Genomic DNA, 112162 nt, shown 5'->3' with positions numbered 1-112162 from the left:
TTCAGAGGACGGCCACGGGTGCGACGGGTGTCCCCGTGCCGCCGACGAACGGCTCGGGCATCGCGGACAGCAGGAACGTATGGCTGCCCTGTTGTCCACAGGCTGTGGACAAATCTTCGAGATTCCAGTTCTGGCCCTGGAGCATCCCCATCTCGACCAGGTCGAGCGCGTGCACGGGCAGCCACAAATCCTCTGTCTCCGGCGGAAATATCTCAAACGTGAGCGTGTCATTGGCCACGGCCGCGACGTCGCGCGCGTGGAACCACTCCGGCGTACGGATCGACAGACCGGGCGAGGGGTAGCCGTACGCATGCTTGTCGCCCGCGAGGTACACCTGGACCTGCCCCGTCCGTACGAGCACGATGTCGCCGGCCCGCACGCGGGTGCCCGCCATTTCCTCGGCCGCCTCCAGGTCCTCCGGGGTGACCGCGTGCCCCCCGTCGAGCCGCGGGACGCCACGCGCGCGTGCCACGTCCAGCAGTACCCCGCGCGAGACGATGTGCCGCGCCTTGTCGATGCCGCTGAACTCGGCGCCGCCGTGCGGGGTGATGGTGTCGGCGGGGCGGCCGTTGTAGATCCGGCCCGAGTGGGAGACGTGGGTGAGCGCGTCCCAGTGGGTGGCGGCCTGGAGGCCCATGGTCACGGCGTCGTCGCTGCACGCGACGGTTCCCGGACCGAACAGCTCCTGGTTGATCTGCACCATGGTGTGCAGGGGGTTCACGCGCCCGGGGATCATCCCGGTCTGCACGCCGTCCTGCTGGAGGGGTAGCGCGAGCGGGATGCGACGGCCGCTGCGGACACAGGCGGCCGCCTCGCGGACCACCTCGTCGGTGATGAGGTTCAGGGTCCCGATCTCGTCGTCGGCACCCCAACGGCCCCAGTTGTTCACGCGCTTGGCGATCTCGTGGAACACGTCCGGCAGTGACATGAGTCCCTCCCCGGGGCTTGTCTCCGCGTATCTGACGGGTCGTAGAATCGATACGAATCTAACGGACCGTCAGAAACTGCGGGAAGGGGCCGGGGCATGGGGAACTTCTTGGCAGGCAAGGTCGTCGCCGTGACGGGCGCGGGGCGGGGGATCGGACGGGCCGTCGCGCTCGCGGCCGCCGCCGAGGGAGCGCGGGTCGTCGTCAACGACTACGGGGTGTCGGTGGAAGGTGCCTCGCCCACCAGCGAGGTCGCCGAGGCCGTGGTCAAGGAGATCGAGGCGGCGGGCGGCGAGGCGGTTGCGGTCGCCGACGACATCTCCACGATGGCGGGCGGGCAGCGGGTGGTCGACGTCGCGCTGTCGTCGTACGGACGTATCGACGGTGTGGTCTGTGTCGCCGGGATTCTGCGTGAACGGATGCTGTTCAACATGACCGAGGACGAGTGGGATCCGGTGATCGCCACTCATCTGAAGGGGACGTTCACGGTGTTCCGGGCCGCCGCCGCGGTGATGCGGAAGCAGGGGGCGGGCACCCTGATCGGGTTCACCAGCGGGAACCATCAGGGGTCCGTGTCGCAGGCGAACTACAGCGCGGCTAAGGGCGGGATCATCTCGCTCGTGCGGAGCGCCGCGCTGGGCTTGAACAGGTACGGGGTGACCGCCAACGCGGTGGCGCCCGTCGCGCGTACACGGATGTCGGCCGGGGTTCCCATGGAGCTGACCGAGATCGGGGAGCCGGAGGACGTGGCCGCGCTGGTGGTCTACCTGCTGTCGGACGGGGCGCGGGAGCAGGGGATCACGGGGCAGGTGTACACGGTTGCGGGGCCGAAGATCGCGGTGTGGGCTCAGCCGCGGGAGCTGCGCTCGGCCTATGCGGTGGGGGGGTGGACGCCGGAGCGGGTCGCGGAGGTGCTGCCGGGGGTGGTGGGGGTGGATCCGATGCCGTTGTTGGAGCGGGTGCGGGAGATGAGGCGGGCTGCGGCGAGTGGGGAACGGCCCAACGCCCAATAGCTCGGGGCGGACGGTCGTGTGGCGGCCGCGGATGGTTTGTGGCTTGTCGCGCCCACGCGGCGGAGCCGCAAATCGATACAGCCCCGCGCCCCTAAAAGAATGGGCGTTGTTCCCGGCCGGAGATGACGAGGAGACCCCTATGGACTTCGGGTACGCGGCGGAGGATGAAGCGTTTCGTTTGGAAGTGCGGGCGTGGCTGGATGAGTATGCCAAGGACGCTCAGGATCGGCGCGGTTGGGAACGGGTGCTGGGCAAAGCCGGGTGGATAGGGCTCGGGTGGGCCGAGGACGGATACGGCAATCGGCGTGCCAGCCTGACCCAGCAGGTTGTCTGGGCCGAGGAATACGCACGGTCGGGGGCGCCCGCGCGGTCTGGGCATATCGGGGAGAAGTTGCTTGCGCCCACCCTCATCGCACATGGCAGCGAGGAGCAGAAGGCGCGGTTTCTGCCGGCGGTTGCTGCTGGGGACGAGTTGTGGTGTCAGGGGTACAGCGAGCCCGGGGCGGGGTCCGATCTCGCGGGGGTGCGGACCAAGGCAGAGCTGGGGGCGGACGGAAACTACTGGATTACCGGGCAGAAGATCTGGACCTCTCTTGCTCATGAGGCCGACTGGTGTTTTGTGCTGGCCCGTACGGATCCCGAGTCGAGTCGGCATCACGGGCTGACTTTCCTTCTCGTTCCCATGGACCAGCCGGGGCGTGTCGAGGTGCGGCCCATTCGGCAGATGACGGGGACCAGCGATTTCAACGAGGTGTTCTTCGACGGGGCACGCGCGCGTGCGGAGCATGTCGTGGGGGGCGAGGGTGGCGGCTGGCGCGTCGCGATGAGTCTGCTCGGGTTCGAGCGGGGAGTGTCGACGCTTGCCCAGCAGGTCGGGTTCGCCCAGGAGTTGGGGCGGGTGGTGCGGGCGGCCGTGGAGACGGGGGCGGTCGGTGATCCCGTGGTGCGGGAGCGGCTGGTGCGGCAGTGGGCCGAGCTGCGGGTGATGGGCTGGAACGCGTTGCGTACGTTGGGGCGCTCCGGGGACGCGGGGGCGCCCAGTGTGGCCAAGCTGTTGTGGGGTGGCTGGCATCAGCGGCTCGGGGAGCTGGCGGTGCTGGTGCGGGGTGCGGCCGGCGGGGTCGGGCCGCAGGAGTGGTCGGCTGCGGCGCCGTACGAACTCGACGAGGCTCAGCAGCTGTTCCTGTTCTCGCGGGCCGACACCATCTACGGCGGATCCGATCAGGTTCAGCGCACGATCATCGCCGAGCGGGTGCTCGGCCTGCCCAGGGAGCCCAAGGGGGTCGTCTGATGCGCGCGGTGCTGTTCGACGGGAAGCGGGTTCAGGTCGTGGACGACCTGGAGGTACGGGATCCGGGGCCCGGGGAGGTGCTGGTCGCGATCTCGGCTGCCGGGTTGTGCCACAGCGATCTGTCTGTGGTGGACGGGACCATACCTTTTCCGGTTCCTGTGGTGCTGGGCCATGAGGGGGCAGGGGTGGTGGAAGCGGTGGGTGTGGGGGTCACCCATGTGGGGCCCGGGGATCATGTGGCGCTGTCCACTCTCGCCAACTGTGGTACGTGCGCGGAGTGCGACCGGGGGCGGCCGACGATGTGCCGGCAGGCGATCGGACGGCCCGGCCGGCCGTTCAGCCAAGGAGGGCGGCCCGTCTTCCAGTTCGCCTCCAACTCCGCGTTCGCCGAGCGGACCGTGGTCAAGGCCGTGCAGGTGGTGCGTATCGAGAAGGACATTCCCCTGCCGTCCGCCGCCTTGATCGGGTGCGGGGTGCTGACGGGGGTGGGAGCCGTCCTCAACCGGGCGAAGGTGGACCGCGGGGACAGTGTGGTCGTGATCGGTACCGGCGGTATCGGGCTCAACGTCCTTCAGGGCGCGCGGATCGCGGGTGCCCTGCGGATCGTCGCCGTCGACGCGAATCCGGCGAAGGAGGCGGTGGCCCGGCAGTTCGGGGCGACCGACTTCCTGACCTCGACGGAGGGCGTGCGGGAACTGCTGCCTACGGGGGCCGACCATGCCTTCGAGTGCGTGGGGCGGGTCGAGCTCATCCGGCAGGCGGTCGATCTGCTGGACCGGCACGGGCAGGCGGTGCTCCTGGGGGTTCCTCCGGCCGGCGCCGAGGCGTCCTTCGTCGTGTCCTCCATGTACCTGGACAAGTCGATCCTGGGCTGCCGGTACGGGTCGTCGAGGCCGCAGCGGGACATCGCGCTGTACGCCGAGCTGTACCGGGACGGGCGGCTGTTGCTGGACGAGCTGGTGACGCAGACGTATCCGGTGGAGGAGTTCGAGCGGGCGGCGGCGGACGCGGAGGCGGGGAAGGTGGCCCGCGGAGTGCTCACGTTCTGAGGCCGTACTTCCTGCGCATACTTCCTGTGGATTCGCGAGGCCGCCCGGCGCGTCTGCCACGTCTTCCGCGTTGTCCACAGGCCCGGAAAACGGCTGCCGTGTTGTCAGTGGTGGCACCTAACGTCATCCCATGACCTATCGAGACGTCGCCTCCAAGCAGGTCCTGATCTGGGCCTGCACCGCCGTCGCCTCTCGCATGCCGGTCGCCATGGCGCCGTTGGCGCTGGTGTTTCTGGTGCGGGAGCGGCCCGGCGGCTACACCCTGGGTGCGGCTCTCGCGGCGGCCTATGTGCTCGGTGAGATCCTCGGCGCCCCGGTCCTCGGGATGCGGCTGGACCCGGCTCGCGGCCGGCGGCACCTGGCGCTCGGGCTCGCGGGCGGGACGGTGGGGTTCGTGGGGCTGGGGGCGCTGGCCGGGGCGCATCCCGTCGTGCTGGGGGCGTTCGCGTTCCTGGCCGGTGCGGCACCGGCCGCGGTCGCCGGCGGTCAGCGGGCGCTGCTGACCTCTCTGGTCCCGGAGCGGGCGGCGGCGCAGGCGCTGTCCATCGAGTCGATGCTGATGTCCGGCGTGTGGGCCGTGTCCCCGGTCGCGGTCGCCGGCCTCGCCCTCGGGGTGGCGCCCCGCGTGCCGCTGATCCTCGCGGCCGTCCTCATGGCGTCGTCGATCACGGGCCACTGGCTGCTGCCCGCGGGCTGGGCCAGGGGGGAACAGGACGAGGATACGGGCCGGACGAAGACCCGCGTGCTGATACGGGCCTGGCCGGTCTACGTCACAGGGGCGGCCAGCCTCACCCTCCTCGGCCTCGCCGAACTCACCCTGCCCGCCCTCCTGGAACAGCGCGGCATCGGCGTCGGCTGGTCGGGGCCGATGCTGGCGGGCATGGCGGTGGGAGCGGGGCTCGGGGCGTTCCTGTACGGCCTGCGGTCGTGGCCGGGGCGGCTGCGCACGCGCAGTGTGGTGCTGATGTGCGTCATGTCGGTGTTCGTGACGCTCGCCGCGCTGATACCGGGCGCGGCCGGGATCGCGTTGGCCCTCGTCCTCGCGGGTACGGTGCAGTCCGGTGCGCTGATCACCCGCAACCTGTCGCTGCGCGAGGCCCTGCCACCGGGCGTCCTGGCCGCGGGCTACGCCATGATGTACGCGGCCGCGGGCGCCGGCTACGCGGCGACGGGCTCCCTCGCGGGCGGTCTGCTCCAGGTGGTGGCGCCGTCCACGGCGATCCTGGCCGGGGTGGTGGTGACCCTGCTGCTGACGGCGCTCGGCTGGTGGGGAGAGGCCCGCCGTGAGGGCTCAAGTACCGCTGGGGACCTGGACGTCGGCGTTGTTCGCGGCGCGGAAGGTGCGCCGGTAGCTGGTGGGTGTGACGCCGAGCGCAGCCTGTAGGTGCTGGCGCATCGACTGGGCCGTACCGAATCCGGCGTCCCTGGCCACCTGGTCGACCGAGAGGTCCGTGGACTCCAGGAGGTGGCGGGCGCGTTCGACGCGTTGCTGGGTGAGCCACTGGCCGGGGCTGATGCCGACCTCCTCGCGGAAGCGGCGGGTGAAGGTGCGCACCGACATCGCCTCCTGGTCCGCCATGTCCCGCAGCTGGATCGGCTCGTGGAGGCGGCCCAGGGCCCAGGCGCGGGCCGTGGTCGTGGAGGCCTGCTGTGGGTCGGGGACCGGACGGTGGATGTACTGGGCCTGGCCGCCGTCCCGGTGGGGCGGTACGACGGTGCGGCGGGCCACCTCGTTGGCGATGGCCGTGCCGTGGTCGCGGCGGACCATGTGGAGGCACAGGTCGATGCCGGCCGCGACACCGGCCGAGGTCAGGACGTCGCCGTCGTCGATGAACAGGACGTCCGCGTCGACCTCGATCCTCGGGAAGAGCCGCTGGAAGCGCTCGGCGTCGGCCCAGTGTGTGGTGGCCGGGCGGCCGTCGAGCAGGCCGGCGGCGGCCAGGACGTAGACGCCGGTGCAGATGGAGGCGAGCCGGGTGCCGGGGCGGATGCGGGCGAGTGCGGCGGCCAGCTCGTCGGTCAGCACGCCCTCCTCGAAGACCGGGCCGAGTTCGTACGACGCCGGGACGATCACGGTGTCGGCGGTGGCCAGGGCCTGTGGCCCGTGCTCCACGTGGATGGCGAAGTCGGCGTCGGTCTGCACCGGGCCGGGCGGCCGGATCGAGCAGGTGACGACCTCGTACAGGTGCCGTCCCAGCGCGTCCTTGGGGCGGCCGAAGATGCGGTGCGGGATGCCCAGCTCGAAGGGGAGCAGGCCGTCCAGGGCCAGGACGACGACGCGATGCGGGCGGAGCCCGGGCTCGCGCTCTTCATGCTCCGGCTCACTACTCATGGCCCGATCCTAACGAATGCTGTCCTTCGGGCCAATGGCTTCACGGCCGCGCAGGCCCGAAGCTCGTTGTCGTGACGCAGACAACCGACGCCACCACCGCCACCGCCGCCACGACCGCCACCGGCGACCAGTCCCCGCCGCCGGGTCGTCCGCGCATCCATCGCGCCTGGTTCGTCGCCGCCGTCGCCTTCGTGACGATCCTCGGCGCGGCCGCCTTCCGTTCCCTCCCGGGGCTGCTCATCGACCCGCTGCACGAGGAGTTCGGCTGGTCGCGCGGCACGATCGGGGCCGCCGTCTCCCTCAACCTGGCCCTCTACGGCCTCACCGCCCCGTTCGCCGCCGCGCTGATGGACCGCTTCGGCATCCGGCGCGTGGTTGCCTTCGCGCTCGTCCTGATCGCGCTCGGCTCGGGCCTGACGGTCTGGATGACGGCGGCCTGGCAGCTGCTGCTGTGCTGGGGTCTGCTGGTGGGCCTCGGCACCGGCTCGATGGCGCTGGCCTTCGCCGCGACCGTCACCAACCGCTGGTTCACCGAACGACGCGGCCTGGTCACCGGCATCCTCACCGCCGCCTCGGCCTCCGGCCAGCTGATCTTCCTGCCCCTGATGGCCCTGATGGTCGACGAGGGCGACTGGCGCCCGGCCGCCGTCACGGTCTCCCTCACGGCCCTCGCCGTCGTCCCCTTCGTCCTCCTGCTGCTGCGCGACCACCCGGCCGATGTGGCCCTGAAGCCGTACGGCGCGCAGGAGTTCGTGGCCAAGCCGCCCCCGGTGCCGGGCGCCGCCCGCCGTGCCGTCACCGTGCTGCTGAAGGCGGCCCGCACCGGCCCCTTCTGGCTGCTCGCCGGCACCTTCGCGATCTGCGGTGCCTCCACCAACGGCCTCGTCCAGACCCACTTCGTACCCGCCGCCCACGACCACGGCATGCCCGTCCCGGCCGCCGCCTCGCTGCTCGCCGTCATCGGCGTGTTCGACGTGATCGGCACGATCGCCTCCGGCTGGCTCACCGACCGCTTCGACGCGCGCCGCCTGCTCGCGGTCTACTACGCCCTGCGCGGCGTCTCCCTCCTGTTCCTGCCGATGCTGCTCGCGCCGAGCGTCCACCCGCCCATGCTCTTCTTCATCGTCTTCTACGGCCTCGACTGGGTCGCCACCGTCCCGCCCACCGTCGCCCTGTGCCGGGAGCAGTACGGCGAGGACAGCGCGATCGTCTTCGGCTGGGTCCTCGCCTCCCACCAGGTCGGAGCCGCGCTGGTGGCCGTCCTCGGCGGGGTCGCGCGCGATGTCTTCGGCGCCTACGACGTGGTCTGGTACGCCTCGGGCGCCCTGTGCGCGGCGGCCGCGCTGATGGCGCTGGTGATCCGGCGACGGACGGCTCCCGTGGCGATGACGGCATAGGGGAGGCCTGGGAGCGTGGGGACCGGGGAGCCCGGAGGCCAGGGGCCCGGAGGCCCGGAGGCCCGGAAAGGGTCTAGAGGAACCGCCCCTTGTGGAACAGCAGCGGTGCCTCGTCCCCGTCGCTCGCCCCCAGCGCGTCCACCCGTCCTACGACGATGAGGTGGTCGCCGCCCGTGTGCACCGCGTGGATCGTGCAGTCGATCCACGCGAGCGTGCCCGCGAGGCGTGGCGAGCCGGACACGGGGGCCGCGTCGTAGGTGACCCCCGCGAACTTGTCCGCGCCGCTCACCGCGAAGGCACGGCACAACTCGCCCTGGCCGGCGCTCAGGACGTTCACGCAGAAGACGCCCGCGCGGGCGATGCGCGGCCACGTCGTCGACGTACGGCCGACCATGAAGGCGACCAAGGGCGGGTCGAGGGAGAGGGCGGAGAAGGACTGGCAGGCGAAGCCGGCGGGGGCGGAGCCCGGGGCTGGGGCTGCGGCTGGGGTCGCTGTCGGGACGACGGGGGCCTGAGGATCGTCGGTGCTGCCTGGTGCCGTGACAACGGCCACGCCCGTCGCGAAGTTCCCGAGCACCCGCCGGAAATCCGCCTGCCCGACCGGCGCCCGCTCGTCCTCGCCGACACAGCGCAGCGCCGGGCGCGGCAGCGCCTGCACGGGCGGTGCGTCGGCCGACCTGAGGTAGCGGACGGCGGCTGCCGCCATCTCTGCGTGTCCCATCACACCGACCATTGAAGCTGACGAACCGTCAGATCGAAAGGGGTGTGCGCAGGGAACTCACCGCCCCCTGTACTCGGCGCTCCTGCGCTCCACGAAGCTCGCCACGCCCTCCCGGGCGTCCGCCGTCGTCATGTTGATCTCCTGCGCGGCCGCCTCCGCCGCGAAGGCGGCGGTGCGGTCGGTGTCGAGGGAGGCGTTGACGAGCTGCTTGGTGAGGGCGAGGGCGCGGGTCGGGCCGGTGGCGAGGCGCTCGGCCCAGGAACGGGCCGTCTTGTCCAACTCCCCGTCCGGCACGACACGGTTGACCAGCCCGAGCCGCTCCGCGTCCGCTGCGGTGAGCGCGTCGCCGAAGAACATCAGTTCCTTCGCCCGCTGGGGTCCGATCAGACGGGGCAGGAGATAGGCCCCGCCGCCGTCGGGGACGAGGCCGCGTCGTACGAACACCTCGATGAACTTGGCCGATTCGGCGGCCAGTACGAGGTCGCAGGCGAACGCGAGATGCGCGCCGAGGCCGGCCGCGGTGCCGTTCACCGCCGCGATCACCGGCTTCTCGCAGTCGAGGACGGCGGCGACGAGGCGCTGGGCGCCGAGCCGGATCGTGCGGGCCACGTCGCCGGGGACCTGGCCGGCGGCCACCCGGTCACCGCCCGCCTGCCCACCGGCTCTCCGCTCGCCGGCCGCCGCCGACCCGCCGCCCCGCAGGTCCGCCCCAGTGCAGAATCCGCGGCCCGTGCCGGTCAGGACGACGGCCCGGACGGCCGGGTCCGCGGAGGCGTCGGTGAGGAGTTGGATGATGCGTTCGCGCTGGTCAGGGGTGATGGCGTTGAGGGCTTCGGGGCGGTTGAGGGTGATGCGGCTGACCTGATTGTCAGTGGCGTGCAGTACCAATGACTCAACGGAATTTCCGGACACACGGGGGGATCCAGGCATGTTCACATCACCGTTCACTTCATCGTCGGTACGCATCTCAGCGGCACACCACCAACGCGTCCAGCGCCACCGCGCCCTGCCCCCGCTCCAGCACCATCAGCGGGTTGATGTCGAGCTCCGCGAGGTCGTCCCCGAGCTCCAGCACCATGCGCTGCACACGCAGGACGACTTCCACGAGCGCGTCCAGATCCGCGGGGGGCCGCCCCCTGACCCCGTCGAGGAGGGCCCGCCCGCGCAGCTCGGCGCACATGTCCCGGGCCTGCTCCTCACCGAAGGGCGGCACACGTACGGCGGTGTCGTGCAGGACCTCCACGAGCACCCCGCCCAGTCCGACCGTCACGGTCGGGCCGAACAGCTCGTCGTGCGCGGCGCCCACCACCATCTCGACGCCCCGCTCCACCATCTGGCAGACCAGGACGCCGTCCAGGGAGACGTCCTCGTAGCGGGCGATGTCGGTCAGCTCGCGGTAGGCGTCGCGGACCTGGCTGGCGGACGTCAGCCCGATCTTGACCAGGCCGAGCTCGGTCTTGTGGGCGATCCGCGCGCCGGACGCCTTCATCACCACGGGGTACCCCACCAGCCCCGCGGCCCGCACGGCCGCCGCCGCGCTGGTCACCAACTGCTCGCGCGGTACACGGATTCCGTACGCCCGCAGCAGCTGCTTCGCCGCATGCTCGCTCAACTGCTCGCCCGGGTGTATCAGTGCCTGCGCCTTGCGGAAGGACGGCGAAGGAGTGCGCGGGGCCTCGTCGAAGGGGGAGCGGTAGCCGCTGACGAAGCGGTGGTGGTCGAGGTAGGCGCGGACTGCGGTGATGCAGTTGGCCACCGTGCGGAAGGTGGCCACGCGCGAGGAGCCGAGCAGGACCTCCCGGTACGCCGGCTCGGTGCCCACCGGCGACCCCCACACCACGCAGACCAGCTTGTCCGTCCGCTCGGCGGCGTCCACCAGATCCTGGACGAGCCGGTCGCTGAGCGGCGGAAAAGGGCCGGTGACCGGGCAGATCAGCACCCCGACCTCGGGGTCGTCGAGGATCGCGTCGATGATCTTCCGGCCGCGCCAGTCGCCCACGGGATGGCCGCCGTTGTCGACCGGGTTGGCCACGCTCAGGTACTCGGGTATCCACTGGTGCAGCTCGGCCTGCCTGGCCTCCGACAGCACGGGCAGCCGCAGCCCCGCCTCGGTCGCCAGGTCGGCGAAGTGCGCGCCCGTGCCGCCCGAGATCGAATAGACGACGACACCGTCGGCGCGGGGCGGACGCGCCCGGGCCAACAGGGCCGCGGTGTCCTGGAGTTCGTCGAGACCGTCGACCCGGATCACGCCGTACTGCCGCATCGCCGCGTCCACCACCGCGTCCGCGCCGGTCAGCTTGCCGGTGTGTGAGGCGGCCGTGCGGGCGCCGGTCTCGGTGCGGCCGACCTTGACGGCGACGACGGGCACCTTGCGGCGGGCGGCGCGGTCGGCGGCGAGGAGGAAGGACCGGCCGTCCTTGAAGCCCTCCACATAGCAGGCGATGGCACCCACCTCGGGCCGCTCGGCGAAGTAGGAGATGAAGTCGGCGCTCTCCAGGTCGGCCTCGTTGCCGGTCGGCGCCCAGTGGGAGAGGCGGATGCCGAGCTCCTGGAGGGCGAAGACGGGGCGGCCCTGGTGACCGGACTGGGTGATGAGCGCGATGGCGGGCCCGTCCAGGTCCTCCCGGAACCGCTCGAAGGCGTTGAGGTTGGTGTTCGGCCCCAGCAGCCGCATCCCGGACCGTTCGACGGCGGCGGTGAGCCGGTCCTGCGCGGCGGCGCCCTCCTCGCCGGTCTCCGCGAACCCGGAGGCGAAGACGACGGCGAACTTCACCTTGGCCTCGGCCAGTTCCTCGACGACCGGAAGGGGGTCGGCGACCAGCAGTACGGCGAGATCGACCTGCTCGGGCAGATCGGCGATGGAAGGAGAGCAAGGGATGCCGAAGACGGACGGGCGGCTCGGATGCACCGGATGGAGCCGGGCGCCGACCCGCTCCGACCAGGCGACCAGTTGGCGGGTGACACCGGTGTTCGGCCGCCCCTCGGCGTCGGAGGCGCCGATCACGGCGACCGACTCCGGCCGGAAGAGGCGGTCCAGATCGGGCACGTCGCAGTACAGCGGACGGCCGCTGACATCGAGATCGTCGGCCTCGGCCGGCCGGCCGTGGACGGCGGGCCCGGGTTGCTCGCCACAGGCGATGACCCGGGCCCGGCGGGAGTCGGTGGTGAGGGTGCCGTGGGTTGATCCAAGCATCGGTCCGCCCGCTCCTGTGTGACAGCGATTAACTGACGCAGTGTCAGATTAAAGGAACTGACGCTTAGTCAGGAACGGCTGTGCAGGCAAAGTTGGCGAAGCGACGGGCCTGGCGGCGCCAGCGGTGCTCGGACGGCGGTGCTCAGGCGGTGCTGCTCGGACGGCGGTGCTCAGGCGGTGCTGCTCGGTCGGCGTGGCTCGGTCGGCGTCGCTCACAGCTCCGCCAGTACCTCCTTCGCCACCCGCTCGCCCGACCGCACCGCCCCGTCCATGAAGCCCATCCAGTACGTGGAGGTCTCCGTCCCGGCCCAGTGGATGCCGCCGACGGGTGTGCGCAGGGCGGGGCCGTACTGGGTCAGGACGCCGGGTGCGGCGATGGAGACGGGGCCGCCGCGGGTGTAGGTCTCGTTGTTCCAGCGTTGCAGGACGAAGGAGGTGGGGGAGGCCGCTTTCTCGCCGAAGTACGTCGCGTAGTCCTTCAGTACGGCTGCCCGGACCTCCGCCTCGCTCGCCGCGTCCAGCTTCCGGGCCTCGTCGGCCTCGATGAAGCCCATCAGGGCGCCGTAGGAGGCGTCGGGCGGGGAGTTGTCGAAGGTGGAGCTGATCACGCCGGTGTCGCTGACGACCTGGCCGTTGAGGCCGTCGGCGCGCCAGAAGGGGGTGTCGTAGATCGCGATGGCCTTGCCGACCGAGGCCATCGGCAGACGCTGGGTGAGCTGGTCGCGGGAGGCCGGAAGTACGGGGTCGTAGGTGATACGGGCGGCGATCGGCGGGGGTACGGCGACGACGACCTTCTTGGCGGTGACGGTGACGCCGTCGGCGGTGACGACGTAGCCGCCGCCGGACCGGGAGATCGTGCGCACCGGGGCGCTGAGCATCACGCGGTCGCCGAGAGTGGCGGCGAGTTTGACCGGCACCAGTTGGGAGCCGCCGACGAAGCGCAGTTCCTGGGCGCCGTTCGCGGTCTCGGTGAGGCGTTCCAGGGTGCCGGGGTTGGCGGAGTTGCCGGCTGCTGCGATGTAGAAGAGGACGAACAGGAAGGAGAGTTCGCGGGGTTCGGCCGAGAAGATCGAAGTGCAGGCCACGTCGAAGAGGAACTTGGCCGACGGAATGACGGCGTTGGCGCGCAGCCAGGTCTCGAAGGTCTGCCGGTCCCATTCGTCGGCCTTCGCCGCGGTCCAGGGCGCGTCGACCGGGATCTGCTGGGCCAGGTCGTCGAGCTTGGCCTGCACGATCGCGGCGTTGGCGAGCCCGGCGGCGTCGATGGGAGGGACGGAGCCGAGGATGCCGTCGGTGGCGTAGGGGGTCTTCTTGCCGTCCTTGTGGAGGAGGTTGTCGCCGGTGTTGTACGTGGCGAAGGTCTGCACGCCGAGGGAGTCGGCGAGGGCCTTGATGCGGTCCTGGGTGGGGCCGATGAACTCGCCGCCGCCCTCGGTGACGCCGCCGTTCGCGAGATCCAGCCCGACGACCCGGCCGCCCACGCGGTCGCGGGCCTCCAGGGCGACGACCGACTTGCCGGCGGCGACCAGGTCACGGGCCGCGGTGAGGCCGGCCAGGCCGGCGCCGACGATCGCGACGTCGACCTGGCGGGTGGCCACGGTGGCCGCGGTGGCCGGGCCGGTGACGGTTGCGGTGAGGGTGGCGGCACCGGCTGCGGCTGCCGCGCCTCCGAGGAGTGAGCGCCGGGAGAGCCGGGAGGTTCGGGGGAACTGTCGTTCGCTTGCCACGTGCGTCCTCCGTCGGGGCGAGAGGGGGCGGAGCAGAAAAGTTGAACAGTGCTCACATTCTGGTCCCGTGCGGCGGCGCGGTACAGCTCTCCCGTCACAACTGACCCGCAAGTAACAGGAGATATACGTAAGAGAGTTGAGGGTGTCTACGTCACCGGCAGCCGGGAGACTCGTCGGCTGCCGTCGCGGGCGATGGCCTTCGCGATCTTCTGGGCGTCGATCGCCATTTCGCGAAGGTTGCCGCTGATGGGGTTGGTGTAGCCGGTGAAGTAGAGGCCGGGCGCGTCGGCGGGAGTCCGGGCGCCCTGGACGACAGGCCTGCCGCGTGCGTCGAGCACGCCGAGGTGGCCGATGAGGTCTTCGAGTCCGCGGACGTATCCGGTCGCCGCGATCACGGTGTCCGGGGAGACGCGGCTGCCGTCGGCGAGGATCACCTTGTCGTCCTCGAAGCCGTCGACGGCGGCCACGATCTCGACGCGGCCCTTGCGTACGGCGTCGACGAGGCCGACGTCGAGGACCGGGATCGCGCCTTCCTCGACCCTGCTGTACAGGCCGGTGTCGGGGCGCGGCAGTCCGTGCGCCGACAGGTCCGGCACGCTGAGCCTGGCGACGGGCCTGGCGAGCCGGTCGACGAGGCCGACCGGGAGTCGCCGCACGAGGATGCTCGTGCGCTGGGCGGGCCAGCCGGCGGTGGAGCGGCGGACGATGTGCGGGGTGGTGCGGACAGCCAGGCGTACCCGCGCGGCTCCGCCCTCCACCAGGTCCACGGCGATCTCGGCGCCGGTGTTGCCGACGCCGACGACCAGGACGTCGCGGCCGGCGTAGGGCGCCGGGTTGCGGTACTCGCCCGCGTGCAGGAGTTCGCCGGTGTAGTCGGCGCGGCCGGGCCATTCCGGGACGCGCGGGGTGTGGTTGTGGCCGGTGGCCACGACGACCGCGGCGCCGGTCAGTTCACGACCGCCGGTCGCGCGCAGCAGCCAGCCGGAGCCGTCCGGCGCGGGCTCGACGCGGGAGACCTCGACGCCGGTGACGATCTCCAGGTCGTGGTGCTCGGCGTACTTCTCCAGATACCGCACGACGTCGTCCCGCGACACCCAGCGCCCGAACCGACGCGGCATCGGCAGCCCGGGCAGCCCCGACAGCCGTCGGGTGGTGTGCAGACGGAGCCGGTCGTAATGGCGCCGCCAGGAAGTGCCGACCCGGTCCGACTTCTCCAGCACGACAGCCCGCAGCCCCTGGGCGCGCAGCGCCTGCGCGACGGAGAGTCCGCCGGGGCCGCCGCCGATGACGTAGACGGGGCGGTCCGTGGGGGTCGGGGACGCTGTGGAGTCGGTCATGTCCGGGAGCGTAATCACGCAGCCGGTTGATGGGTCTCGGTCAAGCCCGGAATTGGTTGCGGATCGATCACGGCTGTGGGAGCGGCGGGTGGGAACTGTGGCGCAGATCTCCTGGTTGTGGGGGCACGGTGGACGAGGGAGGGCGCGGGTGAGGCGCGAACTCGGCGCTGTCTTCGGGGAGTTACTCGCCAGGAGCGCGGAAGGTGACCTGGCGGCGGCTGGCCTTGTCGATCTCGTCCAGGGTGAGGAGCGGGGTGGCCCGGGTGTGGAGGGCGCCGCTGGCCTTGACGGTGAGGCTGACGGCGGCCATGGAGACCGCGTCGGGGAAGTCGATGATGCACACGAGGTCGTCCTCGCCGAAGGTGAAGTACATGGCCTCGACCTTGCCGCCCAGGTCGTTGACGACCCGGTCGACGGCGGCGCGGCGGCCGCTCGCGCCTTCCTTGAGCAGACCCTTCGCGCCGTCGGGCGTGTAGGTGGCCTGGATGAGGAACTTGGGCATGAGCTGCTTCCTGACCTCGCTTGTCCGGTATGCAGCATGGCCTTCCCTCTGGCATGGCGGCGGCCGCTCAGGGAAGGGCAGGATTCACCCGATGGAGCCCGGAGCCCGGAGCCCGGAGCCCGGAGCCCGGAGCCCGGAGCCCGGAGCCCGGAGCCCGGAGCCCGGACGCCGGACGCCATGGCTCATGTACTCGGGTTGGGCTGAGTACTTGCGCTCTGTCGGTGACCAGGTGAGGCGAAGACGCTTGGGCCATGCGCCAAGGACTTCGAGGACCACACGGACCACACGGATCTGTTCCCCTGCTGCTGCCCATCCTTGTGACGGCTGGGCTGTCGCTGGCCGGGTGGGCTGCCTGGCTGGGCTGGGACCAGCATCGCGACGTACAGCCCGACGGGACCACGACCGGCCCGTACGAGGCGTGGCAGGTGGTCGGGCTGGTGCTGACGCTGCTGGTGCCGGTGTCCTGGGCGGCCTGGCGTCACGCCACCGGCGCTGTGCTCGGCACCACGGCCGGTCTGACCGTCGCGGCCTGCTACGACTGGTCGGACGACGCCAGTGGCCTGTACGGGGTCGGGGTGGGGATGGTCATGCTCGGGACCCTCGCGGTGACCGCCGGCTTTTCCGCCGTGATCAGCTCCGTCATCGCTCCACGCATCGGTCGGCCAGGCTGAGCCCGGCCGCGTACGAGCCGGCGCCGAGCCCTGGCATGACGGGCTGCCGGGCCCCGGCGTGGCACGACCTGGCCGGACCATGGACAAGATGGCCGGCAATCCGTGGGACTCATCCGGGATGCACAGCCGATTGTCAGGCCCCACTAATCTGACGTACCGTCAGATTCATGGACGCGATCTGGCTCACAGGTGCGGAATGGCTGGCCGTGCTCCGGATAGGCCTCGGGCTGTGGTGGCTGGAGAGCTGGCGGCACAAGGACAAGAAGAGCTGGTCCGAGGGGGCGGGGATCGCCTGGGCGGCGGACGTCGCGGCCAAGCACCGCTGGCACGCCGTACGCTCCGGGTTCGAGGTCGTCGTGAAGCCACGGCCGCGGACCATGGCGTACGTCGTCCTGTATGCGGAACTGGCCCTCGGGCTCGGGCTCGTCCTCGGGTTCCTGACGCCGATCGCCCTCGTCGGCGGGCTGCTGCTCAACGTCCTCTACTTCGCCTTGATGATCCACGACTGGGCCGAGCAGGGGCAGAACTCGATGATGGTCCTGATCTCGCTGGTCGCGCTGTTCGGGATGTCGTGGCAGTCGTGGTCGGTGGACAGCGCGCTGGGGCTTTTCTGATGGGCGATCAGCGATACGACGTACCGGACCGGCGATACGACACTCCTGAGGCCGACGCCTTCACCCGCACGTACTGGGACGCCGCAGCGAGCGGACAGCTCCTCATCCGCCGATGCGGCACCTGCGGTCGCGCCCACCACTACCCGCGCGAGTTCTGTCCGCACTGCTGGAGCGAGGACGTGACCTGGCAGCCCGCGAGCGGCCGGGCCACCCTCTACACCTGGTCCGTCGTCCACCGCAACGACCTGCCGCCCTTCGGGGAGCGGACACCGTATGTCGCCGCCGTCGTCGATCTCGCCGAGGGGCCGCGGATGATGACCGAGGTCGTCGAGTGCGTGGACGCCGGGCGGCTGCGGGCCGGGATGGGTCTGGAGGTCGTCTTCCGCGAGGGGGTTCCGGTGTTCCGGGCCCGCGCGTGACCAGGGCGGGTTTCAATGACCGCATGGTCCACACCGACATACGACCTCCCGCCCACCCCGTCCCCGACCTGCACGGCAACGGTCTGCGCCTGCGTCCCTGGGACGCGGACTCCGAGGCCGACGTCGAGGCATGGTTCCGGGGGCGTACCGACCCGGAGTTCCGGCGCTGGAACACCCCGTTGAAGATCACCACGGATCTCGACAGCGCCCGGGAATCCCTGCGCGACGCGGTTCGGAACACGGCGGAGGGTACGGCGGCGGCGTACTGCGTCACCGACGCGGCGACCGGCGCAGCCCTCGGGCACATCGGCGTCAATGTCATCAACCGGGTGATGAGCACCGCCCGCGTCGGCTATTGGGTGCTCCCCGAGGCCCGCGGCCGCCGTATCGCCATGCACGCCCTCGCTCTCACCGCCCGCTGGGCCCTCACCGAACCGGGCTCGGGTCCGGTTCGGGGACTGGGCCTGCACCGTCTGGAACTCGATCACGCCGTCGGTCACGACTCCTCCTGCCGCATCGCCGAGCGGTGCGGCTTCCGCCACGAGGGCACCCTGCGGGGCGCGATGTGGGAGGCGGAGCGGCATGACGCGTACCGGGACCTGCATCTGCACGCGCGGCTCGCCGCCGATCCGGACGTCAACCTGTAGGCCACGAACGCCGTGAACCCGGAGCCTCTCAACCCCCGCCTGAGCGTGGGGTCTTGTATCGGCTTGGTGTCCACAGCGGAAAAGGGCGCACAGCCGCTCCCGGGGCGCGGGATCATGAGGTATGCGCCCGGACGACTGGTACTGCACCCAGGATCTCAGCGGCTTCCTCTCCCACGCCGGTGGTTTCCTGCGCTCACGCCCCGACCTGCACACCGTGGCCCTGACGGTGACCGAGACGCTGCGCACCGGCGGACCGCGTGCGTACGGCGACGAGGCGCCGCTCTTCGGTGCGCTGGAGGTGGGGGGACAGGTGCGCGCGGCCTACTTCCGCACCCCGCCCTACCGGCTGAACGTCACGCCGCTCACCCCCGACGAGGCCGAGTCCCTCGCCGCCCACCTGGTCGCCCTCGGCCACCCGGTCCCCGGAGTCGTGGCGACCCGTGAGACCGCCGAGGCCTTCTCCGCCGCCTGGCGCCGCCTCGCGGGGGGCCGGGCCACGGTCAGCCAGCGCCAACGCCTCTACCGGCTCGGCAACCTGACCGTCCCGCAGCCCCTCCCGCGGGGCCGGGCGCGGGTCGCCGGCAAGGAGGACCGGGAGCAACTGGTCCGCTGGTACGGCGAGTTCATCGAGGCCGTCGGCGACCACGCCGCCCGCGACGCCACCGCGTGGGCCGACTCACGGATCTCCTACGGCGGCGTCACCTTCTGGGAGGCCGAGGGCGGCACCCCGCTCGCCATGGCCGGCGTGACCCCGGTGGTCGCCGGCCAGGTCCGGGTGGCGCCCGTCTACACCCCGGCCCCGCTGCGTGGCCGCGGCTACGCGGGCGCGGTCACCGCCCAGGTCAGCCGGGCCGTGCTCGCGTCCGGGGTGCGTGAGGTGCTGCTCTTCACGGACCTCGCCAACCAGACCAGCAACAGCCTCTACCAGCGCATCGGGTACCGGGCGGTGGCCGACTTCACGGCGTACGACTTCCGGGGGAGCCGGGGTTTCCCTGGCCGGTCCTAGGCCGCCGTACCCCGGGAAGGCCACTGTCGCCGGACCTGCCGATCGCTGTCGTGGCCCCCGTGGACCGCTGCCACGGGCGTGGATCGGCCGCCGGGGTCGTGTGATCCCTACGCGCTATTGTGCAGCTGCAATCTGTTCGAAGAGTGCTCGCGTGTACGGGGAGAAGTAGGTCTCAGGGTGTCCGATCTGGGGAGGACCATCGCCCACCGGTACCGGCTGGTGGAGCGCGTCGGCCGTGGCGGTATGGGCACCGTGTGGCGGGCCGAGGACGAACTGCTCAACCGGCACGTCGCCCTGAAGAAGCTGCACGTTCCGCCCCACCTGCACGACGACGAGGTCCAGCGGCTTTACGAGCGCACCCGTCGTGAGGCGCGCAGCGCGGCCCGGATCACCCACCCGCACGTGATCGTCGTGCACGACGTCGTCGACGACGAGGGCCTGCCCTGCATCGTCATGGAGTACATCCCCTCGGTCACGCTCGGGGACTACCTGAAGCGGCAGGGCGCACTGCCGCCGGGCGAGGCGGCCCGGATCGGCCGCGCCATGGCCGCCGCGCTGCGCGCCGCGCACGACGCCGGTGTGCTGCACCGGGACGTCAAGCCCGCCAACGTTCTGCTCGGGAACGACGGCCGTATCGTCCTCACCGACTTCGGGATCGCGGTGGAGGCCGGGACACCGTCCCTGACCAGGACCGGGGAACTGGTCGGCTCGATCCAGTACCTCGCGCCGGAGCGTCTTCGCAGCGGGATCGCCGAGCCCGGCCCCGCCAGCGACCTGTGGTCGCTCGGAACGACGCTGTACGAGGCGGTCGAGGGGCGGCCGCCGTTCCGCCGGGACACGGCGTTCGAGACGGCGTACGCCATCGCCACCGACCCGCACGACCCCCCGCGCCGCGCCGCGGACCTGGCCCCGGTGATCGAGGGCCTGCTGGTGAAGGAGCCCGGCCTGCGCATGGACGCCCGGGAGGCCGAGCACCTCCTGAGCCGGGTGGCCGGCGAGGCGACCGCCCCCCTCGATCCGCCCACGCGACCGGAGCGGGTGCACGCCACCTCCCCTGCCACCGCCATCGCGGCGCCCACCCCCACCTCCGCCTCCACCGCCCCCGGCGTCGCCTCCGCCGCGCCGGGGCGTAAGCGCGGTCGCCGCACGGCCCTGTGGATCGCCTCGGCACTGGTGATCGCCGCCACGGGGACGGGCGCCGTGCTGCTGCGGCCCGGAGGCGATGACACTCCGCCGGGCGACGGCGCGTCCTCCGCGCCCCCCTCCCGGTCCACGCCCGGAACCTCGGGCACCTCCGGCGGCTCCGGTGGTTCCGGCGGCTCCGGCACCTCTTCGGAGGCGAACGCCTCCCCGTCGCCGGTTCCCGCCGGATACCACCTCGTGAAGGCCGGCCAGGGCTTCTCCGTTCCCGTGCCGGACGGCTGGAAGGCCCAGAAGGTGGCCAAGACCGGTGAGGTCGCCTACATCGACCCGACCGGGCTGGTGGGCCTGAGGGTCGAGGAGGTCGAGTTCGCGGGGACCGATCCGCTCCAGCACTGGCGTGACACCGAAGAGGCCCAGACGCGCCGCGACAACGAGGGCTACGAGCGGGTCAGGATGAGCCGCACGACGTTCCGCGGACGGACCGCCGGGTACTGGGAGTTCACCTTCCAGGGCAGGGTGCGGGGGTACCGGGGCGTCGAGCTCGCCATCAACGGTGCCGACAACACCCAGTACGCCATCTACCTCTCCGCACCGAGCGCGCAGTGGGACAAGTACCGCCCGGTCTTCGACACCGCCGTCAACGGGATCCGTCTGCGTGACTAGGCCGTGTCCGGCCTAGGGCCAGAGCAGATCCTGGTTCCAACCATCCCCCGTACGCCGGTAGTTGAGCCGTACGTGCCGTCGCGCCGCGTCCCCCTGGAAGAACTCCACCCGGTCGGGGCGCAGGTGGTACAGGGTCCAGGTCGGCACCGGGGCGTCGGGTTCGCGCCGCGCCCGCTCCCAGGCCGACTCGGAGGCCCGCGCCAACTCCTCCAGCGAGTCCAGCACCTGGCTCTGCCGTCCGGTCAGCGCTGCCGCCAGTGCGCCGGTCGAGCGGGCGTGCAGGTCGGCCTGGCCCTCGTGGGCCGGGGCCGCCGTCACCGGACCCCGCACGCGCACCTGGCGGCCCTGGACCGGCCAGTAGAAGCCGAGGGCCGCGTACGGGCGGGCCGTGAGCTGGCGGCCCTTGGCGCTGTCGACGTGCGTCGCGAAGGACCAGCCGGACGCGTCGGCGCCGTGCAGCATCACGGTCCGTACGTCCGGCAGCCCCTCCTCGTCGGCCGTGGCGAGGGACATGGTGTGGGGTTCCGTCTGCCCCGCCGCCACCGCCTGCGCGAACCAGGTCGTGAACAGGGCGAGCGGGTCGGCGGGCGCGGAGGCCGGGTCGAAGTCCGGCAACGCGGTGACCGCCGGGTCCCACACCCGCAGCGACCTCAGCAGCTCATGCAGATCGTTTCCCATGCCCCGATTGTCACGTGCGGACGCCGCCCCGGCTCACACCTGGCCGAGGTCGGACGACACCCACCGTTCGGGCCGCATGTGGATGACGACCTGCTCGCCGTGGTTCTTCCAGGCGAAGTCGACATAGCCGTCGACCTTCTCGGCCGGGAGGTAGCGGGCCGAGATCTCGTGGAGCTGTTCGAGGGTGGCCGGGACCGTCTTGACGACCGGTCCCTCGACGGACACGTACCGGATGGTGGGTTCGAGCCGGTCGACCATCAGGGAGATGCGGCCGGCCGCCTGGATCAGCCGGTTCTTGCGGGTGTCCAGCCCGGTCATGACCCAGATGTCGCCGCCGGGCTCGTACTGGTACCAGATCGGCAGGGTCAGCGGAGCTCGCCCCGCGCCCGCGTCGACCGACAGCGCGGCGATATGGGGTTCGGCAAGGAACTGTTCACGCTCTTCCCGGGTCAGGGCCATGCCTGTTTCCTCTCGGTCGTCGTCAATCCCTGCCCAGTACCAACGTCCCGGACGAGCAGAACCATCCCCCGGTCGCCGACGCCACCCCCAGCCGGGGCAACGCCCCGTCCCGCCGCCCCCGCACCTGCCGCTCCCCGGCCTCGCCCCGCAACTGCCGCACCGCCTCCACCAGCAGGAACAGCCCCCGCATTCCGGGGTGTTGGGCCGACAGTCCGCCTCCGTCCGTGTTGACCGGCAGTTCCCCGCCCCGCACCAGCAGCCGCCCCTTCTCCGCGAACGCCCCGCCCTCGCCCTTCCCGCAGAAGCCGAGGTCCTCCAGCGTCACCAGGGTCATATAGGTGAAGGCGTCGTAGATCTCGGCGAAGTCGATCTCCTCCGGCCGTACCCCGGCCCGCTCGAACGCGAGCCGTCCGCTGACCGCCGCCGGGCCCACCGTGAAGTCGGGCCACTCGGACATCGCGGCGTGCGAGACGTGCTCCCCGGTGCCGAGCACCCACACCGGGGCCGTACGGCAGTCCCGTACGAACTCCTCGGCGGCCAGCAGTACCGCCGCGCCGCCGTCGGAGCGGATGCAGCAGTGCAGCTTGGTGAAGGGGTCGGCGATCATCGGCCCGTCGAGCACGTCGTCGACCGTGATCGGGTCGCGGAACATCGCTTCGGGGTTCAGGGCCGCGTTGGCCCGGGCCTGGACCGCGACCTCCGCCAACTGCTCGATGGTCGTGCCGTGTTCGATCATGTGGCGGCGGGCGGCCATGGCGTACTTGGCGATGAGCGTGTGGCCGTAGGGGACCTCGAACTGCATGGGCCCCCGTGCGCCGAAGGACAGGTTGCCCGTCCGCCGCCCCGCCTTGATGTCGGCGCGGGCGGTGGAGCCGTAGACGAGGAGTACGGCGTTCGCGTGCCCCCGCGCTATCGCGTCCGCCGCGTGGGCCGCCATGACCTCCCAGGTGGCGCCGCCGACGGAGGTGGAGTCGACCCATGTGGGGCGCAGGCCCAGGTACTCGGCGACTTCGACGGGGGCCAGGGTGCCGAGTCCGGCGGAGGCGAAGCCGTCCACCACCTCCCGGCCCAGCCCGGCGTCGGCGAGGGCGCGGCGGGCCGCCTGGGCGTGCAGCGCGTACGGGGTGGCGTCGTCCACCCGGCCGCAGTCGGCGAGGGCGACGCCGACCACGGCGACTTTCCGGCTCGCGGGAGTCATGAGAGGGCGGCCTCCAACCTCTGGGCATCTCGTTGCGGTCCTCCTAATATGACGGTCCGTCAGATCTGGAGGGAAGGGCCTCTGGAGTCAAGAGCCGGAGGGAAGACCCATGGACGCCAGCTTCACCCCCGAGCAGGACGAGATCCGCCGCACCCTCCGCGAGCTGCTCCACAGCCGCTGCGGCCCCCGCGAGCTGCGCGCGGCCGTCGACACCCCGGCCGGCCACGACCCGGCCCTGTGGACCGCCCTCGCCGAACAGCTCGGCCTGCCCGGCCTCGCCCTCCCCGAGGCCTACGGCGGCGTCGGCTGCTCGGCGACCGAACTCGCCCTCGCCTGCGAGGAGGTGGGCCGCTCCCTGGCCCCCACCCCCCTCCTCGCCACCGCCGTCCTCGCCGCGCCCCTGATCCTCGCCCTCGGCACCGACGCCCAGCGCACCGCCCTGCTGCCCCGCCTCGCCTCCGGCACGCTCACCGCCACCCTCGCCGTCCCCGGCCCCGCCCTCGCCACCGCTCTCGCCCTGACCGGCGCCAACGGCGGCGACTGGGCCGGCAGCGGACGCGCCGGGGGCGTGCAGGCGCGGCGGGCGGAGGACGGCTGGCGCCTGTACGGACAGGTCGACCAGGTGCTGGACGGCCACAGCGCGGGCGTCCTGCTGGTCGCCGCGCACGCCGGAGGCTTCGCCCGGTCGCGGACGCTGCTGTTCCTGGTGAGGGGGGAGGCCGCCGGGGTCGTACGGGCACGGCAGACCGCCCTGGACGCGACCCGGCCGCAGGGGCGGCTCCAACTCCGCGATGTGCAGGCCGAGTTGCTGGGCGAGGAGGGCGCGGACGTACTGGGTGCGCTGGCGGGCGTGGGGCAGCTGACCGCCGCCGTACTGGCCTGCGAGGCGGTGGGCGCAGCCGACCGCGCACTGGACCGCACGGTGGAGTACGTGAAGCAGCGGGAGCAGTTCGGGAGATCGATCGGCTCCTTCCAGGCGGTGAAGCACAGGTTGGCGGACGTGTACGTGGCGGTTCAGGCGGCAAGGTCGGCGGCGTACTACGCGGCCTGGGCCGCAACGCCCCCCAGGGGCGCGGGCGGTGTCGATATGCGGCTCCGCCGCGCGGGCGCGACCAGCCACAACGAACCCGCAGCCGCCCGACAACACACAGCGGCACCCCCAGAGGCGCACCTCGCCCTCGCCCAAACGCTGGACGCACTCCGAACCGCCTCCGCCGAAAGCATCCAGTTCCACGGCGGCATCGGTTTCACCTGGGAACACGAGGCTCACCTGTACTTCAAGCGGGCCGCCGGCGACGAACTGCTCTTCGGCCCGGCGCACCGGCTGCGCGCGCACGCCGCCGACACGGCGCGGCTCTTCGAGACGCCGCAGACACAGGAGGTGGCGGTGTGATCGGCGTACCCGTGGTCGTGCGAGCGGTGCAGAAGGTGTCCTCGACGCGGGGCTTCGCCAAGGCCGCCCCGCATGTCATCCCCGCGCTCGACCGTGCCGTGCACCGGCTCACACGCGGAAAGGTGCTGCTCAGCGCCCAGATGCTGCCCGGCGTGATCCTGACCTCCACCGGCGCCCGCAGTGGACGGCCCCGCCGTACGCCGCTCGCCTGCATGCCCGAGGACGACGGCCGCTCCTGGATCCTCGTCGGCTCGAACTTCGGCCGCCCCGGCCACCCCGCCTGGACGCACAACCTCCTCGCCCACCCCGACGCCGAGGTCAGCTGGAAGGGCAGGGACATCCCGGTCACCGCCCGGTTGCTGGAGGGCGAGGAGCGGGCGGCCGTCTGGAAGACCGCGCTCGCGTTCTGGCCGCCGTACGCGACGTACCAGGCCCGGGTGGAGCGGGAGATCCGGCTCTTCAGGATCGTCCGCAGGTCATAGGGTCGCCAGGCGCTGAACCAGCAGAAACGCGCCGATTCCCAGCATCGCCGCCCCGGACGTGCGGGCGACCGCGCGGGCCGCCGCCGGGCGGGCGCCTAGGACCGCGCGGGCCGCGAGGCCCACCGTCAGATAGACGGCGGCGCAGCACGCCATGTGGAGCAGTCCGAAGACGGCCGTCTGGGCGGGGACCGGCAGATGGTCGCCCGTCGTCACCAGGAACTGCGGCAGCACGGACAGGTAGAGCAGCAGGCCCTTGGGGTTCAGGCCGCTGATCGTTGCCCCGCGCAGGAAGGCACGGGCCGGGCTCGTGGCCACGGCCTCCTCGGCCGCCCCCGGTGTCCCCGGCCGGCGCAGCACCCCCCACCCCAGCCACACCAGATACGCGGCGCCCACGGCCGTCAGCGCGGTGAGCAGCCCCGGCTCGCTCGCCACCAGCACGGCGAGCCCGGCCGCCGCGAGGACCGTGTGCAGCGCGTATCCGGTGACCAGGCCCGACACCGCCGTCACCGGGGAGCGGTCGCGCAGTCCGGCGGAGATCGCGTACGCCCAGTCGGCGCCCGGCACGCAGACGAGGAGCAGGTCGATGGCGAGGAAGGAAAGGAGCAGTCCGGAGTCCATGGTGGCGAGATTAGGCGGGAACGGCCCGAAAGTGTTGTCGAAGTTTGCCCGTGATCCGCCTTGATGAGGGAAGATCTGCCTCATGGACGACGTGGACAGAAAGATTCTTGCCGAGCTCCAGCAGGACGGGCGGCTGACCGTGACCGAGCTGGCCGCGCGGGTGCGGCTCAGCGTCTCGCCGTGCCACCGGCGGCTGCGGGAGCTGGAGCGGGCCGGTGCCATCAGCGGGTACCGGGCCGTCGTGGAGCCGGCCGCCGTCGGGCTGACTTTCGAGGCGCTGGTCTTCGTCTCCATGCGGCAGGAGGACCGGGACACGGTCGCCGAGTTCGAGCGGGCCATCGCGGACATCCCCGATGTCCTGGACGCGCAACGGCTGTTCGGCGAGCCCGACTACCTGCTGCGGGTCGCCACCGCCGACCTCGCCGCCTTCCAGCGGCTGTACGACGAGCGGCTGGCGACCCTGCCGGGGGTGCAGCGGCTCACCTCGACACTGGTGATGAAACACGTCGTACGGGATCGTCCGCTGCCCGCATAGCACGGCAGGCGGCGGCCCACGTCGGGTGAGCCACCGCCTGCCAGACAGGACTTGCTGAACCGGAGTACTACTTCGTCGGCTTCTTGCCGGTCACGCCCAGGTGGACCAACAGGGCGAGGTTCGGCTTGAGTTCGGCCTGTTTGACGCCCCAGGTCTGGAAGCCCTTCTGGTGCGAGGCCACCGCCGCGAGCATCGCGACGATCGAACCCGCCATCGCGGCCGGGCTGACGTCCTTGTCGACCTTGCCCTTGGCCTGCAACTGAGTGACCGCTTCGGTCAGGGAGTTGTTGACCGAGTTCAGGATCTTCATACGGATCTTGTAGAAGCGTTTGTCGCCCTCGGACGCGCCGAGGTCGACGACCCGCAGGATCGCGTCGTTCCTGCGCCAGAACTCCAGGAATCCGTCGACGAGTTCCTGCGCGGTCTGCCAGCCCGCCTTGCCGACCCAGCTGCGGCCCTCGACGAGCTCGGTCAACCCGGCTCCCTCGGTGGCCATTTGCTCGGCGATCTCCAGGACGGCGCCCTCGACGTCCGGGAAGTACTGGTAGAAGGTCGCGGGCGAAGTGCCCGCTTTCCGGGCGACATCGATGACTTTGACGTCCCGGTACGGGGAGGAGCTGAGCATCTCGCTGAGGCAGTCGAGCAGCTTCTGCCGGGTCGCCTGCCCACGCCGGCCGGCCACGCGGCCGTCGACGGTACGCACTTGTCCTGTCATGTCGTCAGCTTACCGAGGCGTGATCGGGGCGCGATTCGGCCGACTGCAAATGGGGTGCACGAGTATGCGGAGGCTGGTGTGCCTGGTCTGCGCGCCGCGTAAGACGCCGTTACTTTTGCCGCATGGCCGAAAACAGGGCATCCACGAACGGAACGGGATACCCGGAGGGTGTTCCGTGCTGGGTAGACGCACAGCTCTCCGACGTGGCGGCGGGCAAGCGGTTCTACGGTGAGCTCTTCGGGTGGGACTTCGAGGAGGCGTACGACTCCACCGTGTGGGCGCTCCTCGGCGGTGACCGCGTCGCCGCGCTCGCCCGCAAGCCGGACGGGCGGCTGCCCACCGTGTGGACCGTGTACTTCGCCACCCCGGACGCCCGGGCGCTGGGGGAGCGGATCCGTGCGGCGGGCGGGCAGGTGGTCATCCCGCGCGTGCGGATGGGGACGGGGCTGGGGGCCGCCGCGCTGGTCACCGACCCCGAGGGTGCCGTCTTCGCGCTCTGGGAGGCAGGCAGCCACCAGGGCTTCGGCCGACGGCACGAGACCGGCACCTTCGCCTGGGCGCAGCTGTACGCCCGGGACACCGAGGCGGCCAACGCCTTCTACGGCGAGCTCTTCGCCGACGCCCTGTTCGGGCCGGAGGCCAGGCCCGACTTCGGCCGCGCGGCCGTCTCCGAGGTCTTCCCGGCGATGATGCCGCCCCATTTCGTCGTCCACTTCCGGGTGGACTCCTGCGCGCAGACCCTCGGCACGGTGAACCGGCTCGGCGGGCGCGTACAGGTGCCGCCCTTCGAAACGTCGTACGGCACGGTCGCCGTGGTCACCGACGACCAGGGGGCGTCGTTCGCGGTTCTTGAGCGCTGACTGGAACCTCCGCCCCCTGACCGCACTCTTATCCCCGGCGTCCCACTATGCGAACCGGCGCTTTCCGTGACCGCCGGAGTGTGCTTTTGTCCCGAGACACCCCGTTCCGCCCTCGGGTTCGCAACCACGCCCCCGGACAGGAAGAATCGGGGTGCGTGCCGCCGAGGCGGTGCGGTGGTGAGACGCTGCACGGGGTCGCGTACATATGTGGATGGCGGGGCCCGTACGGGGAGGTGGCAGGCAGAGTGGTGGATCAGCTGACGCAGCACGATCCGCGCAGGATCGGGCCGTTCGAGGTGCTCGGACGGCTGGGTGCCGGCGGCATGGGGCTGGTCTATCTCGCGCGCTCGGCTTCGGGCCGGCGCGTGGCGATCAAGACCGTGCGTACGGAGCTCGCCGAGGACCAGCTGTTCCGTGTCCGCTTCACCCGTGAGGTGGAGGCGGCCCGGGCGGTCTCCGGCTTCTACACGGCCGCGGTCGTCGACGCCGACCCGCGCGCAGCCGTGCCGTGGCTGGCCACCGCGTACGTCCCCGCGCCCTCCCTCGAGGAAATAGTGAACGAGTGCGGGCCGCTCCCGGCCCAGGCGGTGCGCTGGCTCGCGGCGGGGGTGGCGGAGGCGCTCCAGTCCATCCACGGCGCCGGTCTCGTCCACCGCGACCTCAAGCCGTCCAATGTGCTCGTGGTCGAGGACGGTCCCCGCGTCATCGACTTCGGTATTGCGTCCGGCGTTTCGAACACCCGTTTGACGATGACCAACGTCGCGGTCGGTACGCCCGCATACATGTCGCCGGAGCAGGCGAAGGACTCCCGCAGCGTGACCGGCGCGAGCGATGTCTTCTCGCTCGGTTCGATGCTGGTGTTCGCCGCCACCGGACACCCCCCGTTCCACGGTGCCAACCCGGTCGAGACCGTCTTCATGCTGCTCCGCGAGGGCCCGGACCTCGAAGGCCTCCCGGACGAGCTGCGCCCGCTCATCGAGTCCTGTATGCAGATGGAGGCCACGGCCCGCCCCAACCCGGCCGACCTCCAGGCCCAGCTCGCCCCCCACCTCTTCGGCTCCGGCACCGACGACAGCGGCACGGCGTCGGCATGGCTGCCCGAGCGGGCGGTCGGCCTGATCGAGTCGCGCAGAGGCGGCCGCCCGGCGGCGAAGCCCTCGCCGTCCTCCGGCCGCAGCGGGGGCGGCCGCGTCGCCCCCGCGCCCCTGCCGCCCCCGCCCTCGCACGACCCGGTCGTCCCGGGCCCGCAGCCCTCGCCCGTCCCGGTCGGTGCCCCCGACACCGGCCCGGTCCGGCTGGCCGGCGCCGCCGTCCCCATCGGCCCCGGCCCTCGCGTCGCCGACGCCCGCGCCGCCGCCATGCAGGCACCCCCGCCCGAGGCCGGCCTCGTCGCCTCCTGGTCCAAACCCCGCCCCGGCGTCAACGGCACCGACCCCGCCGTGGGCCCCGCCGTACCCGCGCTGCCGCCCACGCCCCCGGAGCCGGCGGCCGGCTGGCGGCCCTGGCGTTTCCGCATGTCGAACGACGTCTGGGGCACCCCCTCCGTCGCCGACGACCTCGTCTACGTCACCTCCTTCGAGGTGCACGCCCTCGACGTCGCGACCGGCCGCCGCCGCTTCAAGACGCGGGACGTCGCCTGGTCGATGGCGGTCGCGGACGGCCGTATCCACGCCTCCGACGGCCCGACCCTGTTCGCCCTGGACAGCAGGGAGGGCGGCGACCTGTGGCGGCTCCAGACGGACGCCTGGGTGTACTCCCTCAAGGCCGAGCGGGGCACGGTCGTCACCGGCACGCGCGGCGGCGGCGTCCAGGCCTGGGAGGCCTCGAACGGCCAGAAGCTGTGGGAGCTCACCGGGGCGCAGTCCGACTTCGAGTCCCCGGAGGCCGGACCGGCGCTGTACGACGGCACCGTGTACGTCTGGCAGGACGCCCGGCTGAAGGCCCTGGACGCCCGAACGGGCGACGAGCGCTGGTCGTACCCGATCGGCGACGCCGCCTCCTGCGGCGGGGTGCCGGTGCGGGTGGCCCAGGCGCACGACGGCTATGTGTACGTCTCGGCCGGGACGCGGGTGCTCGCGCTCGACGTGGTGAGCGGCCTGGTCCGCTGGCACTTCGAGGCCCCCGCCGTGTTCCTGTGCCCGCCGACCTTCGTGCCGGGCCCGGCCGTGACCGGCGGCGGCGTGTACCTCGCCGACTACCTCGGCACCGTCTACGCCCTGGACGCCACCGACGGCCGCGACCGCTGGCGCATCGCCACCGAGTCCCGTTCCTCGATCGAGCCGGTGCTGGTGGCCGGCGGCCATGTCCACGTTGGCAGCGGCAAGGGCCTGTACACGCTGGACGCGGTCACCGGGACGCCGAAGTGGCGCTTCCAGGCGGGCGGCGACATCGTGGGCGCCCCCGCGGTCGCGGAGGGCCGGATCCACTTCGGCTCCACCGACCACCTCCTCTACACCCTGAAGGCCGACGACGGCCGCCTGCGCTGGAAGCTCGCCACGGGTGGTGAGATCACCGGGTCGCCGGTGGTGCGGGACGGGGTCGTGTACGCGTGCAGCAAGGACCGGTGTGTGTACGCGCTGGATGCGGAGAAGGGCACGGGAACGGCACGCTCCGCTGGGTAGTGCCGGTGGGGTAGTGCCGCGTCCCGTTCGTGTTCGGGTGCGGCGCCGTTGTGGCTGGTCGCGCAGTTCCCCGCACCCCTGCGGGGCGCTCCCCGTCTCTTCACGGGTCCTGCACTTGGCGCTGCTAGCGTGACGTGCTCACGATCAAGTCAACGGGGCTGAAAGCCATTCGGGGGTCGCACGAAATGAAGATTCGCCATGTCCGCGCGGTGGCCGTCGTCGTCGGCGTCGTGGTCGCGCTGACCGGGGCCAAGCGCTCTAACGGCGGAGGCTGTGACGACAGTTCGAGTTCGAGTAGTTCGTCCAGCAGTTCGGGCGGCACGCACTACGACGACGATGACGACCACTCGTCCTCCGGCGGTGTCCCGGGCGGCGGCAGCAGCGCGACCGCGTCCGCCGAGGCCACCCAGGACGTGCGGATCCGCAGCTGCGTGTACGACGCGACCCGGGGCATCGTCGCCCAGGTCGAGGCCACCAACACCAGCAGCGTCACGACGTACACCTACGAGTTCGGCGTCACCTTCAAGGACCCGGGCGGCGCGCTCGTACGGACCAGCTCGTCCACCATCCCGTACGTCTCGGCCGGCACCACGGAAACGCTGGACGTGGCGGCCTCGTACGTCCCGGACGCCGCTGCGAGCACGAGCGGTGTCAGCTGCGCACTGGACGACGCGACCCGTACGGCGGTGTAGCTCAGCGGACGCGGTGGTCGCGACGCCGCGCCCGGAACAGCTCCGCCTGCCGCTCGCCCGGCAGGTTCCCGAGCGCGATCAGGTGCGGCGCCTGCGCGAACGCCTGGGCCAGGGCGGTCTCCTTCGCCGCCCACAGTGCCCGTACGGTCCCTTGCACCGCCTCGGTCGGATACCCGGCGATCACGGTCGCACGCTCGACCGCGGCGGCCAACGCCCCACCGGGCCCGGTGACTTCCGAGACCAGCCCGATCTCGTACGCCCGCCCCGCCGACAGCCGTTCCGCGCTCCCCATGAGCGCCATGCGCGCGGCCTCCCCGTACGGCATCCGCAGCGCCATCAGCATCGACTCGTAGGCGCTGACCATGCCGTAGGTGGTGTGCGGGTCGAAGAAGGCGGCGGTCGGGTCGGCGACGAGGAAGTCGGCCTCGCCCAGCAAATAGAACGCGCCGCCGCAGGCCATGCCCGTCACGGCGGCGATGACCGGCTTCCACAGGTCGTTGGACTTCGGCCCGGCCCGGAGTAGCGGATCGTCCTGCATGTAGGGGGAGGCGGGCTGCGGGACCACGGTGTCCCGGTCGAGGCCCGTGCAGAACGCCCGCTCCCCGGCGCCGGTGAGCACGACTGCCCGTACCGTGTCGTCGAACCTCAACTCCCGCCACGCCGCGATGAGTTCGTCCCGCATCGTGAGGTCGATGGCGTTGAGGCGCTCGGGCCGGTCGAGGGTGACGACGGCGACGCCGGTGTCCTTGTCGGCCGTGACGGTGAGGCCGCTCATGGGCGCTCCAGGGTCCACTGCGGCAGCCCGGTGGCGCCGAAGACGGCCTGGACCTTGGCGCCGATGCGGATCCGGTCCGGGGGGAGGGAGTTCAGGGGTGCGTCGGGGCCGGTGACGAGGTTGCCGACCAGGCGGATACGGGGGGCGTCGGTGAGTTCGACGACGATGACGTTGTAGGGGGCCTGCTCGGCGTAGTCGGGGAGCAGGGGCGGGTGAGGGACGACGTAGGACCAGATGCGGCCGTGTCCGCCGACCCGTCGCCACTCGCTGGCGAAGGACTGGCAGTGCGGGCAGCAGGGGCGGGGCGGGAAGCGGGGTTCGTCGCAGGCGGCGCAGGTCTGGACGCGGAGTTCGCCCTGGGCGGCGTACTGCCAGAAGGGGGCGCCGTCGGGGTCGGTGACGGGGGAGAGCATCCGTGGATCAACTCCTCAGTTTCGCAGCAGCAGCGCGGAGGTGGGAACGCCTTCGCCGGCGGTGACGAGACAGGTGGCGGCGCCGGGGACCTGGGCGGTACTCGTGCCGCGGAGCTGCTTGACGCCCTCGTTGATGAGGTTGAAGCCGTGCACGTAGGCCTCGCTGAGCCCGCCGCCCCCGGTGTTCATGGGCAGCCGCCCGCCGATCTCCAGGGCGCCTTGCTCGGTGAACGCGCCTCCCTCGCCTCTCCCGCAGAAGCCGTAGCCCTCCAGCGAGAGCGGTATGAGGGCCGTGAACGCGTCGTAGATCTGGGCGACGTCCACGTCCTGTGGAGTGAAGGCGGCGTGTTTCCACAGATGCCGGGCGGCGGTCCAGGCGGGTCCCGTGAGCGGGTCGTCGTTCCAGTAGTTGACCATGCCGTGGTGCTGGGCGGGCAGGCCCTGGGCGGCGGAGTGGACGTAGACGGGGGTGTGGCGGCAGTCGCGGGCGCGTTCGCGGCTGACGATGACGCAGGCCAGGGCGCCGTCGGTCTCCAGGCAGTTGTCGAAGAGGCAGAGGGGCTCGCTGATCCAGCGGGAGGTCATGTACATCTCGCGGGTCAGGGGGCGTTCGTACATCACCGCGGCCGGGTTCTGGTTGGCCCGGTTGCGGCAGGCGAGAGCGACGTTGAAGAGGTGGTCGCGGGTCGCGCCGTACTCGTGCATATAGCGGCGGGCGAGCATCGCGATCTCGTCGACGGGGCGCAGGAGGCCGTACGGGCGGGTCCACTGGGCGGGGGTGGGGAGTTGGGCGGCGGTGTCGCGCCAGGGCCGGGGACCGCTGCCGCGCTTGCGGGAGCGCCAGGCGACGCCGACCGTGGCCTGCCCGGCGGCGATGGCGGCGGCGAGATGCGCGACCGTGGCACACGAACCGCCGCCGCCGTAGCCGGCCTTGCTGAAGAAGGTCAGGTCCCCGAAGCCGACCGCCTTCGCCAGCTCGACCTCGTCGGTCTCCTCCATGGTGTAGCTGGCGAGCGCGTCGACCTCACCCGGTGCTATCCCGGCGTCGTCCAGGGCGGCGAGGACGGCGCGGCAGGCGAGGGTCTTCTCGTCCTCGGGGAGGCGTTTGGCGAACGGGGTCTGGCCTATGCCGACGATGGCGGTCGCGTCCTGGAGTCCGGCCATGTGCACACCTCCGCGCCTCGGACAGGCTGCTGACAGGGCGTCAGGCTACCGCTAATCTGACGGGTAGTCAGCTCATGCGTCCTGGGTTCGGGGAGGCCGATCGTGGAGTGGCAGAGCATCCCGGAGCTGGTCCGCCGGGCGGCCGAGCGGTACCCGGACACCGAGGCGGTGGTGGAGGGCCGGACCCGGATCTCGTACGGCGAACTCGGCGCCCGTGTCGAACGCTCGGCGGCGGCCTGCGTCGCGAACGGCATCGCGCCTGGCGACCGTGTCGCCATCTGGGCCCCGAACACGCTCGACTGGATCGTGGCGGCGCTCGGTGCGGTGTCGGCGGGGGCCGTGCTGGTGCCGCTGAACACCCGCTTCAAGGGCACGGAGGCCGTGGACGTGCTGCGCCGCAGCGGGGCCCGGCTGCTCTTCGTGACCGGCACCTTCCTGGGCACCTCGTACGTGGCGTCGTTGCGCAGGGCGGTCGCTCAGGGGCCGGGGCTGCCGGAGCTGGAGCAGGTCGTCGTGCTGTCGGACGACGCCCCGGCGGACTACCGCACCTGGAAGGACTTCCTGGCGAGCGGGGACGGGGTGAGCGGGGCGCAAGTGCGGGCACGGGCGGGGGCGGTGCAGGGCTCCTGGCCGTCGGACATCGTCTTCACGTCCGGTACGACGGGCCTCCCCAAGGGCGCGGTGATCACGCATGTGCAGACGCTGCGGGCCTACGAGGTGTGGTGCGACCTGGCGGGACTGCGGCAGGGCGACCGTTATCTGATCGTGAACCCCTTCTTCCACACCTTCGGCTACAAGGCCGGGGTGATCGCCTGTCTGATGCGGGGCGCGACGATGATCCCGCAGCCGGTCCTCGACGTCGGCACGGCTCTGGCGAACATCGCGGCGGAACGGGTTTCGGTGCTGCCGGGCCCGCCGACCCTGCACCAGTCACTCCTGGACCACCCGGCCCGTGACTCCCATGACCTCTCCGCGCTGCGGCTCGTGGTGACCGGCGCCGCGGTGGTGCCGCTCAGGCTGGTGGAGCGGCTGCGCGGGGAACTGGGCGTGGAGACGGTCCTGACGGCGTACGGCCTGTCGGAGGCCAGTGGCATCGTGACGATGTGCCGGCGCGGCGACGACCCGTCGGTGATCGCGTCGACGTCGGGCCGGGCGATACCGGGCACGGAGGTCCGCGTCGAGGCCCCGGTCGGTGAGCCCGGCGAGGTCCTGGTCCGGGGCTTCAACGTGATGCGTGGCTACTACGAGGACGCGGCGGCCACGGCGGAGGTGCTGACGGAGGACGGGTGGCTGCGGACCGGGGACGTGGGGGTGCTGGACCGGGAGGGCTACCTCCGGATCACCGACCGCATCAAGGACATGTTCATCGTCGGCGGCTTCAACGCCTATCCGGCGGAGATCGAGCAGATGCTGGGACTGCATCCCGATGTGGCGGACGTGGCGGTGATCGGCGTACCCGACGCCCGGCTGGGGGAGGTCGGCAAGGCGTACGTGGTGCGGCGGCCGGGGGCGGTGCTGACCGGGGACGACCTGATCGCCTGGGCGCGGCGGGAGATGGCGAACTACAAGGTGCCGCGGGTGGTGGAGTTCCTGGGGGAACTGCCGCGGAACGCGAGCGGGAAGGTGGTCAAGGGGGAGCTGCGGGGCGACCGGACAGGAAGGGAGCGAACGCCGTCCACGCCTCCCGGCCGCAGCTGACCCGACGGCAACCGTGCACAGGCGTCTTCACACACGTCGGCCGCGGCGGCCTCCCCTCCGCGCCGCCGCGGCCGTTCCCCGTGCGATGAGGCTTACTTCGCCGGCTTGAAGGGCTCCGACGTGGCGTGGATGTCCTTCGTCTCCAGCGGCTCCCCGGTGGCGTGGATGTCCCCCTGGGTGGTGGCGCCCCCGTCCGCCTTCTTCGTGTCGGCGGCCGCGGCCTCGACGGGCTCCGAGGTGGCGTGGATGTCAGCCGGCTTGACGACCTGCTCGTCACTCATGATCGTTGCTCTCCACTGGTCTTGTCGGTCGGTTGGCAAGGCCCGTCCGGTCACTCCCCCGAGGGTGGCCGGACGGGCCGTGGGCCGCTCACCTTAATCCGCGGGCGGTCGGCCCTCTTCCTCGACCCGTCTGCCCCCCGACGCGACGGATCGACTGCCTAGAGGATGTATGGCGGCGATAAACGAACGATGAACGCCGCGACGGGGCCCTCTCAGGCGGCCCGCACGGGAGACAGCAACTCCCGCACGGCAGCGGCCTCCGGGGAGCCCAACTCGTCGTAGATGGAGACGGCTTCCTCCCAGCAGACCCGGGCGCGCCCCGTGTGGCCGACGGCGGTCAGGGCGCGTCCGAGCACGGTGAGGACGTTGCCCCGCCGCCATTCCCCGCCGATGCCGCGCAGCACGGTCAGCGCCATCTCGGCGTTCGCCGCCGCCTGGGCGTAGCGCCGAGCGGCGATGTCGACCTCCGCCAGCCGGAACAGGGTCATGCCCTCCCACAGGCGCTGCCGGCTGTCGCGGAAGACCTCGAGGGCTTCGAGGAGCCGGTCGGTCGCGGGAGCGAGCTGTCCGCTCTGGGTGAGCGCCATGCCCAGCGCATAGCGGCCGTTCGCGCCGCGCATGGAGTTGCCCATGGCGTCGTAGATCTCCATGCCCTCCTGGGCGAGGGACACGGCGCTCGGGGTACGGCCGGTCGCCAGATGGATCCGGGAGAGGTTGCACAGGATGGCGGCCTCGCCCGGGCGGTCGTCCAGCGTCCGGAAGTGCCTTATGGCGTGGGAGAGATGCTCCTCGCCGTCCGCGTTGCGCCCCTGGTAGAGGGCGATGACCCCGCGGGCGTTGTGGGCCCAGCAGACGGGCAGCAGGTCGTCGGCCCGGTGGGCGAGGCTGATGACCTGTTCGGCTTCCTGGTCGGCCAGGTCGAACCGGCCGCTGTCGAGGTGCGCGTGGGCCAGGGTCATGAGCGCCCGGGCCTCGACCTGCTCCACGCCGACCCGCCGGGCGGCTTCCAACAAGGTCCTCGCCGTGGCCTCGTACTCCTTGGAGTTGGCCCCCGACTCCGAGATGTCGACGGCGGCCCACAGCAGGTCGATGGCGCGGCGCAGGGCGTCCGGGCGCTCGGCGCACTGGCGGGCGAAGGACAGCAGGCAGTTCGCCTCGGTGTACAGCCAGTCCCGCGCGTCCTTGCGGGCCTCGAAGGTCATCGCCGGATAGGCCGTGGTCGCCAGATGATCCACCAGCCGGTCGCCGGGCCGCTCGATCGCGTAGACCCCCGCCGCCGTGGCCAGATAGAAGTCCAGCAACCGGGACATCGCCGCCTCGCGCTCGCCCGGCGGCTGCTCGTCCCGCTCCGCGCACGCACGCGCGTAGAGCCGGACCAGATCGTGGTACCGATAGCGTCCCGGCGCCGCCGACTCCAGCAGGGACGTGTCGACGAGGGACTCCAGCAGGTCCTCCGTGTCCTCCGGCGGCAGATCCAGTACGGCGGCGGCAGCGGCCAGCGAGATGTCCGGGCCGTCGGACAGGCCCAGCAGCCGGAAAGCCCGGGCCTGGGCGGGCTCCAGGGCGCCGTAACCGAGCTCGAAGGTCGCCTTGACCGCCAGGTCACCGGCCTGGAGCTCGTCGAGCCGGCGCCGCTCGTCGGCCAGCTTCGCGGCGAGGACGGACACGGTCCAGGTGCGGCGCGCCGCCAGCCGGGACGCCGCGATACGGATCGCCAGCGGCAGGAAACCGCAGGCCGCGACCACGTCCAGCGCGGCCTCCCGCTCGGACGCCACCCGCTCCTCGCCGACGATCTTCGTGAACAGGGACAGCGCCTCGTCCGGGGACATCACGTCCAGGTCGACCAGGTGGGCACCCGCCAGGTCCACCATCCGCACCCGGGACGTCACCAGTGCCGCGCAGCCCTCCATGCCCGGCAGCAGCGGACGTACCTGGGCGGCGTCCTTGGCGTTGTCCAGCAGCACCAGGACCCTCCGGCCGTCCAGCACCGAGCGGTACAGCGCCGCCCGCTCCTGAAGCGAGTCCGGGATCGCCGAGTCGGCGGTGCCGAGGGCGCGCAGGAACGAGCCCAGCACCGTCTCCGGCTCGGCCGCCCGCGGGCCCGCGCCCTGGAGGTCGACGTAGAGCTGTCCGTCGGGGAAGGCCGAGCGCGCCTGGTGCGCGACGTGCACGGCGAGGGTCGTCTTGCCCACACCGCCGATGCCGGCCAGCGCGGACACCGCCATCACCCGGCCCTCGGCCGTGGCGAGGACCTCGCTGAGCTCGGAGACGAAGGCGGAACGGCCCGTGAAGTCGGGCACGGTCGCCGGAAGTTGGGCGGGGCGTACCGGTACCGCCGCCGGTTCGGCCACCGGCGCCGACGGCTGCGCGAGGCCGGGGTCGGCCTGGAGGATCCGCTGCTGGAGCTCCTTCAGGCCCGGGCGCGGGTCCACGCCCAGTTCGTCCGCCAGCAGGCGCCGCGTGTCCGCGTACACCGCCAGTGCCTCCGCCTGCCGGCCGCTGCGGTACAGCGCGAGCATCAGCAGCTCCCGCAGCCGCTCCCGCAGCGGGTGCGCCGCGGTGAGGGCCGTCAGCTCCGAGACCGCCTCCGCGTGGCAGCCCAGCTCCAGGTCCATGTCGAGGCGCGACTCTTGCAGTTGCAGCCGCCACTCCTCAAGACGGACCCGCTGGGCCTCCGCGTACGGCCCCGGGACTCCCGCCAGCACCTCGCCGGCCCACAGCGACAGCGCCTGCCCGAGCACCTCGCGCGCATGGCACGGGTCCCCGGCGTTCTTCGCCTTCTCCGCCTCCGCGGCGAGCTCCTGGGCCACGGCCAGGTCCAGCGCGCCGTCCTCCAGACCCCGTACGGCATAGCCGCCCGACTCGCTCACCAGGACTCCGGGGGTCAGCACCTTCCGCAGCCGGGAGGCGTACGTCCGGAGCGCCGCCAGCGCCTGCGAGGGCGGCTCCTCGCCCCACAGGGCGTCGATCAGCTCGGCCGCGGTGGCCGTGCGGCCCTCGCGCAGCAGCAGGGCCGCGAGCAGGGCGCGCTGCTGAGGGGAACCGGTGGGGAGCTGCTCCTCGCCGCGCCAGGCGCGTACCGGACCGAGCACGCCGAAGCGCAGCGCCGCCGCCGGCTCCGCCGCTGCTGCCGAGGAGCCGGGACCCCTCTGCTCCGGCACTCGCGGTACCCCGTCCATCCGTCCCCCTAGGCCCTGTTTACATCCCCGCCAGTTTGCCTTGTTCCGGCAGATGCGTCAGCTGTGGAGGGGCCGATCACGGGCAGGCGCGCGGGATATCACAAGGCCCTCACGTGGTCTCCGCAAGGCGGTGCCCACTCCCGCATGACGGACGGCATAGCTGACGGACCGTCAGATCAGCGCTACCGTGGCGGACATGGACACCGAGACCGCGTTTCCGCTGATCATCTCCGTCGACGACCACACCGTCGAGCCGCCCACCGTCTGGCAGGACCGGCTTCCGAAGAAGTACCTCGACACCGGACCGCGCATCGTCCGCGCGCCACTGAAGGAAATGACCTTCCTCGGCGGCCGCTTCAAGCCCGTCATGGGCCGGCCGGGCGACGACGGGCCCATCGGCGACTGGTGGGTGTACGAGGACCTGCACCGGCCGATCACCCGCCTCGACACGGCCGTCGGCTACAGCAGGGACGAGATCAAGCTGGAGGTCATCACCTACGAGCAGATGCGCGCGGGGTCGTACGACGTCCCGGCCCGCCTCGCCGACATGGACGTCAACCACGTCCAGTCCGCGCTCTGCTTCCCGACCTTCCCCCGCTTCTGCGGCCAGACCTTCACCGAGGCCGCCGACCACGAGCTGGGCCTGCTGTGCGTCCAGGCCTACAACGACTGGATGGTGGAGGAGTGGTGCGGCCCGGCGGCTCAGGGGCGGCTCATCCCGCTCACCCTCATCCCCCTCTGGGACGCCGAACTCGCGGCCGCCGAGGTCCGCCGCAACGCCGCCCGGGGCGTGCGCGCCGTCGCCTTCTCCGAGATACCCCCGCACCTCGGGCTCCCCTCCGTCCACACGGACGCCTGGGACCCCTTCCTCGCCGCCTGCGACGAGACCGGCACGGTCGTCGCCATGCACATCGGCTCCTCCAGCCGTATGCCCTCCACCTCCGCCGACGCCCCGCCCGCCGTCGGCTCCACCATCACCTTCGCCAACTGCTGCTTCTCGATGGTCGACTGGCTGATGAGCGGCAAGTTCGAACGCTTCCCGAACCTCAAGGTCATGTACGCCGAGGGCCAGATCGGCTGGATCCCCTACATCCTGGAGCGCGCGGACGTGGTCTGGGAGGAGAACCGGGGCTGGGGCGGGGTCGCCGACAAGGTGCACCGCCCGCCGTCCGAGCTGTTCGCCGACCACGTCTACGGCTGCTTCTTCGACGACGCCTTCGGCCTGCGTAACCTGGACGCGATCGGCGTCGGCAACGTCCTGTACGAGACCGACTACCCCCACTCCGACTCCACCTGGCCGAAGTCCCGCGAGGTCGGCCAGGCGCAGATGGGCCACCTGGAGCCGGACGTCGTGGAGCGGATCGTGCGCGGCAACGCCATCGATCTGCTGGGGCTGACGCCGGACGGGCTGTGGGCCCCGGCCCTGTGAGGCGGTTGCTGATCGCAAACATTCGAAATTGAACGGAACCCCGACCGCGTAGACTCCATCTTCCCCACCGAGGCGTGAAGCACCTCGTACATGACCATTCCGTACATATCTCATCGGTCGGGGCAAACCATGGCTCTCCAGCACGCGCAGGTCACCGTCGTCGTCATCGGGTACGACGACGCCGCCCATGTGGTGGACGCGGTGCGTTCGGCGCTCGCGCAGGGGCCGGCCGTCCGGGAGGTGATCGCGGTCGACGACTGTTCGTCGGACGGCAGCGTGCGGCTCCTCGAAGGACTGGCCGCCGAGGAACCGCGCCTGAAGGTGATCCGGCGCCCGGTCAACAGCGGCGGCTGCGGCACCCCGCGCAACGACGGGCTGAACGCCGCGACCTCGCCCTACGTGATGTTCCTGGACAGCGACGACGTGCTGCCGCCGGGTGCCGTCGACGCCCTGCTGGACGCGGCCGTGCGGCACGACGCGCCGGTCGCGGCCGGGCTGTGCCTGCGCAAGGAGCTGCCGTCCGGGCGCGAGACCCCCTGGCAGCACGAGCTGTACACCGGGCGCGCGCTGGTCGCCCACCCCGCCCGGCGGGTGAGTCTGGTGCGCGACACGCTCAGCGTCAACAAGCTCTACCGCACCGACTTCCTGCGCGCACACGGCATCAGCTTTCCCGAGGGCCGTTTCCCCTACGAGGACTTCGTCTTCACCGCCCGCATGCTCGCCGCCGGGCCGAGCATCGCGCTCGTCCCGGAGCCGGTGTACATCTGGCACGTGCGCCGGTCGGCGGCCCGGCTGTCGATCTCCCTCGACCGCGCGAACGTCGCCAACTGGCGGGCCCGGATCGAAGCCGACCGGATGTCGTACGACATCCTGCTGGCCGCCGGGGAGAAGCGGCTGGCGCAGGCGACGCGGGCGCGCTTCCTCGACCACTCGCTGCGGATGTACGCGCGCGAACTGCACCTGCGCGGCGCCGACTACCGGCGCGAGTGGTGGAACCTCACACGCGCGTACCTGGCCTCCTTCGACGAGAGCGACCTCACAGCGGCGCCCACACCCGGCCGGATCGTCGCCCGGGTGGTCCTCGCCGCCGAGGAGCCGCGCGACCTGCACCGGCTGCGGGAGGTCGCGGCCCGCCCGGCACGGCTGAACCCGCCGTACGCGTGCGCGGACGACGGTACCCCGGTCTGGTCGGCGGACCTGCCCCAGGCGGAGCTGGACCATCTGCTGCTCCGCCCGGCGCACCAGCTGCCCGCCGCCGTCGACGCCGAGCTGCGGCCACGCGTGCGCGGGACGGTGCTCCGGCTGCGCCTGCACGAGCTGTACGGGCGGATGGCGGCCGCCGGGCCGGAGAGCGTGGAGGCGGAGTTCGTGGAGCGGGACACCGGACGGCCGGCGTTCTCCGAGCGGGCGCCGCTCGCGGCCGACCCGGACTCCGAGACCTGGTCGGCCGAGTTCGCGGTCGATCTGGCGGCGCTGGGCGGCGGCACCTGGGACCTCCGGCTGCGGCTGCGCTTCAAGGACGGTTCCCACCGGGAGACCGCCGCCCACGCGCTCACGGGAGCCGGGCTGCTCGGCCGGCGCGCCCTGCCGAGCATGCGGTACGCCGTGCTGCTGGTGCAGCCGTACGCCACCCACTCGGGGGCGCTCGCGGTGCGCCTCGCGCCGGGCCTGAGCGGAGTGACGGACGTCGTACGCCGTCGCCTCAAGCGCTTCTTCCGCTGAGCCCCGATCCCGCTGAGCCCTGATCCCGCTGAGACCTGATCCCCCTGAGACCTGATCCCCTTGATATCCGATCCCACGAAGGGCTGTACATGACCTGGCTGATCACCGGTGGCGCCGGCTACATCGGGGCGCATGTGGTGCGCGCGATGCTCGACGCGGGCGAACGGGCGGTCGTCTACGACGACCTGTCCACCGGGTTTGCCGAACGGGTTCCCGAGGAGGTGCCGTTGGAGGTGGGATCCACCCTCGACGAGGCACGAGTGACGAGGGTGATCCGGGAGCACGGCATCGAGGGTGTCGTTCACCTCGCGGCCAAGAAGCAGGTCGGCGAGTCCGTCGAACTGCCGCTGCACTACTACCGGGAGAACGTCGAGGGCCTGCGCACCCTGCTGGCCGCCGTCACCGGCACCGGGGTCTCCTCCTTCGTCTTCTCGTCCTCCGCCGCCGTGTACGGCATGCCGGACGTGCACCTCGTCACCGAGGAGACGCCCTGCGTACCGATGAGCCCGTACGGCGAGACCAAGCTCGCCGGCGAGTGGCTGGTGCGGGCCACGGGCCGTGCGGCGGGCCTGTCCACGGCCTGCCTGCGGTACTTCAACGTGGCGGGAGCGGCCACACCCGAACTGGCCGACACCGGCGTCTTCAACCTCGTCCCCATGGTCTTCGAGAAGCTCACCGAGGGTGCCCCGCCGCGGATCTTCGGCGCCGACTACCCGACCCCCGACGGGACCTGCGTCCGCGACTACATTCACGTCGCCGATCTCGCCGAGGCCCATGTGGCCACCGCGCGGCGGCTGCGCGCGGCACCGGGCACGGACCTCACCCTCAACGTGGGGCGCGGGGAGGGCGTCTCGGTCCGCGAGATGATCGACCACATCAACAAGATCACCGGCCACGGCACCGCCCCGCAGGTCACCGACCGCCGCCCCGGTGACCCGGCCCGCGTCGTCGCCTCCGCGGACCGCATCGCCGCCGAACTGGGCTGGAAGGCCCGGTACGGCGTCGCGGACATGATCGCGTCGGCGTGGGCCGGCTGGACGGCGGCCCACCCCGTGGAGTGAGCGGGCCCTACCGCTCCAGGAAGCTGAACAGCGCTTCCCACCGCCCCGCGATCTCGTCCGCCCCGTACCTGCGGATGTTCTCCCGCGCCGCGTCCCCCATCCGGTCCCGCAGCGCCGCGTCGGACATCAACAGGTCCAGCTTGCGGGCGAGTTCGCCCGTGTTTCCGGGCCTGGCGAGGAGGCCGTCCTCGCCGTCCCGGATGATCTCGTGGACGCCGGGCGCGCAGTCGAAGGAGGCGCAGGGCACGCCCATGGCCATGGCCTCCATGAGCGCGAGCGGGAAGCCCTCGCCCCTGGAGGACAGCGCGAACACCGAGCCGCCCCGCAGCGCGCCCGGCACATCGCCCGTGCGGCCCATCCACCGCACCGAGTCGTCGAGGCCCAGGGCGGTGCAGTGCTTCCTGAGGATCTCCTCGTCCTCCCCGGAACCGTAGATCTTCAGCACCCAGCCGGGGTGGCCGGGAGCCACCTCCGCCCAGGTGTCGAGGAGCATGTCGACGCCCTTCTCGTCGCTGAGCCGGCCGATGCTGATCACGGCCCGCTCGGTGCGCGGCGAGGGCACCTCGGGCAGCCAGGGCACGGCGTTCGGCAGGAACGAGGCGTTGTCGAGGCCCGCGCCGATCCACAGGTCGGCGTCCTCGCGGGTGAGGACCAGCATGCGGTCGACGTCCCGGTAGTGCCTGAGGACCCGCTGGAAGCGCGAGGACCGTTTCGAGGTCTCGAAGGACTCGTGGCTCATCCCGACGACCGTCAGACCGGTGGTGTCGGCGAGCTTGACCCACTCCATCGCCCACACCTGGGTCACGATGACGACCCCGCCGGGCCGCGCGGCCCGGAAGAGGTCCGTCAGCACGGTGGCCTTCGCCCGCATGCTCGCGTCCCGCGCCCGGCCGGGAGCCGGTGGCTGGCCGTCGTACAACCGGGTCGTGGGGTACGGGAGTTCGCCGAGGTCGTGCGGGTCCTCAGGGGTCGTGACGCCGATGACGTGGACGCGGTGGCCGCGGTCCGTGAAGAGCCGGGCCATCTGATGGGACCAGCTGGTCACGCCGCCCATCTCGTCCACGCTGTTGGAGACCAGGAAGACGTCCCGCCCCGGCATGCTGTCCCTCACGCTTTCCTTCACGCCTTCCTCCAGCCGGCGAAGAACTCCTCGACGACGCGCTGCGCGGCGGTGCCCTTGTCGTACTCGCCGAAGTCGGCCACGAACCGCTCCCGTGCCGCCGCGTACTTGAGCGTCTGCTCCTCCAGCGACGAAGCGCCCAGCAGCGAGTGCAGCTCCTCCTCCGTGCGGACGACCGGACCCGGAGCCCGTTCCAGCAGGTCGAAGTAGGTGCCGCGGCCCTCGTGCACGTACTCCTCGTAGTCGTACGGGAAGAACAGCATCGGGCGGTCCAGCAGGGCGTAGTCGAACATCACCGACGAGTAGTCCGTCATCAGCGCGTCGGCCAGTGCGAGGAGGGGAGTGACGTCGTGGTGGTCCGACACGTCGATGACCCGGCCCCGTACGGACGGCGGGAGCACGACGTGGTTGAGGTAGTGCGCGCGGACGAGGAGGACGTACTCGTCGCCGAACTCCTCAGCGAACCGTTCCACGTCGAAGGGCAGCGCGAAACGGCGCCCGCCCTGCTGACGGAAGGTGGGTGCGTACAGCAGCACCTTCTTGTCGGACGGAATTCCCAGCTCGGCGGCGAGCGGCGGGCGTTCAGCCGCCTCCCGGGCCCGCGCGAGCGCGTCGTTGCGCGGGTAGCCCACCCGCAGCAGCGTCTTCTCGCGCAGCCGGAAGGCCTTGGCGAGGGTGCGCACGTCGTGCTCGGAGCGGATCAGGAAGTGGTCGAAACGGTCCAGGGTGCGCTGCTGCTCCGCCTGCTCGGCGCGCGGCTTGAGCTTCCAGCCGGGTTCGTCGAAGCCCATCCGCTTGAGCGCGGAGCCGTGCCAGGTCTGGATGTACGTCGTCCCGGGCCGCTTGGTCAGCTTCAGCGGATAGCTCTGGTTGTCGATCCAGAACTCGGCGCGGGCCAGCGCCCTCAGGTACGGCAGCGACCAGCGGCGCACCAGGGTGGCGTCGGAGGGGAAGCCCTGCGGCCGGCCCGTGTACGACCACACCGCCTCGAAGTCGATCCCCTGCCGGCGCATCTCCTCGTAGATCGCCCGGGGGCTGTCGCTGTACTGGCGGCCCAGATGGCTCTCGAAGACGACCAGGCGCTTGTGCACCGGCATCCGCAGGAAGACATCGCGATAGAGGCGGAGCTTGGTGTCCCCGGAGGTGGCCTTCTTGCGCAGGGTCTTCGCCTTGCGGTAGCCGGCCTTCGCGAGGCGGCCCGGTGTGCCCTGCATGCCGCGGGTGACGAGGACGTCGGCCTTCTTGCCGGGGACGAGACGGAAGGCGAGGTGGCCGCGCGCGGAGACCTGGGGCTCGATCCGGTCGGCGACCAGCCGGGTGAGGCGGGGGCGCACCGGCACCTCGCCGGTCGCCAGGCCGGGGCCGGCGGCGGTGAGGCGTGTCGTCGTCCGCTCGCCGTCGACGTCCAGGTGGAGGCGTACGTCCCAGACGGCGTCCACGACACCGAGCGGGCGCAGCCCCTTCGACAGGTCCGCCGAGGCCTCCCAGGACACGTGGGGGCCCTCATGCCGCAGCGTCGGCACCGGGAAGCGGAAGGTCTGGAAGCGCACGCCCTTCCGACGGGCGTAGAACTCCAGCTCGGCGGTCAGCCGGGCGGCGGGCGGGATGACGCCGAGCGGGTTGGTGACGCGGCCCGCGAGCCGGACCACACCGCCGCTCCCCGGCTCCTGCCGGTACTCGGTCAGCTCGTTGCGCAGGAACAGCTTCCCGACCGGCCGGGCGTGATATCCGAGCTCGGTGACGTCCAGGACCCGGCGGGCGAGGGGGTCCTCGTCGATGTGCTCGGCGCACCAGTAGACCCGCCCCTCGCGCTCGGCGAGCGGGGCGGAGACCTTGTCGCGGTTGGCGAGCGTGTCCACGGCGGGCACCAGGTTGTCCCAGTCGCTCATCCGGAGCAGGTAGGCGCAGACCGCGTGGATCGGTTCGACCTCGTCGTAGGCGGCCGGGTCGATCGACGCCAGGTAGGGGAGGGCGAGCGCGGCGAACTCCTGGCGGTAGGAGGCGTCCCGCATGGGCAGCTCACGCAGGTGCAGGACCAGGTCGTGCTTGAGGAACTTGACGTCCTTGCGGAACTTCAGCTCCGTAAGGCCCTGGTCGGCGAGCAGCCGGTCGACCCTGCGGTGTATCTCCATCCGGTGCGCGAAGTTCGCGATCTCCGCGCGCCGGTTGCTGATCGACTTGGCACCGGCCGCCTTCTCGAACTGGTTCCAGTCGTAGACCCGGTTCGGTATGAGCGTGATACGGCGGGCCGCGGTGTACGCCTGGGCGGAGAAGAGCAGGTCCTCGTAGTGGATGCCGACGGGGAACTCCAGGCCGGCGTCCACCAGGAACTGACGGCGGTAGCACTTGTTGGTCGACAGGGTGTCGAAGACCAGCAGGTCAGGCAGCTCGGCGATGGAGTCGATGGTGCGGGTACGGGCGTACAGCCACGGGTACCACTTGACCTCCTTGCGGTGCCGCGAGTCCACGTGGACGCGCACCGTGAGGCCGGAGACGAGGTCGGCGCCGGTGGTCTCGGCCGCCTCCAGGAAGTTGCGGCAGGCGTTGCGCTCCAGGACGTCGTCGCTGTCGAGGAAGAGGACGTACTGGCCGCGGGTCTGCTGGATGCCGTGGTTGCGGGGCGCGCCGCAGCCGCCGCTGTTCTCGGGCAGCCGGTACGCGCGGACCCGGTCGGGGTGCTCGGCGGCGAGCCGGCGGGCCACCTCGTAGGAGCCGTCCGTGCTGTGGTCGTCGACGATCACGACCTCGACGCTCCGCAGTGTCTGCCCCAGCACCGAGCGCACGGCCGTGGGAAGCCTGGCCTCGTCGTTGTAGACGATCACGACGACGGACATGGCGGGTAGCTGATCCCCGTCCACTTTCACCCCATTCATCACTTCTTTCACCCTTCTGGAGGCGATCGCTCTCCAGAGGGCCGCTTGGGTAGATGTCCAGGATGCCGGACGGGTTGCTTCCGTGCGCCCTGGGGGCGCCGGGCGTGCACGGGCTGTGAAACATCCGTCACGGCACCGGTCTTGTCTGATGGTTCGTCAGGTACGAGCATGTGGTCCGCGTCACTCCACCCGCCGGACCGCCACCCAAGGGGGCGCCATGCCCGCCCAGCCGTCGGAAGGGCGACGACTCGCCTACGGCATCCAACTGCCCGTCCAGTCCCAGAGCACGATCTACGCCGAGCCCTGGGAGGCCGACGCCGGCCCGGACGATCTCCTGGCCGTCGCCCGCGCCGCCGACCGCGCGGGCTTCGCCTACCTCGCGAGCTGCGACCACGTCGCCATCCCGCGCCGCCTGGCGTCCGCGATGAGCACGGTCTGGTACGACCCCGTGGCCACGCTGGCCTTCCTGGCGGGCGTGACCGAGCGCGTCCGACTTCTCAGCCACGTCGCGGTCGTGGGTCTGCGCCACCCTCTCCTCACCGCCAAGCAGTACGCCACCCTCGACCACCTCAGCGGCGGCCGGCTGGTCCTCGGGGTCGGGGCCGGGCATGTGCGGGAGGAGTTCGAGGCGCTGGGGGTCGACTTCGAGCGGCGCGGGCCCGTGCTGGACGAGACGATCGACGCCCTGCGCGCCGCCCTCGGCCCCGACGAGTTCCCCGAGCATCACGGCAAGCTCTACGACTTCGAGGGGCTCGGCCAGCGGCCGAGGCCCGCTCAGGAGCGGGTCCCGCTCTGGGTCGGCGGCTCGTCCCCGGCCGCCGTACGCCGGGCCGCGCTCAAGGGGGACGGGTGGCTGCCGCAGGGGGATCCGCGGGACCGGCTGCCGGAGCAGATCGCGCGGATACGGCGGCTGCGGGAGGAGGCGGGTGCCGAGGGCCCGTACACCATCGGCGCCATCGCCGAGCCGCTGTATGTCGGCACGCCCGCCTGGGACGTCGGCAGCCGCACGATCACCGGGCCGCCGGACGCCGTCGCCGAGTCCCTGCGCGCGTATCGTGCGATGGGGGTGGACCAGATCCAGGTGCGGTTCCGCAACCGTAGCAGCGCTGAACTCGTCGACCAGATCGCGCGGTTCGGCGCGGAGGTGGGGCAGTTGCTGGCCTAGGGGGTGTTTGAACCCCCTAGCCATGCCGCCCGGGCCCGAGGGCCGGTGGCGTCCAGCGCTCGTCGGACGGGGCGGGGTCGCCGGTCTGCCACCCGGGGGCGTAAGCACAGGGCATGGCGGCGACACCGGTGAAGTACTCCCGGTCCGGGCGCCAGGTGAAGGACATCCGCTCGTCCCCGTCGTCCCGCTGGACGTACAGTTTCCAGTCCTTCCCCCTGCCCCCCTCACTGTAGGCCGTGACCTCCCAGCCCTCGTCCTTCAGGTGCTGGTGAAGTCGGCGCAGGCCGGGGACGGCCTGGCCGGCGGGGACGTGGTCCAGCGCCCAGTCGTGGCTCATCTCGTAGGCGCCGTCGACTGTCTTGTCCTCCAGCCCCAGCGAGCCACTGGTCCAGCACAGGTCGGAGCTCAGTGTGTTCTCCGCGCCGACGCCGATGTCCCCCGCGCGTCCCGGCTCCACGGTGCGCGTGAACCCCAGGACCTCGTACGCCTCCCGGGAGCGCTCGAACGCACGGTCCGCCATGTCCCCGGGCGCGACGCGGGGGAAGTCGGTCGCCCCCCGGTTGTCCCAGGCGAGCGTGCCGATCAGCACGAGCAGGGCCACAAGAGGTATGCCGATGAGCGCGGCGCAGCCGTATCCGAGGGCACGGCGAAGGGAAGAGGAGGAGCCGGAGCCATCCGGGGTGGTGCTGGTGCTGGTGCTGGTGCTGGTCGGCGCGGTCTGCTCAGGCATGGGGTGACGATATGGCGGCGGGAGTGGCCAGGAGATCGGCGCCGCTACTCGGCACTGGCTGGGTACGCGTACTCAATGGAGGATGCTGTCGTGATCCCCGTACCCATACGACACCGGCGGATCCACTGACCTGCGCCTACGCTCGCGAGACGAGCGCCCCGGACATAGTCGTCACCACCGACCGCCACAAGTGGAACGCCTTCGTACTCGGCGTACGGGCCGGCGAGTTCGACCACTTCGTGGAGACACAAGCGCATTCCTTGAAAGCTTGAACACGCCCACGTCGAGCCCCGTATGCATGGACGTACTGACGTAGACGTACGCCCGTCCGGCTTCGGCGGAAGGACACAAATGACGTGCGCACTTCCCGGAAACTCACCGTTGCCCTCGACTGCCCCGAGGACACCTGGCCGCACCCCGACTGGCCGGCCCCGGACGACCCGTACGTCGGAGAGGTGGTGCCCCTGGTCAGGGCGGCGGACGTCGTGATCCTCCACCGCGACGAACCCTCCGCGGCCGTACGGGAGCTGTCCGCGACCGCCGCCCCCGCGATCGTGATCAGCCCCTGCCGGGACACCGAGGCCATCGTCGAGGTGTTCCGTGCCGGGGCGGGCTATCTGGTCGAGGGCGACTACTGCACCTGCATGCTGTCGTCAGCCGTCGTGGGCGCCACCGTCGGGCACACCTACCTCTCCCCGGCGGCCTGTGCGGCCCTGCGGGAGGGGGCCCGGCGGCTGCCCAGCGGCGGGGAGGCGTTGGAACGGCTGCGCGAGCTGCTCTCGCCGCGGGAGCGGCAGATCATGGAGCTGCTGTCGACCGGCCTGGGCGCGCAGGAGATCGGGCTGCGATTACGGCTGAGCGAGAAGACCGTTCGCAACAACCTCAGCAACATCTACGCCAAGCTCGACGCGCGCGGAAGCACGGACGCGGTCCTGAGGTGGCTGGGAGCCGCGCCCGTGATTCGCACCTGAGAACCTGTTACGGCGCCGGAATCTCCGACAGGGGGATTTCCATGTCGGTGACGTTCTCGCCGGCCTGGCCGAATCCGGGTTCCGACCTGAGGGCGCGCGTGGAATTCCGCAGCCCCGAGGCTTCGGGAGTCCCGCACTGCACATTGCGCAGCCAGAGGCGGCCGTCAGGGGTACCGTTCTTCAGGATCTGCGGATAGAAGACGTGCACGCTCGTGGCGCCCTCGCTCGGGGCGAAGAACACCTTCTGGCCGTCCTGCGCCTCCTTGTACGTGGCCCGCAGGAAGCCACTCACGTCCGTGCGTTTCGCGGACCACATGAAAAAGGCGAGGCTGTCCGCCTGCACGGTGTCCGTCCTGCTGAACGCCAGGGTGGTCGTCTTGTCGTCGCGCGTGATGTTGGTTTCCGAGGTGCTGAACTTCACGCCGATCTCGAAGAAGGAATCGCCGAGCTTCGTACCGGCGTCCGCGGTGAAGCCGTCCTCCAGCTGGATGGTCCTGGTGACGGACGCGCTCACATTGAAGGTCTTCGAGGCGGTGGCCGTCGACGCGCAGTTGTCGGTCACCGCGGAGACGCGCTCGTTGGGCCCGAGGCTGTTCCGCTTGAACTGGACGTCGACGAACTCGCAGTTCTCCAGCTTGTCGGAGTCCGCCGAGCAGTCGGCGGTCACTTCGGAGGCGGTGGCGGCGCCCGCCGAGTTCATCAGCGCCGCGGCCACCGCGACGGCCGCCACGGGGGCCAGGGCGAGGGTGACGCGCTTCTTCTTGCTCCGGTGGCTTCCGCGGCCGGCGCGTGTCATGGGGTTCTCCTGTGAGGGGTGGGGAGGCGGGGGATCAAGGGATCAGCAGTCGGTCAGGACGGCCTTGGACGTGCCGTCCACGACACCGGGGGCACCCGCCGCGCCCGGCAGGATGACGGGGCCCTCGACGACCTCGGGAGCCACGAAGTTCTGCTCGGGGGAGGGGTTCGTGGCGAAGCCGCCCGGGTCGGCGTCGATGCGCACCCGCCATTCGCCGGTCATGCGCTGGAGCTTCGGCGTGAACTCCATGTGGAGCACCTTGCCGACCGGCACTTCCCGCTGCTCGGTGTCACCGGCGGTCGCCGACCTGACGGTCATGTCGAGGGTGCCCTTGTGCTTCAGCCAGGACCCCGTCAGGGCGCCGAAGAGGCCTCCGGCCGCACCCTGCTGGGTGGAGGTGTACTTGCCCTGGCCCTGGGCCGCGGTCGCCGACCAGGTGACCGACACCTTCGCCGGCTCGGTCGCGTCCGGCTCGCAGTTCGGGAAGTCGATGGAGGACTTCTCCGGCGGCCCGTCGAAGGTCTCGAAATTCGTCTCCACGAAATCGCAGTTGTCGGATCCGAAATGCGGGCCGGCGACCGGATGGCCCCCAAAATCGAAAATGGACTGCCGCTTCCCGTTGAGCACCTCGGCCCGCTTGCACAGATCCGTGATCTGCTCGGGAGTCTTCTCCTCGGCGGCGTTGGCCGACGGCAGCAGTACGGCGGCGAGGGCTCCGCCGGTCACGACGGCCGAACCGACCGCCGCGATCCTGATCTTCCTGTTCTTCAGTCTCCGCTTGGACATGGGACGGATTTTGCGTTCGCTTGACGAACGCCGACAGGGTCAAACATCCCTACTTGCGAGTCAGTGATATTCGCCTCAGCAACGACAGATGTCCGCATCCGACTTGCATCTGACGCTCAGTCAGGTATGCCGCTACGATGCGGAGTCCACCGTGTCCACCGGCTGAAGGGGGCCGCAATGGGCAAGCTCGACGGACGGGTCGTCATCGTCACCGGGGCGGCGCGCGGACAGGGGGAGCAGGAGGCGCGGCTGTTCGCCGCGGAGGGTGCGGGCGTCGTCGTCGCCGATGTGCTCGACGACCAGGGCGAGGCCCTCGCCGAGGAGATAGGCGCGCTGTACGTCCATCTCGACGTGGGTCTGGAGGCCGACTGGCAGGCCGCCGTCGCCGCCGCACGCGAGGCCTACGGCCAGGTCGACGGGCTGGTCAACAACGCCGGCATCCTGCGCTTCAACGCCCTCGTCGACACGCCCCTCGAGGAGTTCATGCAGGTCGTACGGGTCAACCAGGTCGGCTGCTTCCTCGGCGTCAAGACCGTAGCCCCGGAGATGGCCGACGGCGGCACCATCGTCAACACGGCCTCGTACACCGCGGTGACCGGTATGGCGGCCGTGGGGACGTACGCCGCCACCAAGCACGCGATCCTCGGCCTCACCCGGGTCGCCGCCCTGGAGCTGGCGCCCCGCGGCATCCGGGTCAACGCCATGTGCCCCGGCGCGATCGACACCGCCATGTCCAACCCCTCGCTGCTGGATCCGGAGGCGGACGCCGAGGAGACGTCGCGGGCCCTCGACGGGCTCTACCGCAAGCTGGTGCCGCTCGGCCGGATCGGGAGGCCGCAGGAGGTGGCGCGGCTGGCGCTGTTCCTGACGTGCGACGACTCGTCGTACATCACCGGGCAGCCGTTCGTGATCGACGGCGGGTGGCTGGCGGGCGTCAGCGTCATCTGACTGGCCGTCAGCTATTGACCCGCCATGCCGCCGATGCCACAGTGCATCAAAACTGACGGTGCGTCAGAAATCTTCGTGACCGGGGACGGTGAACCTCCTTGGAATTCGGGCTCTTTGTACAGGGATACGTGGGCAAGCGCGCCGAGACCGACCCGCTCGCCGAGCACAAGGCGCTGATGGAGGAGACCGAGTACGTCATCCAGGCGGACAAGTCGGGCTTCAAGTACGCCTGGGCGTCGGAGCACCACTTCCTGGAGGAGTACTCGCACCTCTCCGCCAACGACGTGTACCTCGGGTACCTCGCGCACGCGACGGAACGGATCCACCTGGGCTCCGGCATCTTCAACCCGCTCGCCCAGGTCAACCACCCGGTCAAGGTGGCCGAGAAGGTCGCCATGCTCGACCACCTCTCGCAGAACCGCTTCGAGTTCGGCTCGGGACGGGGTGCCGGCTCGCACGAGATCCTCGGGTTCATACCGGGCGTGACCGATATGAACTACACCAAGGAGATCTGGGAAGAGACCATCGCCGAGTTCCCCAAGATGTGGCTCCAGGACGAGTACGTCGGCTTCCAGGGCAAGCACTGGTCGCTGCCGCCGCGCAAGGTGCTGCCCAAGCCGTACGGGAAGTCGCACCCCGCGATGTGGTACGCCGCCGGGTCGCCGCCGTCGTACGCGATGGCCGCGAAGAAGGGGCTCGGGGTGCTCGGGTTCAGTGTGCAGAAGGTCGCCGACATGGAGTGGGTGCTGGAGCAGTACAAGACGGCGGTCGTGAACGCGGAGCCGATCGGGGACTTCGTCAACGACAACGTGATGGTGACGACCACGGCGATCTGTGCGCCGACGCATGCCGAGGCGATCGAGATCGCGGTGCGGGGTGGGTTGCACTATCTGCCGTCGCTGGTGTTCCGGTACCACGACACCTTCCCTCGGCCTGAGGGCTTCCCTGTGTGGCCGGAGACGTTGCCGGAATACACGCCGGAGTTCGTGGAGCTTCTCATCGAGGAGGAGCTGTTGATCTGCGGGGATCCGGATGAGGTGCTCACGCAGTGCAAGCGGTGGGAGCAGGCGGGGGCGGATCAGTTGAGCTTCGGGTTGCCGGTGGGGGTGCCGAAGGAGGAGACGTTGCGGACGATTCGGCTGATCGGGGAGCACGTGATTCCGAAGATCGATACGGATCCTGTGCATCGGACGTCCCGTTTCCGGCAGGGCGCCTGATCGCCGTGGGGGTGTGGATGCGTTCGCGGGTGCCGGTGGTCTGTGGCTGGTCGCGCCCGCGTGGCGGTAGCCGCAGATTCAACGGAGTCCCGCGCCCCTAGGGCGTGTTGCGAAAGTCCCGCCTGCCGGGCGGCGTCTGGCACGCCCTCTCGCCGCACGCCGCCCGGCCCGCCCTTCGGGCGGACGACGGGACTTTCGCAACACGCCCTAGGCGGGCAAGACGGCCCGGAGTTCAAGGAGGCAACGTTCATGCTCGATCACGTCATCAAGGGGGCGACCGTTGTCGACGGGACCGGCGCTCCCGCTCGTACCGCCGACGTCGGCATCCTCGGCGGTCGTATCGCCGTAATCGGGGAGATCACCGAGTCGGCCCGCAGCACCGAGGACGCCGACGGGCTCGTCCTCGCCCCCGGCTTCGTCGATCCGCACACGCACTACGACGCCCAGCTCTTCTGGGACCCGTACGCCACCCCCTCCCTCAATCACGGCGTGACCACCGTGGCCGCCGGAAACTGTGGGTTCACGCTCGCGCCGCTGAATCCGGAGCGGCCCGATGACGCGGACTACACCCGGCGCATGATGTCCAAGGTCGAGGGGATGTCGTTGGTCTCGCTCGAAGAAGGGGCGCCCTGGAGTTGGAGTTCGTTCGGGGAGTATCTGGACGCGCTCGAAGGGCGGATCGCGGTCAACGCCGGGTTCATGGTGGGGCATTGCGCGTTGCGGCGGTACGTGATGGGGCCGGAGGCGGTCGGTGGGCAGCCGAGCGGTGAGCAGCTCGACGCGATGCTGCGGCTGTTGCACGACGCCATGGACGCCGGTGCCTGGGGCTTCTCCACCACCCAGTCGTCGAGCCACTCCGACGGCGACGGGAAGCCGGTGGCCTCCCGGCACGCCCTGCCGGAGGAGCTGCTGGCGATGTCGCGGGCGGTCGGCGAGCACGAGGGGACGCAGATCGAGGCGATCGTCGCGGGGTGCCTGGACCAGTTCAGCGACGCCGAGATCGACCTGTTCGTCGAGATGAGCGCGGCTGCCGGACGGCCGCTGAACTGGAACGTCCTGACCATCGACGCCGCCGTTCCGGAGCGGGTGCCGCGGCAGCTGCTCGCCAGTGAGCGGGCCCGGAAGGCGGGCGGACGCGTGGTGGCCCTCACCATGCCGATCCTCACGCCGATGAACATGTCCCTGGGCACTTTCTGCGCCCTGAACCTCATCCCCGGCTGGGGGCCGGTCCTCGCGCTGCCCGTGCCCGAGCGGATCGCCAGGCTGCGCGAACCCGGCCTCCAGGCCGAGCTGCTCCGGCATGCGCAGTCGAAGGAGGCGGGCGTCTTCCGGCGGCTGACGAACTTCGGGCGGTACGTCATCGGGGACACCTACAGCGAGGCGAACCGCGGGCTGAGCGGGCGGGTCGTGGAGGACATCGCGCGGGAGCGCGGGCAGGAACCCTTCGCGTGCCTGGTGGAGATCTGCGCCGCCGACGATCTGCGCACCGTCCTGTGGCCCATGCCCACCGACAACGACCCCGCCTCCTGGACCCTGCGCGCCGAGACCTGGCAGCACGAGGACGTCATGCTCGGTGGATCCGACGCAGGGGCGCATCTGGACCGGATGTGCGGGGCGCCGTACACGACACGGTTCCTCGGGGACTGTCTGCGCGGACGGAAGCTGGTGGGGCTGGAGCAGGCGGTGAAGATGCTGACCGATGATCCGGCGCGGCTGTTCGGGCTGCGTGAGCGGGGGAGGATCGCGGAGGGCTTCCATGCCGACCTGGTGCTGTTCGACCCGGAGCGGATCGACGCGGGTACGGCCACCCTGGTGCACGACCTGCCCGGTGACAGCCCACGGCTGGACTCCAAGGCGCTCGGAGTGCGCGCCGTGTGGGTCAACGGCGTCGAGGCGATCCGGGACGACGTGGTGACCGGGGCCGTGCCCGGGCGTGTGCTGCGGTCCGGGCGGGACACCAGGACGGTGGCCACCAGGTGAGCGTCGAAGGGGCCGGGCGGCAGCGGCTGTTCGTCGGGGGCTCATGGCTGGAGCCGGAGGGCGGGTACTACGGCGTCGTCGACCCGGCCTCCGAGGAGACCGTCGGGTGGGCGCCGGAGGCCTCGCGGGATCAGGTGCACGCGGCCTGCGCCGCGGCCCGCGAGGCCTTCGGGCCGTGGTCGCGTACGACACCGGAGGAGCGGGCGGCGGTGCTGGCCCGTACGGCGCAGATCATCGGCGAGCGGTTCGCGGCGTACGCCGAACTCGCCCAGGCCGAGACCGGGGCGACCATCGGCACGGCGCGGGGCATGCAGGTGGGTGTGGGCGCCGCCCGGTTCCGGCGGTACGCGCGCGTGGAGCCCGCCGAGTGGGCCATCCCGCCGCAGATCAACGAGGCCGGGCATGGGGGTGCCTCCCACGCCTTCAAGGCAGTGGGGGAGGGGAGGGCCGGGGTGATGGGCGCGCTGGCGGTCCGTCAGCCGGTCGGGGTCGTCACCTGCATCACCTCGTACAACAACCCGTGGGCCAACCCGGCCGGCAAGATCGCCCCCGCGCTGGCCATGGGCAACACGGTCGTCGTGAAGCCGGCGCCGCAGGACCCGCTGTCCGTCTACCGGATGGCGGAGGCGCTGGAGGCGGCGGGCGTGCCGGCGGGTGTCGTGAACGTCGTCTCCGGCCGGGCGGTCGAGGTCGGCGAGGCGGCCGTCAGCTCCCCGGACGTCGACATGGTGAGCTTCACCGGGTCCACGGCGGTCGGGCAGCGCATCGCCGAGGTGTGCGGGCGGGACATGAAACGCCAGCTGATGGAGCTCGGCGGGAAGGGCGCGGCGGTCGTCTTCGACGACGCGGACGTCGGGTCGGCGGTGGCCGGGATCGGGACGACGTTCTCCTTCTACAGCGGGCAGATCTGCACGGCGCCGACGCGGGTGCTGGCCCAGCGCGGCGTGTACGACCGGCTGGTCGGGCAACTGGCGGCGTACGCCGGGCGGTTGACGGTCGGGGATCCGCGTGAGGCGGGCACGGTCGTGGGGCCGGTGATCTCGGCGGAGCACCGGGACCGGGTGGAGTCGTACGTGGAAACGGGCCGGAAGGAAGGTGCCGTGGTGGTGGCGGGGGGCGAACGGCCGCCGTACGGGACGGGGTTCTACGTCGCGCCCACCCTCCTCGCCGACTGCACCAACGACATGCGCGTCGCCCGGGAGGAGATCTTCGGGCCCGTCGTCTCCGTCATCCCCTTCGACGAGGAGGAAGAGGGCATCGCCCTCGCCAACGACACGGAGTACGGCCTGATCGACTACGTCTGGTCCGGCGACGTGGCCCGCGCCTTCCGGGTCGCGCGGCGGCTGCGGGCCGGCGGGGTCGGGATCAACACGGTCGGGCGGAATATGGAGGCGCCGTTCGGGGGGTTCAAGAAGAGTGGGGTGGGGCGGGACGTCGGGTCGTACGCGCTGCATGCGTACAGCGAGGTGCAGGCCATCGTGTGGCCCGGTTGACCGGCCGATGACTGGTGCCGGGAGGGCGAGTTGGGCACAGTCGCCCCATGGAGCAGATGGTGCGGGTCAGGGACGGTGCGGTCTGGGCGGACGACTCGGGGGAGGCGGGGGACGGCCCGACGATGGTGCTGCTGCACCCGGGTGTCGGGGACTCCCGCATCTGGGAGCCGGTGCTGCCCGCCCTGCTGGAGCGGCACCGCGTCATCCGGTACGACGCCCGCGGCTACGGCCGGTCCCCGGCGCCGACGACGTCGTACACCCAGAGCGAGGACCTGAGGAGCGTCCTGGACCACTTCGGTCTGGCCCGGGTGGTGCTGGTCGGCACGAGCATGGGCGGCAGGACCGCGGTCACCTTCACGTTGGACGACCCCGGCCGGGTGGCCGCTCTGGGCCTGCTGGTCCCGGGCGTCAACGGCTATCCGGGCCTGGAGTCGCAGGAGCTGGTCGGGCAGATCGGGAAGCTCGCCCAGGACGGCGACATGGACGCCGTGGTCGCCCTCGGCCTGCGCGTCTGGGGCGCGGCGGGCACCGCCCCCGACACCGCTGCCGCCGAGCAGCTGCGGTCGGCGATCCCCGGCTGGTTCAGCACCTACGGCCACGAGACCGAGGAGGCCCCGGCCTTCGACCGGCTCGGTGAGCTGAACGTGCCGTGTGCGCTTCTGCTCGGCGAGAAGGACATGCCCGAAGTGGTCCGCTGCAACGAGGAGATGGCCGCCCGCATCCCCGGGTGCCGTCTCGTACGGCAGCCGGAGTGCGACCACTTCCCGACCCTGCGGGCACCGCACGCGGTTGTGCGGTTGCTGGCCGAGCTGGACGCACGTGTGGTGTGACCGGCGTCAGCCGTGCAGATCCACGCGCACCGTCAGGAGATTCGTCCCGAACGCCCTGACCCCGACGCTGTTGAACCGGGGCAGGGAACGCAGCCGCGCCACCGGGTCGTCGTCCGGCAGCAGATGGGCCGTGCCGGTGTGCCACCGTCCCCTGATCCGCACCCGCACCCGCGGATCGGCCTTGATGTTGCGGACGTACTGGGACTTGTCCCCGAACTCCGAGACCAGCCAGAAGGAGTCACCGACCCGGCGGCCGCCCACCGGTGTCTGCCGGGGCAGGCCGGAGGAGCGGCCCGTGGTCTCCAGGACGGTCTGGAGGGGGAGGCGGCGCAGGACCGGGTTGCCGACGCGGCGCTGGAAGGTGGTGGCGGCGCGGAATCTGAGGTCGGAGAGGCGGGACATCGGGTGTGAATCTCCTGTCTCGTTCTGGGTGGCACGGCGCGAGCGTCGAACTGTTGCTTCAATGGTCCCCCACGCGGCATGACGAGAGCGGGTGGCTGCGGATGAGGGTCGTGACCTGGAACCTCTGGTGGCGCTTCGGGCCCTGGGAGGCCCGGCAGAAAGCCATCCTCGCCGAGCTGCACGACCTGCGCCCGGACGTCGTCGGCCTCCAGGAGGTATGGGCCGCCGACGGCGAGAACCAGGCCGAATGGCTGGCATCCGAACTCGGCATGCACTGGGCCTGGGCCCCTTCACCCGCCCCCGAGCGCTGGCGCCACCGGATCGGCGACCCCACGGTCGACATCGGCAACGCCGTACTGAGCCGCTGGCCGGTCACCGAGCGGCGCACCCTGCGCCTCCCGGCCCCCTCCGATATCGACGACGGCCGCCTCGCCCTGTTCACCCGCCTGGCCACGCCGTCGTACGACATCCCCTTCTTCACCACCCACCTCACCTCGGCCCTGCACGCCTCGGCCATACGCTGCCGCCAGGTCACCGCGCTCGCGGAGTTCATCGCCGAGAACCGTGGCGACACCCCCTTCCCGACGGTCGTCACCGGCGACTTCAACGCCTGGCCCGACTCCGACGAGATCCGCCTCTTCGGCGGCAACCGCACCGCACCGGTCGTGCCGGGCCAGGTCTTCTTCGACGCCTGGCAGTACGCCGACCCGGCCGCGCCCGCGGTCACCTGGGACCGCGCGAACCCGTACGTCGCGGCAGGCCCGGAGCCGGGCGTACGGATCGACTACATCCACGTGGGGCCGCCCGGGACGGGCGGGCTGGGGGATGTGCGGGGCGTACGGCGGGCGGGGGACGGGCCGGTCGATGGCATCTGGCCGTCGGACCATGCTGCGGTGGTGGCGGATCTGGGGGATGGGCCGATGCCCTGACGCTTCCGCAGCCGGCCTCCAGAGCCGCTCGAAGCTGTGGCCGAAACATGGCGACGAGGACCCGTCCGACAATAGATGGTGGATGGTGTGCCGAACTTGGCGTGATCGCGATGACCCGTGGCCGAGATCAGCGCTGAGTATGGACATCATCGGCCGACAACGAGCCCGGGCAGGCCGGATGAGGCGGACGTCGAACACCCTGGCCCCTATTGACGCCCCAGGAAGATCGGATTGGTGAACGCCGCCAACACCCCCGGCAGCGGTCCCACCGCCGCCTCGTGACGCAGCTCCGCCCGTACGTAGGCCGCGTACGAGGGCGTCGTACGCCACTCCACGACCCCTGAACCGGCCACCGGCAGCGGCGGGCTGGTGAACAGGACGCCCTGGTCGGTCACGAAGCGGACCGTGCAGCGGGGGGCGCCCGAGGCCTCGAGGCGGACCGTGACCGGGGCGTTCCGGTCGACCTTCAGCCGCTCGCCGATGCCGGCGTGTTCGCCCTTCGCGCCGGACACACCGAAGGTCAGGGAGACGTTCTTCGACTCGGCGACGTACGACCGTCCCGCCTTGATGCCCTCCTGGATCGCCTCCCGCGTCAGGTCGTCGGCCAGGACCACCGTCTGCGGGCTGCCGACCGGGTCCGGGTCGCGGTGGGCGTCGCTGTTGCCCATGGCCGGGATCCAGTCACGGCCCTCCCGCACCGAGGCCACCAGCATGCTGTCCCAGTCGGCCAGGGACACCTCGTCGTCCGGCGTGTAGGGCCCGTTCCACACCTCGACCGCGTCCGCCTCGCCGAAGCCGAACTTCCAGTTGCAGCCGACGCAGGTGGCGTGCGGGTGGGCGGGCACGACGAGGCCGCCGGCCTTGCGGATCTGCCGGGCGAACCGGCCGAAGCGGTTGTCCCGGGCCCGGTAGCGCCAGTCGATGAACGTCCCCGGCTCGACCCCGAGGGCCACCACGTGGCCGTTGCGGGTCGTGATCTCCTCGCCCAGCATCACCAGCAGGTCGTCGCCCGCCACGTCGGCCCAGTGCGCGTGCGCCGAGTGCGTGTTGTGCTCCGAGCTGTTGATGAAGTCCAGGCCCGCCGCCCGCGCCAGCGCCGCGATCTCGGCGGGCGTACGGCGGCCGTCGGAGTACCAGGAGTGCAGGTGGCAGTCGCCCCGGTACCAGGCGCGGCCCCGGCCCTTCGCCCGCTCCGGCGGGTACGTCGGCTTCACGGCCTCGCCGGGCTCGCCGTACGTCAGCGTGATCGTGAGCTCGTACGACAGGCCCTGCGGCGCCACCGTGTAGGGCCCGAGGGCGATGGACCACGTGCCCTCCCGGACCGGCCCCGGGATGTATCCCGGCGTCGCGTCGTCCGCCCGGATGAAGAACTCGGTCCTGGCGCCCCCCGACCAGCCCCGGAAGCCCTTCCCGCCCAGCTCCGTGCCGCGCTGGTCGAAGATGCCGATGTCGAGGGCGTTGCCCGGGGTGCCGGCCGGGACGGACGGCTTCTCGTAGGTGTAGGAGACCTTGATCTCCCTTACGCCGGACGGGATTTCGAGCGGTACGTACACGAAGTCGGGGGCCCCGGGCGGCAGGGTGCCGCGTACCGTCCGCGTCTCCTGGTTGCCGTCGGCCGCTGAAGCGAAGCTCACAGTTCCCAACGTAAGCGCGGCGGCGGCTCCCGTCACGAACAGTGCGCGTCTGCCCAGGCCCGCGTGGCCCGCGTGGTTGTCCTCGCACATGCTGCTGCTCCCCAGGTCGTCGTGAGTGACATGGCTTGGGTGGTGCAGGGGTGGTGCGTGCAACCCTCGTATTCAGCCGTGAACTGCGGGGCAAGGGAAGGGAAGCGGCAGCTTTCGTGCCATCGGCCGGGCGTAGACGTGCCACGGGCCTTTTCGTACAACGCTTCAGTCCGTGATGAGGTCGTGTATGCCGTGCCGGCGGACAGTACGAGCAAAGGGAACCGAAAGGTGTATGGATGTATCAAAAAGACCTCTGCGGGGTGGACGACGCCGCCACGCAGACCAAGACGCTCCCGAGCAGGGCATCCTCGGGACGGGTGATCCCGGCCCGACGGGAGGTCCACAACCGGCTCGCCGCGCTGGACGGACTTCGGTTCCTGGCCGCACTCGCCGTGGTGCTCTTCCACTTCGTCGGCCAGACCCGCTGGGGGATGATCGACATATGGGGCCGCCCATGGCAGGCCACGTTCCCCGAGGCGCACGGCTATTTCGCCTACGGGCGGCTCGGTGTCGACCTGTTCTTCATGATCAGCGGCTTCGTCATCTGCATGAGCGCCTGGGGGCGCAGCCCGCGTGACTTCTTCATCTCACGCGTGACCCGTCTGTTCCCCATGTACTGGATCGCGATCGCGGTGGCGGCGACCGTCATCTACGTGTTCGACACCCCGTTCGGGCGCCCCCACCCACGTGTGCTGCTGGCCAACCTGACCATGTTGCAGACCCCGCTGAAGGTGGACAACCTGGACTCCGTCTACTGGACGCTGTGGCCGGAGCTCTGCTTCTACCTCACCTTCTCGGTCGTGGTGTGGAAGGGCCTGACCTACACGCGGGTCGCGGTCTTCTGCGGTGTATGGACGGTCGCGGCGGTACTCGCGCCGAGCGCCGGCATCCCCCTGCTGACGCTGCTGGTCAACCCGACCTCGGCGCCGTTCTTCATCGCGGGCCTGGCCTTCTACCTCATGCACCGCTTCCGGCCCACCCCCCTGCTGTGGGGCATCGTCCTGATGCAGTGGCTGCTGGCGCTGCACTTCATGCTCGCGCCGCACGGAGGGCGCAACAACTGGGACACCTGGACTCCGTGGCGCGGATGGCTGGTCCTGGTGGTCACCGTCTTCTTCGTGCTGATCGCCGTGATCGCGCTCGGCTGGACTCGCCGCATACACGGCAGGGGACTGACCGCGCTCGGCGCGACCACCTTCCCGCTCTACCTGCTGCACGACCCCATCGGCATGACCATCGCCCACCACTACGGCGACCGGGTCAACCCCTGGGTGCTGGTCGGCGTCACCACGACCGCTCTGATCGCGCTGTCCTATCTGGTGCACCGTTTCATCGAGCGGCCGATGGCCAGGTCCGTACGCCGCTGGCTGAACTCGGCCTCGTTCGGCTTGCAGCCACCACGTGAGCGCGTCTGACGTCCCGCCCGCCGACCACAACGCACCCGCCCCAGGCAACACCCCCAGACCACCCCCAGACCACCCCCCGACCCCACTGAACCGGCGAAGCCCCTCCGTATGCTCGAAGGATGACGACTTCCGCGACCTCCGGAACCGGCTCGACACCAGGCCCCGACGAGCGCCCCACCGAGCGTCCCGGCGCCACCGGCCCGACCGAGAACTCCATGCGTCGCGCCCTCAAACGCGCCCGGGACGGCGTCGCGCTCGACGTCTCCGAGGCGGCCGTCCTGCTCCAGGCCCGCGGCGGGGCACTCGACGACCTCGCCGCGTCGGCCGGCCGGGTGCGGGACGCGGGCCTCGAAGCCGCCGGCCGGCCCGGCGTCATCACGTACTCGAAGAGCGTCTTCATCCCCCTCACCCGACTGTGCCGTGACAAGTGCCACTACTGCACCTTCGTCACCGTGCCCGGCAAGCTGCGCCGGGCAGGGCACGGGATGTTCATGTCCCCCGACGAGGTCCTCGACATCGCCCGCAAGGGTGCCGCCCTCGGCTGCAAGGAAGCCCTCATCACGCTCGGCGACAAGCCGGAGGAGCGGTGGCCGGAGGCCAGGGAGTGGCTCGACGCGCACGGCTACGACGACACCATCGCCTACGTCCGCGCCATCTCCATCCGGATCCTGGAGGAGACGGGGCTGCTGCCCCACCTCAACCCGGGCGTCATGACCTGGACCGACTTCCAGCGGCTCAAGCCCGTGGCCCCGTCGATGGGCATGATGCTGGAGACGACCGCGACCCGGCTGTGGTCCGAGCCGGGCGGGCCGCACCACGGCTCCCCGGACAAGGAACCCGCCGTCCGCCTGCGCGTCCTGGAGGACGCGGGCCGGTCCTCCGTGCCCTTCACGTCCGGGATCCTGATCGGGATCGGTGAGACGTACGAGGAGCGGGCCGAGTCCCTGTTCGCGCTCAGGAAGATCTCCCGCTCGTACCACGGCATCCAGGAACTGATCATCCAGAACTTCCGCGCCAAGCCGGACACCGCGATGCGCGGCATGCCGGACGCCGAACTGGACGAACTCGTCGCCACGGTGGCCGTCGCCCGGCACATCCTCGGCCCCGCCGCCAACATCCAGGCACCGCCCAACCTCGTGGACAGTGAGTACGAGCGGCTGATCACCGCCGGCATCGACGACTGGGGCGGGGTCTCCCCGCTGACCATCGACCACGTGAACCCCGAACGTCCCTGGCCGCAGATCGAGGAGTTGGCGCAGCGCTCGGCGGCGGCCGGGTTCGAACTGCGTGAACGCCTCTGTGTGTACCCGGAGTTCGTGCAGCGCGGCGAGCCCTGGCTGGACCCGCGGCTGCGCCCGCACATACGGGCGCTGGCCGACCCGGAGACGGGACTGGCGGTCCCGGACGCGACCGTCGAGGGCCACCCGTGGCAGGAGCCGGAGGAGGCGTTCGTCGCGTCCGGCCGTACGGATCTGCACACCACCATCGACACCGAGGGCCGTACGTCCGACCGCCGCGACGACTTCGACGAGGTGTACGGCGACTGGGGCGCCCTGCGCGAGGCCGCCGCGCCCGGGATGGTGCCGGAGCGCATCGACACCGACGTCCGCCAGGCGCTGCGTGTCGCCGCCGACGACCCGACCCGGCTGACCGACGACGAGGCGCTGGCGCTGCTGCACGCGGACGGCCCGGCGCTGGACGCGCTCACGCGTGTCGCCGACGACGTGCGCAAGTCGGCGGTCGGTGACGACGTCACGTACATCGTCACCCGGAACGTCAACTTCACCAACGTCTGCTACACCGGCTGCCGCTTCTGCGCCTTCGCCCAGCGCCGCACCGACGCCGACGCGTACACCCTCTCCCTGGAGCAGGTCGCCGACCGCGCCCAACAGGCCTGGGAGGTGGGCGCGGTGGAGGTGTGCATGCAGGGCGGCATCCATCCCGACCTGCCCGGGACGGCGTACTTCGACATCGCGAAGGCCGTGAAGGAGCGTGTGCCCGGCATGCACGTGCACGCCTTCTCGCCGATGGAGGTCGTGAACGGCGCCACCCGCACCGGCATGTCGATCAGGGAGTGGCTGAGCGCTGCGAAGGAGGCGGGCCTGGACTCCATCCCCGGCACCGCCGCCGAGATCCTCGACGACGAGGTCCGCTGGGTCCTGACCAAGGGCAAGCTGCCGACGGCCACCTGGATCGAGGTGATCACGACGGCCCACGAACTCGGCATCCGCTCCTCGTCGACGATGATGTACGGCCACGTCGACCAGCCGCGCCACTGGCTCGGCCATCTGCGCACCCTGGCCGGCCTCCAGCAACGCACCGGCGGATTCACGGAGTTCGTGACCCTCCCCTTCATCCACACCAACGCCCCGGTGTACCTGGCCGGCATCGCCCGTCCGGGCCCGACGACCCGCGACAACCGGGCGGTCACGGCCATGGCCCGCCTGCTCCTGCATCCGCACATCCCCAACATCCAGACCAGCTGGGTGAAGCTGGGCACCGAGGGCGCGGCGGAGATGCTCCGCTCCGGCGCCAACGACCTCGGCGGCACGCTGATGGAGGAGACGATCTCGCGGATGGCGGGTTCGTCGTACGGCTCGTACAAGTCCGTACGTGATCTGGTGGCCGTCGCGGAGGCGGCGGGCCGCCCGGCCAGGCCCCGCACGACCCTGTACGGCGAGGTCCCGGAGGAACGGCAGAGGGCGGCGGCGGCCTCGGACGGGCATCTTCCGGAGCTGTTGCCGGTGCTGGACTGAGGAAGTCCGCCGCGCGGGGGTCGGTACGATGATCCGACCCCCGCTGGAGGGGTTCCCGTAGCTTGTGCAGCTGAGGAGATGCGTGCCGTGCCTGCTCCCAAGGTCTGGGTGACCGGTCTGACGGTGGGAGCGATAGCCGCCGTCACCGTCCTCGCCGTACAGGCCGACAAGGGGCCGCACCCGACGGCCACGGCGGCCCGCCCGAGCGCGTCGGCGTCGCCGGGCGCGAGCCCCGCTCCGTCCAAGTCCGCCAAGTCCACCGCCGTGCCGGACGGCTCGGGCACGGGCCGCCGGATCGTCTACTCCCTCGGCCAGAAGCGGGTCTGGCTGGTCGACGCGAGCGACGCCTCCCGCCGTACCTTCACCGTCTGGCCGGGCACGGTGAGCCCGGACCCCGGCACCTACGCGGTCTCCTCGCGCACCATGGCCACCACGGGCTCGGACGGCGTGCAGATCGAGAACATCATCTACTTCGCCGCGAAGTCCGGCGTCTCCATCGCCTTCTCCAACGCCGTGGACGGCTCCTCGCCCCCGCCCGCCGAGGGCAAGCAGACCGGCGGGGTCCGGATGCGTGCGGCCGACGGCGACGCGTTGTGGACGTTCGGGGAGACGGGCACGACCGTGGTCGTGGTCAAGTAGGACCGCTGCCGGGAGGCCACTGCATCTTTCGATGTAGGCCAGGTTCGACTTCGCTCATGACGACTCCGCCCGGTGGCGCAGTGACGATGAGTGCATGACGCACACGGACGCGCGGGTGACACGGACACCGCAGGTCGCCCCCACGGGCCGACGACTCCCTCTCCTCGACGTACTGCGCGGGGCGGCCATCCTGGGCACGCTGATGACGAACGTATGGATCTTCACCGGTCCCGGCGCGGAGTGGGGAGCCTTGCAGTCCGGTTCGTCGGCGGGGGTCGTCGAAGGAACGTTCAGCGTGCTGGCGAACGGCAAGTTCCTGTCGCTGCTGACGGTCCTGTTCGGCGTCGGTCTGGCCATCCAGTACGCCTCGGCGGCGCGGCGCGGGCAGCCGTGGCCGGGGCGCTACCGGTGGCGGGCGCTGTTCCTGTTCGCCGAGGGCACGGTGCACTTCGTGCTGGTCTTCGCCTGGGACGTGCTCATGGGGTACGCGGTCACCGCGCTCCTGGTCGCCTGGCTGCTGACCCGCTCGGAACGGGCCCGGCGACGGGTGATGTGGTGGGCGGCGGGCATCCATCTGACGCTGATGGCCCTGCTGACAGCGGCCCTGGCCCTGACCGGCGACAACTCCGACGACACGGTCTCCGACAACGCGGTCTCCGAGGAGGTCGTGGAGCTGTACGCGCACGGCAGCTACTCGGAGCAGATCACCTTCCGTCTGGAGAACGCGATCGCGCTGCGCATGGAACCGGTGCTCACCTTCTTCCTCCTGCTCTTCCTCTTCCTGCTGGGCGTGCGGCTGTTCCGGGCGGGCGCCTTCGGCGCGGACGAGACGGGCCGCCGCCTGCGCTCCCGCCTGCTGGCCTGGGGCCTGGGCCTCGGCCTGCCCCTCAACGCGGCGGCGACCCTGGCCGGCCAGGACTACTTCCTCCTGGCCCGCTACGCCGCCGCCCCGCTGCTGGCCCTCGGGTACATCGGGCTGATCGGCGCCCTGGTGGACCGGGTACGGAAGCCGGGCCCGCTCATGACGGGCCTGACCTCCGTCGGCCGCACGGCCCTGTCCGGCTATGTCCTCCAGAACCTGCTCTGCGTGCTCATCTCGTACGGCATCGGCCTGGGCCTGGCGGAACGGCTCGGCGACACGGGTCCCTGGTGGGTGGTGGGCCTGTGGGTCACGGTGTGCGCCATCCTCATGGCGGGCTCCACCCTCTGGCTGCGGCGCTTCTCGGCAGGGCCCCTGGAGTCGGTCCAGAAATGGGCCCTGCGTCACTGAAGCGGTGTCAGTTGTCGCGCGGCAGGTGGTTGACGATCAGCACCACGCCGCTGAACAGGAACACCCGGGTCGCCGCGTCGAGCCCGTTCCAGTCCCCCGACTGCCACATGGAGAACCACTCACCACCGATCGCGATGAACCCGGCACCGAACAGCAGCATCAGCATCAGCAGACCGTAGGTGGAGAACCGACGGGCACGGGCGACGTCGCGCCGGGCCCACAGCCACGTCCCGTATATCAGCACGAGCGCGGCGACGGTCTCCCAGACGATGATCGCGACGTAGGCGGCGTTCTGAAGTGCCTTGCTGGTGACGGCTCTCCACATCAGGTCCTCGTCCTTGAACGTCGTATCCATCGCCAGGACGTGCTGCACGAACTGCTGGTTCGTCCCGAAGTCGGTGATGTTGCCGAAGGCGACGAGGGCGATGTAGAGGGCCGCGGTGGCGGTGAGGAGGGTGGCGGCCAGGTGGAGGGTGGTGCGTGGGGGTGTGGTCATGCAGATCATTTTCCGTACTGCGCCGGGGGGCGGGAACCCATTGAGCCAGAATGACGGGAGCCGGTCGGGCCGAGGAGAGGGGACGCGGGATGGCGCAGGCGCGGCCGTCGATGCAGGAGCTGATCCGGCAGGGCAGACGGGCCGGGTTCGTGGGGCGGAACGCCGAACGGGCCGCGTTCCGGGCGAACTTCGACGTCCCGCCGCAGGACGAGCGGCATCGGTTTCTGTTTCATGTGCACGGAAACGCGGGTGTCGGCAAGACCTTTCTGTTGCGGGAGATGGAACAACTCGCCCGCGAGAAAGGTGCGCTCACCGCGTACGTCGATGAGAGCGTCGGCAGTGTGCCGGAGGCGATGACGGTGATCTGCCGTCAGTTCGCGGGGCAGGGACACAGGTTCAAGGAACTCGAGCGGTTGCTCGCCGCCCATCGGGAACGACGGCATGAGGCGGAGGCCGCTGTCGCCACGCTGGAGCCCGAGCCGCAGGTCCCGTCGGCCGGCAGCACGGCGGTGATGCGGGCCGGGCTGGTGGGGCTGGGCATGGTGCCGGGGGTCGGCGCCTTTGCCGGGGCACTGGACGCGGCCCAACTCGCGCAGGGCGCCGACCGCTTGCGGGCGGGGCTCAGTTCCCGCTTCCGGAATCAGGACGACGTGCAGCTGGTGCTGTCACCGGAACGCGTGCTCACCCCGGCGCTGCTCACCGAACTGTCCGACGCGGCATACGCGGCGCCGTGGATCGTCCTGTTCTTCGACACGTACGAACGCACCGGCCCGTTCCTGGACGGCTGGCTGCACGAGGTGATGACCACGGACCGGCATGGCGCGCTGCCCGCCACGGTCGTCGTGGTCACCGCCGGCCAGCACCCCTTCGACACCACCCGCTGGGGTGGCTTCGCCGACTTCATGACCGATGTGCCGCTCGGCCCGTTCACGGAGGCCGAGGCGCGCGGACTGCTCGCCGACAGGGGAGTCGTGGCCCAGCCGGTCGTCGAGGAGGTGCTCCGCCTCACCGGCGGACTGCCCGTGCTGGTCTCGACCCTGGCCGAGCAGCGGCCCGCCGACCCGGACGACATAGGTGACCCCAGCCCCACCGCCGTCGAACGCTTCCTGAAGTGGGAGCAGGATCCCGTACGCAGGGCGGTGGCCCTCGCCTGCGCGCTGCCCCGGCGCCTCGACTTTGATGTCTTCCGGGCAGCCGTGGACTGCCCGGACGAGGACGTCGACCCGCTCTTCGGCTGGCTGCGGGGCCTCGCCTTCGTGGACGACCGCGGGGACCGGCTGCGCTTTCACGACCTGGTGCGTGAGCCGATGCTCCGGTTGCAGCGGCGGCGCTCTCCACGAGGGTGGACCGAGCGCCACGAGAGGCTCGCGGGTGTCCTCGGCCGCTGGCGCGAGGAGGCGGCGAGCGGCCTGAGCCCCTACGCGGAGTGGACGGACGAGCCGTGGCGTGAACTGCGACTGGAGGAGACGTACCACTTGCTGTGCGCCCGCCCGCGCACGGCACTCGGCGGGGCGCTGCGGGATCTGGTGTGGGTGTGCGGTGCCGATGAGGTGGCCGGTCGCCGCTGGGCGCTGATGCTGGCGGAGGCGGGCGACGCGACGGACGACCCCACCCTGCGCGAGTGGGGCCGACTGCTGCGCGAGGCGCTCGCGGACGACGCGACCGCGATGACCAAGGTGGCGGACCTGGTCCTGTCCCGCCCCGGGCTGGACCCTCGCGGGCGGGCGGTCGCGTACACGTTCCGGGCGAGGGAACTGCGCCACGAGGGAAAGTACGAGCTGGCCCTGGCCGATTCCGACCGGGCGATCGAGCTCGATCCGGAGCTGACCCCGGCGTACGTCGGCCGCGGTCTCGCCCACCGAGCCGCCGGTGACTTCCCGGCGGCGCTGGCCGCACTCGACCGTGCGGACGAGCTGACGCCCGACGATGCGTTCATCATCGCCGAGCGGGCGCAGACCTGTCGGATGGCGGGCCGTTTCGAGGAAGCCGTCGCCGGCTTCGACCGGGCTGTCGCCCTCGACCCGACCGATCCCGCGTTCCTGACGGCCAGAGGGGTGTGCCGACAGGAACTCGGGCAGTACGACAAGGCGCTCGCCGACTTCGACCAGGCCGTGCGTCTCGACGAGGACCACATGTGGCCGCTCGTGCGCAGGGCCCGGCTGCGCCGGGTAAGGGGAGAGCTGGACGAGGCGTTCGCGGACTTCGACCGCGCGGTCCGCATCGCGCCCGACTCCGCCTGGGTGGCCTCGGAACGCGGGGACGCCTACCGGCTCACCGGCAGGTTCGAGGAGGCCGTCACCGAGCTCGGCCGGGCGATCGCCCTCAAACCCGATTACAGCTCCGCGCTCGCGAGCCGGGGCTGGTCCCAGCATGAGCTGGGCCGGCACGAGGAGGCTCTGGCCGATCTCGGCGCAGCCATCGAACTGGACCCCGACTACGCCTGGGCGTTGGTGATGCGAGCTCGGGTGAGAGACGGACTGGATGACCAGGAGGGCAGGTTCGAGGACCTCCGGCGAGCCGCTGAGGTGGACACGGCACAGGGGTGGGCCGCCGGTGAGCTGGGCGAGGCGTGCCTCCTCGCCGGCCGTTACGACGAGGCGCTCGCCGCATTCCACCGGGCACTGGAACAGGATCCGGACTACGACTACGCGTGGGCTTCCCTCGGGGCGACCCACCGGGCCCTGAAGAACTACGAGGAGGCCCTGCGGTGTCTGGATCGCGCGTTGGCCTTGGACCCGGACTACGCGTGGGCCTACGGTCTGCGGGCGCGCGTCTGTCTGGCGACCGGGCGGAGCGAGCAGGCCCTCGCCGACCTGGACCGGTGCGTCGCCCTGGGGTCGGAGGCCGACTGGGCACGCAGCACGGCCATCCAGACGCTGGTGCTGTGCGGCCGCTGGGAGGAGGCGTCGGCCCGTCTGGCCGATGCGGAAGGGGCTGGGCCACCCGACGGAGCCGACCTGGACGATCTACGCATCGAGATGCACCGTCACAGCGGACACTGGGCGCAGGCGCGGCAGATCGCCGAGCGGCTGCGCGAGGCGGAGCCGCTCGCCGGAACCTTCCAACTGGCCTTGACCGTGAGCCGGTCCGAGGGACTGCGGGCCGCTGAACCTCTCTGGCGGGAGTTGGCTCGCGCGGTGCACGAGGACGACGAGCTGGAGGAACTGGAACGCGCCCAGGGGCGGTTCTTCATCGCCTGCGCCCTCGCCGAGTGGGCCGACGCCGACGGAGGACTGGCTGATCTGCTCGCCCTGGAGCCCAGTTGGGAGGAGCTGGCGCCTGTCGCCGCCGTCCTCACCGACATCCTGGACAGCCCGGACACGGACCGCACCCGCCTCGCCCCTCGCCTGGCGGCGGTCACCGAGGCATGCGAGGCGGTGCGGGCGCGTTACGCGGAATGACCCGCGAGCGCCTTCAGCTGTCGGGGATAGCCGACCAGTGGTACCCGGGGCTCTTCGGGGGCGGGCCGATCTCTTCGGCCGAAAAGGAACTGGTGAAGGCGCTGTACCGCATCCGGCGCGGGTTCGTCTCGTACGTCAGCAGGCGGTGCTCCTGGTCCATGAGCTCTCGCGAGCAGGTCCGGTGGGTGGTCCGTACGGGCCGGTACATCGTGAGGAGGTTGCGGTCGAAGACGGCTCTGCCGGTGAAGTCGTTGCAGCCGGTGTTGCCGGTGACCCGTCCGTCCCGGTGGAAGACGTAGTACACCGCCGTGCCGCCGATGACCGGTATCTGGCCGCCGTCGTCAGCGGCCAGGTACTCCAGTTCCCATCGGGAGCCGAAGAGCCCCTTGGGCCGCAGTAGTTGCAGCGCGACGTAGTCCCCCCGCTGGTTCGTCAGGTTCATCGTCAGGTCGTCGACAGGCCGGCTGATGGTGAGCGGCCCGCTGAGGAGCTTCCGCAGCTTCCCCTCGAAGGCGAGATTCGTCGCCGGGCACTGCTTCGCCGGGGGCGCCCCGTCGGTCTTCTCGCCCACGGTGACCGCTGTCGCGGTGACGGTCGCCCCCGCCTTGAACGGAGTGCATGCGTAGTTGCCCTCGGCCCTGTTGCCGTCGCCGAACTCGATCCATGCGGCGGTAGGGGGCGGCGCGATGGTCGTCCGCCCGCCGACGCCGATATGCCTCACGTACCAGGCCGCTCCCGCCAGCAGATCCCCGTAGGCGGCGGGTGTCTTGGCGGTGGGCGGGGCCGTCGCTCGTCCCGGCTCCGTGGACGTGCACGCGGTGACGAGGAGCAGGGCGGCGAGCAGGGATCCGGCGATGGTCCTGGTACGGGGCCCACGCTTGTCGTTGACGGTCACGCATGGTCAGACGTTCAAAGCCCGCCGCGCGTTGTCCCATGCGTTCAGGTGGAGCAGGCCGCGACGAACGCCGACCAGACGTCATCGGTGAACGCGAGCTGGGCGCCGTCCTGTCCTTGGAGTCGCGGATGTGGACGGTGGTGTGGGCGGGGGCAGCGGCTATGGCGACCTCGACGCACTCGGGCCGTCGTTGCTGCTGTAGCTGCTCTTGAACCACTTCAGTGGGCTTGCGGGGGCCATTCCGGCTCAGGCTGCTTCTCCACTCCGACGGCACCCTCCGCATCGAGGTCACCGACGCCCGAGGCGACCGGATCCCGCAGGTCCGGGACGCGGTGGGCGGCGACGCGGAGTCGGGCCGGGGCCTGCTGATCGTGGCGGCGTACGCGGACCGCTGGGGTGTCGACGAGGCCCCGGCCAACTGCAAGACCGTATGGGCCGAACTGGCACCGGATCGTGGCGAGTCGTGACCCGGCCGTTCCCGACGCCAAAAACCAAAGAACCGGGAAAAGAACCAACCCACCCCCGCCGCCCCCGTCGATCACCCGCAGGGGTGAACATCGCCAACTCGGCTGGCGCGGACGGGATTCGATGGTGCAGCGTCTGCCGAAGACAACCGCACACATGAATCGGCCCTCGCCGGGACTGGCATCCCAATGCGAGGGCCTAACACCGAGGAAGAAGACACCTTCCCGATGACTGACAAGCACCCTAGCGCGCCCGCGCCCGCCAAGTCCGGCCATTCCGCCGGAGGCGTCGAGCACGTCAACGAACCTCACCACGACCAGTTCGTCGTGGTCGGAAACCACCTCGCCCAGCACCCGGAGCTGTCCCTGACGGCGATCGGTCTGGCGGTCCACATCCAGTCGCTGCCCGCCCGGACCCCCATCGGGATCAAGGCCCTCACCGCGAAGTTCCCCGAGGGGGAGATGCGGATCGCTGCCGCCCTGCGGGAGCTGGAGGCGCACGGGTATCTGGCACGCACCAAGGAGCGTCTTCAATCGGGCCGAGTCGTGACCCGGACGATCTCGTACAACAAGCCTGGGCGCACGGTCGTCCGAGCAGCGGCGGAGCCCGCACCGCGCCCGGAACCGCCGACCCGCCCGGAGGCGTCGGCGGGGCCCGGTGCCGCAGTCGACCTGCTCGCCGGTCTGCGTGCCTACGACTCCCGCCTGCTGCTGGCCGAACGGGACGTGCACCGCTTGGCCCCAGCCGTCTCGGCCTGGCTGGAGAGGGGCGTGCCGCCGACCGCCGTACAGCGGACTCTGACGACGGGCCTGCCCCAGGACCCCATCCTGAATCCGGCGGCATTTCTGACTCACCGCCTGGCAGCACTCCTGCCGCCACCCCTCCCAGCCCCGCTACCCCTCCCAGCCCCGGCACGCCATCCAGCCCCGACCCCGGTCCGCCCGGACCCCCTCCAGACCTGCGAGGGCTGCGACCGGGCGTTCCGTCCCCGCAGCCGGGCCGCTGCCGCGACTGCCGTGCGGTCGGCGCGGCGGCGTAGAGCGTGGACGCGAGCCCCATGACAAGCGCCGCGCACGCACCGCGCCACCGACTCCGCCGGTACCGTACGAGGACCGAGTCACCCGCACCGGAGGTCACCGTGAGCGCCCGGACCGACGGCCCGTACGGACCGCTGATCCCCATGCCCGAGCTGACCCCGGACGCGCTGCGGGCTGCGGTCGCGCGCATCGCGCCCAGCAGGGTCCCAGCCCTGACACAGCACCTCTTCGAGGCCACGACGAACGCCCAGCAGACACAGAGCCTCGCGCCGCTCAGGGCCTTCGTGCACTCCTGGGCCGTGTTCGTGGCGATCGAACGGCACCCGGAACGCGCCGCCCGGCTGCGTGATCTGGAGGGCATCGTGGACGCGGGGGAGCGGGATCCTGCGGAGGCCATCGCCGAGATCCGCGTGATTCGAGAGGCCGCCGAGGCAGAGGCGGGGCTGTGACGGACTGGGCATGGGACTACAACCCGAGTGCCGAGTACGTCACCGGCGGTCTACCGCCCGGGTGGCGGAAGTAGAGAGACTCGCCACCGAGTTGGCCGCACTCGGCCATGACTCCGTGAAATTCGGCAGACCAGTCGACCGGGAGGGCGGACTGCGCGAATTCGGCATCCTCGGCGGACGGGGCTTCATCAGCTTTCTGGCCGTACCTCGCCATGAGTGCGTCTATGTCTGCAATGTCACTTGGTATGGGTGATAACTGACCACTCACGCCCACTTCAGTCACACCTCGCATACCGTTCCGCCCCCTGAACCGACCGTCCCCGGTCGATTACAGTGGCGAACTGTCGTACGGACGGGTAAGCGGGCGGGGAGGTCTCGATGGGTGCGACAGCCGGCGCCGTCTGGGGCCGTACCGAGCAGCAGGACTTCCGTAGCCGGGTGCGTGGCACGCTTCTCGGGGCGGCCGTCGGGGACGCCCTCGGTGCGCCCGTCGACGGGCTCGGGCTGGACGAGATCAAGGAGCAGTACGGTCCCGAGGGGCTCCTCGATCTCGGGTTCGGGTACGGGCGGCGCGGTGCCGTCAGCCATCTCACGCAGCTGGCCCTGTTCTCCGTCGACGGGCTGATAAGAGCCCAGGTCAGACGGGACACCGGCGCCTGGCATCCGCCCACCGACCTGCACCGGGCGTATCTGCGCTGGGCCGCCACACAGCGGGACTGGGGCCCCGACGAGCGCCGTAAGGACGACGGGTGGCTGGCGCGCGAGGAGTGGCTGTACGCCCGCCGCGACCCCACCCGCGCGCTTCTCCTCGGCCTCGGTGACGACACCATGGGCACTCTGGAGTCGCCCAAGAACGCGGCCGAGCTCGGGCCGGAGGCCGTCGCCCGTTCCGCGCCCTTCGGGCTGCTCGTCGGCTGGGAGCCCCAGCTCGTCATGCAGCTCGCCGTCGAGTGCGCGACGCAGACCCACGGCCACCCGATCGCCTACCTGTCGGCGGGAGCGTACGCCGCCGTCGTGCATGGGCTTGCCTGCGGGGAGAGCCTCGACGGGGCCGTCCAGCGGGCGCTCGCGCTGCTCGCCCTGCGGCCCGGGCACGAACCCGTGTCGGACGCGTTGCAGCACGCGCTGGGCGCCGTACGGCAGGGTATGCCGAGCCCGGCGCGGGTGGAGGAGCTCGCGGCCGACGGCTCGGCGGACGGGCTGCTCGCGGCCGCCGTGTACTGCGCCCTGGTGGGGGAGGACGTCCGGCACGGGCTGTGCCTCGCCGCGAACCACGACGGCCCCTCCGCCGCAGCGGCCTCCCTCACCGGCGGGCTGCTCGGTGCCCTGCACGGCGAGACGGCTCTCCCGCCCGCCTGGCTGGCCGAGTTGGAGGGCCGCCCCACGATCCTCGAACTCGCCGACGACTTCGCCATGGAGATGACTCAGGGACCTGCGCTGCACGGGCCCGCGGGGGCGTCTCCGGGGTGGCTGGCGCGTTATCCGCGGTAGGTCCGCGTCTTCCGGGGGCCGGTCCGGCGGTGCTAGCCGATGACGGTGTGAAAGAACAGGACGCCGCCACCGAAGGCGGTCCCGCCGGCGAGCATGGCCGCGTCCGGACCGTTGCCTCCCCACAGGGTCACGAGCACGGCGCCGATGCCCACGAGTCCGCCCAGCGCGAAGACCACCGCCGCGCGCAGGCTGAGCAGGGGGTCGCGGTCGTTGTCCAAGAACGGCTCCCGTTCGCAGCAGGGTGGTCCGGCACTCCACCACATGGACAGATCAGCGTAGACCAATTTCGAGCTGTGAGCAAGAATAATTTTGAGAATCGCGGATTGGGTGGGTGGCTAGGGTCGGCGCAACGTCTGCAAGAGCCGCCCGGTTTCCGTGATCGTCCAGAAGCTCCATCCGTTCCGGTTGGGCTTCACGTGCGGTTTCACGGCCTGCAAGACGGCACTGGCTGCCCCGCTGGGGGTGCGGTAGTGGCCCAGGGCCGGGCCTTCCGTGACCGTGAGGGACTGTGTGACCGGGTCGTATTCCCCCTCGACGCGCACGCCGCCATAGAGGGCGTGCACCGCCACGCGTTCGTCCGTCGAGGCCGTGGGCCGGGTCGCGGGCGCCGGCTGCTGGAAGTGCTCGACGAGCCTGCGCACCGCCTCTCCCGGGGTCACGTCCCAGGCGCGGGCGAGGAGGGCGACCTTGGCGAAGGTGGCGTCATCCACGGAGATGCTGTTGCTCATGTTCTCAGTCTACCCCCATAGTGAGTAAATTAGAGAACACTGAGGGTGGTCGAGAGCGGCGTGAGCCGGTCCCGACCACCCTGGGGGGTGGCCTACGGGAACTCTCGGCCCAGGGCCTGTCCGATAGGTCAGTTACGAGCTGAGAGGATCGGTCCGTGGAAGACCGTCTATGAACGTCACCGCCTGCGGTCGGCCGACGGAACCTGGGAACGACTGCTCCAGCAGGTCCAGGCTGCGGCAGATGCGGCGGGTGAGATCGACTGGGACATCTCGGTCGACTCCACCATCGTCCGCGCGCATCAGCATGCGGCTGGCGCGCGCACCGACTCGCCTCCGGCCCCGGGATCAAAGGGGGCGGCCGAAGGGATGGAACACCAGGACGAGATGCGAGGGCAGAGTCTCGTCGCCCGTCTGGTGGAAGTGGTGCTGGAGGCGAGGGCCTGGGCCGTTCGCGCGGAGGGTTCACCACCAAGCTCCACCTGAGCGCGGACGGCCGCTGCCGCCCATTGCCCCTGATCGTCACTCCAGGTCAGCGGGCGGACTGCACCCAGTTCAAGCCGGTCCTGGCGAAGATCCGAGTGTCCAGACCTGGCCCGGGACGACCACGAAGGAAGCCCGACAGCCTCGCAGCCGACAAGGCCTACAGCAACGGCCCCATCCTCGAGTACCTGCGATGTCCGGGAATCCACCACACCATCCCGGAGCAGACCGACAGCCAGGCCGCTCGCCTGCGCAAAGGCTCGGGAGCCGGACGGCCGCCCGGCTCCGATGAGGACCGCTACAAGAAGCGCAACACCGTCGAGCGGACGGTCAACCGCTTGAAGCAGTCCCGGGCGGTCGCGACTCGCTACGACAAGCGCGGCTACGTTTTCCTCGGCACCGCCACCGCGGCGTCTGTCGCCATCTGGCTCCGAACATGACCCTCCTACGCAACCCAGCAGCAGACGCTCTGGTTCTGGTGCCTGGCGCTGCTGATGGAACAGCCAGATCACTCACGATCGCGTCGGCGATATGCGTGACGTTTTCGGCTGATTCCAGCAGGACCGGTGTCACAGGCGCGCGGGCATGGCTCAGGCCGAGACAGGCGTACGGGACAGGGCGGTGCGCAGCGCGAACACGCCGAGCAAGCCGCCTGACGCGAACCGCTGTGCGGTCATCACGCGGGGCCGGGCGGCCAGAAACCCCGACACCCGTGCTGCGCCCAGCATGATCAGAGCGTTCACGGAGATCCCCACGATGATCTGCACACTACCGAGCTGGAGCAGTTGCGCCCAGTCCGGGCCCGCCTGCGGATCCATGAACTGGGGCAGAAGAGCGGCGTACATGAGAGCGATCTTGGGGTTGAGCAGGTTGGTCAGGAGCCCCATCGAGAACAAGCGGGCGTCAGGGACCGGAGGCAGGTCCTGGGCCGGGGCGAAGGGCGAGCGGCCACCGGGCTTGAGCATGTCCCAGGCCAGGTAGGCCAGGTAGGCGGCCCCGGCGAGCTTGACCACCGTGAACGCCAGCGGCACGGCGGCGAACAACGCGGACAGGCCCGCGGCCGCGGCCAGCAGATAGCACAGGAATCCCACGGCGGTCCCGCTCAGGCTGACCAGGCCCGCCCGGCGGCCTTGGGTGATCGCGCGAGAGGCGAGGTGGATCATGTTCGGTCCCGGAGTCAGAGCCATGCCCAGTTCGACCAGGGCCACTCCCCCCACTGCGGCCAGACTGATCACCGGTCAACTCCTGATCGTTGGCCGGGTACCTGGTACCCGGAGTGGGGCCGCGCTCGGCTGCGACGCATCGGCAGTGCCTGCATCGCCTGCCTCAGGATACGGCCCTGCCGTTCGGTGCCTCCGTGCACCCTGACGCCGGCAGGGCCGACGACGTCAACGACTGAAGCGGATCGCCCACGATAGCGTCGGCGATCTCCGCGTGGTCGGCCGGACAGGTCCCAGCTAGGGCCTGTATTGAGTCGTGATCATTGGAGGCTGCGCATCCAGATCACTGCTCCTCGCAGGTGGAGGCCAGCAAGATCGCTCTCGGGCATCTTGTCGTAGCGGCTCGCGATGCCGTGCCACGCCTTCAGCCCAGGACGCGGAACACAGCGAAGCTCCCGGTCGGCGATCTGCTGGCCGGCAGGCCGTCGGCCGGGAGCTTCGGTGTGGTCTTCTACCGGGCTGGGCTGGCGTTCTCCGCCAGAACCCGGTGAGGAGCTGAATGCCCTACGGGTCAGCTCAGCAGCTGTACCACCCGGCGTAGGCGTCCCACTTGCCGTTCTTGGTGAATTCTGCGCTCTTGCCCTTGTTGATCGTGGTGCACTTCGAGTCGGGCATAAAGGCCCCCCTCCAGTCCACCTTGAGCTTCTTCTTGCTGGCGCAGTTGTTCGTGATCTTCACCCAGTGGTGATAGTACTTTCCGAAGGCGGTCTCCTCGTAGAAGGTCCTCCCATGCTGGACATTGACGCAGGAGGGCGCGGCGTTGGCCGCCGGAGCGGCGACACCCACGGTCACCAGGCTGGCGACAGCGCCGGCCGCCGCCAGGGCAGCGGACATCCGCAGGGAAACTCGCTTCATGACAGGAACTCTCCTCAACCTGTAACAGGTTTCTGGCTATTTCAGCAGGTCAGGCTAGGGACCCATGACACTCCCCCGTGCCCACGGTGAAGAGCAACGTACCGGTGATCCAACTCCCGCTGAACCTATAACGTTTCAGGTTTGGCTTCTCAGATGCCGTTGATCAGGTTCCCGGCGAGGAACGGGGAGAACGTGCCGGCGGGGGTCCCGGGCGGGGCGGTACCGCACTGCCCTCGGAGTCCCCGGGGAATTTGATCCACAGCAGGTATTCGGCGCCGCCGATGCCGAGCGATGACGGCACGCCGAGCTTGCGGCCGACGGGGTTGCACAGTCGACGTGTTGGCCATTGGGGTCCATCGCGCCGTACCCGTTGCGGGAGGTGTCGACGACGTACCTCGCGCCGCTCACCCCAGGTTCGCCAGCGCGGTCACGATCTGATTGCCGTAGTCGCAGCTGATGTCGGTGGCGTCGAAGCTGGCAGTGCCCACCGAGAACCGCTTCACGTGCGCGATGCCGCCCTGGACCGGACGAAGGCAGGCTGTCACATCCGGCGAATCCTCGTACGGGCGATCACGTTCGTGGCGCTGTTCGAGGCCGGTGCCACGTCTCAGTCTAGGCGTACTCCTCCCGCAAGAACCACGCTCACCTGCGTAATCGCAACATCAAGGCGGTCATCCCGGAGAAGAAGGACCAGGCCGCCAACCGGAAGAAGAAAGGCCGACGAGGCGGCCGCCCCGTCACTCACGACGCCGAGCTCTACAAGGACCGCAACGCCGTCGAGCGCCTGATCAACAGGCTCAAGGCGTGGCGCGGCATCGCCACCCGCTACGACAAGACCCCCGAGAGCTACCAAGCCGGACTCCACCTCCGCGCCTCCATGATCTGGATCAAAGACCTCGCGAGATCCGCTCATTGATCACGACTCAACACAGGCCCGAGTCACCTGACCTATCGGACAGGCACTAGTCCTTCGATGTCGTACGCACCACGTCGTCCGCGGCCCCGGCCGGCGTCGGGATCGCGGCTGCGGCCCCGTCGCCGTCCCCGTCCGTATTGATCTTCTCGACGATCGCGAGCCGCTCCGGAGTGTCCTCCGGTTTCACGAACCCGATGAGGATGTACAGGATCAGCGACACCGCCAGCGGGATGGAGACCTGGTACTGGAGCGGCACCCCGCCCTCGATCTGCCAGCTGATCGGGTAGTTGACCAGCCAGAAGGCGAGCAGTCCCATCGACCAGCTGGTGAGCGCGGCGGTGGGGCCGGAGCGGCGGAACGGCCGCAGCAGGCCCAGCATCATCGGGATCGCCATCGGGCCCATCAGACCGGCGACCCACTTGATCACGACCGTGATGATGTCCTTGAAGGTGGGGGAGTTGACCTGCGTCGCCGCCGCCATGGACAGACCGAGGAAGACGACGGTCGTGATCCGCGCGACCCGCAGCCCCTGCCCCTCGCTCCAGGTCCGCGCCCGGCGCCAGATCACCGGCGCGCAGTCCCGGGTGAAGACGGCTGCGATGGCGTTGGCGTCGGAGGAGCACATGGCCATGGTGTGCGAGAAGAAGCCGACGATGACGAGGCCCAACAGGCCGTGCGGCAGCAGCTGTTCGGTCATCAGGCCGTACGAGTCCGAGCCGTCCGTCTTCTGGGACTCGACCAGCAGCGGCGACATCCACATCGGGAAGAACAGCACCACGGGCCAGACCAGCCACAGGATCGCCGACAGCCGCGCCGAGCGCTCGGCCTCGTAGGGACTGGCGGTGGCCATGTACCGCTGGGCCTGGTTGAGCATGCCGCCGTTGTACTCGAAGAGCTTGATGAAGAGGAAGGCGAGCAGGAACACGGTCCCGTACGGCCCGACCAGCGGCTCACCGTGGCCCTGGAGCTCCGGCCGGTCCCAGGCGTCGAGGAAGCCGATGCCCTTGTCGTTCAGCTTCATGATGACCGCGACGAACATCGCGACGCCGGCCAGCAACTGGATGACGAACTGCCCGAGTTCGGTGAGCGCGTCGGCCCACAGCCCGCCGATGGTGCAGTAGACGGCGGTGATGCCGCCGGTGATGAGGATGCCCTGGTTGAGGGAGACCCCGGTGAACACGGACAGCAGCGTGGCGATGGCCGCCCACTTCGCGCCCACGTCCACGATCTTCAGCAGCATGCCGGACCAGGCCAGCGCCTGCTGGGTCTTCAGGTCGTAGCGGTTCTTCAGATACTCCAGCGGGGAGGCCACATGCAGCCGTGAGCGCAGCCGGTTGATGCGTGGCGCGAACAGCTTCGACCCGATGGCGATGCCGAGCGCGATGGGGAAGGACCACGTCACGAACGACGTGACGCCGTAGGTGTAGGCGATGCCCGCGTAGCCGGTGAACATCACCGCGCTGTATCCCGACATGTGGTGCGAGATGCCGGACAGCCACCACGGCATCTTGCCGCCGGCGGTGAAGAAGTCGCTGACGTTGTCCACCCGTTTGTGCGACCAGACGCCGATCGCCACCATCACGCCGAAGTAGCCGATGAGCACGGCCCAGTCGAGACCGTTCATGTGCGCCCTCCCAGGGTTCAGCCCGGCGCTCATCCTGGGCGCTGTCGCGTGAACACGACAAGCGAGCGTAAGGTCAAGGAGAGGTAAAAATGTTCGAGATGAGGTTCTGGGTTCATCTACGTGAACTCATCGCATCAGCTCCCCCGCGTTGACCAGCAACGACTGCCCCGTGAGAGAACGTGCCCTGTCCGACGCCAGGAACACCACCGTGTCCGCAACATCCCCGTCCGTGGCGAGATCGGGCAACGCCATCCGTTCCGTCAGCCGCTTCAGTACATCGGCCTCGGGCACGCCCTCCGTCTGCGCCGTGAACTGGACGAAGGCCCGCACCGGAGGCCCCCACATCCAGCCCGGCAGCACGGTGTTCACCCGGATCCGGTGCGGGCCGAGCTCCCGCGCCAGCGAGTACATCGCGCTCGTCAGCGCCCCCTTCGACGCCGCGTACGCCGCCTGCCGCACCTGCGAAGGCGCGGCGACCGAGGACTGCGTCCCGATGAAGACGACCGAACCCCCGCGCTCCTTCAGGGCCGGCAGACAGGCCCGGGTCATCCGCAGCGCCCCCAGCAGGTTCACGTCGATCACCGACTGCCAGGTGGTGAAGTCGGCGTCCTCCAGGCCGCCGAAGTAGGAGTCCCGGGCGGCCACATGGACCACCCCGTCGATCCCCCCGAACCGCTCCCGCGCGAGCGCCGCCAGCGCCTCGCACTGCGCCTCGTCGGTGATGTCCGTCGGCCGGTACGCCGTGTGTGCCCCGTCCGGATCGATCTCGGCCGCGCACTTGGCGAGGTTGGCCTCCGTGCGCGCCCCGAGGACCGCGTTCCCCCCGTCGCGCACGACCGCGGCGGCGACCTGGTGACCGAGCCCGGCGCCCACTCCCGACACGACGACGGTCTTGCCCGCGAGCAGTGACATTCCGCTGCCTCCCGACTCTGGACGCACTATCTGACGGCCCGTCAGAGTATGGGTGACCGCAGGAAAGGGGAACCGCATGAGCGAGGACACCCGTAGCGAGGACACCCGTAGCGAGGACACCCGTAGCGAGGTGTACGCCGAACTGGCCGCCGTCGGCCCGTACGGGATCCACCCGGGCCACGCCCTGATCACCATGGTCGAACCGCACCCGGGCCACGAGTACGCCTACAACCGCTGGTACGAGGACGACCACTACTACGCCGGCGCGATGGCGATGCCCTGGATGTACGCCGGGAGGCGCTGGGTGGCCCCCCGTGACCTCCAGCTCCTGCGCTACCCGGAGAAGTCGGCGATAGCCCAGCCGGTCACCGCCGGCTGCTACCTCTCGACGTACTGGATCACCGCCGGCCGTTACGCCGACCACATGCGCTGGACGGTCGCCATCAACCGGCGCCTCAACCGCGACGCCCGCGTCTACCAGGACCGCACCCACGTCTTCACGGCGTTCCAGGACCACGAGGCCACCGTGTACCGCGACGGCGCGGCGGGCCCCCGCGACTTCCACGCACTGGACCACCCCTACGCGGGCCTGGTGGTCCAGGTCATCGACGCCCACTCACCCGAGCAGCGCGCCGACCTGCTGGAGTGGCTGCGCGCCCGGCACCTTCCGAAGCGCCTCGCGGGCTCCCCGACGGCGATGGTGACGATCTTCCGGCCCACCCCGCTCCCGCTCGACCGCATGTCGTACGTCAAGCAGGTCGAGGGCGTGGACACCCGGCTGACGCTGCTGTGGTTCGTCGAGGCGGATCCCAGGGAGTGCTGGGAGGAGCACTTCACGGGACTGGACACGGCGGTCGAGGAGTCCGGTCGGGGGAGGGTGGAGCTGGTCGCACCGTTCGTCCCGACGATTCCGGGGACGGACAGGTACGTGGACCAGCTGCGCTGACGGGCGGCAGCCCGCAGCGACACCGCTCAGCGCCACTCCTCCGGGCAGGGCGTGCCCCGCGAGAAGTTGTAGGGCGCCGCCAGCCGGTACTCGCCCGCCCGTGGAGCGACCAGCATCGTCCACTTGTCGCCGTGCGCGTCCTCCTCCGTCTCCATCAGACAGCCGTTGACGTTCGCGTACGACTTCGGCAGGCCGTCGGAACGGTCCTTGGACGCCTCCGTCTCCTGCGGCGGGTCGAGCTTCTTGCCGTCGGCGTCGACGAGGCCCAGCCAGGGCGAGTACGGGATACGGACGAGGACGCGCCCCGGCTTGCTCACCCGCATCGTCATCTCGCCCTGCTCGGCCCGCTCGACGACCGCGTTCGGCTCGGCGAGCGGCGCCGGGTCGGTCATCTTGAACAGCTGCCAGTTGGCGTCGCCCCACACCTGCTTCAGATACGGCAGCCCGCGCCGCAGCAGCTCCCGCTCGCGCTCGGCGCCCGTGGGGTCCGGCTCGTCCTTGGGCAGGACCACGAAGTGCACGGCCCAGCGCTGTAGCCACTCGTGATAGTTCGCGGAGTTCAGGGTGTCGTCGTAGAAGAGCGGGTTGCGCTCCATGTCGGCCTGGCGGTTCCAGCCGCGGGCCAGATTGAAGTACGGCGCGAGCGCGGCGGCCTCGCGGTGGGAGCGGGCCGGCACGACCTCCACCCGGCCCTTCTCGGCGCCGACCTCCTGGAGCTCGTTGACCAGCGGGGCCAGCTCACGCGCCCAGGACGCCTCCGGGGCGGCGTGGATGATGTCGTCGACCGTCTTGTAGCCGATCCAGCCGGCGAAGGTGAGCAGCGCCAGCACACCCGTGTACCACTTGCGTGAGCGCGGCACCGTGAAGGGCAGCGCGGCGACCAGGGCCGTCCCGCCGAAGAGCATCGCGAGCCGGGTGATGTTGGAGCCGATCTGTGAGCTGATCACCCAGACCAGGACGACCGAGAGGCCGTACACCGCGGACACCAGCCGGATCGTCTTCCAGTCCTCGGGCACGAGCAGGAAGGTGACGACGGCGATCAGCAGCGGCAGCAGCACCGAGCCGATCACCATCGGCTGGGTGCCGGAGAAGGGGAACAGCCAGGCCGATACGGCCACGACCGCGGTCGGCGCCAGGCCCAGCGCCCAGGCGCCCGGCCGTCGCTTCTGGAGGAACAGCGCCACCGCCACGAAGCCCACGAACAGCCCCGCCACCGGTGACGCCATGGTGGCCAGCGCGGCCAGCGGGGCGGCGCACAGCGCCTTCGCCCAGCGTTTGTAGCGCCAGCGGTGCGGCCAGCAGAACACGACGGCGACCGCGCCCAGCGCGAACATCGTGCCGAGGCCGAAGGTCACCCGCCCCGAGATCGCGTTGCACACCAGCCCGAAGACCCCGGCGAGCGACGCCCACAGGGGGTTCCTCACCGAGCGGCTGCGGATCAGGATCAGCGTCAGCAGACCGGCGGAGATCGTGCCCGCGATCATCATCGTCGTACGGACACCGAGGACCGACATCAGATACGGCGACACCACGCTGTACGACACCGGGTGCATCCCGCCGTACCAGGCCAGGTTGTACGCCGAGTCCGGATGCCGGCCGACGAACTCGGCCCAGGCGTCCTGCGCGGCGAGGTCGCCGCCGCTGCTTGCGAACGTGAAGAACCAGATGACGTGGAGGAGCCCGGCCAGCGTCGTGATCGACAGCACCGGGTGACGCAGAAGACGCTCACGCAGAGTGTGGACGGCGGCGGTCAGACGCGACGGCGGCCCGTCCTCCGAACGGCTCGGGCCGTCTCCCCGGCGTGGCGCGGGTACGCGTATTCGCGGACCGGCTCCCCGTCCCGGATCGGCGTCGTCGGCGCGTGTCGGCTCCGCAGTGGCCACGTCTGAGGCACTCCCCGTGCTGTCCCGTCTTCTGTTCCGGCCGCGTTCCGTTTCCCGCGTGTTGTCGGCCCAGTACCTGAAGGTTCTCCGGTCGCGCGGTGTGAGCGACGACCTGCCCGTTTCGTGACGCTAGCACGCAGCCCGCCGACGAGGCCTGTCGGCGGGCTGCGGTGCCGTGCTGCTTCGCCCTTCCCGGGTCAGGCGACGCGGGTCAGCTTGTCCGTGAAGCCCGGTTCGGCCAGGTCCGACTGGAGGGCCACCGGGATCTTGACCGCGCCGCTGCTGCCGTCACCCACGGTGAGCGTGCCCACCTCGGTGCCGGCCTTCGCGGTGTGCGGCACCTCGCCGGCTGCGAAGGTCAGCTTCACCTTCAGACCGGACCAGCCGACCGCCTTGACGTCCTTCGTCGCGACGACCGGGGTACGGCCGCCGAGGCCGTCGTCGACGTACCCGACGACATCGCCCTTCTTGAGGATCGTCGCCGACTCCAGCGCGTCCTGCGCGGCCCGGATGAGTTTGTCGCCGGAGTCGAGAGCGGCGGCGAGGATGCCGCCGCCCGCGTCCGGCTGGCGCACCACGGCGCCGACGACGGTCCGGGTCTCGCCGCCGATCTCCTTCTTCGCGGCGAACACCAGGTTGCCGAGGGCGGAGGTGGTGGTGCCGGTCTTGATGCCGACGACGTTGTTGCGGCCGACCAGCTGGTTCCAGTTGCCGTGGTTGTGGCCCTTGTAGTCGTCGTACGACATCATCGCGGCGACCTCGCGGAAGGCGGGCTCCTTCATCGCCGCCTTGGCCAGCTTCACCTGGTCCACGGCCGTGCTCACGGTGGTGTCGTTCAGACCGGAGGGGTCGGTGTACGTGGTGTTCGTCATGCCGAGGTCCTCGGCGGTGGCGTTCATCTTCGCCACGAACGCCTTCTCGGAACCGGCGTCCCAACGGGCGAGGAGACGGGCGACGTTGTTCGCGGATGCGATCAGGATGCTTTCCAGGGCCTCGCGTTGGGTGATCTTGTCGCCCTTGGTCACGTTGACCGTCGACTCCGGGCCCGCGTCGGACTGGTCCTCGGCGGCCTGGTCGATCTCGATGTCCGGGCCCTCGGCGCCGCTGTCGAGCTTGTGCTCGCGCAGGATGACGTACGCCGTCATGACCTTGGCCACGCTGGCGATCGGCACGGGCTTCTGGTCGCCCGAGGAGCCGAAGGTGCCGATGCCGTCGACGTCCAGCGCGGCCTGGCCGTCGGCGGGCCACGGGATGTCGGCCTTGGCGCCGTCGAAGGTGTAGGTGTCCTCGGCGGTGAGGTCGAGGGTGGGGGTCGGGAGCGGGCGCATGCTCTGTACGACCGCGAAGACGATCGCGAGCAGCAGCACCAGCGGGGTCCAGATCTTGACCCGGCGGATGGCCGAGCGGACGGGGGTGTCCGGGGGTGGCGGCGTGTTCGTCAGCTCGGCCAGCAGGTCCAGCGGGGGCCTGGGCGGCAGGGGTTGCTGGGTGGTGCGCTCGGGGCCGACCTGGGGGACGGCGGCGGTGACGTCGGGGGCGGGCGGGGGTTTGGGGGTGTCCGGCTTGATGTCCGGCTTGACGTCGGGCTTGATGTCGGGCTTGAGCGCGACGAACTTGCTGGTGCGCTCGGAGGGGGTCTCGGCGTCGGGCTTGGGGGCCTTCAGCATGGTGGTGGGCTGGTCGACGGGGGTTTTGGCGGGGGGTTCTGCGGGGCGTACGGCCTTGAAGACGGCGGTCGGCTGATCGACGGCCTTGGCCTTGGCGGGGAGTTCGGGGGCCGGCGTGTCGTCGTCGGCGTCCTCGGCTTCGCCTTCGGCCTTGGTGTTCCCACCCGCACCGCCCGTGCGGGTCTCGTCGTCGGCCGCGGGTGGCCCCTGCGGGTCATCCTCGCCGTCGGCGGCCGCGGGTGCGTCGTCGTCCGAGGCCTCGGCTTCGCCTTCGGCCTTGGTGTTCCCACCCGCACCGCCCGTGCGGGTCTCGTCGTCGGCCGCGGGTGGCCCCTGCGGGTCGTCCTCGCCGTCGGCGGCCGCGGGTGCGTCGTCAGTGTCGTCCTCGGCGCTCGCGTCGGCGTCCTGGGCGCCCTCGTCCGGGTCAGACGTCGCCTTCGCGTCCTCGGCGTCCCCGTCCGGGTCAGACGTCGCCTTCGCGGCCTCGGTGTCCTCGTCCGCGTCCGGCGTCGCCTTCGCGTCCTCGGGGGCATCCGAGGCCACCCAGGCCGCCACAGCAGCCCTCAGCCGATCGTCACCCTTGCCCTCGGCGTCGTCGGCCTCGCCCTCGGTGCCGGCGCCCTTGGCCTCCACCGTGCCCTCGGCGTCAGTGCCCTGGGCCTCGGCGTCCTCGGGGCCTTCCGCTCCCGCCTCGGCGTCCTCCGCCTCCGCCTTCTCCGTCTTCGTCCTCACCGCGTCCAGTTCCTGCCGGGACAGGACCCTCGTCGCCGTGTCCACGCCGCCCCGCTTGGCGGCAGCGTCCTCGCGGGCCACTGCCAGGCGTGGGTCCGGGCGGTCGGGGGTGGGGTCCTCGGGTTCGGGACGGGATTCGGGAACCGGGATCGCGCTCCCCGACGTCGGTTCTGCCGACGACTCGCGCTGCTTCGACCTGTCGGGGGACTCGCCCGCCACCGATGCCTCCTCCATGTGCCGCCGCACGCCTCGCGTGCGTCTGCCGAACCGTGAGTCGTCGCCCGGACTCCGTGCCCGTACGACCCCCCGTGCCGCTGTCCGAACATGTACCAGTGTCCTGTGCGCGACCCTCTACTCGTGCGGTAGACGAGAACGACATACCTACTGGTTCCCTCACGAACCGGTCACGCACCCTCGACAGATGAATGTGAGAGGGGTCACCCTGTCTTTCATCCACGCGGGGAGGCATGGATGGGCAGGAGCCGCAGAACGATTCCGGAGGAGCTTCTGCTGCTGGCGTTGGACCCGACCACGGGTACCACCGCACAGCCGCAGTCGCTCGACCTTGGTCTGGCCGGAGCGCAGCTAGTGGAGCTGGCGCTGGCCGGGCGGATAGCCCCAGACGGGGATCGTATCGCCGTGGTGGCACCACGGCCGACTGGAGATCCGACATTGGACTGCGCGTTGGAGCTGCTGCGAAGGCGTGGCGCTCCCGTACGTGCCGTCCACTGGATCGGCGGGCCCCGGCTGGGGCTGCGCCAGACCTACCTCTCGCATCTGGAACGGTGCGGCATGGTGCATGCCGTGGCCGGTCAGATGTGCGGGGTGTTGCCGACGACTCGTTACCAGGCGACGGACAACGCCATCAGCCGGGAGATCAGGGCCCGGCTGGATTCAGCGATCCGTACCGGCGTACCGCCGGACCCACGGACCGCGGCGCTCGCCGCACTGGCTCACGCGGTCGGCCTCGGCAAGCACCTGTATCCGGGGAACGAGGGCAGGTCCTCGCGTTCCCGGCTGCGGGATCTGATCAGGCACGACCCCATGGGCGGTCTCGTGGCGCACGCCGTGATGGACGTCCAGAACGGCGTGGCGGCCCAGCCGCGTCGTAGCCCGGCCCCGGCGAACGGCCGTCAGGCCGCCCCCGGCGGCAGGGCGGCAGCGGAACCCGCCCGTAGTGTTCCGGTGCAGCCGCGCCGCGGATCCATGGCGCGTGTCGTGGCCCACTGAGCCGCAGGGAGTCCCACGACCCGCACCACCGGGCCTTCACGCAACTGGGCCATCGCTCGACCAGCGCCACACGTACCACCACGCATGCAGCGAATGCACCGCATGCACGCACCACATGCTCCATACGCAACGCAACGCAACGCAACGCAACAACGCAATACGCACACACGCACGCCACGCGCAGCGCCGCGCCGCAGTCCCCACGACCGGTTCGGGAGCCGCTGTCCGCGCGGGGTGACGGGACCGCACGTCCGGACGACGACCGGGTCCCGTCACCCCGCGCGGCCGTTTGTGCGAGGGGTTTTGCCGGGGGTGTCCCCGAACTGGCGTGTATCCAGCGCATATCCACCGTTTGCCAGCGGTAGTAAGCACCTTGGTGGCAGTCTGCTCAACAGCAGATACGCAAAGTCGCAATCACAGGCAGGCAGCCGGAGGTGCACGTCCCGTGGCGTCCAATGTCAATCCCACCGTCAGGCGACGCCGGCTGGGCCAGGAGCTGCGCCGGCTCCGTGAGCTCAAGGGCATGACGGCCGAAGAGGTGGCCGAGCGGCTGCTGGTGTCGCAGTCGAAGATCAGCCGGTTGGAGAACGGGCGGCGCAGCATCAGCCAGCGCGACGTCCGCGATCTGTGCGGGGTCTACGAGGTGGAGGACCACCGGATCGTCGACTCCCTGATGCAGATGGCCAAGGATTCGCGGCAGCAAGGGTGGTGGCACACCTTCGGCGACATCCCGTACAGCGTCTACATCGGGCTGGAGACGGATGCGGCGAGTCTGCGGGTCTATGACCCGCAGGTCGTTCCGGGGCTGTTGCAGACCAAGCAGTACGCGGAGGCCCTGATCGCCGGGGCGTTGCCCGAGACGGCGTCGACCGAGATCGAGAAGCGGGTCCAGGTGCGGATGCGCCGACAGGAACGAATCTCCACCGAGGAGAACCCGCTCCGGCTGTGGACCGTCCTGGACGAGGCAGCCCTGCGCCGGGTCGTCGGCAACCGCTCCCTCATGCGCGACCAGTTGGAACAGCTCGTCGAGCAGTCCCAGCTGCCGCACGTCACCGTGCAGGTCATCCCCTTCGACATGGGAGCGCACCCGGGCCTCAACGGGCAGTACGCGATCCTGGAGTTCCCGGACGCGGCCGACTCCAGCGTCGTCTACATCGAGGGCGTCACCAGCGACCTGTACCTGGAGAAGGCGAACGACGTGCAGAAATACAGCGTGATGTACGAGCACCTGAGGGCGCAGGCCCTGAACGTCGACCAGTCCCGGCAGTTCATCGCGGACATCGCCAAGGAGTACGCGCGCTGAGAAGCACGGGAGAAAGTGCCGTACGGTACACCGTCCCCCGGGCGGGGCGGAAGACTCCACTGGAATATGCCACCCACCCGAGTGAATAGTCGCTTCGTCGGCCGATGTTGGCGAGTAGCGTCGATCACGCCACCCAGCAACAGCGTTGGCGTGAATCGCCCTGCGGGATCCGGTTCGGACGCGCAGTGCGAGGACAGCAACTCAACATCTGGCAATTCGGAGCAAACATGGCAATTCGTCAGGGTGTCACGGACACGTGGACCAAGTCCTCCTACTCCACAGGGAACGGCGCTTGCGTCGAGATCAAGTCGCCGGTCACGGCGGCCATGGCGGTGCGGGACTCCAAGGTTCCCGAGGGCCCGATCCTGGCGTTCCCCGCGACCGCGTGGAACACCTTCGTGGCGTCGGTCAAGGCGTAAGGGGCGGTTCCGGCTGATCCTCACCCTCGACCGACCGCACGAACCACAACTGCACAAGCACCACAGGAAGAGCCCTCTCGACCAGCCCGCCGTCCTTGCCGAGAGGGCTCGGCTGTGCCCCGGCCCCTAGGGGGGTGTTGTGAAAGTCCCGGCCGTGCGCCGGGTCACTTCACCGGGAACGCCACGTCGCACACCGGGTCCTGTGCTCCCGCCGCCTCCCAGTCCGCGAAGTACACCTCCCGGCACGGCCCCGCCTGCCACAGCCCCTGCTGCGGGATCCACTGCTCCACCGCTTCGAAGGCGGCCAGGATCTGCGGATAGGCCACCTGCGCCTTGGTGATCCGGGTAGAGGCGAGCCGATGGGCCGGCTCGACCCGTACCTTCATCTCGCGGGTACGGCCCTGCCGCTCGACCCACGCACGGGCCGCCGCCTCGTCGGCCACCGGCACGCACGACTCGGCCGGTCCGTCGCTCTCCATCGACACCTCGGCGTGGTACACGACGAACGGCGGCCCCGTGATCCCGCCGCACTCCCGGCCACCTTCCTCCAGGCGCCCCAGCGAAGCGCCGATCCACGCCGGCAGCTCGCCCGCCAGCACATGCCGTGTCTCGGTGATCAGCACCTGCTCCGGCACGTCCACCGTCTCGACCACGAACTTCCCGTACATCTCGGAGCTCCTCCCCGACAGTCGTCCACGGAGGTACTCGGCGAGCGTCCGCTGCCCCGACACCCGCGCCTCGACATCCGCCCAGTACGCGTCGAGCCGGGCCGCGGCCGCGAGCCCGTCCGGGGCCTCGACCACCTCCGCGACCCGCGCGAGCGGCATGTCCAGCTGGCGCAGCAGGGCCACCATGCGGGCGCGCTCGATCTGGCCGGCGCGGTAGTAGCGGTAGCCGCTGACCTCGTCGACCTGCGCGGGAGGCAGCAGCCCCAGACGGTCGTACAGGCGCAACGCCTTGGCCGAGAGCCTGGCCCGTGCGGCGAACGCGCCGATGGTGAGCAGTTCGTCGTCCACGGCCTCATCCTCCGTCACCGGGCGGCTGTTCCGCCCGGTGCGAAGGACGCTCGGCCCTGCCCCAGGGGCAGGGTCAACCCCGGCTACGCCAGCTGGCCCTCGACGGCCGCCACCAGCTCCGCGGCCTCCGGCTCGGTCTGCGGCGAGAAGCGGGCGACGACCGTGCCGTCCCGGCCGATCAGGAACTTCTCGAAGTTCCAGCGGATGTCACCGCTGTGCCCCTCGGCGTCGGCGAAGCCGACCAGACGCTCGTACAGGGAGTGCCGGCCCTCCCCGTTCACCTCGACCTTCTCGGTCATCGGGAAGGTCACGCCGTACGTCGCCGAGCAGAACTCGGCGATCTCCTCCGCACTGCCGGGCTCCTGGCCGAGGAACTGGTTGCAGGGCACCCCGAGCACGGTGAAGCCGCGTTCCGCGTACCGCTCCTGGAGCTTCTCCAGGCCGTTGTACTGCGGGGTGAGGCCGCACTTGGAGGCCACGTTGACGATGAGGACCGCCTGGCCGGCGTACTGGGCGAGGTTGGCGGGGCCGCCGGTGAGGGCGTTGATGTCGACGTCGAGGGGGGAGTTTTCGTTGCTGTGTGCAGTCGTCATGAGGCGGATGCTAACTCCGGTGGGATGGGTCGGTGGAACGGTGTGGGCCGGTGGGGGCTGGTCGCGCCCGCGCGGCGGAGCCGCAGATCTATACCGTCCCGCGCCCCTGAAAGAGCGGTGCCGCGATCAGCGTCTCTCCAGCCGCTGATCGCGAGTACAGCACTGATCTGCCCGTCCGTCTGCGCTCCAGTAAGCCGGCGTCCAGCAGGATCTTCAGATGGCGGCCGACCGAACCGAGTGCCTGGCCCGTCACCGCGACCAGCTGGCTCGTGCTCATCGGGGAGTCGAGGAGTACGAGGATCGTGGCGCGGGAGCGTCCGAGCAGGGCGCTCAGGCTCGCGGGGACCGGGCGGGAGCCCGGGTCGGTGAGGGCGCCCGTGCAGGCGTAGACGAGGGCGTACCGTTCGGGCTCCTCCCAGGAGACCCAGCCGGTCCTCGGGGTGACTGGCATGAAGACGAGCTCGGCGCCGGAGATCTCGCGGGGCGGGTACTCGTGCAGGTTCACCTGGAGCCGGTTCCCGCCGAGCCAGCGCGTCTGCCCCGGCCGCAGGGAGTCCAGCACCGCCGCCCAGCCGCCCTGGCTCACCCGCGCGGTCCGGGCGGCCACGTCCGCCTCCAGGATCCGTCGGCGCCGGTCCCAGTACGGCCGTACGGTCCGGGTCCAGACGTACTCCAGGAGCGCGGCGGCGCGGTCGGGGAGGTCGTCGCGGTCGAGTACGGCGGGCAGGGGGCCGGCGAGGGAGACGGTGAGGTGGGCGCGCGCGGCGGCCGGGTCGGCCGACCGCACCCGGGCGACGACCTCCTCGAAGGTCTCCCCGTCCTTCGGGGTGGGGGTGATGAAGTCGGCGATCCAGGACCGGCCCAGGGCGGCGCGTACGAGCTGTGCGGTGGCGGGGTCGGCGGCGAGGCGGGTGCGGTAGGCGGGCAGATGGGCGCGGAGCCAGGCCTGCTCGCCGGGGTGCGCGGGCGTGCCCGCGTGCAACAGCTTCAGGCTCGCGAAGGTCTCGGTGAACGGGGAGAGGACGAAGCGGCTGCGGACGAGCGTGTCCGCGTTGAGCTGCCACCACCCCATGAGCGCCCCCGGTGTTTCGCGTCCGCGCGAAACAATACGACCCCTCACGTCCGGCGCCGCAGACTCCGCGCATGCGCAGCTACCGCGAGCTCTTCCGCACTCACGAGTTCACCCCGTTCTTCCTCGCCTCCGCCGCCCAGGGCGCGGCCCTGACGATCGGCGGGCTGGCGCTCGCCACGCTGGTCTACCGGGCCACCGACTCGCCGCTGCTGTCGGCGGTGAGCATGTTCGGGCCGCAGCTCGCGCAGATGCTCGGGGCGACCTTCCTCCTGTCGGGCGCCGACCGGCTGCCCCCGCGGGCGACGCTGAGCTCCATCAGCCTCGCCTTCGCCGGCTGCACCGCGGTGCCGGCCCTGCCCGGCCTGCCCATCGGAGCGGTCTTCGGCGTCGTGTTCCTCCAGGGCCTGATCGCCTCGCTGGGCGGGGGAGTGACCGGGGGCCTGCTCAACGAGATCCTGCCCAAGGCCGGCTTCGTACTGGGCCGTTCGGTGTTCAACATGGTCTTCGGGCTGGTGCAGGTCGTCGGGTTCGCGGCGGGCGGTGCCCTGCTGACGCTGCTGTCTCCCCGCACCTGTCTGCTGCTGTCGGCGGCGCTGTACGCCACCGCGTCCCTCGTCTTCCGTCTGGGCCTGACCGCCCGCCCGCCCCGCAGCTCGGGCCGCCCCTCCGTCTCGGCGACCTGGCGCACCAACGCCCTGCTGTGGTCCTCGCGCCCCCGCCGCCTCACCTACCTGGGCCTGTGGATCCCCAACGGCCTGGTCGTCGGCTGTGAATCCCTCTACGTCTCCTACGACTCCGGGGCCGCCGGCGCCCTGTTCGCCTGTGCGGCGCTGGGCATGTTCGCCGGCGATCTGGCTGTCGGCCGCTTCGTGCCGCCCGCCCTGCGCTCCCGTCTGCCCGTCCCGCTCCTCCTCCTGCTGGCCACGCCGTACCTGTTCTTCGCGCTGCGGCCGGGCATGCCCTGGGCCGCCCTGGCCGTGTGCGTCGCCTCCGTCGGCTTCGGCGCGAGCCTCGCCCAGCAGGAGCGCCTCATGGCTCTCACCCCCGACGAACTCGCGGGCCACGCCCTCGGGTTGCGCGCCGCGGGGATGCTCACCATGCAGGGACTCAGCGCCGCCCTCGCCGGCTCGATCGCCCAACTGACCTCGCCCGCGACGGCGATGACGGCCATGGCGGTCGCCTCCCTGGCGGTGACCGCGACCTTGGGGGTGGTGAGCCGCGGGGACGCGCGGGACGCAGAGAGGGGAGTTTCTCCCACCGACGTCCGGCCCCAGGTGTCGCCAGAATGAGGGCACGGGCGCTTCGGCCCCGTATCGCACAGGCGACAGAACCGCACAGGCGACAGAACCGCACAGGCGACAGAGGGGAACTGGTCGTATGGACCGCGCGACGCGGCTCGGGGGGAACCGTCCGCCCGACGAGAGGAGAGGGCCCGGGGGGTTCTCCGTCACGGACGGATGGGTGGGGCTGCGGCGGGCGCTGACCCTGTGCTGGACGGCGACGGCGGCCTTCGGCCGGTCCCTGGCGGTCTCCGGAGCGATCGGTCTGGCCGGGCCCGGCCTCGGCATGGTGCCGCGCGCCATGGAGGGGGTGCGGGACCTGGCCGCCCGTCGGCGCGAACTGGCGCTGCGGTGGTCGGGCGTGGAGATACCGGGCCCGCCCGGCCCGCTGCCACCCGTGCCCGAGGGCGCCTCCGGGGCGGTCGCCCGCTACCGGTGGATCATGAGCGACCCGCAGAGCCGGCGGGAGTACGTCTGGGTGCTGGTCGACCCGCTGGCCGGCGCGCTCCTCGCCTTCCTCCCGCTCGCCCTGGTCCTGAGCGGCGTGTGGGGCCTCTTCCTGGCCTTCTTCGGCGTCCCGCTCTCCGCCGAGTGGGACGGGCTCTGGTACCAGTTCATCCCGATCGAGGGGCACGCCACCGCCGTGCTCGCCGGTGTACTCGGTGCCCTGCAACTGCCGTTGGCCCTGTGGTCGGCGCCGCGCGTCGTGCGCCGGCACGCCCTGTACACCCGCGCGATGCTCGCCCCGAGCGAGAGCGAGCTGATGGCCGGCCGCATCCGGCACCTGGCCGCGACCCGCTCCGACGCCGTCGGCACGCAGATGGCCGAGATACGCCGTATCGAGCGCGACCTGCACGACGGCGCCCAGGCCCGTCTGGTGGCGATGGGCATGACCCTGGACGCCGCCGAGAGCCTCCTGGAGACCAAACCCGAGGCCGTCCGCGCCCTCCTCGTCGAGGCGCGCGAGTCCTCCTCCAAAGCGCTGGCCGAACTGCGCGACCTGGTGCGCGGCATCCATCCGCCGGTCCTCGCGGACCGTGGACTCGCCGACGCCGTACGGTCGTTGGCGATGGTCTGCCCGGTCCGCACCGAGGTCGTGATCGACCTGCCGGGCCGGCCCGAGATGCCGGTCGAGTCCGCCGCGTACTTCGCGATCTCGGAGGTCCTCACCAATGTCGCCAAGCACTCCGGAGCCGACCGGGCCTGGATCGACGTCCGTTACGATCACGGGATGCTGCGCATCAGCGTCACCGACGACGGCCACGGCGGCGCGGACGCCTCGCGCGGCAGCGGTCTGCGGGGCATCGAGCGCCGGCTCGCCACCTTCGACGGGGTGCTCGCCGTGAACAGCCCCGTGAACGGACCGACGCTGGTGACGATGGAGCTTCCGTGCGTATTGCCCTCGCCGAAGACCACTTCCTCCTGAGGGACGGACTCGTCCGTCTGCTCGGCGCCCACGGCCACGAGGTCGTCGCGGCGGTGGACAGCGGTACGGAACTGCTGGACGCGCTCGTCAGGGAGCGGCCGGACGTCGCGGTCGTCGATGTCCGGCTGCCGCCGACGTTCACGGACGAGGGCCTGCGCGCGGTGCGGGCGGCCCGCGAACAGCTCCCGGATCTGCCGGTTCTGCTCCTCTCCCAGTACGTCGAGCCGCTCTACGCACGGGAGTTGCTGGCGGGCGGCGGCCGGGGCGTGGGCTATCTGCTGAAGGACCGGGTCACCAACGGCGCCCAGTTCCTGGACTCCATCCGCCGGGTGGCCGAGGGCGGTACGGTCATGGACCCCGAGGTGGTCGCGGGTCTCCTGGTCCGCAAGGAGCGCGACGAGGCCGTGGGCAGCCTCTCCGGACGCGAGCGCGAGGTTCTGGAGTGGGTGGCCCAGGGCCGCTCCAACGCGGGGATCGCGCAGGGCCTGTTCATCTCGGAGAAGGCCGTCGCCAAGCACATCGGCAACATCTTCACCAAGCTGGGGCTGCTGCCGACGGACGGCGACAATCGGCGGGTGCTGGCGGTGCTCGCGTATCTGGACCAGTGACACCTGGACGGCAGCGCCTCGCCTCCGGCAGGTGGCCAGAACATCACGGCGGGTGAGGGGTTGGATGCCTCCCCGACCCCGCAGGAGCTCATCCCCACTACGACGTCGACTGGCCGGCGAGGCGGGCATACGCCAGTTCCTGGACGCCGACCTCCACGACCCCGAGGCCGTCCTGGAGGCCGCGTCCGGCAACCCGCGACCTGGTACGCCGCCTCCTGGCCGGCCTCCCCTCCGGCAGCCACCTCGTCATCGGCGACAGCACGGCCACCAGCGAGGGCGACGGATCCGGCGGCGGCGCAGGTGGATGCGTATTGCGGGGCGGGGCGCAAGCCCTGACGTGTGGGGCGGTGCGGCTCAGTCCGCCTTGTGCCGCTGGTAGTGGCGGGCGACGCGCACCCGGTTGCCGCAGCCGGTGGCCGAACACCAGCGGCGGCGCGGGTGGCTGGGCAGGAAGAGCAGCACGCAGTCGTCCGCCGCACACTTACGGATCTTCCCGACCGCCGGGTCGGCCAGCAGCCCGGCGGCGGCCTCCGCGAGCTCGGCGGCCAGCCGCACTCCGGGCGCCCCCTCGCGCCGCCGGGTGACGGCCAGCGCCGACCCGTCCCGCACCAGCTCACTGATCGCGGGGGCGGCACGCTGCGCCTGGTTGAGCGCCGAGAGATCGGCGGCCGGGGGCCGTTCCCCCCGCCGGACATGGTCGAGGACGCGGGCGATGTGCTCCCGTACGGCCAGCACGGCGGCCAGATCCTCGTCACCGACCTCCCGCGGCACCTCGTCCGAGAGGCGGTCGGCCTCAAGGGTCCACCAGGCCAGCAGGTCGCGCGGGGTCGCGAGCTGGTCGCCGGTCGACGGGCGGGTGTTGACCAGGTCCAGGGCCAGGGGTTCTCCGGTCAGCGGGACGGTGTCGCTCATGCCGCTAATGGTACAGGGGGCGATTGACACGTTAGTCATCGTGGTCGCATCATCTAATGCGTGAGAGGCGTGCAAATCCATTAGATGAAGGGATCGGTCATGCTCAGTCAGCCCGTCGCCCGCACGGTCCATCGCCACCTGGACGTCGACGGCGTCCGCGTCTTCTACCGGGAGTCCGTGCCCGACCGCGCCGACGCCCCCGTCCTGCTGCTCCTGCACGGCTTCCCGTCCGGCTCCCACCAGTTCCGCGGCCTGATCGACGCGCTCGGCTCGCAGTACCGCCTGATCGCCCCGGACCACGCGGGCTTCGGCCACACCCGGGTCCCGGACGGATTCACGTACTCCTTCGACGCGCTCGCCGACATCACCGAGGGCTTCATCCAGGCCCTGGGTGTGGACCGGTTCGTGATGTACGTGTTCGACTTCGGCGCACCCATCGGCTTCCGCGTCGCGTCCCGCCACCCCGAGTGGGTGACAGGCCTGGTCGTGCAGAACGGCAACGCCTACGAGGAGGGCCTCTCGGACGCGGCCCGCGACCTCATCCGCCTGACCCCCGAGACCCCGGGCGCGCGGGACGCCATCCAGTCCCTGCTCACCCTCGAAGGCACCCGCGGCCAGTACGACACCGGCGTCGCCGACCCCGACCTGATCGCCCCGGACGGCTGGACCCTCGACCAGCACTTCCTGGACCTGCCCGGCCGCAAGGAGGCCCAGCAGGCGCTGCTCTTCGCCTACCACACCAACGTCGAGCGCTACGGCGACTGGCAGGCGTGGCTGCGCCGGCACACCCCGCCCACCCTCATCACCTGGGGCCGCAACGACCCCTTCTTCACGGACCCCGGCGCCCGCGCCTACCTCCGTGACCTGCCCGACGCCGAACTCCACGTCCTGGACACGGGCCACTTCGCCCTGGAGACACATCTGGGTGAGATCGCCGCGCTGATCGCCGACTTCCTGGACCGCACCTGGAAGTAGCGGGTGACTGCCCGGGGGCGGGCCGGCTGCACGACCGACTTCCGGTCAGAGGACTTCTTTTCCGCGCGGCAGGTGCACGCCGGGAGTCAGCCGAGCCAGTCCGCGGCGTAGTCGTCGTAGGTACCGTCGTGGGTGGCCAGATGGACCCACTGGTCGACGTACTCCTTGAACTCCTCGTCGCCACGTGGCAGGAGGTATGCCTTCTCGCCGAAGGTGAAGGGCTTGTCGGGGTTGATCGCGCACAGCTCCGGGTGGAGCTTGGCCTGGTACTCGGTCTCGCTGCCGTCCGTGATCATCAGGTCGGCGCGGCCCGCGACGATCTCGTCGAAGATCGTGGTGTTGTCGGCGTGCGTGATGACGGTGGCCTGGTGGACGTTGGCCTTGGCGAACGCCTCGTTGGTGCCACCCGGGTTGACGATCACCCGGACACCCGGCTGGTCGATCTCCTTCAGGGACCGGTACTTGCTCTTGTCCTCGCAGCGGGCGATCGCGGCCTTGCCGTCGACGAGGTAGGGCGTGCTGAAGTACGCCTTCCGCGCTCTGGCCGTCGTCACGGAGACGCCTCCCATGCTGATGTCGCACTTGCCCGCGGTCAGGTCGTCCATGAGCTCGGCCCAAGTGGTCGCCACGAACCGGGGCTTCACCCCCAGGCTGGACGCCAGGTTCTTCGCCATGTCGATGTCGATGCCGGTGTACGACTTCGTGGCGCGGTCCAGGTGGCTGAACGGCCGGTAGTCGCCGGTGGTGCACACACGCAGCACTCCGCGCTCGGGCACCTTGTCCAGAAGGGTGCTGGAGTGGTGCCGACCGGACGGGCTGGACTCGGTGTCGGCCTGCGGGGCGCAGGCCGTTGCGCCGAGGGCGGTGGCGAGGGCGAGCGAGAGGGCGAGAGCGGTCAAGGTGGTTCTGCGGGCCATGGCTTCACTTCCTGACCGGGAGAAGGCGGGTGCGGGCTGCGTCATCGCAACCTGGCGTCGCGGCTTCGTTACCCAGTCGATCACGCGCTGAACGTGGCACGGCCCACGTGACGTCTCGCCGCGAGACGGTCGGTCAGGGCACTGCCGTCACCGCTGCCGTCGGAGCCACGGCGTGGCCGGTCTGCGGGGAGATCATTCCGGCGCACAGGCCCCGGGCGGCCAACCCCTGGGCGATGCGGGGGATCGCCGCGAGGGAGTTGGCGGACCAGTCGTGCATGAGGATGACCTGGCCGTTGGTGAGCCGGCCGGCCGCCGCCACGATCGCGTCGGTACTCGCGCCGTTCCAGTCCTGCGAGTCGACGTTCCAGATGATCTCGGTCAGGCCGTACTTGGCCGCGACGGCCCTCACCGTCGCGTTGGTCTCGCCGTACGGCGGCCGGAACAGCTTCGGCGTACCGCCGCCCGCGGCCGCGACGGCCTGCTGGGTCCGGGAGATCTCCGAGTCGATCGTCGCCTGGCTCTGCTGGGTCAGATGCGGGTGGGTGTAGCTGTGGTTGCCGACCCACATGCCTGCGTCGACCTGGGCCCTGACCCGGGCCGGGTAGGCGGCGGCGTACTGGCCCTGGTTGAACATCGTGGCCCGCAGCCCGTTCTGGGTGAGCGCGTTGAGCAGGGCCGGGGTGCTGCTGGACGGTCCGTCGTCGAAGGTGAGCCCGACGTACCCGTTGCAGGCGGCGGCCTGCGCCGGGGCGGCGGTGTCGACGCTGAGGGTGCCGGCAACGGCGAGCGAGGCGACGGCGAGGAGAGAGAGACGTGGTGTGGCCTTCATGAGGAGCGGTCCTCCAGCCTGGGGAATCGGGGGCAGGGGGCAGGGGTGCAGGGGGCACGGGGAGAAGATCCCCGCCCCCCTCTCCGAACTGGCCTATCGCACCGTGATGTTGGAACTCCCGCTGCTCTGGTATCCCTCGGTGGCGAGGATCATGTAGTAGTTGAAGCTCCCCAGGCGCATTCCGGCGCGGCCCCAGGCGTCGAAGTGGTTGCCGGTCGTGATGGTGCCACCGGTCCGCTTCGACTGCCGGACGCTCCAGTACTGGTTGAACGTGCGGATGCCTTCGACGGACGGGGCGTTGTAGCGAGTGGTCTGGTAGATGTCGTACGTGCCGCCGTCGCTGCTGACAGTGCCCTTGTACGTCCCGGTGGGCCGGTAGGTGCCCCAGTTGTCGACGACGTAGTACTCGACGAGCGGGTTCGACGTCCACCCGTAGAGCGTCAGGTAGCCGTTGCCGGACGGGTTGAAGCTGCCGGAGTAGGTCACGGTCCGGCGTGAGCCGTTGCTCCAGCCCTTGCCGGCGACGAAGTTCCCGGTGTTTCGCCACGAGGTGCTGTAGTTGCCGCCGGAGTCCAGGGTCATCGAGACCGTGCCCTGGCTGTCCGTCCAGAACGAGTAGTAGTACCCGTTGTTGGTTCCGGTCTGGTTCGTGGTGATGACCGTGGCCGCCTCGGCGGTGCCGGGCAGGGCCAACGTGGCCCCGGTGGCCAACAGCAGGCTGCATACGCTGCGGCGCGTCGGGATTGCGGGTCCGTCGTTCATGAGCGTGCTTCCTCCTCGTCCAGAGCTGCTCTGCCAACGGCGAACAGTTTTGGTATGGCCCTGCCAAGTGTCAATGGTTTCGACGTCTATTCCGAAACATTCGGTCGGTCCATTGATTTCCTCTGGATGGGGTTTTGCCTGTTCACGGCAGTGTCTAGTGAGGCAAATCAATAATGATCGTTGTCATCGAAACGGTGAGATCAAAATTCCAGGATGACCCTTCGAATGTTTCGAAAGGGACACCCGCCCCTCAAGTCCCACGAACGCATGTGTCATACTCGGGCGCCGATTATGGCTAGAAACGACCGGGGGGCCGTGTGAACGCCGTTCCTCTGGACGCCCCCTATCTGGACACGGATGCGGATCAACTCTGCTTCTCGCTGGACCTGACGGAGCGTCCGGCGCTGGCAGAGCGTGTGGTGCCGCTCGGCGGGCTGGACGTGCGGCTGCGGCTGCTCGGGGCCTCGCACCAGGTGTTCGCCGGCCCCGTGGCGGAGACAGTGGCCTGTCTGCACGGCGCGGTGAAGGGTCTGCCCGAGACCTGCACCCGTCATCTGCCGGGCTGGGTCTACGACTTCGGCGCCACGACCCGCCGACTGACTCCGGAGGAGTTCAGTGCCGAGGTGGCGCGGGTCCTCGCCCGGGCCACCGGCGCCGAGCACAGCCTGTGCGGAGTCTTCCCCGGTTCGCCGGAGGCCGTCACCGCGGTGGTCGTGGAGGCGGTCGAGGGACCGTACGGCGCCGCGGTCGTCTGGCGCACCTGGCACACGTATCCGCAGAACGGCCAGATCGTATCGACGCACAGCCGGCTGGAGGCCCGATGAACAGCGCCCGACTCGTCCGCGCAGCGGTGGCGGCCGTGCTGGCCGCGACCCTGCTCACCGCCTGCTCCAGCGACGGGGACGACGACGCGGTCCCGCGCGAGTGGATCGGGAAGACGTACAAGGCGACCGGGGCGGACTGGCTCGACCCGGACAGCAGCCCGAGCGAGGTCGCTCAGGCGATCCACACCAAGCGCGCGGCCCTGGACCGTGCCTCCGGCGGCACCACGGAGTTCCTGCGCTACGGCGACGACATGGTCACCGTCTCGCCGTACCGGAGCGGCAGCCTGATCGAGATCGAGGACTACCGCAACGGCTACCGCCGCCACAAGCAGCACCTCACCTACTGGCCGGACCCGAGCAGCGCGAGCTTCCGCGGCGGGGGCCCCGGCGAGGGCAAGTGACGCCCGATGACCGGCCGGATCACCACCCGTCCCCTCCCACGCTCCTCCCGCACAGCACCTGATCACGCCCCGACCCCGCCCCCAAGAAAGGCAACGCAGTGACCGAGATCTTCGAGTCGACCGGCCAGGCCCTGCTCTATGGAGTCGTGGGCCTCGTCGTGATGGCCGTCGGCTTCATCGCGCTCGACCTCGTCACGCCGGGCAAGCTGTACCACGTGGTGTGGACCGACCGGAACCGCGGCGCGGCCGTCCTGCTGGGCAGCCAGTCCGTCGCCGTGGGCCTGGTCATCATGAAGGCCATCGAGGCGAGCGAGTCCGAGCAGGGCCTCGGCCACGGCCTGATCAGCACGCTGCTGTACGGCCTGGCCGGGGTGCTGGTGATGACCGTCGTCGGCATCGTCATCGGCGTGTTCACGCCGGGCCAGATGGGTGCGGTCGTCCTCGACGACCAGGCGGACCGACCGCACCCCGCCGCCTGGGTGCAGGCCGGCATGTACCTGGGCACCGGGTTCATGGTCGGCGCGGCGATCTCTTAACGGCGCCCTCGATGAGCGCCACCACCGTGCAAGGCCGCGACACCACCGCGGCACCCTCCCGCCCCCCGGCCGTCAAGCACACCCGGGGGGCTCGTTTCCTGCTGCTCTTCGCCGTCTTCCTCTGCGCGGCCTGCGGTCTCGTCTACGAGCTGGCCCTGACCGCGCTGGGCAGCTACCTCATCGGCAACTCGGTGCTCCAGACCTCCGTGGTGATCTCCGTGATGGTGTGCGCCATGGGGCTCGGCTCGCTGGCCGCCAAGCCGTTGCGCCGTCGCGCGGTGGGCGCGTTCGCGCTGGTGGAGGGCGTGCTGGCGCTGGTCGGCGGGCTGTCGGTGCTGGTGCTGTACGCGGCGTTCGCCTGGCTCCAGCTGTACACCCCGGCGATGATCGTGGTCGCGGTGGCCGTCGGGGTGCTGATCGGCGCCGAGATCCCGCTGCTGATGACCATGCTCCAGCGGATCCGGCGGCAGGAGGCGGGCAGCGCGGTGGCCGACATGTTCGCCGTCGACTACATCGGGGCGCTGGTCGGCGGCCTGGGCTTCCCGCTGTGGCTCCTGCCGACGTTCGGCCAGCTCAAGGGCGCGCTGGTGGTCGGCGCGGTCAACGCCGTGGCCGGTGTCATCGTGGTGGTGTTCATCTTCCGGCGGCAGATCCGGCGCTGGGTGCAGGGCGCCCTGCTGGCCGGGGTCGCGGCGGTCCTCGCCGTCCTCGGTACGGCGTACGCGCTCGCGGACGACCTGGAGGTGACCGCGCGCCAGCAGATGTACCGGGACCCGATCGTCCACGCGGAGACGACGCCGTACCAGGAGATCGTCGTCACCCGCTCCACGGCCTTCACCGGCGAACCCGACATCCGGCTCTTCCTCAACGGCGATCTCCAGTTCAGCTCCGTCGACGAGTACCGCTACCACGAGTCCCTCGTCCACCCCGCGCTCGCGGGCCCCCGCGCCAACGTGCTGATCATGGGCGGCGGCGACGGGCTCGCCCTGCGCGAGGTGCTGCGCTACGACGACGTGCAGCACGTCACGCTCGTGGAACTGGACCCGGCGATGACCCGGCTCGCGCGCGACTTTGAGCCTCTGCGCGACCTCAACGACAAGGCGCTGGACGACCCGAGGGTCGAGGCGGTCAACGCCGACGCCTTCAACTGGCTGCGCGGCGCCCGGCAGCGCTACGACGCGGTCGTCATCGACTTCCCCGACCCGGACACGGCGGCGCTGGCCAAGCTGTACTCGGTGGAGTTCTACCACCTGCTCGGGCAGGTTTTGACGCCGCAGAGCAGGGTCATGGTGCAGAGCGGGTCGCCGTTCTTCGCGCCGAAGACGTACTGGTCGATCGCGAAGACGATAGAGACGGCGGACTACGCGACCACCGAGTTCCAGGTCGACGTACCGAGCTTCGGCAACTGGGGCTACGTCCTGGCCACCCCGGGCGGCGGTACGTCCCCACCGCTGCGGCTGGCAGCGGGCGCCCCGCGACTGCGCTACCTGGACGAGGCGGTCCTGAACGCCGCCGCGGTGTTTCCCGTGGACCGCCGCCGCCAGGACGTACGGCCGAGCACGCTGATGGACCCGGCCGTGCTGGAGTACGTGCTGGACGAGTGGGAGAACTACTGACCGCCCGCGGTGGCTGCCGTGTACGGGCCAGGCGCACACGTCGTTGAGCCGCCCGTCCGGGACCGGTCCCGGCACTGCGGAACTACCGTCCCGGTATGCCGCGATTCGATCTCGATCAGTGTTCCCGGGGCGGGCGCTCCCGCCGAACGGCCGGACTTGTGGCCGTAGTTGCCCTGAGCCTGTTCAGCGCCGGGTGTTCGAGCGGGCAGGGCGCGCCGCGGTCGTCGCCCCCGGGTCCGACATCCTCGTCCTCCGCCGCCACCTCGTCCTCGTCCTCATCCTCCCCCTCCGTCGCAGTGCAGCCCAGCAAGTACACCCAGGCGCAGCTGGCGTCGCGGCCGTGCGACGCCCTCGACGAGCGCGACCTCGCCGCGCTCGGAATCAGCGGCCGGGGGAAACAGGAGTCCGGCAAGCACGGGCCGACGTGCCACTGGAAGTTGGCAGGCCAGAACGTCAGCCTCGCACTGGACCTGCCCCTGTCCTACGCGAAGACCATGACCAAGAACGGGCGCGTCACGCAGGTGCCGGTGGGGCAGCACAAGGCCATCCAGGCCGAATTCCAGGGGATCTGCTTCATCTTCGTCGCGGTGCACGATGTCGATCGCCTGGTCGGCACCACGACCATTCCGGAGCCCGGGGAACCGCAGGACACCACGTGTCCCGCGGGAGCGTCGGTCGCGGCCACCGCCCTGACCCATGTTCGATGACGTCTCGGCCTGCCTCTGAAGCGAAGGAGGACACAGCTGAACGGCACAGGTCGGTGCGGGCGTGGGGCTCGTGGTGGGGCGGTATCGACGGCGGCGCCGGCCATCGCTCTGTATCCGTCGCCTGCGTGTTCGTTCCGCGTTTGACGATTCGGTACCACGGGGTTGGACTGGATGCATGCGCGCTGCCGCACAGCTCCGTTCGAGGGAGGCAGCGATGACAACCATGGAAGCTTTTGATCTTCTACAGCCGCACAAGATCGCCGAAGAGACCTTCGTCATCCCGTGGGCCCTGGAAGCTCCGCCGGTCGGCCACTTCCCCATGAATTCGATGGTGATCAGGGGAGCCGAGCCGGTGCTTGTGGACACCGGGGCACCGGCGGTGCGGTCGCAGTGGCTGGAGGCCGCGTGGTCCGTGGTCGATCCGTTGGATGTGCGGTGGGTCTTCCTCACCCACGACGACCGTGATCACGCGGGCAACCTCCTGGCGGTCCTCGCCGCATGCCCGAACGCGACCCTGCTGACGACCTGGTTCTCGATCGGGCGCATGGCCGAGGAGTGGGAGACGCCGATCAACCGGTGCCGCTTCATGATCGATGGCGACACGGTGGATGTGGGTGACCGGACACTGGTCGCCAAACGGCCGCCGGTGTACGACAACCCCACCACCCGTGCTCTCTTCGACCCGAAGACCAAAGTCCTGTGGGCGGTGGACACCTTCGCAACGAACGTTCCCACTCCCATGCCCGACAGCGCCGGCCTGTCCGCGGAGGAGTTTCGCGACGGGCTCTTCTTCGGCGGGCGCCTGGTCTCGCCCTGGGTCGCGTTGCTGGACGGCCAGAAGTTCCGGACAGTGGTGGACGACTTCCAGCGGCTGGACGCGGATGTCATCGCCGGCTGCCACTCGCCGGTGCTTCGCAGGCCCCAGATCGCGGAGGCGTACGACCTTCTCCGCCGGCTTCCTGAGATTCCCCCATGGACGGAGTTCACGCAGGCCGACCTCGACCAGTGGATGGCCATCGCCGAGGGGTCGGTCCCACCGGAACAGCCGCGGCCGTCGGCAACGTGACGGCCGTTGCCGCGTCTTCGTCGAGCTGACACCCGCTTCAGGCACTGGGCCGCACCTTCTGTAACCGTTCCAGTTCGCACTGTTGACACCTCACCCGCTTCCCCTTAGCGTCGCGCCAGCATTTCGAACATGTGACTATATTTCGAACGTCGAAAGGCGAGTGTCCTGTGCGCTGCCGGAATCAGTACGCATGTGGTCGGAACGCGGCACCGACTCGAACAACGTGCCAGGCTGTCCCGTCACGGTGCACGGCCCTGTCTGAAGTCCGGTCTGTCCAGGGCGCCCGGGGATCTACCTGTGCGGCACCCATGTGCGGGACCTGACCCACGACACAGCCCTGGAACGGATGCGGCGCGTTCCCCTCGTTCTCGACCCGCGTGCGTGCGTGCGTGCCTGCCGACTGCCCGGCCCGTTCCACCGCATTCCCCTTGACGTCTGATACCCCGTCACCTCCTCAACGACGAGAAGAACAAGGAACAAGCACCATGCTCAATCGAAGAACCGTCCTCGCCGGAGCCGGCTCCCTCGCCCTCACCTTGTCCGCCTGCGGCGAGGGCAGTGAGGGCGGCTCGGAGGACAGTTCCGAGGGCGGTACCGTCGGCATCGCCATGCCGACCCGGTCCTCCGAGCGCTGGCTCACCGACGGCAAGAGCGTCGTCGAGGGCCTCGAGGCCCAGGGGTACAAGACCAAGCTGGTCTACGGCGACGACAACCCGAAAGTCCAGGTCGCACAGATCGGGAAACTGATCCAGCAGGGCGTCGACGCACTGATCATCGCGGCCATCGACAACAAGTCGCTGAACGGCGTGCTTCAACAGGCCGCCGACGCGGACATTCCGGTGGTCTCCTACGACCGGCTCATCCTCGGCACCAAGAACGTCGACTACTACGTCTCCTTCGACAACGAGATGGTCGGCATGATCCAGGCCCGCCACATCATCGAAAAGCTCGGCCTGGAGGACGGCAAAGGCCCGTTCAACATCGAGTTGTTCGCCGGATCCCCCGACGACAACAACACCAAATACTTCTTCGACGGTTCGATGACGCACCTGCAACCGTATCTGGACAGAAAGCAGTTGGTCGTCCCGTCCGGCGAGACCGAACTCCGCCAGATCACCACCCCGCGCTGGGACGGGCCCACCGCGCAAAAGCGCATGAGCGGCCTCCTCACCAAGTGGTATCGCAGTGAGAGGATCGACGCGGTCCTGTCGCCGTACGACGGCATCTCGAGGGGCGTCCTGTCCGCGCTGAAGTCGGGCGGCTACGGCTCCGACCTCAAGCCCCTGCCAGTCATCACCGGTCAGGACGCCGAACTGCCGTCGGTGAAGTCCATCATCGCGGGTCAGCAGTCGCAGACCGTCTACAAGGACGTCCGTCGGCTCGCCGAGGCCGCCACGACCATGGTCGACGACATACTCCACGACAGGGTGCCGTGGGTGGACGACTCCATGGATTACAACAACGGCGTCAAGGCCGTGCCGGCCATCCTGTTGCAGCCCACGAGCGTCGACAAGACCAACTACGACGTCCTTGTCACGGACGGCTACTTCACCGCCGACGAGCTCAAGTAGCGGCACGGTGCCTGTTCGCCGGCCGTGAGTTGCCGGCTTTCAGCGTGCCGACGGCCGGCTTGAGGTAGGTGCGGCCAGGCACCCTGCGGAGGGCGTGGGCGTCCCAGAACTCGTGGGCCGGAGTCCTCCTGGACTCCGGCCCACGCCCCGAGACCTCGGCATGTCATGTCCGAGTCGGCGTTCCACGCGACCCGTGAGATATTCGCCGAGTAGGCAACTCGTGGATCTGGACAGGTACGCAGGCGGTCACCGACATGAACAGCACCAGTAAGGGCTACCGGGCCGTCCTGGGGCAGGTGGACTGGAAGCTCACGGCCGTGAAGACTTGGGCCGGGGCGCCCTGCAACGTCAAGGCGGAGACCATTGTCGTGAAGGCCCCGCGCAAGGGGGACATGTCGATCGGACGGCAGAATTCATGATGCGAGCTGCATTGCGGCAGAAAGCGACTTTGCTGTTCCTCGTGGCCGCCATGGCGCTCACCGGTGCCTGCGGTTCCGGTGAGCCGACCGACTCGTCGACGCCCAAGCCTCGTCCGAGTCGGGCTTCGCCCCGCGCAGTTCCGGACGGCAAGGAAGCAAAGGCGATTCTCGATCAGGCATTCGTCGGGCGAGAGGAGCTCGGGAGCGGATCAGGCCCTCTTCAGTCGCAGCTCGGGAACACCGTTGCAGCGACACCCGAAAATGTACTGAGTGTGACATTCGCCTTCACTTGTACAGGTAAAGGCAAGGTTGCCTTCGATTTCACCGCCAACGGCAGGAATGTTTCGTCGGCAGCACGCACCAGTACATGTGATGGGTCGATCTTCCAGCAGAGCATTGAAGTCTCCGAACCTGGCCCCATCAGCTTCGAGGCCGAGGCGACCGGCTCGCACAACGGTGGCTTCGCCTACGCCTACTACGCGGAGAAGAAGCAAGTGGCGTAGTCGGTTTCGGGAGCGGCCCCTCACCTGTCGGGATGCCAGAGCGCCCTGACCAGTGACTTCAGCATGGCGCATCTTCTATGCAAGTCCGTCGCCGGCGTCGGGTAGGTGTGCCACTCGGGGATAGCGGCGGTCGATGTAGGTTCCGTACTGGGCAACACGGACAACGGCCACGCCCCGTCTGACCACATCCCGCTCGAATTCCCGGTGTTCCCCGACCGTGATGCCGCGCGCATAGGCGGCCTCCCGCTTGGCCCGTGGCTGGCCGGCATGGATCAACCCCACTCCCTGCATGCCGAGTTCGCCGTCGATCTTGCGATAGAGCCGAGCATCCTCCCGAGCGCGAGACTCGGTGGGGGCCATGACATGGACACTGATATCGCGGGCGTACAAGCCACGGGCGTAGAGGAAAGCCGGCAGTGCGGCGGCGAGAGAGCGGTCCCGATCCGTGCAACGGACGCTGAGGGTCTCGATGGTGCGCTGGGCCTTGCGTAGGCGCCGGCCCTCCAGTTGGTCGCACATGGCCATCCCCAGGGCCATCTGGTCGTCACTCAACGTCACCCCGGCAGACTGACGGATCCCCTCGGCTATCAGCGCGATTTCCCTGAAACGCAGCTCTCCGGCCGGGAGTAGCTCTCCGCCCAGGAACGGTTCATAGCCTGAGCGGCCCAATACACCCGGGTTCAAGTCCGTTCGGATGCCGAACCTTGCTCTCCACGATCCAGAGGGTACGGGCCGCTGGCCGATGACGCCGATCCAAGAGGGCGCGTCCGGCGCTTTGAACACACCCCCGCAGCCTCGATGGCGCATTCGGCGGGCACGGGACCTGATCACATGGGGCAGGACGCAATCGTTGCAGATCCAGCGTCGGCAGCGGTCGCACCGCCATGCCTCCATCGCGCTCAACACATTGCGGGCGTGGTCTTCGAGCGGGTTGCCGGGAGGCGACGAATCCTTCCACTGCTCGTTCAAGATCTCGTGCTTCGGCTCCATCTGAACAGGTGGTACTGGCTGTAGACAGATCCCGCACGATTCGCCGGGCTCTTGCTCGCGATTGGCCGTCACAGCCGCCACTTGACCAGAACCCCTTCGGGACCGGTCCCGCCTCCTACGCGTTGCCGACAACCCCGCTGTGGCTGAGGCGACTGGCGTAGTTGTGGATCTCGGTGGGCTGTCATCGACAAGCCGCCGAGTGCGGGAAAGTGTGCGGAGTGAGGACTCACTCATTGACGGAGTGAGTCCTCACTCCGTACTCTTGCGGTCATGACAGCACCTAAGGAGAGCCAGACCACTCGCCGCCGCGCCCCCGGCATGTCGCCGCAGCAGCGTCGCGAAATGATCATCCAGACCGCGATCCCGCTGATCACCGAGTACGGCTCCGCCGTGACGACCGCGAAGATCGCCCGCGCCGCGGGCATCGGCGAGGGCACGATCTTCCGCGTCTTCGCCGACAAGGACGAGCTGTTGCAAGCCTGCATCGCGGAGGCGCTCTCCCCCGAGCACGCGATCCGCGAACTTGGCGCGATCGACGTGTCCCAGCCGCTGCCCGACCGGCTCGCGGAGGCGGCCGAGGCGCTTCAGGCGCACATGGACCGGCTTGGCGCGATCATCGGCTCGCTGGGGCACGGCGGCGGCAAGCACCCCGGCACGGTGCGCGGCGCGGGCCGCGACGAGTCGACGACCCTTATCCGCGCGGCCCTCGCGGAGCTGCTGGAGCCCGACAAAGCCGCCCTGCGCCGGCCGCCGGAGCAGATCGCGGCCCTCTTCATCGGGCTGCTCTTCACCCAGCCGCGTACGGAGGACGAGCCCGACCTGACCTCGCAGGAACTGGCGGAGCTCTTCCTGCACGGGGCGCTCTCGGGGGGCACCGAGTGAGCGCGCGGAGAAGGCGCCTGAAGGTTACGGCCCTGGCCGTCCTGGCCCCCGTCCTGGTGTGGCTGGTCGCGGACCCACTGCTGGGGCATCGGCTGCGGATCGCCGACGGCGAGCAGACGCTCGACATCGGCGCCGTGCCGGTGGCGGTCGTCGCACTGCTCGCGTCGCTCTCCGGCTGGGGACTGCTGGCCGCCCTGGAGCGGTTCGGGGTACGGCGTGCCCGCGCCATCTGGACCGGGGTCGCCAGTGCCGTACTGGCCGTGTCCTTCCTGCCGTTCATCGGCGACGGCATGGACGGCGACACCCGGGTCTCCCTCGCTCTGATGCACCTGGCGGTGGCGGCCGTGCTGATCCCGGGGCTGGGCGGCAGGCCCCCCGGGGCGGGAGCCGGTGCCGCCAGGGGGTGACCGCCGGCACCAAGTGCGCCGTGAACAGCACCAGATGGAGGCAGAGGGGGCGCCCGGCCCACGGCCGCACAGCCCTTCGACCAGATTTTTCAGCAGCCTTCCAGCGCATGGGTGCCGGCCTCAGCAGACGCATGGGCTCGGGGCCGGAGGAGTTGAGCACCTCGTACTGAAGTCGCTGGAGTTCGGCCGACGGTTCGAGGCCCAGTTCGTCGTCCAGGATGCGCCGCAGGTTCTGGTAGGCCTTCAACGCCTCGGCCCGTCGCCCCGCTTGGCGGTCTCCAGCTCGCCGGCGATCGGCTGCTGTTCGGACATGAAACCCTGCCTCTCTTGTGACGGTTCCCAGCCTCACGATGGGGCTGGGCGATCGAAGTCGGCTCGCGGGCGCCTCAAGGTCCGCGGACGGGCCGGCGGGCGCGTGGTCCCCGCCGGGTCACCAGAGGGAGTGCATACAGGCGACGAGGCTGCGGGCCTGCATGTTGACGTAGCCGTTGTGCTGGTGGAGCTCCATGAGCTAGCCGAGGGGTGCCCACCGGAAGTCGGGGGGCACCTCGGCCGGGAAGGCGTCGTCCACCTCTACGACGACATAGCGGTTGCGGGCGTGGTGGAAGCGGCCGCCCTCCTCGGACTGGACAACGTCGTAGCGGATCCGCTCCCGCGGCGCGTCGAGCACGTACCGCAGATACGGCGGGACTTCGTCCGGTCGGTCCGAGGCGAGGTGGTCGTGCGGGTTCGCCCGCACCGTGGGGCCCAGCTCCGCCGTGTCACGGCAGCCCGGCTCCACGGTCGTGCGCAGCAGTACGTGCAGGACGCCGTCGATCCTGCGGGCGAGAAAGGCGACGTAGCGCAGATGGCGGACCTCCCCGATGTCACCCTCGACGACCAGCCGCCGCAGCGTGCCGATCCCGGGATGCCAGCGCTGGGCGAAACCGACCATCGTCCGTACGCCGGCGCACTCGCGCACCATGCGTGCGGTGTCCTCGGCGTTCCCGGCCAGCGGCTTCTCGCAGAAGACATGCAGCCCGCGGCGGGCCGCGGCCGCGACGGCCGCCGGGTGCGCCGCGGGGGACGAGCCGATCAGCAGGGCGTCCAGCTCGGTCTTCTCCAGCATGGTGTCGAGGTCGTCGAAGGACTCCGGGATGCCGTTCTCGCGGGCCGCGGCGGCCGCGCGACCGGCGTCGCGACCGCACACCGCCCGCACCTCGACCTCGTCCGATGCCAGCAGCGGCGGCAACAGAAACCGCTGGGCCCACCAGCCATGACCGTGCAGCCCGATACGCACAGGCGTCTTCATGACCGGCATCCCCTCACAGGGCCCTCGACGGCAGGCCCGCCCGCCGGGCGGCGGCGAACACCTCGTACGTCGGCGGCAGCGCCTCGACCGCCGCCACGTAGCGGGCCCGGTCGCCGCCACGTAGCGGGCCCGGTCCTGCGCGAGCCGGTCCCGGGCGGCCGGGTCGTGCAGCAGCGCTTCCAGGCCGCTCACCACACCCTCCTCGTCGAGGAGTTCACGGCGCGCGATGGCGTCCAGATAGCCGTTGCCCTTGAGCAGCGGCTCCATGAACGCGTGCAGGCCCTTGGGCCACAGCCGGAAGGGCTCGATCGGCACCGTGTCCCCGAGCCAGGTCCGGGCCGCGGGGCCGAGCCCGCCCAGCTCGCCGTCCACGGCCTCGATCGCCGCCGCGTCCGGCACATGGAAGCGGTTGGTGAGCAGCATGGCCGGGATGTCCATGAGGATCGCCCTGATCACCGTCACCGCGTTGGTGGTCAGCGACAGCACGGCGTCCGACGCGCACAGCAGCGCGTGGTACCGGTTCGGCGGGCACAGCGGCAGCAGGTGCAGCTGCTCGGCCGGCAGCGCCCGGAACGGCGACTACCTGGAGGTCCACGAGCGCTGGGCGCGCAACATCATCTGCGCGCTGGCCCGCCTCGACGGCCGGGTCGTCGGCATCATCGCCAACCAGCCGCAGGTCCTCGCCGGCGTCCTGGACATCGAGGCGTCGGAAGAAGCTGCGCGCTTCGTTCAGATGTGTGACGCCTTCAGT

The 112162-nt window shown here is 70.6% G+C and carries 102 protein-coding genes and 8 pseudogenes; 63 read left to right on the top strand and 47 right to left on the bottom strand.

Annotation, left to right across the window (positions count from 1 at the left end):
- Position 1: 1 nt before the first annotated feature.
- Positions 2 to 928 carry a cyclase family protein gene (locus KUM44_RS05685; protein ID WP_217206630.1) on the bottom strand — a complete coding sequence of 309 codons (927 nt, stop codon included), beginning with the start codon at positions 926 to 928 and terminating at the stop codon, positions 2 to 4.
- A 96-nt stretch (positions 929 to 1024) separates the two neighbouring features.
- On the opposite strand from KUM44_RS05685, the gene KUM44_RS05680 reads away from it, so the two are divergent.
- The 4 genes from KUM44_RS05680 (at position 1025) to KUM44_RS05665 (ending at position 5663) form a co-directional block, all read left to right on the top strand.
- Positions 1025 to 1939 carry an SDR family oxidoreductase gene (locus KUM44_RS05680; protein WP_217206629.1) on the top strand — a complete coding sequence of 305 codons (915 nt, stop codon included), beginning with the start codon at positions 1025 to 1027 and terminating at the stop codon, positions 1937 to 1939.
- Between the two features lie 139 nt (positions 1940 to 2078).
- The gene (locus tag KUM44_RS05675) at positions 2079 to 3230 is read left to right on the top strand and encodes an acyl-CoA dehydrogenase family protein (RefSeq protein ID WP_217206628.1); all 1152 of its coding nucleotides are present in this window, start codon (positions 2079 to 2081) and stop codon (positions 3228 to 3230) included.
- Positions 3230 to 4279: a Zn-dependent alcohol dehydrogenase gene (locus KUM44_RS05670; RefSeq protein WP_217206627.1), complete on the top strand. Its 1050-nt coding sequence runs from the start codon at positions 3230 to 3232 to the stop codon at positions 4277 to 4279. The genes KUM44_RS05675 and KUM44_RS05670 overlap by 1 nt, the downstream gene beginning before the upstream one ends.
- 130 nt (positions 4280 to 4409) lie before the next feature.
- A complete protein-coding gene (locus tag KUM44_RS05665) occupies positions 4410 to 5663 on the top strand; it encodes an MFS transporter (RefSeq protein ID WP_217206626.1) in 1254 nt (417 codons plus the stop codon).
- Here the strand turns inward: KUM44_RS05665 and KUM44_RS05660 are convergent.
- Positions 5571 to 6611 carry a GlxA family transcriptional regulator gene (locus KUM44_RS05660; RefSeq protein ID WP_217206625.1) on the bottom strand — a complete coding sequence of 347 codons (1041 nt, stop codon included), beginning with the start codon at positions 6609 to 6611 and terminating at the stop codon, positions 5571 to 5573. The two genes, KUM44_RS05665 and KUM44_RS05660, sit on opposite strands and share 93 nt — an antisense overlap.
- 71 nt (positions 6612 to 6682) lie before the next feature.
- On the opposite strand from KUM44_RS05660, the gene KUM44_RS05655 reads away from it, so the two are divergent.
- Positions 6683 to 8008 carry an MFS transporter gene (locus tag KUM44_RS05655; RefSeq protein WP_217206624.1) on the top strand — a complete coding sequence of 442 codons (1326 nt, stop codon included), beginning with the start codon at positions 6683 to 6685 and terminating at the stop codon, positions 8006 to 8008.
- Positions 8009 to 8081: 73 nt separating this feature from the next.
- On the opposite strand, the gene KUM44_RS05650 is transcribed toward KUM44_RS05655, so the two are convergent.
- The 6 genes from KUM44_RS05650 to KUM44_RS05625 all read right to left on the bottom strand — a co-directional run bounded on the left by KUM44_RS05650 (position 8082) and on the right by KUM44_RS05625 (position 15488).
- Complete coding sequence (locus KUM44_RS05650; protein WP_254389073.1) at positions 8082 to 8729, bottom strand: flavin reductase family protein; 648 nt, start codon at positions 8727 to 8729, stop codon at positions 8082 to 8084.
- 57 nt (positions 8730 to 8786) lie between these two features.
- Positions 8787 to 9659: an enoyl-CoA hydratase/isomerase family protein gene (locus KUM44_RS05645; protein ID WP_217206623.1), complete on the bottom strand. Its 873-nt coding sequence runs from the start codon at positions 9657 to 9659 to the stop codon at positions 8787 to 8789.
- Between the two features lie 37 nt (positions 9660 to 9696).
- The gene (locus KUM44_RS05640; protein ID WP_217206622.1) at positions 9697 to 11922 is read right to left on the bottom strand and encodes an acetate--CoA ligase family protein; all 2226 of its coding nucleotides are present in this window, start codon (positions 11920 to 11922) and stop codon (positions 9697 to 9699) included.
- A gap of 212 nt (positions 11923 to 12134) precedes the next feature.
- Complete coding sequence (locus tag KUM44_RS05635) at positions 12135 to 13649, bottom strand: FAD-dependent oxidoreductase (RefSeq protein ID WP_217206621.1); 1515 nt, start codon at positions 13647 to 13649, stop codon at positions 12135 to 12137.
- A gap of 146 nt (positions 13650 to 13795) precedes the next feature.
- The gene (locus KUM44_RS05630; protein ID WP_217206620.1) at positions 13796 to 14986 is read right to left on the bottom strand and encodes an NAD(P)/FAD-dependent oxidoreductase; all 1191 of its coding nucleotides are present in this window, start codon (positions 14984 to 14986) and stop codon (positions 13796 to 13798) included.
- A gap of 181 nt (positions 14987 to 15167) precedes the next feature.
- Complete coding sequence (locus KUM44_RS05625) at positions 15168 to 15488, bottom strand: GYD domain-containing protein (RefSeq protein WP_217206619.1); 321 nt, start codon at positions 15486 to 15488, stop codon at positions 15168 to 15170.
- Positions 15489 to 15739: 251 nt separating this feature from the next.
- Between KUM44_RS05625 and KUM44_RS05620 the strand changes: the two genes are divergently transcribed.
- The 6 genes from KUM44_RS05620 (at position 15740) to KUM44_RS05595 (ending at position 20651) form a co-directional block, all read left to right on the top strand.
- Positions 15740 to 16159 carry a hypothetical protein gene (locus KUM44_RS05620; RefSeq protein ID WP_217206618.1) on the top strand — a complete coding sequence of 140 codons (420 nt, stop codon included), beginning with the start codon at positions 15740 to 15742 and terminating at the stop codon, positions 16157 to 16159.
- Positions 16160 to 16326: 167 nt separating this feature from the next.
- Positions 16327 to 16773 (top strand): DoxX family protein, encoded by a 447-nt coding sequence (locus KUM44_RS05615; protein ID WP_217206617.1) that lies wholly within the window; start codon positions 16327 to 16329, stop codon positions 16771 to 16773.
- Complete coding sequence (locus KUM44_RS05610) at positions 16773 to 17192, top strand: Zn-ribbon domain-containing OB-fold protein (RefSeq protein WP_217206616.1); 420 nt, start codon at positions 16773 to 16775, stop codon at positions 17190 to 17192. Before KUM44_RS05615 ends, KUM44_RS05610 begins: the two co-directional genes overlap by 1 nt.
- A gap of 23 nt (positions 17193 to 17215) precedes the next feature.
- Positions 17216 to 17839: a GNAT family N-acetyltransferase gene (locus tag KUM44_RS05605; protein ID WP_217206615.1), complete on the top strand. Its 624-nt coding sequence runs from the start codon at positions 17216 to 17218 to the stop codon at positions 17837 to 17839.
- 121 nt (positions 17840 to 17960) lie between these two features.
- Positions 17961 to 18845, top strand: a complete 885-nt coding sequence (locus KUM44_RS05600) for a GNAT family N-acetyltransferase (RefSeq protein ID WP_217206614.1) — start codon at positions 17961 to 17963, stop codon at positions 18843 to 18845.
- Positions 18846 to 19022: 177 nt separating this feature from the next.
- Entirely contained in the window at positions 19023 to 20651 is a 1629-nt protein-coding gene (locus tag KUM44_RS05595; RefSeq protein WP_217206613.1) for a serine/threonine-protein kinase, read from the top strand.
- Between the two features lie 12 nt (positions 20652 to 20663).
- Here KUM44_RS05595 and KUM44_RS05590 read toward each other — a convergent pair whose 3' ends face one another.
- From KUM44_RS05590 to KUM44_RS05580, 3 genes are read right to left on the bottom strand one after another with little or no spacing between them, the layout of a single operon-like run.
- A complete protein-coding gene (locus tag KUM44_RS05590; protein WP_217206612.1) occupies positions 20664 to 21329 on the bottom strand; it encodes a pyridoxal 5'-phosphate synthase in 666 nt (221 codons plus the stop codon).
- A 33-nt stretch (positions 21330 to 21362) separates the two neighbouring features.
- Positions 21363 to 21788 carry a pyridoxamine 5'-phosphate oxidase family protein gene (locus tag KUM44_RS05585; RefSeq protein ID WP_217206611.1) on the bottom strand — a complete coding sequence of 142 codons (426 nt, stop codon included), beginning with the start codon at positions 21786 to 21788 and terminating at the stop codon, positions 21363 to 21365.
- 22 nt (positions 21789 to 21810) lie between these two features.
- Positions 21811 to 22986 (bottom strand): acetyl-CoA acetyltransferase, encoded by a 1176-nt coding sequence (locus tag KUM44_RS05580; RefSeq protein WP_217206610.1) that lies wholly within the window; start codon positions 22984 to 22986, stop codon positions 21811 to 21813.
- 109 nt (positions 22987 to 23095) lie between these two features.
- Here KUM44_RS05580 and KUM44_RS05575 point away from each other — a divergent pair, with 109 nt between their 5' ends.
- Positions 23096 to 24379 (top strand): acyl-CoA dehydrogenase family protein, encoded by a 1284-nt coding sequence (locus KUM44_RS05575; protein WP_217206609.1) that lies wholly within the window; start codon positions 23096 to 23098, stop codon positions 24377 to 24379.
- On the top strand, positions 24376 to 24861 hold the full coding sequence (locus KUM44_RS05570; protein WP_308402495.1) for a nitroreductase/quinone reductase family protein: 486 nt from the start codon (positions 24376 to 24378) through the stop codon (positions 24859 to 24861). The genes KUM44_RS05575 and KUM44_RS05570 overlap by 4 nt, the downstream gene beginning before the upstream one ends.
- Here KUM44_RS05570 and KUM44_RS05565 read toward each other — a convergent pair.
- Positions 24856 to 25479 carry a LysE family translocator gene (locus KUM44_RS05565; RefSeq protein ID WP_217206608.1) on the bottom strand — a complete coding sequence of 208 codons (624 nt, stop codon included), beginning with the start codon at positions 25477 to 25479 and terminating at the stop codon, positions 24856 to 24858. The genes KUM44_RS05570 and KUM44_RS05565 overlap by 6 nt on opposite strands.
- Positions 25480 to 25561: 82 nt before the next feature.
- On the opposite strand from KUM44_RS05565, the gene KUM44_RS05560 reads away from it, so the two are divergent.
- A complete protein-coding gene (locus KUM44_RS05560; RefSeq protein WP_217206607.1) occupies positions 25562 to 26014 on the top strand; it encodes an Lrp/AsnC family transcriptional regulator in 453 nt (150 codons plus the stop codon).
- A gap of 67 nt (positions 26015 to 26081) precedes the next feature.
- Here KUM44_RS05560 and KUM44_RS05555 read toward each other — a convergent pair whose 3' ends face one another.
- Entirely contained in the window at positions 26082 to 26729 is a 648-nt protein-coding gene (locus KUM44_RS05555) for a TetR family transcriptional regulator (RefSeq protein ID WP_217206606.1), read from the bottom strand.
- Between the two features lie 122 nt (positions 26730 to 26851).
- Between KUM44_RS05555 and KUM44_RS05550 the strand changes: the two genes are divergently transcribed.
- The 3 genes from KUM44_RS05550 to KUM44_RS05540 all read left to right on the top strand — a co-directional run bounded on the left by KUM44_RS05550 (position 26852) and on the right by KUM44_RS05540 (position 30902).
- Positions 26852 to 27589 (top strand): VOC family protein, encoded by a 738-nt coding sequence (locus KUM44_RS05550; RefSeq protein ID WP_217206605.1) that lies wholly within the window; start codon positions 26852 to 26854, stop codon positions 27587 to 27589.
- A gap of 245 nt (positions 27590 to 27834) precedes the next feature.
- On the top strand, positions 27835 to 30210 hold the full coding sequence (locus KUM44_RS05545; RefSeq protein WP_217206604.1) for a PQQ-binding-like beta-propeller repeat protein: 2376 nt from the start codon (positions 27835 to 27837) through the stop codon (positions 30208 to 30210).
- 185 nt (positions 30211 to 30395) lie between these two features.
- Positions 30396 to 30902, top strand: a complete 507-nt coding sequence (locus KUM44_RS05540; RefSeq protein ID WP_217206603.1) for a hypothetical protein — start codon at positions 30396 to 30398, stop codon at positions 30900 to 30902.
- 1 nt (position 30903) lies between these two features.
- Here the strand turns inward: KUM44_RS05540 and KUM44_RS05535 are convergent, their stop codons facing one another.
- From KUM44_RS05535 to KUM44_RS05525, 3 genes are read right to left on the bottom strand one after another with little or no spacing between them, the layout of a single operon-like run.
- Positions 30904 to 31677 carry an enoyl-CoA hydratase/isomerase family protein gene (locus KUM44_RS05535; protein ID WP_217206602.1) on the bottom strand — a complete coding sequence of 258 codons (774 nt, stop codon included), beginning with the start codon at positions 31675 to 31677 and terminating at the stop codon, positions 30904 to 30906.
- The gene (locus KUM44_RS05530; protein ID WP_217206601.1) at positions 31674 to 32090 is read right to left on the bottom strand and encodes a Zn-ribbon domain-containing OB-fold protein; all 417 of its coding nucleotides are present in this window, start codon (positions 32088 to 32090) and stop codon (positions 31674 to 31676) included. The genes KUM44_RS05535 and KUM44_RS05530 overlap by 4 nt, the downstream gene beginning before the upstream one ends.
- A gap of 15 nt (positions 32091 to 32105) precedes the next feature.
- The gene (locus tag KUM44_RS05525; protein WP_217206600.1) at positions 32106 to 33254 is read right to left on the bottom strand and encodes a lipid-transfer protein; all 1149 of its coding nucleotides are present in this window, start codon (positions 33252 to 33254) and stop codon (positions 32106 to 32108) included.
- A 102-nt stretch (positions 33255 to 33356) separates the two neighbouring features.
- On the opposite strand from KUM44_RS05525, the gene KUM44_RS05520 reads away from it, so the two are divergent.
- Complete coding sequence (locus tag KUM44_RS05520; protein ID WP_217206599.1) at positions 33357 to 34952, top strand: FadD3 family acyl-CoA ligase; 1596 nt, start codon at positions 33357 to 33359, stop codon at positions 34950 to 34952.
- Between the two features lie 92 nt (positions 34953 to 35044).
- Here KUM44_RS05520 and KUM44_RS05515 read toward each other — a convergent pair whose 3' ends face one another.
- Both KUM44_RS05515 and KUM44_RS05510 read right to left on the bottom strand, forming a co-directional pair.
- Positions 35045 to 35233, bottom strand: coding sequence for a hypothetical protein (locus KUM44_RS05515; protein WP_217206598.1), 189 nt, complete (start codon positions 35231 to 35233; stop codon positions 35045 to 35047).
- Positions 35234 to 35445: 212 nt separating this feature from the next.
- Positions 35446 to 38412, bottom strand: coding sequence for a BTAD domain-containing putative transcriptional regulator (locus KUM44_RS05510; RefSeq protein ID WP_217206597.1), 2967 nt, complete (start codon positions 38410 to 38412; stop codon positions 35446 to 35448).
- Positions 38413 to 38608: 196 nt separating this feature from the next.
- On the opposite strand from KUM44_RS05510, the gene KUM44_RS05505 reads away from it, so the two are divergent.
- The 3 genes from KUM44_RS05505 (at position 38609) to galE (ending at position 42624) form a co-directional block, all read left to right on the top strand.
- The gene (locus KUM44_RS05505; RefSeq protein ID WP_217206596.1) at positions 38609 to 39841 is read left to right on the top strand and encodes an amidohydrolase family protein; all 1233 of its coding nucleotides are present in this window, start codon (positions 38609 to 38611) and stop codon (positions 39839 to 39841) included.
- Positions 39842 to 39970: 129 nt separating this feature from the next.
- A complete protein-coding gene (locus tag KUM44_RS05500; RefSeq protein WP_217206595.1) occupies positions 39971 to 41563 on the top strand; it encodes a glycosyltransferase family 2 protein in 1593 nt (530 codons plus the stop codon).
- Positions 41564 to 41652: 89 nt separating this feature from the next.
- Positions 41653 to 42624: a UDP-glucose 4-epimerase GalE gene (galE, locus tag KUM44_RS05495; protein ID WP_217206594.1), complete on the top strand. Its 972-nt coding sequence runs from the start codon at positions 41653 to 41655 to the stop codon at positions 42622 to 42624.
- Between the two features lie 7 nt (positions 42625 to 42631).
- On the opposite strand, the gene KUM44_RS05490 is transcribed toward galE, so the two are convergent.
- Both KUM44_RS05490 and KUM44_RS05485 read right to left on the bottom strand, forming a co-directional pair.
- On the bottom strand, positions 42632 to 43723 hold the full coding sequence (locus KUM44_RS05490) for a glycosyltransferase (RefSeq protein ID WP_217206760.1): 1092 nt from the start codon (positions 43721 to 43723) through the stop codon (positions 42632 to 42634).
- A 20-nt stretch (positions 43724 to 43743) separates the two neighbouring features.
- Positions 43744 to 46578 (bottom strand): bifunctional glycosyltransferase family 2 protein/CDP-glycerol:glycerophosphate glycerophosphotransferase, encoded by a 2835-nt coding sequence (locus tag KUM44_RS05485; RefSeq protein WP_254389072.1) that lies wholly within the window; start codon positions 46576 to 46578, stop codon positions 43744 to 43746.
- A gap of 256 nt (positions 46579 to 46834) precedes the next feature.
- Between KUM44_RS05485 and KUM44_RS05480 the strand changes: the two genes are divergently transcribed.
- Positions 46835 to 47782, top strand: a complete 948-nt coding sequence (locus KUM44_RS05480) for an LLM class F420-dependent oxidoreductase (protein WP_217206592.1) — start codon at positions 46835 to 46837, stop codon at positions 47780 to 47782.
- Between the two features lie 16 nt (positions 47783 to 47798).
- Here KUM44_RS05480 and KUM44_RS05475 read toward each other — a convergent pair whose 3' ends face one another.
- Positions 47799 to 48512, bottom strand: a complete 714-nt coding sequence (locus KUM44_RS05475; RefSeq protein WP_254389071.1) for a hypothetical protein — start codon at positions 48510 to 48512, stop codon at positions 47799 to 47801.
- Positions 48513 to 48649: 137 nt separating this feature from the next.
- Between KUM44_RS05475 and KUM44_RS45095 the strand changes: the two are divergent.
- Positions 48650 to 48784: pseudogene (locus tag KUM44_RS45095) on the top strand (DUF397 domain-containing protein); the annotation flags it as partial.
- An 84-nt stretch (positions 48785 to 48868) separates the two neighbouring features.
- Positions 48869 to 49483: a LuxR C-terminal-related transcriptional regulator gene (locus KUM44_RS05470; RefSeq protein WP_217206591.1), complete on the top strand. Its 615-nt coding sequence runs from the start codon at positions 48869 to 48871 to the stop codon at positions 49481 to 49483.
- Between the two features lie 7 nt (positions 49484 to 49490).
- Here KUM44_RS05470 and KUM44_RS05465 read toward each other — a convergent pair whose 3' ends face one another.
- The gene (locus tag KUM44_RS05465) at positions 49491 to 50279 is read right to left on the bottom strand and encodes a hypothetical protein (RefSeq protein ID WP_217206590.1); all 789 of its coding nucleotides are present in this window, start codon (positions 50277 to 50279) and stop codon (positions 49491 to 49493) included.
- A 42-nt stretch (positions 50280 to 50321) separates the two neighbouring features.
- Entirely contained in the window at positions 50322 to 51065 is a 744-nt protein-coding gene (locus tag KUM44_RS05460) for a hypothetical protein (RefSeq protein ID WP_217206589.1), read from the bottom strand.
- A 177-nt stretch (positions 51066 to 51242) separates the two neighbouring features.
- Here KUM44_RS05460 and KUM44_RS05455 point away from each other — a divergent pair, with 177 nt between their 5' ends.
- The 5 genes from KUM44_RS05455 to KUM44_RS05435 all read left to right on the top strand — a co-directional run bounded on the left by KUM44_RS05455 (position 51243) and on the right by KUM44_RS05435 (position 57533).
- Positions 51243 to 52013, top strand: a complete 771-nt coding sequence (locus KUM44_RS05455) for an SDR family NAD(P)-dependent oxidoreductase (protein ID WP_217206588.1) — start codon at positions 51243 to 51245, stop codon at positions 52011 to 52013.
- 98 nt (positions 52014 to 52111) lie between these two features.
- The gene (locus KUM44_RS05450) at positions 52112 to 53230 is read left to right on the top strand and encodes an LLM class flavin-dependent oxidoreductase (protein ID WP_217206587.1); all 1119 of its coding nucleotides are present in this window, start codon (positions 52112 to 52114) and stop codon (positions 53228 to 53230) included.
- A gap of 249 nt (positions 53231 to 53479) precedes the next feature.
- On the top strand, positions 53480 to 55210 hold the full coding sequence (locus tag KUM44_RS05445; protein ID WP_217206586.1) for an amidohydrolase family protein: 1731 nt from the start codon (positions 53480 to 53482) through the stop codon (positions 55208 to 55210).
- Positions 55207 to 56703, top strand: a complete 1497-nt coding sequence (locus tag KUM44_RS05440) for an aldehyde dehydrogenase family protein (protein ID WP_217206585.1) — start codon at positions 55207 to 55209, stop codon at positions 56701 to 56703. Before KUM44_RS05445 ends, KUM44_RS05440 begins: the two co-directional genes overlap by 4 nt.
- A 47-nt stretch (positions 56704 to 56750) precedes the next feature.
- On the top strand, positions 56751 to 57533 hold the full coding sequence (locus KUM44_RS05435; protein ID WP_217206584.1) for an alpha/beta fold hydrolase: 783 nt from the start codon (positions 56751 to 56753) through the stop codon (positions 57531 to 57533).
- A 6-nt stretch (positions 57534 to 57539) separates the two neighbouring features.
- Here the strand turns inward: KUM44_RS05435 and KUM44_RS05430 are convergent, their stop codons facing one another.
- On the bottom strand, positions 57540 to 57935 hold the full coding sequence (locus KUM44_RS05430; protein WP_217206583.1) for a nitroreductase/quinone reductase family protein: 396 nt from the start codon (positions 57933 to 57935) through the stop codon (positions 57540 to 57542).
- A 101-nt stretch (positions 57936 to 58036) separates the two neighbouring features.
- Between KUM44_RS05430 and KUM44_RS05425 the strand changes: the two genes are divergently transcribed.
- Positions 58037 to 58864, top strand: a complete 828-nt coding sequence (locus KUM44_RS05425) for an endonuclease/exonuclease/phosphatase family protein (protein WP_217206582.1) — start codon at positions 58037 to 58039, stop codon at positions 58862 to 58864.
- 206 nt (positions 58865 to 59070) lie between these two features.
- Here KUM44_RS05425 and KUM44_RS05420 read toward each other — a convergent pair whose 3' ends face one another.
- Entirely contained in the window at positions 59071 to 60588 is a 1518-nt protein-coding gene (locus KUM44_RS05420; RefSeq protein WP_217206581.1) for a CehA/McbA family metallohydrolase, read from the bottom strand.
- A gap of 236 nt (positions 60589 to 60824) precedes the next feature.
- Between KUM44_RS05420 and KUM44_RS05415 the strand changes: the two genes are divergently transcribed.
- The 4 genes from KUM44_RS05415 to KUM44_RS05400 all read left to right on the top strand — a co-directional run bounded on the left by KUM44_RS05415 (position 60825) and on the right by KUM44_RS05400 (position 66659).
- Complete coding sequence (locus KUM44_RS05415; RefSeq protein WP_217206580.1) at positions 60825 to 62003, top strand: acyltransferase; 1179 nt, start codon at positions 60825 to 60827, stop codon at positions 62001 to 62003.
- A 110-nt stretch (positions 62004 to 62113) separates the two neighbouring features.
- Positions 62114 to 64750: a bifunctional FO biosynthesis protein CofGH gene (locus KUM44_RS05410; protein ID WP_217206579.1), complete on the top strand. Its 2637-nt coding sequence runs from the start codon at positions 62114 to 62116 to the stop codon at positions 64748 to 64750.
- A 78-nt stretch (positions 64751 to 64828) separates the two neighbouring features.
- Complete coding sequence (locus KUM44_RS05405; RefSeq protein WP_217206578.1) at positions 64829 to 65389, top strand: hypothetical protein; 561 nt, start codon at positions 64829 to 64831, stop codon at positions 65387 to 65389.
- Between the two features lie 94 nt (positions 65390 to 65483).
- On the top strand, positions 65484 to 66659 hold the full coding sequence (locus KUM44_RS05400; RefSeq protein ID WP_217206577.1) for a DUF418 domain-containing protein: 1176 nt from the start codon (positions 65484 to 65486) through the stop codon (positions 66657 to 66659).
- A gap of 7 nt (positions 66660 to 66666) precedes the next feature.
- On the opposite strand, the gene KUM44_RS05395 is transcribed toward KUM44_RS05400, so the two are convergent.
- Positions 66667 to 67155 carry a DUF2165 domain-containing protein gene (locus KUM44_RS05395; RefSeq protein WP_217206576.1) on the bottom strand — a complete coding sequence of 163 codons (489 nt, stop codon included), beginning with the start codon at positions 67153 to 67155 and terminating at the stop codon, positions 66667 to 66669.
- A 50-nt stretch (positions 67156 to 67205) separates the two neighbouring features.
- On the opposite strand from KUM44_RS05395, the gene KUM44_RS05390 reads away from it, so the two are divergent.
- The gene (locus tag KUM44_RS05390) at positions 67206 to 70556 is read left to right on the top strand and encodes a tetratricopeptide repeat protein (protein WP_254389070.1); all 3351 of its coding nucleotides are present in this window, start codon (positions 67206 to 67208) and stop codon (positions 70554 to 70556) included.
- A 13-nt stretch (positions 70557 to 70569) separates the two neighbouring features.
- Here KUM44_RS05390 and KUM44_RS05385 read toward each other — a convergent pair whose 3' ends face one another.
- A complete protein-coding gene (locus KUM44_RS05385; protein WP_217206575.1) occupies positions 70570 to 71451 on the bottom strand; it encodes an META domain-containing protein in 882 nt (293 codons plus the stop codon).
- Between the two features lie 44 nt (positions 71452 to 71495).
- A pseudogene (locus tag KUM44_RS05380) lies at positions 71496 to 71691 on the bottom strand (DUF397 domain-containing protein).
- Here KUM44_RS05380 and KUM44_RS05375 point away from each other — a divergent pair.
- The 4 genes and pseudogenes from KUM44_RS05375 to KUM44_RS05360 form a co-directional block, all read left to right on the top strand.
- A pseudogene (locus tag KUM44_RS05375) lies at positions 71691 to 71918 on the top strand (ATP-binding protein); the annotation flags it as partial. The pseudogenes KUM44_RS05380 and KUM44_RS05375 overlap by 1 nt on opposite strands.
- A 225-nt stretch (positions 71919 to 72143) precedes the next feature.
- On the top strand, positions 72144 to 72977 hold the full coding sequence (locus tag KUM44_RS05370) for a helix-turn-helix domain-containing protein (RefSeq protein ID WP_308402493.1): 834 nt from the start codon (positions 72144 to 72146) through the stop codon (positions 72975 to 72977).
- A gap of 77 nt (positions 72978 to 73054) precedes the next feature.
- Positions 73055 to 73402, top strand: coding sequence for a DUF6247 family protein (locus KUM44_RS05365; RefSeq protein WP_217206574.1), 348 nt, complete (start codon positions 73055 to 73057; stop codon positions 73400 to 73402).
- Positions 73403 to 73780: 378 nt separating this feature from the next.
- Positions 73781 to 74893: an ADP-ribosylglycohydrolase family protein gene (locus tag KUM44_RS05360; RefSeq protein ID WP_217206573.1), complete on the top strand. Its 1113-nt coding sequence runs from the start codon at positions 73781 to 73783 to the stop codon at positions 74891 to 74893.
- 32 nt (positions 74894 to 74925) lie between these two features.
- Here the strand turns inward: KUM44_RS05360 and KUM44_RS05355 are convergent, their stop codons facing one another.
- Together KUM44_RS05355 and KUM44_RS05350 are read right to left on the bottom strand one after the other, a co-directional pair.
- On the bottom strand, positions 74926 to 75111 hold the full coding sequence (locus KUM44_RS05355; protein ID WP_217206572.1) for a hypothetical protein: 186 nt from the start codon (positions 75109 to 75111) through the stop codon (positions 74926 to 74928).
- Between the two features lie 117 nt (positions 75112 to 75228).
- A complete protein-coding gene (locus tag KUM44_RS05350) occupies positions 75229 to 75621 on the bottom strand; it encodes a hypothetical protein (RefSeq protein WP_217206571.1) in 393 nt (130 codons plus the stop codon).
- Between the two features lie 141 nt (positions 75622 to 75762).
- On the opposite strand from KUM44_RS05350, the pseudogene KUM44_RS47500 reads away from it, so the two are divergent.
- Positions 75763 to 75949 (top strand): annotated as a pseudogene (locus tag KUM44_RS47500) (IS5/IS1182 family transposase); the annotation flags it as partial.
- A complete protein-coding gene (locus tag KUM44_RS05345; protein ID WP_217206757.1) occupies positions 75882 to 76541 on the top strand; it encodes an IS5 family transposase in 660 nt (219 codons plus the stop codon). The pseudogene KUM44_RS47500 and the gene KUM44_RS05345, both read left to right, overlap by 68 nt.
- Positions 76542 to 76691: 150 nt before the next feature.
- On the opposite strand, the gene KUM44_RS05340 is transcribed toward KUM44_RS05345, so the two are convergent.
- The 3 genes from KUM44_RS05340 to KUM44_RS05320 all read right to left on the bottom strand — a co-directional run bounded on the left by KUM44_RS05340 (position 76692) and on the right by KUM44_RS05320 (position 78721).
- On the bottom strand, positions 76692 to 77336 hold the full coding sequence (locus KUM44_RS05340) for a LysE family translocator (RefSeq protein ID WP_217206570.1): 645 nt from the start codon (positions 77334 to 77336) through the stop codon (positions 76692 to 76694).
- Positions 77337 to 77837: 501 nt separating this feature from the next.
- The gene (locus KUM44_RS05330) at positions 77838 to 78176 is read right to left on the bottom strand and encodes a hypothetical protein (protein ID WP_217206569.1); all 339 of its coding nucleotides are present in this window, start codon (positions 78174 to 78176) and stop codon (positions 77838 to 77840) included.
- 404 nt (positions 78177 to 78580) lie between these two features.
- Positions 78581 to 78721: a hypothetical protein gene (locus KUM44_RS05320; protein WP_217206568.1), complete on the bottom strand. Its 141-nt coding sequence runs from the start codon at positions 78719 to 78721 to the stop codon at positions 78581 to 78583.
- A 71-nt stretch (positions 78722 to 78792) separates the two neighbouring features.
- Here KUM44_RS05320 and KUM44_RS05315 point away from each other — a divergent pair.
- Positions 78793 to 79092 (top strand): annotated as a pseudogene (locus KUM44_RS05315) (transposase); the annotation flags it as partial.
- Positions 79093 to 79138: 46 nt separating this feature from the next.
- Here KUM44_RS05315 and KUM44_RS05310 read toward each other — a convergent pair.
- Both KUM44_RS05310 and KUM44_RS05305 read right to left on the bottom strand, forming a co-directional pair.
- Positions 79139 to 80716, bottom strand: coding sequence for a sodium:solute symporter family protein (locus tag KUM44_RS05310; protein WP_217206567.1), 1578 nt, complete (start codon positions 80714 to 80716; stop codon positions 79139 to 79141).
- A 126-nt stretch (positions 80717 to 80842) separates the two neighbouring features.
- Positions 80843 to 81628 carry an SDR family oxidoreductase gene (locus KUM44_RS05305; protein WP_217206566.1) on the bottom strand — a complete coding sequence of 262 codons (786 nt, stop codon included), beginning with the start codon at positions 81626 to 81628 and terminating at the stop codon, positions 80843 to 80845.
- Positions 81629 to 81704: 76 nt separating this feature from the next.
- Here KUM44_RS05305 and KUM44_RS05300 point away from each other — a divergent pair, with 76 nt between their 5' ends.
- Positions 81705 to 82574, top strand: coding sequence for a hypothetical protein (locus tag KUM44_RS05300; RefSeq protein ID WP_217206565.1), 870 nt, complete (start codon positions 81705 to 81707; stop codon positions 82572 to 82574).
- 26 nt (positions 82575 to 82600) lie between these two features.
- On the opposite strand, the gene KUM44_RS05295 is transcribed toward KUM44_RS05300, so the two are convergent.
- The gene (locus tag KUM44_RS05295) at positions 82601 to 84457 is read right to left on the bottom strand and encodes an MFS transporter (protein WP_217206564.1); all 1857 of its coding nucleotides are present in this window, start codon (positions 84455 to 84457) and stop codon (positions 82601 to 82603) included.
- A gap of 197 nt (positions 84458 to 84654) precedes the next feature.
- Complete coding sequence (locus tag KUM44_RS05290) at positions 84655 to 87090, bottom strand: serine hydrolase (RefSeq protein WP_217206563.1); 2436 nt, start codon at positions 87088 to 87090, stop codon at positions 84655 to 84657.
- Positions 87091 to 87327: 237 nt separating this feature from the next.
- Between KUM44_RS05290 and KUM44_RS05285 the strand changes: the two genes are divergently transcribed.
- The 3 genes from KUM44_RS05285 (at position 87328) to KUM44_RS05275 (ending at position 89808) form a co-directional block, all read left to right on the top strand.
- The gene (locus KUM44_RS05285) at positions 87328 to 88086 is read left to right on the top strand and encodes a GPP34 family phosphoprotein (protein ID WP_217206562.1); all 759 of its coding nucleotides are present in this window, start codon (positions 87328 to 87330) and stop codon (positions 88084 to 88086) included.
- Positions 88087 to 88531: 445 nt separating this feature from the next.
- Positions 88532 to 89389, top strand: a complete 858-nt coding sequence (locus tag KUM44_RS05280; RefSeq protein WP_217206561.1) for a helix-turn-helix transcriptional regulator — start codon at positions 88532 to 88534, stop codon at positions 89387 to 89389.
- A gap of 227 nt (positions 89390 to 89616) precedes the next feature.
- Positions 89617 to 89808, top strand: coding sequence for a DUF397 domain-containing protein (locus KUM44_RS05275; protein WP_217206560.1), 192 nt, complete (start codon positions 89617 to 89619; stop codon positions 89806 to 89808).
- Between the two features lie 164 nt (positions 89809 to 89972).
- Here KUM44_RS05275 and KUM44_RS05270 read toward each other — a convergent pair whose 3' ends face one another.
- The 3 genes from KUM44_RS05270 to KUM44_RS05260 all read right to left on the bottom strand — a co-directional run bounded on the left by KUM44_RS05270 (position 89973) and on the right by KUM44_RS05260 (position 92489).
- Positions 89973 to 90842 (bottom strand): MerR family transcriptional regulator, encoded by an 870-nt coding sequence (locus tag KUM44_RS05270; RefSeq protein WP_217206559.1) that lies wholly within the window; start codon positions 90840 to 90842, stop codon positions 89973 to 89975.
- A 65-nt stretch (positions 90843 to 90907) separates the two neighbouring features.
- A complete protein-coding gene (locus KUM44_RS05265) occupies positions 90908 to 91417 on the bottom strand; it encodes a glutathione peroxidase (RefSeq protein WP_217206558.1) in 510 nt (169 codons plus the stop codon).
- Positions 91418 to 91505: 88 nt separating this feature from the next.
- Complete coding sequence (locus tag KUM44_RS05260; RefSeq protein ID WP_217206557.1) at positions 91506 to 92489, bottom strand: helix-turn-helix transcriptional regulator; 984 nt, start codon at positions 92487 to 92489, stop codon at positions 91506 to 91508.
- Between the two features lie 71 nt (positions 92490 to 92560).
- Here KUM44_RS05260 and KUM44_RS05255 point away from each other — a divergent pair, with 71 nt between their 5' ends.
- From KUM44_RS05255 to KUM44_RS45090, 4 genes and pseudogenes are all read left to right on the top strand, one after another.
- Positions 92561 to 93778, top strand: coding sequence for an MFS transporter (locus KUM44_RS05255; RefSeq protein WP_217206556.1), 1218 nt, complete (start codon positions 92561 to 92563; stop codon positions 93776 to 93778).
- 88 nt (positions 93779 to 93866) lie between these two features.
- The gene (locus KUM44_RS05250) at positions 93867 to 95195 is read left to right on the top strand and encodes a histidine kinase (RefSeq protein WP_217206555.1); all 1329 of its coding nucleotides are present in this window, start codon (positions 93867 to 93869) and stop codon (positions 95193 to 95195) included.
- Positions 95159 to 95803 carry a response regulator transcription factor gene (locus tag KUM44_RS05245; protein ID WP_217206554.1) on the top strand — a complete coding sequence of 215 codons (645 nt, stop codon included), beginning with the start codon at positions 95159 to 95161 and terminating at the stop codon, positions 95801 to 95803. The genes KUM44_RS05250 and KUM44_RS05245 overlap by 37 nt, the downstream gene beginning before the upstream one ends.
- A 124-nt stretch (positions 95804 to 95927) precedes the next feature.
- Positions 95928 to 96081: pseudogene (locus tag KUM44_RS45090) on the top strand (SAM-dependent methyltransferase); the annotation flags it as partial.
- 76 nt (positions 96082 to 96157) lie between these two features.
- Here KUM44_RS45090 and KUM44_RS05235 read toward each other — a convergent pair.
- Positions 96158 to 96715, bottom strand: coding sequence for an ABATE domain-containing protein (locus KUM44_RS05235; protein WP_217206552.1), 558 nt, complete (start codon positions 96713 to 96715; stop codon positions 96158 to 96160).
- 99 nt (positions 96716 to 96814) lie between these two features.
- Here KUM44_RS05235 and KUM44_RS05230 point away from each other — a divergent pair, with 99 nt between their 5' ends.
- Positions 96815 to 97690 (top strand): alpha/beta fold hydrolase, encoded by an 876-nt coding sequence (locus tag KUM44_RS05230; protein WP_217206551.1) that lies wholly within the window; start codon positions 96815 to 96817, stop codon positions 97688 to 97690.
- 86 nt (positions 97691 to 97776) lie between these two features.
- Here KUM44_RS05230 and KUM44_RS05225 read toward each other — a convergent pair whose 3' ends face one another.
- The 3 genes from KUM44_RS05225 to KUM44_RS05215 all read right to left on the bottom strand — a co-directional run bounded on the left by KUM44_RS05225 (position 97777) and on the right by KUM44_RS05215 (position 100198).
- Positions 97777 to 98607, bottom strand: a complete 831-nt coding sequence (locus KUM44_RS05225; RefSeq protein WP_217206550.1) for a transporter substrate-binding domain-containing protein — start codon at positions 98605 to 98607, stop codon at positions 97777 to 97779.
- A gap of 133 nt (positions 98608 to 98740) precedes the next feature.
- Positions 98741 to 99436: a polysaccharide deacetylase family protein gene (locus KUM44_RS05220; RefSeq protein WP_217206549.1), complete on the bottom strand. Its 696-nt coding sequence runs from the start codon at positions 99434 to 99436 to the stop codon at positions 98741 to 98743.
- 93 nt (positions 99437 to 99529) lie between these two features.
- Positions 99530 to 100198: a glycoside hydrolase family 11 protein gene (locus KUM44_RS05215; protein ID WP_217206548.1), complete on the bottom strand. Its 669-nt coding sequence runs from the start codon at positions 100196 to 100198 to the stop codon at positions 99530 to 99532.
- A gap of 317 nt (positions 100199 to 100515) precedes the next feature.
- Between KUM44_RS05215 and KUM44_RS05210 the strand changes: the two genes are divergently transcribed.
- The 9 genes from KUM44_RS05210 (at position 100516) to KUM44_RS05170 (ending at position 107841) form a co-directional block, all read left to right on the top strand.
- The gene (locus KUM44_RS05210; RefSeq protein ID WP_217206547.1) at positions 100516 to 101022 is read left to right on the top strand and encodes a DUF2617 family protein; all 507 of its coding nucleotides are present in this window, start codon (positions 100516 to 100518) and stop codon (positions 101020 to 101022) included.
- Complete coding sequence (locus KUM44_RS05205; RefSeq protein WP_217206546.1) at positions 101019 to 101423, top strand: DUF4247 domain-containing protein; 405 nt, start codon at positions 101019 to 101021, stop codon at positions 101421 to 101423. Before KUM44_RS05210 ends, KUM44_RS05205 begins: the two co-directional genes overlap by 4 nt.
- Before the next feature lie 98 nt (positions 101424 to 101521).
- On the top strand, positions 101522 to 101959 hold the full coding sequence (locus KUM44_RS05200) for a DUF350 domain-containing protein (protein WP_217206545.1): 438 nt from the start codon (positions 101522 to 101524) through the stop codon (positions 101957 to 101959).
- A gap of 11 nt (positions 101960 to 101970) precedes the next feature.
- On the top strand, positions 101971 to 103575 hold the full coding sequence (locus KUM44_RS05195) for a polyamine aminopropyltransferase (protein WP_217206544.1): 1605 nt from the start codon (positions 101971 to 101973) through the stop codon (positions 103573 to 103575).
- A gap of 95 nt (positions 103576 to 103670) precedes the next feature.
- A complete protein-coding gene (locus tag KUM44_RS05190; RefSeq protein WP_254389069.1) occupies positions 103671 to 104282 on the top strand; it encodes a DUF3558 family protein in 612 nt (203 codons plus the stop codon).
- A 214-nt stretch (positions 104283 to 104496) separates the two neighbouring features.
- A complete protein-coding gene (locus tag KUM44_RS05185) occupies positions 104497 to 105348 on the top strand; it encodes an MBL fold metallo-hydrolase (RefSeq protein ID WP_254389068.1) in 852 nt (283 codons plus the stop codon).
- Positions 105349 to 105833: 485 nt separating this feature from the next.
- Positions 105834 to 106919, top strand: coding sequence for a multiple monosaccharide ABC transporter substrate-binding protein (gene chvE, locus KUM44_RS05180; RefSeq protein WP_217206542.1), 1086 nt, complete (start codon positions 105834 to 105836; stop codon positions 106917 to 106919).
- Between the two features lie 254 nt (positions 106920 to 107173).
- Entirely contained in the window at positions 107174 to 107338 is a 165-nt protein-coding gene (locus tag KUM44_RS05175) for a hypothetical protein (RefSeq protein ID WP_254389067.1), read from the top strand.
- Positions 107335 to 107841 (top strand): hypothetical protein, encoded by a 507-nt coding sequence (locus KUM44_RS05170; protein ID WP_254389066.1) that lies wholly within the window; start codon positions 107335 to 107337, stop codon positions 107839 to 107841. Before KUM44_RS05175 ends, KUM44_RS05170 begins: the two co-directional genes overlap by 4 nt.
- A gap of 75 nt (positions 107842 to 107916) precedes the next feature.
- Here the strand turns inward: KUM44_RS05170 and KUM44_RS05165 are convergent, their stop codons facing one another.
- On the bottom strand, positions 107917 to 108831 hold the full coding sequence (locus KUM44_RS05165; RefSeq protein ID WP_217206541.1) for a hypothetical protein: 915 nt from the start codon (positions 108829 to 108831) through the stop codon (positions 107917 to 107919).
- Between the two features lie 270 nt (positions 108832 to 109101).
- Between KUM44_RS05165 and KUM44_RS05160 the strand changes: the two genes are divergently transcribed.
- Positions 109102 to 109713: a TetR/AcrR family transcriptional regulator gene (locus tag KUM44_RS05160; RefSeq protein ID WP_217206540.1), complete on the top strand. Its 612-nt coding sequence runs from the start codon at positions 109102 to 109104 to the stop codon at positions 109711 to 109713.
- On the top strand, positions 109710 to 110120 hold the full coding sequence (locus tag KUM44_RS05155; RefSeq protein WP_217206539.1) for a DUF6069 family protein: 411 nt from the start codon (positions 109710 to 109712) through the stop codon (positions 110118 to 110120). The genes KUM44_RS05160 and KUM44_RS05155 overlap by 4 nt, the downstream gene beginning before the upstream one ends.
- A gap of 166 nt (positions 110121 to 110286) precedes the next feature.
- Here KUM44_RS05155 and KUM44_RS47495 read toward each other — a convergent pair.
- Positions 110287 to 110469: pseudogene (locus tag KUM44_RS47495) on the bottom strand (BTAD domain-containing putative transcriptional regulator); the annotation flags it as partial.
- 162 nt (positions 110470 to 110631) lie between these two features.
- A complete protein-coding gene (locus KUM44_RS05145; RefSeq protein ID WP_254389090.1) occupies positions 110632 to 111945 on the bottom strand; it encodes a DUF6365 family protein in 1314 nt (437 codons plus the stop codon).
- A 37-nt stretch (positions 111946 to 111982) separates the two neighbouring features.
- Between KUM44_RS05145 and KUM44_RS45080 the strand changes: the two are divergent.
- Positions 111983 to 112162: pseudogene (locus tag KUM44_RS45080) on the top strand (carboxyl transferase domain-containing protein); the annotation flags it as partial.

Source organism: Streptomyces sp. AC550_RSS872 (genome assembly GCF_019049285.1).
GTDB lineage: Bacteria > Actinomycetota > Actinomycetes > Streptomycetales > Streptomycetaceae > Streptomyces.
The sequence above is the reverse complement of the archived record's forward strand: the minus strand, read 5'-3'. Positions and strand labels throughout refer to the sequence as shown.

Bases quoted from the DNA above. Each gene is read 5' to 3' on its own strand.
- KUM44_RS05615 (WP_217206617.1), top strand. From the start codon at position 16,327: ATGGACGCGATCTGGCTCACAGGTGCGGAATGGCTGGCCGTGCTCCGG.
- KUM44_RS05540 (WP_217206603.1), top strand. From the start codon at position 30,396: ATGAAGATTCGCCATGTCCGCGCGGTGGCCGTCGTCGTCGGCGTCGTG.
- KUM44_RS05425 (WP_217206582.1), top strand. From the start codon at position 58,037: ATGAGGGTCGTGACCTGGAACCTCTGGTGGCGCTTCGGGCCCTGGGAG.
- KUM44_RS05650 (WP_254389073.1), bottom strand. From the start codon at position 8,729: ATGGGACACGCAGAGATGGCGGCAGCCGCCGTCCGCTACCTCAGGTCG.
- KUM44_RS05535 (WP_217206602.1), bottom strand. From the start codon at position 31,677: ATGAGCGGCCTCACCGTCACGGCCGACAAGGACACCGGCGTCGCCGTC.
- KUM44_RS05525 (WP_217206600.1), bottom strand. From the start codon at position 33,254: ATGGCCGGACTCCAGGACGCGACCGCCATCGTCGGCATAGGCCAGACC.
- KUM44_RS05360 (WP_217206573.1), top strand. From the start codon at position 73,781: ATGGGTGCGACAGCCGGCGCCGTCTGGGGCCGTACCGAGCAGCAGGAC.
- KUM44_RS05195 (WP_217206544.1), top strand. From the start codon at position 101,971: ATGAGCGCCACCACCGTGCAAGGCCGCGACACCACCGCGGCACCCTCC.
- KUM44_RS05565 (WP_217206608.1), bottom strand. From the start codon at position 25,479: ATGGACTCCGGACTGCTCCTTTCCTTCCTCGCCATCGACCTGCTCCTC.
- KUM44_RS05685 (WP_217206630.1), bottom strand. From the start codon at position 928: ATGTCACTGCCGGACGTGTTCCACGAGATCGCCAAGCGCGTGAACAAC.
- KUM44_RS05290 (WP_217206563.1), bottom strand. From the start codon at position 87,090: ATGGAGGAGGCATCGGTGGCGGGCGAGTCCCCCGACAGGTCGAAGCAG.
- KUM44_RS05455 (WP_217206588.1), top strand. From the start codon at position 51,243: ATGGGCAAGCTCGACGGACGGGTCGTCATCGTCACCGGGGCGGCGCGC.
- KUM44_RS05590 (WP_217206612.1), bottom strand. From the start codon at position 21,329: ATGGGAAACGATCTGCATGAGCTGCTGAGGTCGCTGCGGGTGTGGGAC.
- KUM44_RS05480 (WP_217206592.1), top strand. From the start codon at position 46,835: ATGCCCGCCCAGCCGTCGGAAGGGCGACGACTCGCCTACGGCATCCAA.
- KUM44_RS05510 (WP_217206597.1), bottom strand. From the start codon at position 38,412: ATGGACGGGGTACCGCGAGTGCCGGAGCAGAGGGGTCCCGGCTCCTCG.
- KUM44_RS05670 (WP_217206627.1), top strand. From the start codon at position 3,230: ATGCGCGCGGTGCTGTTCGACGGGAAGCGGGTTCAGGTCGTGGACGAC.
- KUM44_RS05420 (WP_217206581.1), bottom strand. From the start codon at position 60,588: ATGTGCGAGGACAACCACGCGGGCCACGCGGGCCTGGGCAGACGCGCA.
- KUM44_RS05550 (WP_217206605.1), top strand. From the start codon at position 26,852: ATGGCCGAAAACAGGGCATCCACGAACGGAACGGGATACCCGGAGGGT.
- KUM44_RS05675 (WP_217206628.1), top strand. From the start codon at position 2,079: ATGGACTTCGGGTACGCGGCGGAGGATGAAGCGTTTCGTTTGGAAGTG.
- KUM44_RS05175 (WP_254389067.1), top strand. From the start codon at position 107,174: ATGAACAGCACCAGTAAGGGCTACCGGGCCGTCCTGGGGCAGGTGGAC.
- KUM44_RS05555 (WP_217206606.1), bottom strand. From the start codon at position 26,729: ATGACAGGACAAGTGCGTACCGTCGACGGCCGCGTGGCCGGCCGGCGT.
- KUM44_RS05400 (WP_217206577.1), top strand. From the start codon at position 65,484: ATGACGCACACGGACGCGCGGGTGACACGGACACCGCAGGTCGCCCCC.
- KUM44_RS05605 (WP_217206615.1), top strand. From the start codon at position 17,216: ATGGTCCACACCGACATACGACCTCCCGCCCACCCCGTCCCCGACCTG.
- KUM44_RS05430 (WP_217206583.1), bottom strand. From the start codon at position 57,935: ATGTCCCGCCTCTCCGACCTCAGATTCCGCGCCGCCACCACCTTCCAG.
- KUM44_RS05415 (WP_217206580.1), top strand. From the start codon at position 60,825: ATGTATCAAAAAGACCTCTGCGGGGTGGACGACGCCGCCACGCAGACC.
- KUM44_RS05515 (WP_217206598.1), bottom strand. From the start codon at position 35,233: ATGAGTGACGAGCAGGTCGTCAAGCCGGCTGACATCCACGCCACCTCG.
- KUM44_RS05230 (WP_217206551.1), top strand. From the start codon at position 96,815: ATGCTCAGTCAGCCCGTCGCCCGCACGGTCCATCGCCACCTGGACGTC.
- KUM44_RS05680 (WP_217206629.1), top strand. From the start codon at position 1,025: ATGGGGAACTTCTTGGCAGGCAAGGTCGTCGCCGTGACGGGCGCGGGG.
- KUM44_RS05500 (WP_217206595.1), top strand. From the start codon at position 39,971: ATGGCTCTCCAGCACGCGCAGGTCACCGTCGTCGTCATCGGGTACGAC.
- KUM44_RS05485 (WP_254389072.1), bottom strand. From the start codon at position 46,578: ATGTCCGTCGTCGTGATCGTCTACAACGACGAGGCCAGGCTTCCCACG.
- KUM44_RS05665 (WP_217206626.1), top strand. From the start codon at position 4,410: ATGACCTATCGAGACGTCGCCTCCAAGCAGGTCCTGATCTGGGCCTGC.
- KUM44_RS05305 (WP_217206566.1), bottom strand. From the start codon at position 81,628: ATGTCACTGCTCGCGGGCAAGACCGTCGTCGTGTCGGGAGTGGGCGCC.
- KUM44_RS05630 (WP_217206620.1), bottom strand. From the start codon at position 14,986: ATGACCGACTCCACAGCGTCCCCGACCCCCACGGACCGCCCCGTCTAC.
- KUM44_RS05265 (WP_217206558.1), bottom strand. From the start codon at position 91,417: ATGACGACTGCACACAGCAACGAAAACTCCCCCCTCGACGTCGACATC.
- KUM44_RS05575 (WP_217206609.1), top strand. From the start codon at position 23,096: ATGGACGCCAGCTTCACCCCCGAGCAGGACGAGATCCGCCGCACCCTC.
- KUM44_RS05330 (WP_217206569.1), bottom strand. From the start codon at position 78,176: ATGAAGCGAGTTTCCCTGCGGATGTCCGCTGCCCTGGCGGCGGCCGGC.
- KUM44_RS05640 (WP_217206622.1), bottom strand. From the start codon at position 11,922: ATGCTTGGATCAACCCACGGCACCCTCACCACCGACTCCCGCCGGGCC.
- KUM44_RS05225 (WP_217206550.1), bottom strand. From the start codon at position 98,607: ATGGCCCGCAGAACCACCTTGACCGCTCTCGCCCTCTCGCTCGCCCTC.
- KUM44_RS05165 (WP_217206541.1), bottom strand. From the start codon at position 108,831: ATGGAGCCGAAGCACGAGATCTTGAACGAGCAGTGGAAGGATTCGTCG.
- KUM44_RS05620 (WP_217206618.1), top strand. From the start codon at position 15,740: ATGCGCCAAGGACTTCGAGGACCACACGGACCACACGGATCTGTTCCC.
- KUM44_RS05600 (WP_217206614.1), top strand. From the start codon at position 17,961: ATGCGCCCGGACGACTGGTACTGCACCCAGGATCTCAGCGGCTTCCTC.
- KUM44_RS05530 (WP_217206601.1), bottom strand. From the start codon at position 32,090: ATGCTCTCCCCCGTCACCGACCCCGACGGCGCCCCCTTCTGGCAGTAC.
- KUM44_RS05250 (WP_217206555.1), top strand. From the start codon at position 93,867: ATGGACCGCGCGACGCGGCTCGGGGGGAACCGTCCGCCCGACGAGAGG.
- KUM44_RS05490 (WP_217206760.1), bottom strand. From the start codon at position 43,723: ATGCCGGGGCGGGACGTCTTCCTGGTCTCCAACAGCGTGGACGAGATG.
- KUM44_RS05370 (WP_308402493.1), top strand. From the start codon at position 72,144: ATGACTGACAAGCACCCTAGCGCGCCCGCGCCCGCCAAGTCCGGCCAT.
- KUM44_RS05460 (WP_217206589.1), bottom strand. From the start codon at position 51,065: ATGTCCAAGCGGAGACTGAAGAACAGGAAGATCAGGATCGCGGCGGTC.
- KUM44_RS05410 (WP_217206579.1), top strand. From the start codon at position 62,114: ATGACGACTTCCGCGACCTCCGGAACCGGCTCGACACCAGGCCCCGAC.
- KUM44_RS05160 (WP_217206540.1), top strand. From the start codon at position 109,102: ATGACAGCACCTAAGGAGAGCCAGACCACTCGCCGCCGCGCCCCCGGC.
- KUM44_RS05170 (WP_254389066.1), top strand. From the start codon at position 107,335: ATGATGCGAGCTGCATTGCGGCAGAAAGCGACTTTGCTGTTCCTCGTG.
- KUM44_RS05185 (WP_254389068.1), top strand. From the start codon at position 104,497: ATGACAACCATGGAAGCTTTTGATCTTCTACAGCCGCACAAGATCGCC.
- KUM44_RS05505 (WP_217206596.1), top strand. From the start codon at position 38,609: ATGGACACCGAGACCGCGTTTCCGCTGATCATCTCCGTCGACGACCAC.
- KUM44_RS05235 (WP_217206552.1), bottom strand. From the start codon at position 96,715: ATGAGCGACACCGTCCCGCTGACCGGAGAACCCCTGGCCCTGGACCTG.
- KUM44_RS05405 (WP_217206578.1), top strand. From the start codon at position 64,829: ATGCGTGCCGTGCCTGCTCCCAAGGTCTGGGTGACCGGTCTGACGGTG.
- KUM44_RS05260 (WP_217206557.1), bottom strand. From the start codon at position 92,489: ATGGGGTGGTGGCAGCTCAACGCGGACACGCTCGTCCGCAGCCGCTTC.
- KUM44_RS05205 (WP_217206546.1), top strand. From the start codon at position 101,019: ATGAACAGCGCCCGACTCGTCCGCGCAGCGGTGGCGGCCGTGCTGGCC.
- KUM44_RS05310 (WP_217206567.1), bottom strand. From the start codon at position 80,716: ATGAACGGTCTCGACTGGGCCGTGCTCATCGGCTACTTCGGCGTGATG.
- KUM44_RS05300 (WP_217206565.1), top strand. From the start codon at position 81,705: ATGAGCGAGGACACCCGTAGCGAGGACACCCGTAGCGAGGACACCCGT.
- KUM44_RS05435 (WP_217206584.1), top strand. From the start codon at position 56,751: ATGGAGCAGATGGTGCGGGTCAGGGACGGTGCGGTCTGGGCGGACGAC.
- KUM44_RS05475 (WP_254389071.1), bottom strand. From the start codon at position 48,512: ATGCCTGAGCAGACCGCGCCGACCAGCACCAGCACCAGCACCAGCACC.
- KUM44_RS05465 (WP_217206590.1), bottom strand. From the start codon at position 50,279: ATGACACGCGCCGGCCGCGGAAGCCACCGGAGCAAGAAGAAGCGCGTC.
- KUM44_RS05390 (WP_254389070.1), top strand. From the start codon at position 67,206: ATGACGGGAGCCGGTCGGGCCGAGGAGAGGGGACGCGGGATGGCGCAG.
- KUM44_RS05445 (WP_217206586.1), top strand. From the start codon at position 53,480: ATGCTCGATCACGTCATCAAGGGGGCGACCGTTGTCGACGGGACCGGC.
- KUM44_RS05350 (WP_217206571.1), bottom strand. From the start codon at position 75,621: ATGAGCAACAGCATCTCCGTGGATGACGCCACCTTCGCCAAGGTCGCC.
- KUM44_RS05610 (WP_217206616.1), top strand. From the start codon at position 16,773: ATGGGCGATCAGCGATACGACGTACCGGACCGGCGATACGACACTCCT.
- KUM44_RS05220 (WP_217206549.1), bottom strand. From the start codon at position 99,436: ATGAAGGCCACACCACGTCTCTCTCTCCTCGCCGTCGCCTCGCTCGCC.
- KUM44_RS05215 (WP_217206548.1), bottom strand. From the start codon at position 100,198: ATGAACGACGGACCCGCAATCCCGACGCGCCGCAGCGTATGCAGCCTG.
- KUM44_RS05580 (WP_217206610.1), bottom strand. From the start codon at position 22,986: ATGACTCCCGCGAGCCGGAAAGTCGCCGTGGTCGGCGTCGCCCTCGCC.
- KUM44_RS05585 (WP_217206611.1), bottom strand. From the start codon at position 21,788: ATGGCCCTGACCCGGGAAGAGCGTGAACAGTTCCTTGCCGAACCCCAT.
- KUM44_RS05285 (WP_217206562.1), top strand. From the start codon at position 87,328: ATGGGCAGGAGCCGCAGAACGATTCCGGAGGAGCTTCTGCTGCTGGCG.
- chvE (WP_217206542.1), top strand. From the start codon at position 105,834: ATGCTCAATCGAAGAACCGTCCTCGCCGGAGCCGGCTCCCTCGCCCTC.
- KUM44_RS05190 (WP_254389069.1), top strand. From the start codon at position 103,671: ATGCCGCGATTCGATCTCGATCAGTGTTCCCGGGGCGGGCGCTCCCGC.
- KUM44_RS05560 (WP_217206607.1), top strand. From the start codon at position 25,562: ATGGACGACGTGGACAGAAAGATTCTTGCCGAGCTCCAGCAGGACGGG.
- KUM44_RS05255 (WP_217206556.1), top strand. From the start codon at position 92,561: ATGCGCAGCTACCGCGAGCTCTTCCGCACTCACGAGTTCACCCCGTTC.
- KUM44_RS05625 (WP_217206619.1), bottom strand. From the start codon at position 15,488: ATGCCCAAGTTCCTCATCCAGGCCACCTACACGCCCGACGGCGCGAAG.
- KUM44_RS05660 (WP_217206625.1), bottom strand. From the start codon at position 6,611: ATGAGTAGTGAGCCGGAGCATGAAGAGCGCGAGCCCGGGCTCCGCCCG.
- galE (WP_217206594.1), top strand. From the start codon at position 41,653: ATGACCTGGCTGATCACCGGTGGCGCCGGCTACATCGGGGCGCATGTG.
- KUM44_RS05395 (WP_217206576.1), bottom strand. From the start codon at position 67,155: ATGACCACACCCCCACGCACCACCCTCCACCTGGCCGCCACCCTCCTC.
- KUM44_RS05645 (WP_217206623.1), bottom strand. From the start codon at position 9,659: ATGCCTGGATCCCCCCGTGTGTCCGGAAATTCCGTTGAGTCATTGGTA.
- KUM44_RS05275 (WP_217206560.1), top strand. From the start codon at position 89,617: ATGGCAATTCGTCAGGGTGTCACGGACACGTGGACCAAGTCCTCCTAC.